This is a genomic window from Caballeronia sp. GAWG1-1 (genome assembly GCF_023631465.1).
In the GTDB taxonomy this organism is placed as follows: Bacteria; Pseudomonadota; Gammaproteobacteria; order Burkholderiales; family Burkholderiaceae; genus Caballeronia.
In genome coordinates, this window is record NZ_JALQDB010000008.1 from 223430 (window position 1) to 338772 (window position 115343).

Sequence of the window (115343 nt, forward strand, 5' to 3'; positions counted from 1 at the left end):
CGGTCGCCTGCATCGCCGAGACCGGGAACGATATACGCATGATCGTTCAGATGCGAATCCAGCGAGGCGACGTAGAGCTTCACGTCCGGATGCGCGTCCTGGAACACCTTCACGCCTTCGGGCGCCGCCACCAGCGCCACGAACACGATATTCTCGGACAGCACGTTGCGGCGCTTCATTACGTCGACGGCGTGGACGGCCGAGTAGCCGGTCGCGACCATCGGATCGCACAGAATGAAGACGCGCTCCTCCAGGTCGGGCGGCAGGCGCACGAGATACTCGACCGGCCGGTGATCTTCCGCGCGATAGACGCCGATATGACCGACGCGCGCCGAGGGGATCAGGTCGAGCAGCCCGTCCGACATGCCGATGCCCGCGCGCAGCACCGGCACGATGGCGAGCTTTTTGCCCGCGATCACGGGCGCGTCGATCTCGACGAGCGGCGTTTCCACGCGCTTGGTCGTGAGCGGCAGATTGCGGGTGATCTCGTAGCCCATCAGCAAGGTGATTTCCCGCAGCAGTTCGCGAAACGTGCGCGTGGACGTGTCCTTGTCGCGCATGTGGGTGAGCTTGTGCTGGATCAGCGGGTGATCGGTGATGAAGAGATTGGGAAAACGGCTGTCCTGTTTCATGGGTCTCGCGCGTTCGCGCGTCCTGCTGGTGTGCTGCTCGTGTGATGGGGTGCCGTCATGGGCGATGCGTGAGCGCCGGCGCTCATGCCGCGCGCCGGGCGGACAGTGGCGACAGTTTACCGAAAACCCCGCCGTTGCCTAAGAACATTTGCCGCATTCACCGGCAAGCCGCATGGCCCGCCCGACGTTGCCGCCCCGATTCTCTTAGAATTGCGCGGAAGGCGTGACGGTCATCTCACGCGCTCCGAACCGAAACAGTCGAGACAACCTCTGGAGGATGGACGATGGACATGGGAATCGCAGGGCGCACCGCGCTCGTCTGCGCGGCAAGCAAGGGACTCGGGCGCGGTTGCGCCGAGGCGCTCGCAGCCGAGGGCGTCAATCTCGTCATCACCGCGCGCACGGCGGAAACGCTCGAAGCGACGGCCGCCGCCATCCGCGCGGCCTATGGCGTGGACGTGAAGACCGTGGCCGGCGACATCGCCACGCCCGAGGGCCAGGCCGCCGCGCTCGCCGCGTGTCCGCAGCCGGACATCCTAGTCAACAACGCGGGCGGGCCGCCGCCGGGCGACTTCCGTAATTTCACGCACGACATGTGGATCAAGGCGCTCGAAGCCAACATGCTCACGCCGATCGAACTCATCAGGCAGACCATCGACGGGATGATCGGGCGCGGTTTCGGACGCATCGTCAATATCACGAGCTCGTCGGTGAAGGCGCCGATCGATGTGCTCGGGCTCTCCAACGGCGCGCGCTCCGGGCTCACGGGCTTCGTCGCGGGTGTGGCGCGCAAGGTGGCGTCCACGGGCGTGACCATCAACAATCTGCTGCCCGGCACCTTCGACACCGACCGCGTCGCCGTCACGTTCGAAGCGCAGGCAAAGGCGCAGAACATCAGCATCGACGAGGCGCGCAAGCGTCGCGCGGACGCGCTGCCCGCTGGACGCTTCGGCGAGCCGGACGAGTTCGGCCGGGCCTGCGCGTTCCTGTGCAGCGCGCATGCGGGCTACATCACCGGGCAGAATCTGCTGATCGATGGCGGCGCTTATCCGGGCACGTACTGAACGCAGCCGCGCCGCGCGCGCATCAGCGCGAACGGCGCACTTGATTCTCGACACATGGCGAACAGAACCGACGGAGACATTCAAGCGATGACCAAGGCAATCCGATTCGACAAGACAGGCGGCCCCGAAGTCATGAAGTGGGTCGACGTGAACGTGGGCGAGCCGGGCAAGGGTGAAATCCGCGTGAAGCATCACGCGGTCGGGCTCAATTTCATCGATGTGTATTTCCGCACCGGGCTTTATCCGATGCCGCTGCCCAACGGGCTCGGCATGGAAGGCGCGGGCGAAGTCACGGCGGTGGGCGAGGGCATCACGCAATTCAAACCGGGCGATCGCGTGGCGTATGCGTCGCGTCCGCCGGGCGCTTATGCCGAGGAACGGGTGATGGCGGCGGATTTCGTCGTCAAGCTGCCGGATGCGATCAGCTACGAAGATGCCGCGTCGATCATGCTGCAAGGACTGACCACGCAATATCTGCTGCGCCGGACCTATCGCGTGAAGGCGGGCGAAACGGTGTTGATCCACGCGGCGGCGGGCGGCGTCGGCCTGCTCGCGGTGCAGTGGGCGAAGGCGCTCGGCGCGACGGTGATCGGCACGGTCGGTTCGGACGAGAAAGCGGAGATCGCGAAGGCGCATGGCTGCGATCACGCGATCGTCTACACGCGCGACAACTTCACTCAGCGTGTGCGCGAGATCACCAACGGCGCGGGCGTGCCGGTGGTCTACGATTCCATCGGCAAGGACACGTATATCGCGTCGCTCGACAGCCTCTCGCCGCTGGGATACTTCGTGAGCTTCGGCAATTCGTCGGGTCCGGTGCCGCCTATCGATTCATCCGAACTCGCCGGGCGCGGTTCGCTTTACTTCACGCGTCCGACGCTTTTCAGCTATATCGCCAAGCGCGCCGATCTGGATGCCATGGCGGCCGAACTGTTCGAAGTCGTGTCGTCGGGGAAGGTCAGGACGAACGTGCGACAACGTTATTCGCTGGCCGACGCGCCCCGCGCGCATGAGGACCTCGAAGCGCGCAAGACGACGGGCTCGACCATTCTTTTGCCTTGAGCCTTTCCCGCGTGACGGATTCTCACTGAAACTAAGAAATAGAACAGCATCGATATGAGCGAGCCGTCCGTCACCGTCGTCCTGATCGAGGACGAAAAGCAGATTCGCCGCTTCGTACGCGTGTCCCTGGAAGCCGAGGGCATGACCGTGCACGAAGCGGAAACCGGCCAGCAAGGTCTGATCGAAGCGGCGACGCGCAAGCCCGATCTCGTGATCGTCGATCTGGGTCTGCCGGATACCGATGGCCTCGACGTCATTCGCGAACTGCGCGGCTGGACCGAATTGCCGGTGATCGTGCTCTCGGCCCGCACGCAGGAAGCGGAAAAGGTCGCCGCGCTCGATGCCGGCGCCGACGACTATCTCACCAAGCCGTTCGGCGTTTCCGAGTTGATGGCGCGTATTCGCGCGCATTTGCGGCGGCGCAATCAGGCGGCGGGCAGCGAGACGCCGGCCGTGCGTTTCGGCGATGTCACCGTCGATCTCGCGTTGCGGCGCGTCACGAAAAACGGCGAGAGCGTGCATCTGACGCCGATCGAATATCGCCTGCTTGCCACGCTCGTGCGGCATGCGGGGCGCGTCTTGACGCATCGGCAATTGCTGAAGGAAGTGTGGGGACCGTCGCATGTGGAGAGTCCGCATTATCTGCGCATCTACATGGCGCATCTGCGGCAGAAGCTCGAGCGCGATACGGCGCAGCCCGAGCATATCGTCACGGAAACGGGCGTGGGATATCGGCTCGTGGGAGTCGTGTGATGTGCGTCCTTCGAATTACGCGGTGACCGCGGCGTAGGTATCGAGCACGGCGTCGAGCGGTTCGTTTCCGCCGACGAAGCCGATGACCCGATCCCGCACGCCAAGCGCCACGCAACGCAGCGCAATGCGCGCGACATCCTCGCGCGACACGTCGGGCATCTCGACCGTGGTCTCGTCCGCGAGCGCCATCGTGCCGCGCGCGGGTTCGTCGGATAGCGGGCCAGGACGCAGGATCGCGTAAGGCACGCCGCGCCGCATGACGTAGGCATCGGCTTCGCGTTTCATGCGCGAGTAATGACGCAGGGAAAGCGGATTGCGCTCCGGATGAAACGCGGTCAGCGCGCTTACGACGACGAGTTGCCGCACGCGCCGGCGCTTTGCGTAATCGGCGGTGCGCATGACGGCGTCGCGATCGATCGCGCGTTCCTCGTGCACGCCTTCGCTCTCGGACGACCCCGCCGCGTAGATCACGTGCGTGATGTCGTCGAAGACATGCGAGAAGTCCTGATCGAGATCGCCGAGCACGATTTCCGCGCCCAGCGCCGCGAACTCGCTCTTGTGCGCGGATTTGCGAAGCAGCGCCCGAAAAGGCGCGGCGTGGTCATGAAGACCTTGCGCGATAAGCCGGCCCGTGCGGCCGTGCGCGCCGATCAGCAGAACTTTCATCGTCTTCATTGAGTTCGCTCCCTTGCGGTGGCCGGCTCGACAATCAAAGTAGGCGATTTCGGCGCCTTGTGCTATCCGTGCTTGCGCGGCCTCGCGTCACTCCACCGCGCTTGCCGGCCGCGCATTGCCACGCCGCCGCGCGCGCCGTTCCTCTGCGCGCACGCGGAAGCGGTCCATATACAGATAAACCACCGGCGTCGTATAGAGCGTCAGCATTTGACTCACGATCAGCCCGCCGACGATTGCAATGCCAAGCGGCGCGCGCATCTCCGATCCTTCGCCAGTTCCGAACGCGAGCGGCAGCGCGCCGAGCAGCGCGGCGGCGGTCGTCATCATGATCGGGCGAAAGCGCAAGAGACACGCTTCCTCGATGGCATCGTGCGAAGTCTTGGCGCCGTGCCGCGTGGCCTCGATAGCGAAGTCCACCATCATGATCGCGTTCTTCTTCACGATGCCGATCAGCAAGATGACCGCGATCAACGCGATGATGCTGAATTCCGTCTTGAACAGCAGCAGCGCAAGCAGCGCGCCGACGCCCGCCGACGGCAGCGTGGAGAGAATCGTGATCGGATGGATATAACTTTCATACAGAATGCCGAGCACGATATACACGGCCGCGAGCGCCGCGAGAATCAGGATGGGCTGGTCGTTCATCGACTGCTGGAACGCCTGCGCCGTGCCCTGAAAACTGCCGTGGATGGTCTGCGGCACGCCGATTTCCGCCATCGTTTCGTAGATCGCGGCGGTGGCCTCCGAGAGCGACTTGCCCGGCGGCAGATTGAACGAGATGGTGGAAGCCACGAACTGGCTCTGGTGATTGACGGAAAGCGGCGTATTGCCCGGCCCGAATTTCGCGATGGCCGAAAGCGGCACCATCGTTTCCTGCGATGTGGAAACCGCCGCGCCTGACGACGAACTCGACTTGCCGCTCGCCGCGATGGCGTTGGTCGCCGAATTCTTGACCGAAGCGAGCGCCAGCGCGGCGGCTGTGTCGGAACTGCTGGTGGACGAGCCGCCCGCGCCGGTCGAACCGGTCGCCGAGGTGGACGCCGTCGAGTTGGCGCCGGAAGTGGTGGTCGAATTAGTCGATGACGTGCCGCTCGCCGTGCCGCCCGACGTGCTGATGTAGATCTGCTTGAGCATCTCCGGGTCCTGCCAGTATTTCGGCGCGACTTCCATCACCACGTGGTATTGCGACAGCGGGTTGTAGATGGTCGAGACCTGGCGCTGGCCGAAGGCGTCGTAGAGCGTGTTGTCGATCTGCGCTGGCTTGATGTTCAGACGCGCGGCCGTGGCGCGGTCGAAGGTCACCATCGCTTCGAGACCGCCTTGTTGCTGGTCGGAATTCACGTCGGTGAGTTCGGGGCGCTTGAGCAGCGCTTCTGTGAGCTTGGGCGCCCACGTGTAAAGGTCGCTCGTGGTGTCGGACAGCAGCGTGAATTGATACTGCGCATTCGACTGCCGCCCGCCCACGCGAATATCCTGAACGGCCTGCAGGAAGGTGCGCGCGCCCGCGACATCGGCGAGCGGCTTGCGCAGACGGTTGATGACCTGATCCGCCGACACCTTGCGTTCGCTCTTCGGCTTGAGCGAGATGAACATGAAGCCGGAATTGGTCGTGCGCCCGCCCGTAAAACCGGCGACGCTGTCCACGGCCGGGTCCGATTCGACGATTCGCATCATCTCCGAGAACTTGCCTTTCATCGCCTGAAACGAGGTGCTCTGGTCCGCCTGAATGCCGCCGACGATACGCCCCGTGTCCTGCTGCGGGAAAAAGCCCTTCGGCACGATGATGTACAGATAGACGTTCAGCCCGATGGTCGCGAGCAAAATGAGCAAGATGAGCCGCGGGTGCCCGAGCGCCCAGCCAAGCGTGCGCGCATAGCCGCGCTGCATGCGCTCGAATTGGCGTTCGAGCCAGAGCGCGAGCCGGCCTTCTTTCTTCTTCTGATGCGGCTCTTGAAGCAGACGCGAGCACATCATGGGCGTGACGGTGAGCGACACCACGAGCGATACGGAGATCGCCAGCGACAAGGTCAGCGCGAACTCGCGGAACAGGCGCCCAACGATACCGCCCATCAGCAGGATGGGCAGAAACACGGCAACGAGCGAAATGCTGATGGACAGCACCGTGAAGCCGACCTCGCGCGCGCCGAGTATCGCGGCCTGCATGCGCGGCACGCCGTTCTCGACATGCCGCGAGATGTTCTCCAGCACGACGATGGCGTCGTCCACCACGAAGCCCGTCGCGATGGTCAGCGCCATCAGCGAGAGATTGTCGAGCGAGAAGCCGAGCAAATACATCGCCGCGAAGGTGCCGATGATCGATATCGGCACGGCGACGCTTGGAATCAGCGTTGCGCGCCAGTTGCGCAGGAACAGGAACACGACCATCACGACGAGCGCCACCGCGATCACGAGCGTGAGTTCGGTGTCGTGCAGCGAGGCGCGGATGGTGGTCGAGCGGTCCGCTGTCGGGGTGATCAGGACATCGGCGGGAAGGGCGGCTTGCAGTTGCGGCAGCATGCCCTTCACGCGGTCGATCGTCTCGATGATATTCGCGCCCGGCTGACGGTACAGAATGACGAGCACCGCGTGCTTGTTGTTGATGAGGCCGAGATTGCGCAGGTCTTCCACGGAATCGACCACTTCGCCGACGTCCGAAAGATGCACCGCCGAGCCGTTGCGATAGGCGACGACCAGATCCTTGTATTGCGACGCCTTGCTCGCCTGATCGTTGGTGTAGAGCTGGACGTGGTTGTCCTTGAATTCGATTGCGCCCTTCGGACTGTTCGCATTCGCCGATGCCAGCGCCGCGCGCACGTCTTCCAGCCCGATGCCGTAGTGAAACAGCGCGCCCGGTTCGAGCTCCACGCGCACGGCCGGGTTTGCCGAGCCGCTCACGTCCACTTCGCCGACGCCCGGCACGGTAGAAAGCGTCTGCTGCAGCACGGTCGCCGCGGAGTCGTAAAGCGCGCCCGCGGTTCGGGTAGGCGAGGACAGCGCGAGCACCAGAATGGGCGCGTCGGCCGGGTTCACCTTGTGGTAGGTTGGGTTGCTGCGCAGCGCGGTTGGCAAGTCGGCGCGCGCGGCGTTGATGGCGGCCTGCACGTCGCGCGCGGCGCCGTCGATGTCGCGGTTCAGGCCGAACTGCAGTGTGATGCGCGTGGTGCCGACCGCGCTTTGCGAAGTCATCTCGCTGACATCGGCGATGGAGCCGAGATGCCGTTCGAGCGGACTCGCCACGCTCGTCGCCACGGTTTCGGGACTTGCGCCCGGCAACTGCGCCTGCACGGAAATGGTCGGAAAATCCACTTGAGGCAGCGGCGCGACCGGCAGCTTCACGAACGCGAACATGCCGGCGAGCGCGATGCCCACCGCGAGCAGCGTCGTCGCAACGGGCCGGTCGATGAAAATGCGCGACATGTTCATGGCTTACTCCGCGTCGGCGGCGGGCCGCGGCTCGTGCATGCCGCCGCCGAAGCGCGCGCGCAACCGGCGGCCGAGCGAATCGAATGCCAGATAGATCACGGGCGTGGTGAAGAGCGTGAGCAACTGCGAGACGATCAGACCGCCGACAATCGCGATACCGAGCGGATGCCGCAGCTCCGAACCCGCGCCCCAGCCGATCATGAGCGGCAGCGCGCCGAGAAGCGCGGCCATCGTCGTCATGAGAATCGGGCGAAAGCGCAGCAGGCACGCCTGGAAGATCGCGTCGCGCGGCGACTTGCCTTGATCGCGCTCGGCTTCGAGCGCGAAGTCGATCATCATGATGGCGTTCTTCTTCACGATACCGATCAAGAGCACGATGCCGATGATGCCGATGATGTCCAGATCGTGCCCGGTGACCATCAGCGAAAGCAGCGCGCCGACGCCTGCGGACGGCAGCGTCGAGAGAATGGTGATCGGGTGGATGAAGCTCTCGTACAGCACGCCGAGCACGATATACATCGTGACGATGGCCGCGAGGATCAGGAACAGTTCGTTCGAAAGCGAAGCCTGGAACGCGAGCGCCGCGCCCTGAAAGCGAATTTGGAACGACGCGGGCAGGCCGATGTCGTTCTTCGCCTGCTCGATGGCCTTGACCGCCGCTCCAAGCGATTCGCCCTTGGCCAGGTTGAAGGAAACGGTCGTCGCCGGGAATTGGCCCAGATGCGTGACGAGCAACGGCGCCGCGCGCTCGTGGAACTTGGCGATGGTGTTGAGCGGCACCTGCCCCGTCGTCGAAGTGGACGACGGCAGATAGATGCCGTTCAGGATCTCGCTGTAGTGCGCGTCCGAAGGCTCCGATTCAAGGATCACGCGATACTGGTTCGACTGCGTGAAGATGGTCGAAATGATGCGCTGGCCGAAGGCGTCGTAAAGCGCGTTGTCCACCGTCGCAGGCGTGATGCCGAAGCGCGCCGCCGTCGGCCGGTCGATCTCGATATACACCGACTGGCCGTTCTGCTGCAGGTCGGTCGCCACATCCGTGAGAATGGACGTATGTTGCAGCCGCTCGACGAGCTTCGGCACCCATTCCGCGAACTCGGACGGGTTCGGGTCGGTCAGCATGAACTGATATTGCGTCGGACTGACGGTGGAATCGATCGTCAAGTCCTGCACCGGCTGCATATACAGCTTGATGCCAGGAATGTCCGCGACGTCGCTCTGAATGGAACGGATCACGTCGCTCGACGTGTTGCTGCGGTCGTCGCGCGGCTTCAGGTTGATGAGCATGCGCCCGCTGTTCAGCGTGATGTTGGTGCCGTCCACGCCGATGAACGAAGTCAGGCTTTCGACATCCGGGTTCTGCAGAATCTTCTGCGCGAGCGCCTGCTGCTGCTCGGCCACGGCCTGATACGACGCGGCCTGCGGCGCTTGCGTGATCGCCTGGATCACGCCGGTGTCCTGCGTGGGAAAGAAGCCCTTCGGAATGAAGATGTACAGCACGGCGGTCAAAACGAGCGTCAGCAGGGCGACGACGAGCGTCGCGGCTTGCCGCTCCAGCACCCATTCGAGCGCGACGGCGTAGCGGCCGATCACGTAGTCGATGAACTTGTGGGCGCGCGCCTCGAAGCGCTTGCTGTCTTTGGGCGGCGTGTGGCGCAGGAGTTTTGCGCACATCATCGGCACGAGCGTGAGCGAGACGATAGCCGAGATCACGATGGTCACGGCAAGCGTGATCGCGAACTCGTGGAACAGACGGCCAACCACATCGCCCATGAAGAGCAGCGGGATAAGCACCGCGATCAGTGAAACCGTCAGCGAAATGATGGTGAAGCCGATCTGCTTCGAGCCTTTCAACGCTGCTTCGAGCGGCGGGTCGCCTTCCTCGACATAGCGCGCGATGTTTTCGATCATGACGATGGCGTCGTCGACGACGAAGCCCGTCGCGATGGTCAGCGCCATCAGCGAGAGATTGTCGAGTGAAAAGCCGCACAGGTACATGATCGCGAGCGTGCCGACTAACGACAGCGGCACGGAAAGACTCGGGATGATGGTGGCGTAGACGTTCGCGAGAAACAGATAAATTACCAGCACGACCAGCACGACGGAGAGCGCGAGTTCGAACTGCACGTCGCGCACCGACGCGCGGATGGTGGTGGTGCGGTCCGTGACGATGCGCACGTCCAGCGCCGCCGGCAGCGATTGCTGCAAGCCTGGCAGCAGCTTCTTGATGCCGTCCACCACTTGAATGACGTTCGCGCCCGGCTGACGCTGCACGTTGAGGATGATGGCGGGCGTCGCGTCGACCCACGCGCCGAGCTTGGTATTCTCCGGACCTTCGACGACCGTGGCGACATCGGTGAGCATGACCGGCCGGCCGTTCTTGTATGCGACCACCGCGCTTTGGTACGCGCTTGCATCGGTCAACTGGTCGTTCGCATTGATGGTGTAGTTACGCGACGGGCCGTCGAAATTGCCCTTCGGCGTATTGACGTTGAGGTTGGCGATAGTCGTGCGCAAGTCGTCGATATTCAGCCCGTACGAGGCCAGCGCGCGTGTGTTCGCCTGTATGCGCACGGCGGGGCGGTTGCCGCCGCTGATCGACACGAGACCCACGCCCGCGACTTGCGAAATCTTCTGCGCGAGGCGCGTATCGGCGAGATCCTGGACCTTGGTGAGCGGCAGTGTCTTGGAACTGATCGCGAGCGTGATGATCGGCGCGTCGGCGGGGTTCACTTTCGCGTAGATCGGCGGGGCGGGCAGGTCGGACGGCAGCAGATTACCCGCCGCGTTGATGGCGGCCTGAACTTCCTGCTCGGCGATATCGAGCGGCAAATCCAGACTGAACTGCAAGGTAATGACCGACGCGCCCGCCGAACTCTGCGACGACATCTGGTTCAGGCTCGCCATCTGCCCGAACTGCTTTTCGAGCGGCGCGGTGACGCTGGAGGTCATCACATCCGGCGACGCGCCGGGGTAAAACGTCTGCACCTGGATGGTCGGATAGTCGACCGCGGGCAGCGCGGACAGCGGCAGAAAACGTAGCGCGACGAGGCCGACCAGCATGATCGCCGCCATCAGAAGCGCCGTGCCGACCGGACGCAGGATAAAAAGGCGAGATGGATTCATGCGGCTCTGGTTGCTCTTGGCTTAACTGTCACTGCTGCGGTTGCTGACGACGATGCCCGCCATGCCGCGCACCCCAAGCTGCCGACGCGGCAGCCGCCGCCGATGCACCTGAAGCGCCGGATGCGCCCGAAGCACCCTTGGCCTTGTCCGCCGGAATCGTGATCTTCGCGCCTTCCTTGAGCCGGTCGGAGCCGTCGATCACCACGCGCTCGCCGGCCTGCAGACCGGTTTTGATGCTGGTGCGCTCGCCATCGACGGGACCGGTTTTCACGTTGCGCACCGTCACCGTATTGTCCGGCTTGACGACATACACGAACGATCCCGACGAGCCATTCAGCACCGCCGAAGTCGGAACGATAAGCGCGTCTTTGATGACATCGACGAGCAGCTTCGTGTTCACGAACTGGTTCGGAAAGAGCCCGAGTCCTTTGTTGTCGAAGGTCGCGCGCAGCTTGACGGTGCCGGTGGTGGTGTCGATCTGGTTGTCGAGGGTTTCCAGATAGCCCGATTCGAGCGCAACCGTATTGGCGCGGTCATATGCCGTCACCGACATCTTCGTGCCCGCATGCAGCGGCTTCAGGATGGCGGCAAGGTTGTCTTCCGAGGTGGTGAAGATCACGCTGATCGGCTGCAATTGCGTGATGACCACGACGCCGTTGGTGTCGCCCGTCGTCACGTAATTGCCGGGATCGACCTGACGCAGGCCGACGCGTCCCGACACGGGCGCCGTGATGCGCGCGTAGGTGAGATCGAGCTTGTAGGTATCGACGTTGGCCATGTCCGACTTGACCGCGCCTTCATACTGCTTGACGAGCGAGCCTTGAGTGTCGACCTGTTGCTTGGCGATTGAGTCTTGCGAGAGCAGCGTCTGATAACGCTGCAAGTCGAGCCTCGCGGTCTGCAACAGCGCCTGATCCCGCGCAAGCGTGCCTTCGGCGTTACGCAGCGAAATCTCATAAGGACGCGGGTCGATCTGCGCGAGCACGTCGCCCTTCTTGACCATCTGGCCTTCCTTGAAGGCCACGTCCATCAGCGTGCCATTGAGCTGCGTCTTGACCGTGACGTTGGCAAGCGGCGTGACCGTGCCGAGCGAATTGATGACCACCGGCATCTCGCCTTGCGCGACGGTCGCGACATGCACGGGCTGCGGCTGATTCATCGCGTTCGCGCCGCCGCCGCGACGGCCGCCGCCCTGACGCGCATCCTGTGGTTGACCCGAGGCACTGTTGCGGCTCCACGGATGCCACCAGGCGACGGCTCCCGCGACAATCAGCAAAGCGATCACGAGCGGGACGAGCTTGCGCCGCCTTGGCGGGCGTTCCCCGAGCGTGGTCGTGGCAGGTCGATCAGGCGAGTTGGACGGTTTCTGCGGTTGTCCGGGAGAATTCTTTTGGTCGTCCATCGGTTCTGTGGCTGGTATTTCAAGTGATTCGTTGGAGCGCCCAAGGCGGCGCGCGAACGCCAGGCAGGACAGCGCAATCTGCAAGCCGCATCGAGGCGAGGACCTGAAAGCGAGCGATGAGCACATGAAGCTTTGTCGCGACGCATTCGAAGCGCTGCCGCGCATGACGAAACCGCAACGAAGAGACACGACGCATACAAGCCGCACCAACGCCGCGCGGTCGTGCGAAGCATGATGCTACGTCCCGCATCGAGGCCCGTCCACCTACCTTTCTTTCGGCTGATTACGAGTGTTACACGCGGCCTGACATGGCTTTCGCACGATGCGAGCGCAGGCCGGCCGAACCCGTCGATGGGTCGGCCGGCAATACGTCAGGGGTGTCAAGTCTACTCGGTGGCGCGCAAGTCCGTAGAGGCAGCCATCGCGATGGCCGCCGATGCGGCGCCGGACGTGCCGCCGATCTCGTGCGCGATCTGGCTCACGCAGCGCAGCAGCGCGGGCGCGACTATTTCGATGAGCGTCTCTTCGGGACACTGATGCGCCGCGCCGCCGCAGTTCACGGAGTAACGCTCCTCCGACGGACCGATGAAGCCCGCCGCGACCGCGTTGAGCCCCAGATGCCATTCGCCGATCGAAACCGCGAAGCCATTGCGATGCGTGTCTTCGATACCGTGCCGAAGTCCCATCGCGATGAGCGGCCAGTCGTCGCCGGATGCGATCTGCAGACTACCGATGAGCGTTTCGCGATCCGCCTGCGACAGCACGGACAAGTACGCGCGCCCCACGGCGGTACGGGTGAGGTCCATCCTTCCGCCCACTTCGAGACGTGAGACGAGCACGGCCGAACGCGGACGGATGGCATCGATAACGACCATTTCCAACCGGTCCCGCACCGCCAGATGCACCGACAGGCTGGTTTCCTCGGCGAGCGCGATGAGGTAGGGGCGCGCCCGAGCACGAATATCGAAATTGCGTAAGAATCCATTGCTGAATTCCAGAACCGAGGCGGTCAGCACGAAACGCTCGCTGTCGGGCAGCCGCAGCAGCAGGCCCGCGCCGACGAGCGTTGCTGTGATACGCGACACGGTAGGTTTGGGAATGCCGGTCCATTCGGTCAGCTCTCGGTTGCTGACAGGGGCATCGGCGGCAGCGATACGGCGTAGAACGTCAAGACCGCGCGCAAGCGCCGTGACTTCTTCGCCCTCTCTCTCTCTCGGTTTTTCCCGGTCTGGTAGCCGGCTTTTTAATGTGTGCATTCTTATTTTCTGAAACGTAGTTTCGGATGCGGACTGACGCTAAATAACCCGGATGCCACTTAAACTTGCAAGCGGTGCAAGCCTCTCATCGATAAGCAGCAGACGGAATGAAACATTTCTCTTGGTAGGGGTTTGCAAAGATTACCTTGGGCAGAAGTTCTGCGCCGGAGATTTTGCTTGACTTGGGCAGCAATCCCATAAAAAATGGAACCGAATTTCGAAACTGGTGGGGCGACGTGCACAGTTGCTTTCCGCTCCCCGCTTGAATGACCGGCTCTCAGGTTCTAGCACGGCCCTCGGAATGGCTAGAACTTTTAAGGCGCTATGGAAACATAGCGCCTTTTTTTTCGCCCTATGTTTGCGGTAACAAACGCACTGAATATACGCTGAAAGCAAAAATGGCGTCGGACTGGAAGCAAGTTTGCTTCGGCGCGAAGGGTTGCGGAGACGCTGGAAGAGGGCGAGGCGCGCTCTCGAAGGCCGGGCGCGTGGACCGATAGCGGCGCGCGATGCGCCGCCCGGTAAGTCGATTCAATCGAATTCGTTGAACACACGGCGCTGCCGAAGCAGGCGCTTGCCGCGCATGATCCAGTACACGCTCGCAAGTAACAAAAGCAATGCGACGCTCAAAACGAATACCGGCGAAATGCGTTCGGGCGCTGGCTGACTGGTGGCGATCAAAAGCGCCGCGAAAAATGCCGCCGCCGCTTGATAGTAGGCGCGCTTGGCCAGACTGCGGCGCATCTGATGCGTGGTAAAGCGGGAGACAGGAGGACGGGTGAAAGGCTCGAAAAGCAGGACCCCGGCGAAGAGGGCCACGACGAAATTCATATAAAGCATGGGGGCAACGTTGGCGCGAAGAGATGTGGACTGGCGGCGAATATATGCGAGTCCCATGCCTCTCAAAACCAGAAGTGTCCTAAATGTAGAGGGAAAACTCTATTACATTCGCGGGGAGTTGGAGGGTGTTCAAAAGTTAGGCAAAGGCGAGAAGAGCTGGTAAGGGTTTTCCAAGGTTCCCTCGTGATGCAAGCTTTACAAAACGCTTCTTTTCCAAGTGCCAATTCGAGCTTTCGCGCTTAGGCAAAATGCGCTCAAAACGTTGCCATCCAGGGTCAGCGTATGATGAGCGCCATTTCCAAGAGGAACAAATCGCGCTCAGGCGTGCGGACTTCGCATCGAGATTCATGCAGCACTCAGGCACCACATCTGGAAGGAACGACCATGCAGACATCGCCCATGACCCGAATCGGGATCGCGCTCGCCGCGCTCGGTGTACTTGCCGCGTGCGAAAAGCACGATGCATCGGCAGGACAGGCGGCGGGCGCGCTCAACAACCTCGCGAGCCAGACCCAGCAAAAGTTCGATCAGGCGGCGAGTTACGTCGGCCAGAAGGTCGATGCCGCCAAACAGACAGCTCAGCAGAACATCGACAACGCCGGCTCGATGCCCGATATCTCCGCGAGCAGCGTCGCGGCGACGGCGCGTGCGAATCTGCAGAACGCGGCGAGCGCGACTAACGCCGCCATCACCGACGCGGCCAGCGCGACGGGCGCCGGTTTGCAGAACGCTGGCCGCAAGTTGCAGGACTGGTCGAAGGACGGAAGCGCATCGGGCACGGCGGGTAACGCGGGTACGTCGGGTACGTCGGGCACTTCGGGCACTTCGGGCGCGAGCCCGACCACCGACACGAGCGGCGCCCGCACGGAAATGGACAAGTAAGCAGCCGACGCGGACTTAACATTCCGTTACGTCCGTTTCGGCTGATGCCTTCATCGCAGCCGCTAAACTGGCGGTCTTTCGGAAATCGAGACAGTTATGAAGTCACGCAAGCTCGCGCATGACGGCGCGCTGGCGATCGTCGCGATATTTTGGATGGCCGCGCTTGCGCTTTTCTCGCCCGCCGCGTTCGCGGCTCCGGCGCTCACGCTGCCTTCGTTCGAGGAACTGATCAAGCCCGCCGCACCCGCATCCGCTCCCGATGCGGCTTCCGGCGTGACGGACCCGGCCGTATCGGATGCCGACATGGTGCGCTCGCTCGATACGGTCATCTCGACGCTCGACAGCGATCGACAGCGCGGCGCGCTCGTCGCGCAATTGAAGAAACTGCGCGAAGCCAAGCGCTCGGCCGAGACGGCTGGCGCGGCATCGGGCGCGGTCGCGGTCGATTCAGCCGCTGCGTCAGGCGCAAGCGCACCCGCGGCCACGGCGTCGACGGCATCGTCGGTCGTGGCGAGCATGGCGCAGAACGCGGGCTTGCTGGGCGCGATAGCATCGGCGCTCACGAACATCGAAGCCGACGTGAAGCGCGGCAAAACGCCGATCGCGTACTGGGGCGGGCGCTTCAACGCGGCCGGCAACGAACTCTTCACCATCGTCACGAGCCAGAGCCGCGAGCCGTTCGGCCGCACGCTCTTCAATTACTTCGCGATGCTCGTCGGCTGGGGCGCGTGCGCGTTCGTCCTCGTCTATGTGCAGCGGCAGGTCCACGCGCGTTACGGCATCCAGGCCGGACTGCATTCCAACCCGACCACGCGCGAATTGCTGCTCTTCGCGCTGCGGCGCGTCGCGCCTTATTTGTTCGCGTTTCTCGTCGCGCTGGCCTTCGTGCGCATGATGCCGCTTTCGCTCGGCCGCACGCTCGCGATGGTCACGGCCTACGCCATCGTGGCGGGCGCGGTGTTCTCGGCGATCTGCCTCATTATGTTTTCGCTGTTCGGCTCGGCGCACCGGCGCGTGGCGGTGAACGTGCTGATCATCCGCGCGCGGCGGCTCCTGTTCCTGATCGGCACGTTCGGTGCGCTCGGCGACGCGGCCGCCAACTACGACGTCGCGCAGCAACTCGGCACCAATCTGTCCGCCCTGATCTCGACCTTCGCGAACATGGGCGCGGCGGCGCTTACCGCGTATTTCGCGCTGGCGTTCCAGCGGCCGGTCGCGCATCTGATCCGCAGCCGCACCTACGAGCAGCGCAACACGCGCAAGGCCGCGACCGAGACCTTCGAAGTGGTCGCTTCGTTGTGGCAGGTGCCGTTGCTGCTGCTGGCGTCGGCGTCGGTGGTCGCGACGCTCGCGGGCATCGGTACATCCGAGAACGTGTTGCAGATGGCGATTGCGACCGCCGGACTGCTCGTCGTCGCGTTCTTCCTGTCGGCGATCGTGATCCGCATCACGCGGCCGAAGTCGCAGAAGCCGCGCCGCCAGTCGGCTTACGTGCGGCGGCTCGTGAAGTTCGTCGGCACGATGATCGTGACCGGCGTGTGGCTCGTGTTCCTCGAACTGTCGTCGCGCTTCTGGGGCTTTTCGCTCGCGCACATGGCCGAGGAGAGCGTCGCGGCACGCGGCATCACGCGCGCGTTCGCCATGATCGTGCTGACGTTCTTCATCGTCTGGCTGGTGTGGATCCTGATCGATACCGCCATCCAGGAGACGTTGCGGCCCGATTCCACGCGGCGCGGCACGCGCGGCCCGAGCATGCGCGCGCGCACCATGCTGCCGCTCGTGCGCAACGTCGTGTTCGTCGTGCTGCTGATGATCGCGGGCATCGTCACCGCGGCCAATCTCGGCCTGAACGTCACGCCCTTGCTGGCGGGCGCGGGCGTGATCGGGCTCGCGGTCGGCTTCGGCGCGCAATCGCTGGTCGCGGATCTGATCACGGGGCTTTTCATCATCATCGAGGACACCATTTCCGTCGGCGATTCGATCGAGGTGGAAGGCGGCCACGCGGGTATCGTCGAAAGTCTGACGATCCGCACCGTGCGCCTGCGCGACGGCCAGGGCGCAATCCACGCGATTCCCTTCTCGCAGATCAAGACGGTGAAGAACCTGTCGCGCGACTTCGCCTACGCCGTGTTCGAAGTGCGCATGCCGTTTTCGGCGGATGTCGACGAAATCACGCAAATGATTCGCGAAGTCGGCGTCGAGCTGATGGACGATCTGCGCTACCGGCGCGAGATGCTGGGTCCGGTGGAGGTCTGGGGACTGGACCGTTTCGATCCGAACTGGATGGTCGTGAAAGGGCAGATCAAGACGCGGCCGCTGCAGCAATGGAGTGTGGCGCGGGCGTTCAATCTGCGCATCAAGCGGCGGATGGACGAGGCGGGCATCGAGATTCCCGTGCCGCGGATGCATGTGCAGATGAGCCGCACCGACCTGCATGCCGCGTTCGAGCCGCACGCCGATGGCCGCGCGCAGCGCATCTGGACGGGCGAAGAGCGGCTGCTCGAAGACGAGGAATTGGTGGATGCCGATCCCTCGAAGGCCCGCGATGTCTCGCACGAACCGCGTCCCGCGCCGCCGCCGACGGACCAGTCGGTGCAAATTCCGCCGCAGATTCCCACGGCGGAGCCAGGCAAGGGTTGAGGCAAACGCGTCATCAGGCCGCGAGCAAGTCGTTCACGTGCGTGGCAATCTCGTCGCCTGCGACGCCGTAGATATGCAGCGAGATCGCGCGCGCGGTGGCATCGGCGGGATTTCCCAAGCGGTGAATGGCGCCTCGGCCCGCTTGCACGAAGGAGACGTCGCCGGCCTCGCGCGCATGACGCCGCGTTTCGATGGCTGATGCCGAAGGCGCGTCCCAGCGATAAAGCGTCTCTTCAAGCGTCCCGTCGATCACCGCATAGCCGCACCACGTTCGATGACCGTGCACCGGACTCGCCTGTCCCGGCTCCCAGACGAGCGCGGCGATGGCGTAGCGGTCAAGCGGGTCGGCCGCCAGCAAATGACGGCGATAGCCGCGTGCGCCGCTCTCACGCTGATCGAGGCGCAGCAGGCTCGTATCGGACGAAGCGCGCCGCAGAGCCGCACGCACGCGCGATCCGAACGACAAGGCATCGGCGGAATGGAAGGCGGCATCGATTTCATCGCAGAGCCGGTTTAGCGCCGAACCGCCGCGTAGCGACGCCGGCGCTTGATCCCGAGGCCGCGAAAGGCGGCTGAACGCTTCGAATTTCATGATGACGGCACCGGTTTTCGTTGTGTTTCGCGAACAACATTTATACCGGCTTGCGCCCAGAATTAGTTTCCATATAATTCCGCTCGAAGAACCAAAAATAGAATAATTTCCTATCGGGGGTGCGCTGTGGGAATGGACCTTATCGATCGCAAGCTGCTGGAATTGCTGCAGACCGACGTGACGATGCCTATCGCCGAGCTTGCGCAGCGCGTGAATCTTTCGCAAACACCGTGCTGGAAGCGCGTGCAGCGCTTGAAGGAAACCGGCGTGATCCGCGCACAGGTGGCGCTATGCGATCCGAAGAAGCTGGGTGTCGGCACCACGGTGTTTGTCGCGGTACGCACGAATCAGCATACGCAGATCTGGGCCGAGGACTTCACGCGCGCCGTGCGCGACATTCCGGAGGTCGTGGAGGTGTATCGGATGAGTGGCGAGACGGACTATCTGCTGCGCGTGGTGGTATCCGATATCGACGATTACGACCGCGTCTACAAGCAGCTCATTCGCGCCGTGCCGCTCTACGATGTCAGTTCGAGCTTCGCGATGGAGCAGATCAAGTATTCGACCGCATTGCCGGTGCGTCCCACGCTCGAGTCCTGAGGCGTGACTCGTTTTCAGATGGCGGTTGCCGCTGCCCGCGCCATGCCACTTCGGTCCGCACCAAGCGCCTGCCTGTGGAAGGCGCGGCATGATCGATTCGCCAAAAAAAACCGCCCGTGGAGGGCGGCGTAACGCGTCCAGTCACTAGGTATTCCGGTCTAGCCCTTACTGCCCCGGCCGGAATCAGACGCGCATGGAATCGAAGGAAGTATGGCCGGTGACGCGGTGCCCCTCAAGCGGGACCGTGCAGCAAAGAATTTCGCGGTGCTTGGCCGTCTTCCGAAACGGCGCGCGCGGACATGCGGCAGATCGAGGAACGGTCGGCGCAACGCAACTGAAAACCAGTGCGGGTACTATCACGGGTTGATGACGAAACGCGCCAGGAGACGCAACATCCGCCATGACCGATGACCGCAACGACCGCCGCCCGGACAGTACCCGCAACGGCGCGCCCAAGAAGAAGAATCCGACATTCGGCGTCGGCGCGTTTATCGTCGTCGTGGTGTTGCTCGTGATCGGCACGCTCGCCTATAACGCGATTCGCGAGAAGCGCGACTTCGATCAACAGAACGCGACGCCTTCGCCAGCGAGCGATGCGCGGCCGGCCGTGCCGGCGATCGGCGCGTCGCAGTAGCCGAGCGCCTCAAACCGGCAAGCGAATTTGCGCCGCATCCTTGCTGATCAGCGCGGACGCCGTAAGCATCTGCTTGCATTGATGCGCAAGCAGTTTGAGATCGTGAAGCGCATCGGCGGGCAACGCCTGCGTGCGTTCGGCGTTCGTGACCATGGCGTCGAGTTCGCGGCGCAGTTCCTTGATGTCGTCCGCATTCGCCGGTGTCGCTTCTTCGCGCGCGGGCTCCGGCAGCGCGCCCTGTGCATCGGACAGATTGTCGCGCACGATTCCGAAAGTCCGTTGCAACGGCTCGAACGCCTGACCTTCGGCTTCGTTGATCGTTTGCAGAAGCGGCGCCGCTGCCGTGATCTGCGACGCGAGCACGTGACTTTGCACGAGCAGATCGTTGAGTTCGGCGACGTATTTTTGCTGCGCCTTGGGCTCCAGCATCATTCGCTGGAACGCTTGCGCGAGATTGGCGAACGCAATGTGCACGTTCTTGCGCGCGAGCCGGTAGCGGAAGTCGCGGTCCAGCGCGGTGGCGGCGACGGTCGCGGCAGCCGATGCGCCCTTGCTGGTGGTCGCCGCCGTGCTCTCGCCGATGCTCACCGACGACAGCTTTTCCGCCGTTGCGCTCGCGGCACGTACCGCCGATGCCGTCACGAGATTCGGATCGAGCGCGGGAGTATCGACGGTGGATTCGTTGGCGGCTTCTTTCGCGATCACGATGGTCGATACGGCGGCGTCGTCTAGCGTCTGAGTCGCGGTGGCCGCGGCGACGGCGGCCGGTGCAATCGAATCTTGCATGTGGGTGCTTGTACCCGCACCCGCACCCGCACCCGCACCCGCACCCGCACCCGCACCCGCACCGCCACGCGCTTTACTCTCCGCTTGCCCCGCGCTCGCGCTCTTGGCCTTCCACCACCAACTCGCCTCGAGGTAATTGCGCGTCGCGCCAAGCAGATCCTTCACGAGCTTGCCCATCAGCCGATATTCCCAATACGGGAACAGATGGCTCGCCGCGATTGCAATCGCGCAACCAACCACCGTATCGATAGCCCGTTCGCCGATCAGCCGCATGCTTCCCGGCGCGAGCAGATGAAACATCAACAGCACATACGACGACGTGAACACCACGCTCGCCGCATAGTTGAAGAGCAGCAGGCTGTAGCTCATCACCATCGACGCGAACATCACGATGAGCAGAATGTGCGGCTCCTTCACGAGCAGAATCAGCGCGATGGTCAGCGCGCAGCCTATCGCCGTGCCGATGATCCGCTGCGTGTTGCGCTGCTTCGTGAGCGAATAGCCGGGCTTCAGAATGATGACCGTGGTCATCACGATCCAGTACGCGTTCGTGAGCGGCAAGAGCCGTCCCAGCCAGAAGCCGATGCCCACCGCGATCGTGACCCGAAGCGCGTGCCGGAAGCTCGGCGAGGCCATCGTGAGATTCGAGAAAATCTGCATGAACGGCACGCGCCGGCTCGATATGAAACGCGACAACGCATGGTCGATCTGCACTTCGGTTTCGATCAGGCTCGCGTCATCGCGCGTGCGGCGGCGCATCTTGTCGATCAGGCGCGTGGCGCTCCACAAACGGCGGAACACCGCCGCCGCGGCCGCGTAGGCTTCGGCGTTCTTCTCGGGCATGCCGTGCTTGCGCATGAGTTCGAGTTCGTACTCGATAGCGCGCAGCTCCGCCTTCATGCTGATCTGCCTGGGCGCGGAACTGTTCTGCAATACGGCCAAGCCGATTTCTTCGAGATCCGCGCTCGCCTTGCGCATCAGGTCGCGATAAAAGATCAGCACGTCCGAGCCCGCGAACGTCTTGCGCACGAGCGGATAGTCCGTATGCGCGCCGACGAAGAACTCGTGCAGATCCACCACGTTGATGAACAGATTGAAAAGCCGCGCGCGCCGCGCGTCGAGCTTGCGGCTTTTTACTTTCGGCAGATTGCGCAGCACGATGTCGCGCGCGGCTTCCTGTTGCTCCACCGCCGCAATCTGCTTTTCGATGAGCTTTCGGTAGCATTCGTCGAGATCGGCGTCGTTGTCGTAAAACTCGGCGCGCGCCTGCAAATACTCCGCGCAACTGAAGATGCTCTGCGCCAGCGCCTGCTGTTCGATGCGATACACGAGCAGCCGGCTCACGAGCGTGGCCCAGTACGTGTACCAGAGGCCGCCCAGCAAGATCCACGACGCGTTGACGAGCGCCTGCATCGGCGTGAAGTGCTCTTCCAGCGTGACGACCATCATGAAGAGCGTGGCGAAGCTGATCTGCGGCCAGCGGTTGCCATAGACGACGATCAGCGAGAGCACGAAGGTGAGCGGCACGACCGTGAGCCATAGCGTCAACGGATGCGCCGTCGCAATGCCCGTGGCGAGCGCCGAGAAGAAGCCGATTACCGTGCACGCGAGCATCTCGTTGTGCTTGTATTTGAGCGGACCCGGCATGTCGACGACACACGCGCCAAGCGCGCCCGTCGCTATGGTGAAGCCCAGCTCGCGATTGTGAAACACGATGAGCATGAGCACGGCGGGCAGCGACACGCCCAGAGCGATCCGCAAGCCGCCGAAGAAATACTGGCTGTAAATGAACTTCCTGATTTCGAACGAATAGCGCATCGACTTCCTGGTTTGACGCTCGTTATGACCACGGGCGAAGCACGCTCCGGACCCAGGCGGTCAGGCGGGTTGAGTCTATCGCACTTGTCATGCACTTATAACTCACTTGCGCTTCGTTCGGAACTCGGCCGAATGGCCAGCTTTTCGGCGCCTCGCGGCCTTTGTTATGCTCACGTGAAAAGCGCCGAACACATCTTCAAGGGAGCCCACCGATGAGCGACAGCATCGCCGTGCCGCCGCACGAGATCGAGCTGACGGCCGTGCGCGCGCAGGGTGCGGGCGGGCAGAACGTCAATAAGGTATCGAGCGCCATTCATCTGCGCTTCGACATCCGCGCATCGTCATTGCCGGAGCACATCAAGGCGCGGCTGCTCGCGCTGTCGGATAGCCGTGTGACGCGCGATGGCGTGGTCGTCATCAAGGCGCAGGAATATCGGACGCAGGACATGAATCGCGCGGCGGCGCTCGCGCGGCTCGACGAGCTGATTCGCAGCGTGAGCATCGTGCGGCGCAAGCGCATCGCGACCAAGCCAACGCGCGGTTCGCAAGTGCGGCGCGTCGAAGGCAAGGTCAGGCGCGGGGCGATCAAGGCCGGGCGCGGGCCGGTGCACGGCGACTGAAGCGGAGATTCAAGCGGGATTTGAGCGCGATTCGAGCGGGAGTTGAAGCGGCGCGTCAGCCGTGCTGTTCCGCGGGAGATACATCGAGCGGCCCGAGCATGATCGTCTTAAGCCTGCCGCGTCCGAGCACGCGCGCGAGTTCCGCGAAGACGCAATAGTTGAAGACGAGCGTGACGAGCAAAATCTGCACGGCCCAGAATTGCGGCCAGTTCAGATGGTCCAGCAGGTCCTGGTGCGCGGCCGCAAGACTATGCGTCTCTTTCCAGAACTCGAACAAGCGTTCCAGGTAATGGAGCACCAGCGCGACGAGCGTGTAAATGACGGTTTTCCATCCCGCATTCCAGATGAGCGGGCGCTCGGGATAGCGATTGATGAATGGCAGCATGTCGGCGAGTAGAACCGCCTTGCCGAGAATGAGCGAGGCGACGAGCACGGATGCCGACGCGGGAATCGACAGGCCGGCGCCTTTCACCATGAGCGCGTGCACGACCATCACCACGTGCAGCACGACGAAGAAGAACAAGGTGGGCGGCAGCATCTTCATCAATTCGTGCCTGGCCTTCGCGAAAAAGTCGTGCATGGTCTGCTCCAGGAAACGCATGGATGCGCATGCCGGCGCGTTGCACGAAATGCAACGCGCATCCGAACAATTCGATGAATCTCGCACTGCGGCAGCGGCTGCGCTGTTTGCAGTCTAGTTCAGCCTACGAGCTTGCGGCGTCCTGAAAACGGCAGGCGCTTGATCGCGCCGGTGGCGAGCGCGGTGCCCGCAAGGACGACGGCGCAGCCTTCGAGCATGACGAGCGACACCCGCTCGTGCAGAAACAACGCGCCCCACAGAATGCCGAAGAGCGGAATGACGAAAGTGACGGTCATCGCGCGCGCGGGACCGACGACCGCGACCAGATGGTAGTAGATGAAGTACGCGATACCCGTGCAACCCACGCCCAGCGCGAGCACCGCCGCCCATGCAGGCGCGGAGACCGGCGCGGCGGGCCACGTGACGAAGGCAATAGGCGCGAGCACGAGCGTCGCGCCGATCATGCTGCCCGCGGCGTTGGTCATGGCATCGACGTCCATCAGATACTTTTTCGCGAAGTTGCCCGCAACACCATATAGCGCCGATGCCGCGAGCGCCGCGGCCGCCGCCAGCACGCCCGCCGCGCCCGATCCCGCCGATCCGGGCGAGCCTTCTATCTGATTCCACACGAGCAGCAGCACTCCCGCGAAACCGATCGTCGTACCGATCGTGCGCAAGGTCGTGAGCCGGTCCTTCAGCCAGAGATAGGCGACGAGCGCGCCCCACAGCGGCGTCGTCGCATTGATGACGGATGTGGCGCCAGCCGAAAGCGTCAGCTCCGCATAAGCGAAGAGGCAGAACGGCGCGGCCGAATTGAGAATGCCGACGATGAGTAGCGGTAGCGCACGCTTGCGCATGATCGCGAGACTGCTCGAAAACTGGCGGCGGCCGAGCAGCATGGCGACGAGAAACACGGCGCCGATGCCGACGCGCAAGGCCATGAGCGGCGCGACGCCGAACTCGGCGACGCCCAAGCGGATAAAGAGAAACGACGCGCCCCAGAGCGCGGCGAGACAGACGAGTTGCAACAAATTGACGGGTGACATGACGATGCGGACTTCAGTGTTCCAAGGAAAAGTCCGCGCATGTTAGCACCGCGCCGCGTGCCGTCGGTCATCGCGCCGATGAGACCGCAAGGAACAATCAATGTGGCGGAATCATCCACGTCAACACGTTCTGCTGCAGCCACACGAGAATGCCGAGAATGATGGTGAGCAGGATCGAATGCTTGAAGGTGCGCGCGAAGACGAGTCCTTCCTTGCCCTTGAGTTCGGTCGTGGCGACGCCCGTCGAAATGTTTTGCGGCGAGATCATCTTGCCCATCACGCCGCCGGACGAATTGGTCGCGGCCATCAGCACAGGATTGAGATTGAGTTGATGAGCGGCGACCACCTGAAGGTTGCCGAAGAGCGCGTTGCCCGAGGTATCGCTGCCTGAGAGAAACACCGCCACCCAGCCGAGAAAGGCCGACACGAGCGGGAAGAACGGCCCGACCGAGGCCACCCCGAGTCCGAGCGTGTAGTTCATGCCCGAGTAGTTCATGAGATACGCGAGCCCGACGATGGTCGCCACCGTGAAGATGGCAATGCGCGTTTGCACCCAGGTATCGACGATAGCGTGGCCGAACTCGCTTGCCGGCAACTTCACCAGGAGCGCGGTGATGATGGCCGCCACGAGAATCGCCGTGCCGGTGGCGAGCGGCTGGAAGTCCCAGATCGCGCCGTAGGGCTGATTGTAGAGCGTGATGTAGACCGCCTTGTCGAGCCCCGGCCACGGGATCTTCACGTCGCCGATGAGGAAGATCTTGGCCACCGTCCAGACGATCACCACGACCGAGACGACGATCCACGGCATCCATCCCTGAGCGGCCGAGACGTTGCCGCGTGCGTTGGCGAGGCGATCGACGTTCACCGCGAAGCGTTCGTCGGGCGCGGGCTTCCAGACGCGCAGGAACGCTATGGTGAGGATCAGCGAGACGAGCGAGGAGAGGACATCGGTGAGCGAATAGCTGATGTAGTTCGACGTGACGTACTGCGTCAGCGCGAACGCGCCGCCCGAGACGAGCAGCACGGGCCACACCCGCAGCATGTTGCGAAAGCCCGCGTAGATACCGATAACATAGAACGGCAGGAAGAACGCGAAGAACGGCAACTGGCGGCCGACCATCTTGGCGAGCGCATCGGTGGGCAAATGCGTGACCGCGCCGAGCACGGTGATCGGTACGCCGAGCGCGCCGAACGCGACTGGCGCCGTGTTGAAGATCAGCGTGAACGTGAGCGCTTCGAGCGTCGGAAAGCCGAGCAGGATCAAGAGCGAACTCGTGATGGCGATCGGCGTGCCGAAGCCCGAGATGCCTTCGAGCAATGCGCCGAACGAAAAGCCGATGACCACGAGCACGATGCGCCGGTCGTTCGGCAGGTTGTCGATCATCCACACGCGAAACGCTTCGAAGCGTCCCGAGCGTTGCGCGACGTTGTAGAGCAGGATCGCGGAGAACACGATCCACATCACCGGCCAGAGCGCGAACACGGCGCCGGCTGCGATGGAGTCGAGCGCGAGTCCAACCGGGAAGTGCCAGCCCACCATCGCGATGATCAACGCGACGATCAGTCCCGCAAGCGAAGCCTGCCACGCGGGACGGCGCGCCCAGCCGAGCATGACGAGTACGACGATGATAGGCAACGCGGCAACGATAAAGGAGAGCGCGAGCGAACCCGCGATAGGCGTGAGGATCTGATGGAACATCGGGTCTCCTGTGTCTCTATTCTTGGATGGATGCCGCGGTCTTCGCTGCTGGTTCGAGTGGTATCGAAGACTTTAAGCAACCGCATAACGCGCTCACTAAGAATAGGGCGAGGATGGCCCTCGTCAAGGCTTGAATATTGGCGTAAGGATGCCGGATGGAAGCGGAAAGGGACGTGACGCATCTGCTCCGTTCGGACGCTTGGTCACGCGTTTCGCGGGATGCGGCGCTCAGCTCTCGACGGTCGCTGGAGTAGCCGTTGTTCGTTGTGCCGCGCTGGAATCAAGACGCGATGCAGGCACTTGGCGAAACACCCAGAGCGCGAGCAGCCCAAAGGATGCGACCATCCACAGCAGGAAAAAAGCGAAGGCCATCATGTCCAATCCCCGAGAACGATAGGTAGCGCTTGGGCTTACACCCGTGCGGTCCGATAAGTAGGGATACGATTTAGCGATAATCGTGCCAAAGCACCGGCGTAATCCGCCAGGGCCTTGTCGGATAAGGAAAATGACCGATCGTACAGAGTGGCAAGGCAAGCGAATTGCGTCTGCATTGCCGGGAAATGTTTCAGAGTTGTTACTTTTGTCGGTAATAGCGGCGCAGAGTGCAACATCGACGCCGCATTCGAGCGTGGTGTTTCCTTATTCAATGGCCATGGCCGCCACCGCCATGTCCACCGCCGCCTTGCCAACTGCCACCGCCGCCGTGCCATCCGCCGCCACCGCCGTGCCATCCACCGCCGCCGCCATGCCATCCGCCGCCATAGCCGCGTCCCCAGCAACATCCGCCGCCGCCCCAGTAGCCGAAGCCGATCGACACCGACGGATAACCGTAGCCGTAATAACCGGGGTAAGCAGCATATGCGGGATAAGCGGCGTAAGCGGGATAAGGTGCGTACGCGTAAGGATAGGGATAAGCCGGCGCATACGGCGTGCTCGTATAGATCGTCGAGTAGTCGACTGTCGGCGCGGCCACTGCGTACTGAGCTTGCGACGGCGCGTTCGCGGCACTGACGCCCGAAGCACCTTGCGCCGGTAACGCGAACTCACGTTGCGTGTAGGCAGCGGGAACCGGCGGATAGTAATAAGCGGGGTAGTCGGGATACGGCAGGTAGCATCCGCCGAGAAGCAATCCGGCAGCAAGCGAAGCGGCCGCTGCCCTGTAACCGAAGATGATGCGCGGGGAAATCATGATGCTGCTCCTTGCTTGCGACTTGCCGGACTCTACCTATGCGATTGCGAGGAAGGGTCCGTTAAGAAGGAGCTTACTCGATCGTTGCGGCGTGCGCGTCGCGCGTCCGCTAACAAACCTCGGCGTGTATCAATCCTGAAACAGCCCTTGATCGAAGCGGCGGCAAGCATCGCTGCTTGCCGCATGAGATGACTGTGGATCGCCCGCTTACTTCCCGACTTGATTGCCGATAACCCCGCCTACTGCCGCGCCCCCCAACGTCGATAACGCGCTTCCGCCGATCACGGCCCCACCCGCGGCGCCAACACCAGCGCCAACGGCCGTATCGCGTTGACGCGTCGTCATGTTGTCACAGGCCGTGAGTCCGGCGAGAAGGGAAACGACCACTGCTGCGGCGCCGATTTGTTTGATGATTTTCATGTCGACTCTCCAGAACGATTGATCAATGAAACGGCCGCGGCTTTGCCCACGCGTCCTGCCGTTCGATCACGATCTGGCTTTCATCGACGGACGCCGCAACGTTTTTTTCGCCGGTTCGTTCGTTTATCAGCAGGAAAGATGCCCGAAACGGTGCACGCGCGCGCCATGCAAAAACGGCCTGCAAGGAAGCACAGGCCGTTGCGTACAGTCAGCGTTTGCTTCAGGTCGGCTGATAAATCTCCGCGCCCTTCTTCACGAACTCGATGGCCTTGGTCTGCATGCCCTTGGCGAGCGCATCGCTTTCGGAGACGCCTTGCTTGGCCGCGAAGTCGCGCACGTCCTGCGTGATCTTCATCGAGCAGAAGTGCGGGCCGCACATCGAGCAGAAATGCGCGACCTTGGCGGAATCCTTCGGCAAGGTTTCGTCGTGAAACTCGCGCGCCTTGTCGGGATCGAGGCCGAGGTTGAACTGGTCTTCCCAGCGAAACTCGAAGCGTGCCTTGGATAGCGCGTTGTCGCGCACCTGCGCGCCTGGATGACCCTTCGCCAGATCGGCCGCGTGCGCCGCGAGCTTGTACGTGATGATGCCGGTCTTCACGTCGTCCTTGTTCGGAAGTCCGAGATGCTCCTTCGGTGTGACGTAGCAAAGCATGGCGGTGCCGAACCAGCCGATCATCGCCGCGCCGATGCCCGAGGTGATGTGATCGTAGCCCGGCGCGATGTCGGTGGTGAGCGGCCCGAGCGTGTAGAAGGGCGCCTCGTCGCACCATTCCAGCTGCAGGTCCATGTTCTCCTTGATGAGCTGCATCGGCACATGGCCGGGGCCTTCGATCATCACTTGCACGTCGTGCTTCCACGCGATCTGCGTGAGTTCACCGAGCGTCTTCAGTTCACCGAGCTGGGCTTCGTCGTTCGCGTCGTAGATGGAGCCGGGACGCAGGCCGTCGCCGAGCGAGAACGAGACGTCGTACTGCTTCATGATCTCGCAGATGTCTTCGAAGTGCTCGTAGATGAAGCTTTCCCGATGATGCGCGAGACACCATTTCGCCATGATCGAGCCGCCGCGCGAGACGATACCCGTCATGCGGTTGGCCGTCAGCGGTACGTATTGCAGACGCACGCCCGCGTGAATGGTGAAGTAATCGACGCCTTGCTCGGCTTGCTCGACGAGCGTGTCGCGAAAGATTTCCCAGGTCAGGTCTTCCGCCTTGCCGTTGACCTTTTCGAGCGCCTGATAGATCGGCACCGTGCCGATCGGCACCGGCGAATTGCGGATGATCCACTCGCGCGTCTCGTGAATGTGCTTGCCCGTGGACAAGTCCATCACCGTGTCGCCGCCCCAGCGGATCGCCCAGGTCATCTTGTCGACTTCCTCGCCGATCGACGAACTCACCGCCGAATTGCCGATGTTCGCGTTGATCTTCACGAGGAAGTTGCGCCCGATGATCATCGGCTCGCTTTCCGGGTGATTGACGTTCGCGGGGATGATTGCGCGGCCGCGCGCCACTTCATCGCGTACGAACTCGGGCGTGATGGCCTTCAGGGCGTCCTTGTCGAAAGGCACCGCGCCGAACGACTGGCCGGGATGCTGACGGCCCATCATCGCGGCGAGCTTTTCGCCGTTCGGACCGCTCGTCTTGAGGCTTTCGAGGTATTCGGCGCGGCGCTGATTCTCGCGAATGGCGATGTATTCCATCTCCGGCGTGACGATGCCCTGCCGCGCGTAATGCATCTGCGACACGTTCTTGCCGGGCGTCGCGCGTCGCGGATGACGATGCAGATCCGGGAAGCGCAGCTCGGCCGTTTTCGGATCGGCGGCGCGCTCGCGGCCGAATTCGCTCGAAAGACCCGCGAGTTCCTCGGTGTCGCCGCGCGCTTCGATCCAGCCGGCGCGCAACGCGGGCAAACCGGAGCGGATGTCGATCTTCGCGTCCGGATCGGAGTAGGGGCCGGACGTGTCGTACACGTACACCGGCGGATTCTTTTCGCCGCCGAAACTGTCGGGCGTGTCGGACTGCGTGATCTCGCGCATCGGCACGCGGATGTCGGGCGTCGAACCCGTCACGTAGACCTTGCGCGAGTTGGGCAGCGGCGCGATGGCGGCTGCATCGACGATGGCGTTTTCGGACAGGAACTTGGGATTCGCATTCATGTGCTGTTTCTCCTTTTCAGTCGCAGGGACGGTAATTGACAGCGAGCACGCGGGCGATCGAATGAACGACGAACGAACGAACGCCGGCGAGCTCGGCTGATTCAGGAGCTAGACAGGGAGGAACGAGATGGAAAGGTGCGGGCCCGAGAAGACGTGGCGCGTGAGAGAGATACCGTGCGCCGAGGCCCGAACGCTTCCCTGCGCTGGCATTATCCAGATCAGGTTCAAAGGGTATTTCTCACCCACATTGCACGGGCCATTCAGTCGACGCAGCCGGACGAATCGCGATGTGCAACGCAGGACCCCCGCGTTAGCAGGCGTCACCATACATCGTGGCGTGGCATCTTGGCAACCGTTCGCGAAGTTTGCGCTGAAGCGCAGGCGCTTACTGCATAATGGCGAGCGCGCGATTTTCGGTACTTACCCGGATGTCGTCAGCAGTCGCCCCGCCTGTCGCTTCCGCACTTCTTTCGCTCCGTCATGCCGTCCATCGTCAGTCCCGCCTCGTTCGTCACCTGGCGCGCGCGTTCTTCAAGCTCATGCCCCGTTCGGTCGATTGGCGGCAGTCCCCATTGCAAGTCTCTTGCCCCGATCCGGGCGCGCTTCGCGGAGTAATGCATGTCTGCCGTACCTCCGCGTTTGCCGCTCGGTTTTCCCGACCGCTTTCCGTTTCGCGCTCCTCGCAGCCTCAAGGGACGCGTCGTGCTCGCGTTGGCCGTCGTTTATCTCGTGTGGGGATCGACGTATCTCGGCATTCACCTGGCGCTCGAATCGTTTCCGCCGCTCATGCTTGGCGGCCTGCGTAACCTGTGCGCTGGCGTCGGTCTCTTCGTGATCGCCTTGCATCGCAAGGCGGTGTGGCCGACGGCGCGTGAAGTACGTAATGCAGCGATCGTCGGGACTTTGCTCGAAGGTTTGTCGAGCGGGATGATGGCTTACGGCATGCGCACGGTGGGAACCGGCACGGCTGCCGTGATGGTGGCTACCGTGCCGCTCTTCGCGACGATCTTCACCGCGCTTGCCGGGCGCAGTGTGGCGAAGGGCGAATGGTTTGCGGTGGCGCTGGGTCTCGTGGGTATCGTGTTGCTCAATCATGGCGATCCCTCGCCGAGCTCGACCGTCGGCACGCTTGCCATCTTGTGCGCGGCAATTTTTTGGGCGGGCGGGGCGCATCTGGCAAGCCGTCTCTCGCAGCCTTCCGATCTGCTGATGTCGACTGCGTTGCAGATCGGGCTTGGCGGGCTTATCGCGACTGTCATCGCGTTCGTGTCAGGCGAGCGCCTTGGCCAAGTGAGCATGGGCGCGGGGTTTTCGTTCTTGTATCTCGTCGTGATTGGATCGATGGCCGCGTATGTCGCTTATAACTTTCTCATTCGGAACACGAGCACGATTGTCGCGACGAGTTGTCTTTACGTGAATCCGGTCGTCGCGGTTTTATTGGGCGCTTTGTTGCTTGGGGAAATCATCACGCAGTGGACGGTTGTTGCCACGGTCGTGATTTTGATGAGCGTTGCGTTGTCATTTTGGTTTGATTATCGGCGGCGGGGGTTGGTTTGAGCGCAGGAATCTGGCCTTGTAGGCAAGGGCTGTCGAATAGAACTGAATCGCCGCCCGACGCTTCTTAAAAAGATAGCAACTATCGTAGATAGGAATCGGGGCTAGCTTGACTTGTTGAAAAGAGCACCGTGGTCCCTTACGTCATCAGTTTCATTACCTAAGATATCTCGCGCGCTTCCGAGCCACCATCCCCCTTTCTCTTAGCACGCCGTAACACGAACCGCCACGAGTGCAACTAGTTAGCCGCTAATGCGAATGGTCTCGAAATATCAGGTGGTGGACGCTTGAGCTAAAACGCTGCTGTTTCCTCTACTGACGCGTTATAGCGCGATCAGGTGGCGTCCAATGAAAAGCTTGCCGGACACTTTCTCCCGTATCTGCACACGACGTCCGTGACACGACAGGCGTCTAAAAATAACTCGTGTTACGTGAATGAATGGCGCACTGTAGCGACCACGACCACATCTATATTTAGCTTCTTTGAGCGATTGTTCTTTAAAAATCGTAGCACATACTTGTGTGCATGGAGCTGCGGTCTTGAAGACATAATGCTGCATGTCCGCTATGCAAGGCGCGATGGCTCCTTCCCTGTCTAGTCCCGATAGACTCAAAAATAAGCAAATTCGAAAAATTTGAAGTGTAGCTTCATTGCTTTCAATTACATTGGTTATAGTGTTTGGAAGCAGGTTGATTAATCGAGTAAGAACAGGACCTTCAAAATTCCTCGGTATCCGCTTTGGCTCCATCCTATCCTGAAGTCGGTTCAGCTTAAAAAAGCCATTCAAGGCATATAGATGATTTTTAATACGAGATAACAACAGGAATAAAAACGAATTGCTTGATTTTTGGCGGAGTTTTTGGTCATTGGTGCATCTCTATCCAAACCAATGCAGCCAACCCGCTATCGCCGCGTTTCTATTAACAACGGTCCGAGCATCGGCACAGCAATAAAGGAGGAATTTAGCGACGACTATCGTGCCTACAAAAAACTACGTTAGACGAACCTTGGCCGGGCGTCTAACGCAGCGCAATTACGCATCACAACTTGTCTTTCTTATACGATCATTATATATGAAATTTCATGCTTTTCGGTTCAAACCAGTAACGCTGGCGGTGCTTACCAGCTTGGCAGCGATGGCAACGTCAAGCGCATTCGCAGGGACGGTGACGGGTTGGGGCGACTCGTTGGCATCCGGGGTATCGCGCGATGGAACGAATGTTTACGGCGATAACAATACGGTTAATGCCACGGCGACGGTGATTGGCGATAGCAATGTAGCCAAAGCCAGCGCAACGATGATCGGGAACAATCAATACAACGATGTTACAGGTAGCGTTCTTATTGGAAACGGCGCACAGGTGTCATCGACTGCGGACGGTTACTCGGGTGATCTCGCGGCCGTTGCGATTGGAGCAAGTTCGAGCGCGAAACAAAATAGCGTCGCTATTGGGCCCCATGCGAATGCCAGCTATGCCGATGCAACGGCAATTGGAGCGAACGCCCGGGCGAGTTTGAACGGTGTCGCTATCGGTACGAATGTCTGGGGTGGGGACTATAGTGCGACCGCGCTTGGCGCTGGTTCCTATGCCGATAGTTATAGTACGGCGCTCGGAACCAATGCACGTGCGCTTGATAGGAGCTTGGTAGTTGGGATTGGCGCATCCGGGTCGAGTAGCAGCTTGGTTGTTGGCAACGGAGCATCCGGGTCGGGTAGCAGTACCGTGTTAGGGAATCACGCATCCGCTGGCAGTAGCGATGCCCCAATTGCGATTGGCGAAGGTTCCTACGCCGGCGCATATGGCGCGATCGCGACGGGTTGGAGTGCGCAGGCGAATAGCCCTAATTCGATTGCCTTGGGCACTCGAACTCACGTAACTGGGGATAGCAGCATTGCAATCGGGCGCTATGTCGACGTCACTGGGGACAACATGGTGGTGATCGGCGGCAGTGCTGTAGGCGCTGACAGTTATGCGGTTGCCGTCGGCAACGAAGCGAAGGCACTTAAGTTCAGTGCGGTCGCACTTGGGAGCGGTGCGCAAGCCAGTGACAACTACACGACTGCTCTTGGTTCCGGAGCGAAGGCTTCGGGATGGTACAGCGTTGCTGTGGGCGGTTTTAGCAGATCTGAAGGGGAGCAAAGCGCCGCCTTCGGGAATGGCTCATACGCTCAAAACATCAAGTCACTTGCGTTGGGCTCCGGCGCGCAATCGTATGGCGTCAATTCAGTTGCCTTGGGGGCAAACTCTAACGATTACGGCCTGGACAACGTAGTCAGTGTCGGCGGCGACTTCGGCTATAGCAGGCGAATCATTGGTGTTGCAAGTGGAGTCGGCGACACCGATGCCGTTAATATGTCGCAGTTGAACGCGGTAAGCGCTCAGGTTGCACGAAACACAGCGAACATCTCGGCTATGCAGGGTGGCGTCAGAGCAACCTTCGTTGGCGCGCCTTTGCACGCAAGCGCCGATGTGTCAGAAGTCGGCACGCCGTCGCTCGTCGGCGCAACTTCGAATGTAGGCGCGGCACCCGTCGTCGCACTGTCGGGCGGCTCAAGCTCCTTCTTTGCGGCTGATGGCGATTCGTCAGAAGTTGCCATCGCAAGTGCTGCACATTCTTTGGCAGTAGGCGCGAACGCTAATGCAAGCGCAGACGGGTCTATCGCCCTCGGCGCCAACTCCGTAGCGGACCGCGTGAACACTGTTTCAGTGGGCTCAGCTGAAAGCGCGCGTCAAATTACGAATGTCGCCACCGGTACGCAGGGAACGGATGCGGTGAATGTCGATCAATTGAATGGCGCAGTGACCAGTGCAGTGAAGCAGGCAGACACGTACACCGACAACGCGATTGCCGGCGCGAACGTATATACCGATCGAGCCGTCGCGGATGCCAAGAACGAGATGAAGCATTACAGCGACCGGGCAGCCGCGTCGACACTGGCTATTCCGAGCATTCCGATGCTCAATACCGGTGAAAAATGGGTTGGCGCAGCTGTCGGGAATTACGGCACCTCGACTGCTGTCGGCGTTGCGGCAGCGTATCAAGCGACGACGAACCTGAATGTCGGCGTGGCCGTTTCGTCGGCGAGCGGCGGCCCAGTTGCGCTTAAGGCGCAGGCGGGTTATCGCTGGTAAGCGATTTCGCGGGGGAAGGGCGCTACTTGCCAATCCCCCGCGATTATTTTCAGCCGAGCTTCCGGGCGAACCGGCGCTTGTGCTTTGAAAAATTATCATCTGAAGGCTTCGGCATAAGTGTCAGTTTGATTAGGCGTTTAGGCTGGAAAAAGCGCTAGAGTCTACCTGCTGTTAAATGTCTAAAAAAAGATTTGGTTAGGGTTAAAAACCATGAGGCTAGAAGGCAGATTTATAAATCTGGAGCGAAGTCAGGAACGACGACAGTCAATTGAAGCTCAGCTAGAACAACTTGGATGCGCAGATTGGATCACACGCTTTCCGGCCATTGATGGTCGCGCTAACGGACCTTTTGACAATGCCGCCGAAAACAGCGTTTGGGCCTGCCGACAGTCTCACACTGAAGCAATCTTGAATTCCGGGGATGACTCGGCAGTTCTAATCTTGGAGGATGATGTAGAGCTCAGTCGCTATTTCCCAAGCATTGTGAACGAAGCAACGCTCAACGGTTTCGTTGATAGCTTTCCAAATTGCGATGTACTCTTTCTTGACTGTGTGGCGTTTCGCGCACAGATTCCCTACCTGCTTTCGCTTGCTGAAGGTCGGCTGAAAAATCGGGTGCGTAGCGACGCTTTGGAAGTCGAGCGACACGCGCTCTCTACGGTAAGCATTATTGATGCTCGCGGTGTGTTCGCTTATTGCGCCGCCTCTTATGTCGTAACCCCCAAGGGAAAAAAGACATTATATCGGCTGTTTTCGGACGAGAAAAACGCGAATGCAGCAGTAGATATCCTGTATCGAGATTGGATTGCCAGTGGCCAGCTCAATGCAAACATTACTGTCCCATTCATAGCGACGCCCGAGTTTCAAAACATCTCGACTATTCCCTACGAACAATTTAAATTTCTTCACCTCAACATGTCAGATGCTTTGCTTGCCAACGCTATTCGGCGTCTATTGTTCGCTGGAGAACACCGGTTGGATATGGCCAAAATAGCGGTCATGATCGGCGAAACGGAAAGTTCGCCTGAGTACACGCTTGGCATGAAACTATACGAAACGTCGCGCTCTTCCGATTATTGAGTGGAGACAGTAAAAACTCTGGTTTGTTGTCTGCTATGGCGGACTTCACCATGTTGGCGAATGGTCAGATGCACCTTATTTGGAACTTCGGCTCGGTGCCTTGGTACGGCGGTGACCTGTTCTTGTTCAACCAGCGCGCCTTCCGCCTTTCCTTTTGTAAAAACCTCCTCCGCGCGCTGCATTCGCTCCTATCCGGCGCCGCTTTAATCGGCCTTCCAGCTCGGCCCGAGCAATTCCTCTAACGAATAACAAATCCTTGCGGCGCAAGGCTTGCCGTCATATCGGCCGCCTCTGCGCACCGATGCAGGGCATGCGCATTGCTCAATGCCGTCACCCTCGAACGACAGTTTCATCGGAATGACACGAAAGCCTGTCGTTCAAGGGAATAGAAGCAAAAGAGAGAAGGGGTCTTCCGAGGCGCGCCGGGCAATACGCATGATCACTTAAGCGTGGTGCTCGCAGCGCGGACCGGACAACAAAATCAATGATTAAAGCTAAGGAAGGTGGAAACATGAAGCTCATCCGCACAGTCACCGCGCTTGCCGCCGTCGCCTCGCTCCTGTCCGCTTGTGGCGGCTCCGACGACGTAGGCAAGGAACTCGGACTCACGAATCCAGAAGTCCACTTCATCCACGCGATCCCGAGTGCCCCCAACGTCGACTTTTACGACAACGGCAAGGTGCTGCAAGCGAATCTCGGCTACCAGACGGTGACGAACTTCGCAAACATCGATACGGGCCAGCAGAACTTCTCCTACGCCGCCGTCAATACGACGACGCAACTCGCGACCGACACGAGCATCTCGAATGCCGCCAAGGGTCACGAGTACACGGTGATCGCGCTGCCTGACGCGGGTTTCCTGCCGTCCATCGCCGTGATCGACGATCCGTTCGACAAGGGCCTGCTCTCGAACAGCGCGCGGGTGCGCGGCTTCAATGCGTCGGCGAATGCGCAGACTCTCGATTTGTATTTGGTCGCACCGGGGACGAACATCGCGACCGTCAATCCGACGATGGCGGGCGTCGGCTTCAAGAACGCCGTGCCGGCGACGACGCAAGACTCGCTCTACGTCAACGGCGGGACGTATCAGCTGGTCGCGACGCTGCCAGGTTCGAAGACGCCGGTGTATGCGTCGGCATCGTTCAATCTGAGCAACAACGCCGATTGGCTCGTGACGACGCTGCCTTCAGGCAACGCGTTGTCGCAAGTGATCCCGAACAAGATTCGCGTGCTCGTTGCGCAGGGCGGCAATACCACGACGCCTGCAATCGAGCTGCCGGACACGCTGTAATTAGAAGCGCCCGGGTAACAGGGCGCAGACATCGACGAACCCCACGCTGCCGCATGCGTGGGGTTTTTTCGTTCGAAGAGGAGCGGGTTTATGACCCTCGCAGACATCCGGCCGCCTAACTACGTGCGAACCTTGCCGATCACGCGAGGCAAGCAAGCCTCTGGCGCCACGCATCCACGCTCTCTCACGTACTAAAGACAAACGAAAAAAATCCCGCCAAAAAACATGACGGGACGACAGAAAATCAGCACGAAACATCAACGCGATGAGCGCCTGGCTCACCGCGCCGCGGCCAATTTACTTATGCTCTTCGGCCGAATTCGAAATAGCCTGACCGCCCTTCGAGATATCCTGGCCCGCGCCCGACATGGTATTGCAGCCCGCGAGCGCGGCGGTGCCAGCGATCAGCAGCAAAGCGATGATTCGAGTCATGTGTGTTCCCCTTGAATTAGAAATTCGGGTAGCCCTTCGAGGCTTCCGTTGTGATCAATCATAAAAAAGCGGCGTAGTCGACGCTGTAGGCGCGCACGGGTTTTTGGTGTCGGCCGTCTCTGCTATTGGCGTAAGTATCGTCCTACGTAATCAGGCAAGCGGAACGGCCGCCGGCGCGCTTGCATCGATGAACGTGCCCGCGCTGCGCTCGCGTGGCATCGACACGCTGATGCGCGTGCCATGCGGCGCCACGCGTTCGATCTCGAAGCGCCCGCCGCGCGCCGACACGCGCTGACGCATGCCGACCAGGCCGTGCGTCTGCGTGCGCTTCAAATCCTGCGGACGGATGCCGATGCCGTCATCGGCGATAGCGAGCGCAACGTCGTCACCATCGAGCGCGAGCGCGATTTCGATGCGGTTCGCGCGCGCGTATTTCGCCGCGTTCGTGAGCGTCTCCTGCGCCACCCGAAAGAGCGCGATCTCGATAGCCTCGCCGAGCTTTACATCGTCGCCGGGAAGATCGAATTCGACGCTCCAGCCGTTGCGTTGCGCGGCTTCATCGGCGAGCGAGCGCAGCGCGGTCACGAGACCGAAGTTGGCAAGCACGGTCGGCCGCATGTCTTCGATAATCCGCCGCTTGAGCGCAATTCCCTGGTCCAGATTGCCGATGGCGCGCGCGAGCTTGTCGGACATGGCGGGTTCGCTCGTCCTGAGCTTGCCGCGCACCCACGCGACGTCCATCTTGCTCGCGGTAAGAATGGAGCCGAGTTCGTCGTGCAGTTCGCGCGCAAGTTCGGTCTTTTCGTTTTCGCTCACGGATTGCAAATGCCACGCGAGCGCTTCGAGCTGACGCGTGCGTTCGAACACGAGCCGGTCGAGTTCCTCCTGCTGCGTAATGAGCTTCTTCTGCACGCGGTCCTGCTTGTCTAACTGGATACCGAGATTGCGGAACAGCAGCAGGAACAGGACGATGTTGAGCGCGCACAACGCGCCGACGCACAGCGTGGAAATGCGCTGATCGGCGCGGCTTGCATCGAGCGCGTGCTGCGCGCGTTGCTCTTCGTTCAGCCGCAAGAGGGCGAGCGCGGCATCGAGCGTGGCGCTGCTATCGGGCGATGGCGTCGCCACGACGCGTGCGCGCATTTCCGCATCCGCGGGCGTCTTCGACAGATCGGCGAGATGCGCCTCGCCTTGCGCGATGTTCTCGTCGGCGGCTGCGCGAATCTGCGCGAAGCTCGCAAGCGCGGCGTCATCGCCGATGCGGCGGTAATAGCTATCGAGCGAGGTCAACGCGCGGCGCACGCGCCCGGCCGTTTGCGCGAAGTGGCTCTTGTAGGTGTCGTCGGCGGCGAGCGCGAAACCGCGTTCCTCGGCGCTGAGCGTGGCGATATCGGCCGCCAGCGACGATAACTGCGCGGTGGCGCTTTTTGCATCGAGCGCGGTTTCATACTCGGCCGCGATGCGCATGCGCCCCGATTCCAGAATCACAAGCCCACCGACGGTAATGACGATAGCCACCGTCATCGCGACCGCCCAGCTATAGCGATGCATCCATTCGTTGATACGCGTCGCGCGCCGGGCGAGTCCCCGTGGAGTTTCAGATGCTGCCGGCGCGGCGTCTTTTAAAACGTGGCTCATGGTGTGTTTCTGCGGTTCCGGCGGGCGTCGTGAGCCACGCCGGCAAAGCCGTTTGAAAGCGGATGTCGGTGGATTCCCACAGCAAAAAAGGAGCCAGCCCGGATGCGCGCGCCCAAAGGCCCGGCTAGCATGGGTTCGTCATCATTTTTCAATCATTCCAACGGGGAACGATCATGCTGAAGTGGGCATTGTTTTTCGCGATCGTGGCCGTGATCGCCGGTCTTCTCGGGTTCACGGGCGTGGCGGCGGGCGCTGCGACCATCGCCAAATTCTTGTTCGTGCTGTTCCTGATTCTGTGCGTCGTGTTCCTGGTGCTCGGTTTCGTCGTCACCAAGAAAATAGTCGATTAGCGACCAACTCACTCGCGCCCGAACCTGAATCAGACCATCAAAAGCAAGTCAGGGGGATTCCATGCTTCATTACGCTGCCGTTTTCTTCGTCATCGCGATAATCGCGGCCGTGTTCGGCTTTACCGGCATTGCCGCGGGTGCCGCGGAAATCGCCAAGATCCTTTTCTACATTTTCCTGGTGGTGTTCGTCGTCACGCTGCTGCTGGGCGTATTTCGAACCTGACGTACGCCTGAAAGCCTTGCTGCACCGGGCCGCTCGCGCGGCCCGCGCCTTTTCCGCACCTTTTGCGAAGCATTGGTGGGAGCAGGCATGGCGCGTGCATCGGAGATTTTGATTGGATAGCAGCGCCCTATGAACGAAGCGGCACGCGTAGGCCTGCTCCAGCGAACGTCTTTCATCAAATATCAAGGAGCGAACCAAATGTCCAAATCGTCTGCTGTACAAGCCGCGCCGACTCAATCGCGGGACGCATTCGTCCTCGACGTGGAAAAGATCCGCGCCGATGCGCGCACGCACATGGACGAGGGCCCGGTCACGCCGAGCTACGGCGCGGACCGCGAAGTCGTGCTCAAGCTGCTGAACGACTCGCTCGCGACAGAAATCGTCTGCACGCTGCGCTACAAGCGTCACTATTTCATGGCCAAGGGCATTCATTCTGAAGCTGTGGCGGCAGAGTTTCTCGAACACGCCAACGAGGAACAGGAACACGCCGATACGCTCGCGGAGCGCATCGTCCAACTGGGCGGGGCGCCGAACTTCGCACCCGACAGCCTGAAGTCGCGCTCGCATTCCGAGTACAAGGAAGGCTCGGACCTGATCGACATGATCCGCGAGAATCTGATCGCCGAGCGGATTGCGATCGATACGTATCGGGAGATCATTCGCTATCTCGGCGACAAGGATGTCACCACGCGCCGTATCTTCGAAGACATCCTGGCGGTGGAAGAAGAGCACGCCGACGACATGGCCGATCTGCTGGAAGGCCGTAACGGCTAAATAGCAGGGCATGCCGGCATGTTGTCACGCGATGCGCGGAACTCGTCCGAGACCGCGCATCTTTTGCGTGGGCGCATGCGTACAATGGCGGCTCATCCCTGATTTCAAGCGCGAATGATCCGAGTCCTGATAGCCGACGACCATGCGATCGTACGCAGCGGTTTCAAGCAGTTCGTCGCGGACGAACCCGATATGGAAGTGGCGGCGGAAGCCTCCACTGGCGATGAAACCATCGCGCACGTGCGCGTGCAGGCGTTCGACGTGGTGTTGCTCGACATCGCGATGCCAGACAAGAACGGCGTCGATACCTTGCGTGTCATCAAGCAGATTCGTCCGGAGCAGGGCGTGCTGATGCTGTCGGGCTATCCCGAGAGTCAGTACGCGATCAACTTGTTGAAGGCGGGCGCGAACGGTTATCTGAACAAGGACGCGGCGCCGGAAGAAATCGTCCGGGCGATTCGCACGGTGGCGCGCGGGCATCGGTATCTGTCGGAATTCATCGCCGACGCGCTCGCCGACAAGCTCGACAAGCCTGCCGCCGAACGCCCGCACGAGGCGTTGTCCGAGCGCGAGTTTCAGGTCTTCTGCAAACTCGCGGCCGGGCGTATTCCGACTGAGATCGCGGAAGAACTGCATCTGTCGGTGAAGACGGTGAGCACGTACCGCGCGCGCGTGCTCGAAAAAATGAGACTGGCGAACAACGCGGATCTCACGTATTACGCAATCAAGAACGGCCTGATCGAATAGCGCGACGCGCAGTCGGACGGCAAGCTGAACCGGAGGGCGCCCGACGTGGGCAAGCACATCATCACCGACGACCGTGCGCAGCAACGCGAAGCGCGCGACACGCCGCTCGCGGTGCTGCTTATCGAGGATTCCCCGCTGATCCGGCGCAGCCTGACCGAAGCCATCGACGCGCTCGGTCCGTGGCGCGTGACCGCGTTCGCCGAGGCTCCGGACGAAGCCATCGCGCTCTTGTCGTCGCAGCGGTTCCATGCGGTGATCATCGACTTGCAACTCAGGCACGGCTCGGGCATCGAGGTGCTGGCGTGGTTGCAGGAGAGCGGCAAGGCGTCGATACACGACGAGGCCTTTGTCGCGGTGCTCACCAATCACGCGTTGCCGACGTATCGCGAGCGCTGCCAGCAATATGGCGTGCGCCATTTCTTCGATAAATCGCTGGAGTTCGATCGGGTGCTGGATGCGCTTTGCCGGCACGCGCGGGAAAGACAAGGTGAGCGCGGTTAGCGATGCCCGCCGCCGGAACCCGCCAACGAATCCGCCGCTTCCCGCCCGCGCCAGTGACTGAACGCCGCCAGCGCCGTCGCAGCCAGCCCGACGACGCAAACGCCCGTCCATCCCATTGCGTGCCAGGCAAGCGAAGCCAGCGCCGATCCCAACGCCCCGCCAATAAAGTAAGCCACCATATAAACCGTATTCACGCGGCTGCGCGCCTCCGGCCTCAATGCGTAGATGCGCGACTGGTTGGATATCTGCGCGGCCTGCACGCCGATATCGAGCACGATCACGCCGATGACCAGCCCCGCGATGCTGCGCGCCGAGAACGCGAACACCACGAACGACAGCGCAACGAGCCCGATGGACAACGTGATCACCGCGCGCGGCCCACGCCGGTCCGCCGACTTGCCCGCAAGCGGCGCCGCGAGCGCGCCCGCCGCGCCGACGATACCGAATAGTCCCGCGGCCTGCGGTCCCATGTGAAACGGCTCGCCCGCGAGCAGGAGTGTGAGCAGCGACCAAAACGCGCTGAATGCTGCAAAGAGCGCGCCGCCCGTGAGCGACGCTTCGCGAAGCCCGGGATTCTCGACAGCGAGATGCCACATCGACACGAGCAGCTTGCCGTAGGGCAAGGTAGACGTCGGACGGCTCTTCGGTAGCCGCGCAACGACGACGACCGCCAGCACGATCGTCGCGATCACTGAAGCGCCGAATACCGCGCGCCAGCCGAAGTATTCGGCAACGAAACCCGACACCGTCCGCGCGAGCAGGATGCCGAGCAATAGACCGCTCATCACCGTGCCGACGGCATGACCGCGCTCGGCGGCTGGCGCGAGTTCGGCGGCGAACGGCACGGCTTGTTGCGCGATGGTCGCGACGACGCCGATTGCAAGACTCGCGGCGATCAGCACGGCGAGCGTCGGCGCGACGCACGCCACCACGAGCGCCACGCCGAGCGCGGCCAGTTGGAGCAGGATCAGAAGCCGCCGGTCGAAGCGATCGCCGAGCGGCGCCAGCACGAGCATGCCGAGCGCGTAGCCGAGTTGCGTCGCGGCCGGCACCGCGCCGATCAGATACGCGCTGCCGGGAAACGAACCACGGAAATCGCCCAGCAGCGGCTGATTGAAGTAGATGTTGGCGACCGATACGCCCGCGATGGTCGCAAGCAGCCAGAGCGTGGCGCGCGAATAGTGCTGATGATGACTCGAGGAATTGGACGAAGCGGTCATGGTTGCCTTGAGTTGAGCGCGAGAACGGCGGCGAGCCGCCGTGGAGATGCGCGCTTCCGGTCGCCCGCCTTACTGCGCGGCATCGTCCGTGGGCTGCGGCTTCTTCACGAGCCTGGCGGGCGCGAGCCATTGAAAGCCGGTCAGCGTGTTCTCGGCGAACGTGCATTCGGCGGCGGCGGGCGTCTGGACGATTTTTGTGGCGGGCGGCTTGGGCTGCGTCGGGAATTCGCCGCGCACGACGACACGCGAACCGTGGTAGCTCGCGCCCGATCCGGTGAGCTTCAGTGGCGCGCTTGCGGCGTCGGGATACTCGGCGCGCACGCGGTCCTTGCACGTTTCGACGTTGCGGTAATACGAAGTGCAGCCGGACAAAAGCACGAGCGGAAGGCAGACCAGCAAAAAGAGGCGGGAACGGGTAATCATTGGTGAACAGGGTGAATGCTCGGCCGCGCGAGGGCGCATCGGAGCGAAATCAGGGGATGGCGAGCTTTATAACATGCGGGCGCGGCTTGCGTGACCGCATTGGCGTCGTGCTGGCTGGCGTGCTTGCCTGTCGTGCATGCGGCGCGCGGCGGTAGCACAATCGGCGAATAGCGTTTCGTTTTGTGGAGGCCATCGTCATGCGCAAAGATATCGAAGCCGGCGAATATCTGCTGGCGCTCAACGCGGAAGAAAGCGAGAACGAGTCCGGCGCGGGCTATGCGGTTCGTGTGCGGGTGGCGCGCATCGACGGAAAAGCGGTGCACGGCTCGCGGTTGGTCGATGATTCCGGCGAGATGATCGGCCCGCACGGTCCGTTCGAGACGATAGCCGGAGCCCTCGCGCATGGCGAGGCGTGGGGGCGCCACTACATCGCGCGCGTATTGGCGCACGGGTTGTAACGGCGGGTGGCGGCGCAGGGAGGGATGTCATCCCCGCGAGGCGAGGGTGCGCGCGCGAATTGTCGGCCGCTAGACTTGGCCTTACCGCTCGGTCCTGCGCCGATCGGCTCAAGCCAGTTTGCGGAGATTGCCATGACGCCCGTTGCGCTTTACGTCACGCCGAACTATATCGCCTCGGTTCGCCGGGGAAGAGGACGTGAATGTTTTGGAGGCACCGTGAGGTTTATCGGTGTGGATGCGTTGCCGTTCGATATCGAGCATCTCTGCCTGCTCGACCGCGAAACGCCGATCGAAGCCTTGTTCGATGCAGTGAGGGATGCAGAACGCTTGTTGAATGCGGTGTGATCCGCGATATCGATGCAGCAGGCAGGCGAAAGAAAACGCAACGAGGTAGATCCCGCAGCGGGGCGCGGTCTCGGCACGCAGCGCTGTCACCCGCGTGGTGGTTTCAATTGTGTTCGTGGTCGTTCAAGTCTGAACGGAAACAGCGCGCGCCGCGATAAAAGACGACTGGCTTTATGCTGTCGATTCAGCGTGAAACCATGGGCGAGTGGTACCGGGGACCGGACTTGAACCGGCAAGCCGTTAGGCGGCGGATTTTAAGTCCGCTATGTTTACCAATTTCATCACCCCGGCAGAGGGCGGACGCGAATTCTACCACTGCCATGCAGCGCGCCAAAACAGCGCGACGACAGCAAGTGAATGGCCCGCGCTCCGAGCGCATATCGACGAGAAAACATGACCCTCATCGGCCTCATCTCCGACACGCACAATCTCGTTCGCCCCGAAGCGCTCGACGCCCTGCGCGGCTCTGCACACATCATCCACGCCGGCGACATCTGCAAGCGCGAAGTGCTCGATACGCTGGCGCAACTGGCTGCGCTGACCGTAGTGCGCGGCAATAACGATATCGGCGACGATGTCGCGATGCTGCCCGAGCACGCGCGCATCGACTTGGCGGGCGCGACGATTCACGTCGTGCACGATATTGCCGATGTGCCGAAAGCACTCGATGGCGTCCATGTCGTCGTGACCGGGCATTCGCACAAGCCGCTCGTCGAGAAGCGCAATGGCGTGCTGTTCGTGAATCCGGGTAGCGCGGGGCCGCGCAGGTTCAAGTTGCCGATCACGGTCGGTCTGCTCGAAATCGGCGAGACGGGTGATTCTGAGGACATGGACATAAAGGCGCGCATCGTTACGCTCATCGATTAAAAAAAGCCGGCGCTCTTGCACGCGCCGGCTTTTGTTCTAACGACTCAACCTCGATGCTCAAGCCCGAACGGTATTCTCGGGAAACGAGCCATCCATCTCTGCTGCCTCGCGATGACCGCGCAGAATCGCATGCGCTTCCGAATGCGATGCCACCGCGGGCGGCGAGCCCTTCAGCGGCTTTTTGGCCGTCTCGCGCAGCGCGAGCACCGAAACGATGCCGATGATCGACGCGCCCATCAAATAGTACGCGGGCATCATCAGATTGCCGGTCTTGTCGACGAGCCACGCCGTCACGAGCGGCGTCGTGCCGCCGAACAGCGACACCGACACGTTGAAGCCGATGGCGAGCGCGCCATAACGAATCTTCGTCGGGAACAGCGCCGGCAGCGACGACGGCATCACGCCCGTGAAACACGACAGAAGCGCACCGAGAATCATCATGCCCGCGAAGATCGAAGGCACGGTGCCGAGGCGGATCAGCGAGAGCGCCGGGATCGACAGCAGCAATAAGCCGACGCAACCCGCGAGCATCACCGGTTTGCGGCCGATCGTATCCGACAGACGGCCCGCGAACAGCGTGAGCGGCATCATCAGCACCATCACGACGAGCACGATGAAAAGGCCATGCGTCTCGTTGAACTTGAGCGTCGCCGAGAGATAGCTCGGCAAATACGACAGCGCCATGTAGTCGGTCACGTTGAAAATGAGCACGAGGCCCACGCACTGCAAGAGCGGCTTCCATTGCTGCACGAGCGTTTCGCGAAACTGCTGCTTGGTCGTTTCGTGCGACACGGCTTCGGCCTTTTCCGCCTCGCGCTGGAACGCGGGCGTCTCTTCGAGCTTCATCCGGATATACAAGCCGATCAGCCCGAGCGGACCCGCGATCATGAATGGAATGCGCCAGCCCCAGCTGAGGAGCGCATGTTCGGACAACGCGGCAGTCAACACCGCGACCACGCCTGCGCCGAGCACATAGCCCACGAGCGTGCCGAGTTCCAGGAAGCTCGACATGAAGCCGCGCTTCTTGTCCGGCGAGAATTCGGCAATGAACGTCGCCGCGCCGCCGTATTCCCCGCCCGTCGAAAAGCCTTGCAACAAACGCGCGGCGAGCAGCAGCACCGGCGCCATCACGCCGATGGTCGCGTAGCTCGGAATGAGACCGATACAGAAGGTGCCGACGGCCATCATGATCATGGTCATCGCGAGCACGCGCTTGCGGCCGATGCGGTCGCCGAGCGGACCGAACACCATGCCGCCGATCGGGCGCACGAGAAAAGCGGCCGCGAACGTGCCGAAGGTGGCCAGCAACTGCGCGGCCGGACTGCTCGACGGAAAGAAGACCTTGCCGAGCGTCACGGCGATGTAGCTGTACACGCCGAAGTCGAACCATTCCATCGCGTTACCGATAGCCATGGCGCCGACCGCGCGCTTGAGAAGCGATTGATCGACGATGGTGATGTCGTCGAGCGTCATATCGGACGCCTGGTTCGATGCGCCTCGTTTGCGCCAGAGGCCGTCATGTGAAGCATTCATAGTGCGAGAGACTCCGTGTTCAACCCCGCGCGCGCGATGCCAGCGCCGGGTGCGCCGCTCCGAGGGCGGCGACTACTGCCGATATCGGCCGGAATAGTGCAGTTTCGCGACGGCGCCGCATGCGTACTTTCAGCCAATGGCCGAAATCGACGGCTCCGCGCAGCCCTGAATGAAGTCAGCGCTGAAACGTGCGTAGCAAATGCGGTGCCGGTGCCTCGCGGAAGAAGTCGCGAAATTGCACTCGGGTAAGAGCAAACGAATTTGACGTGCGGACGGCGAACTCAGTGAGTTGCCGCGGGTGGGCCGCGACGTCGGCGAAAACCAAGGCTTGAAACGAAAAAGGCCGGCGCGATGTTTTGATATCGCTCGAAAACCGACAAGCCTCTTTGTATGAAACTGTCACTGCCGCGTTCGGATTCAGGTTTTAAGCTCGAACTGACCGCGCGAATGATGGTGAATTGCTGTTGATAACGAGCAAGATGATAACACGATGACAGACGAAGCGCAAACCAGCCTGTCCGGGCGCTCGCTTGAAAACGCGCAATCCCTTGCTGGGCTTAGGATTACGCTTAGTCGAATTTGTCCTTAAGCGCTTGTTGAAAAGGACGAGCGCGCAACAAAAAACCGGCCACTCGGACCGGTTTCTTCGAGAGCCAATTAAGCTTAAGTTCAGCTTTGCGGCGGCACATATCCCGTCGCGGTGTCGGCGCCTTCGCCGAAGAAGTACTTCTCCGTTTGCTTGAGCAAGTACTGGCGCGCGCGCGGGTCGGCCATATTGAGCCGGTTTTCGTTGATCAGCATGGTTTGCTGCTTGAGCCAGCCCTGCCACGCTTCCTTCGACACCGTTTCATAGATGCGCTTGCCGAGTTCCCCCGGCAGCGGCGGAAAGTCGAGTCCTTCGGCTTCCTTGCCGAGCTTCGCACATTGGATCATTCGGGCCATCGTCTGTTTCTCCTATTGAGTAGCGGAGCGCGTGCGTGCGTGCGCACGGCGCGTGCAATGTCGGTTCAAAGCTGTTTCATCAGGACGAGCGATTTGCGCTGCCAGTTGTAGAGTCGCCGGCGGTCTTCCGGCAGGTCGTCCACCGTGACCTTCACGAAACCGCGCTTGAGGAACCAGTGTTCGGTGCGCGTCGTCAGCACGAAAATGCGCGTGAGACCGCGAGCGCGCGCGCGTTGTTCGATGCGCTTGAGCAGGCGCTCGCCATCGCCGGAACCTTGCGCCTCGGGCGCGACGGTCAGACACGCCATCTCGCCGATGCGCTCCTGCGTGTACGGATAAAGCGCCGCGCAGCCGAAGAGCACGCCATCGTGCTCGATGACCGAGAAGTGGTCGATGTCGCGTTCGATCTGATGCCGTCCGCGCCGCACGAGCGTGCCGTCGGATTCGAGCGGCTCGATCAGCGTGAGAATGCCGCCGACGTCGTCCGGCGTCGCTTCGCGCAGACTTTCGAGATTCTCGTAGGAGATCATCGTGCCGACGCCGTCGTGCAGGAAGAGTTCGAGCAGCACGCTGCCGTCGAGCTTGTACGGAATGATGTGCGCGCGCGCCACGCCGCCGCGGCAGGCGCGAATGGCGTGCTTGAGATAAAACGCGGTATCGCCCTGAAGCTCGCCGCTTTCGTGAAGCCGGTAAGCGTCGTCGAGCGACATTTCCCGCACGAGTTCGTTTTCCTGATCTTCGAGGCCGGGAATCTCGGTCACGAAGATGATTTTGTCGGCGCGCAAGGCGATGGCCGCGGCGGACGCGACGTCTTCCATCGACAGATTGAACGCTTCGCCAGTTGGCGAAAAACCGAGCGACGACAAGAGCACGAGCTTGTTGCTCGCAAGCGACTGGCGGATGGAATCGCCGTCGATCTTGCGCACGACGCCCGTGTGCTGGAAGTCGACGCCATCCAGAATGCCGACCGGCCGCGCCGTCACGAAGTTGCCCGACACCACGCTGATGTGCGCGTGAGCCATCGGCGTGTTCGGCAAGCCCTGGCTGATGGCGGCTTCGATGTCGAGGCGCACTTCGCCAGCGGCTTCCTTCGCGGATTCGAGCGCGCGCGCGTCGGTAATGCGCAGCCCGTGCGAGAACGACGATTCGACGCCGTGCAGACTCAGTTGCTCGTCGAGTTGCGGACGCGAGCCGTGCACCAATACGACGTGGATGCCCATGGCGTGCAACAGTCCGACGTCCTGGACGAGCGCATTCAGGCGGCCTTCCTGCACCAGTTCCCCGCCAAACGCGACCACGAAGGTTTTGTTTCGGAACGCGTGAATATAGGGCGCAACGGAACGCATCCAGTCGACGAACTGGGCGTGGGGATTCGGCGCTTCGGCTTCGACTGCGGCCGGCTGCGACGGGATGGCGAGGTCGGTAGGGGAATTCATGCCGGGATTATAATGCGATGCTATGCCGAATGTTTCCAGACGCCCCACCCAAGGCGGCAAGCCGCCATCCGCCGACAAGTCGCTCGATACCCAAGAGCAGTTGAAGAAACTGCGCGAAAGCTTGCTGCGCGACGCGCAGACAGGCGAGGACGAAGCTGCCGGTCTCAGCAAGAAGGAACTCGCCGCGCGGCGATTTGCGGGCGGCGGTGCGGTTGAGGGCGCGGTTGGGAATTCGGGTTCGCAGGGGCAGAATGCGAAGTCGCCGACGCCGGTGGCTTCGCAGCCTCGGCTCGGCGCGCAGCAAGCGGCCGGAGGGGCTGCCGCCAAGTCGCAAAAGCCGAAGCCGCAGTCTCCGGTCACGCAGGAGTCGCGAGGAGTCGCACCGCAAAGTCGCGTGGAGCGCAAAGCGCTGCAGGAACCGTCGACGCGAAAGCTGGATGCATCGGCTGATCGGAACACGTCGTGCGCGCGCCCGGCAAGCGCACGCGATATGGCCAAACCTTCCTCTTCGCGCGATGCAAATAGTTCGCACGATGCTCGCGGCGAACAGCGCAGCACGCAGGCGCGCCAAACGACTTCTGCTTCAACCGCGCGGCCGGTCGAGGCACCAGGCACCCGACCTTCAAAAAACGATTCTCGCGCGGAGACTACGCGTGCCGAACACAGCACGCGCGACGAACGGCACAAGGCCGAGGCGCGGCAAGTCGATCGAAGCGCACGACCGGACGACCGATCCCATCGAGAGCAGGCCGCAGCGCAAACGCACTCGAGTGCGCGCAACGCGCAAGCCGGGCAGGTTCGCCACGTAAGCGACGAGCGTTCACCACGTGAAGCGCGCGCGGCGCGAGCCAGCGAACCACGCGCCAAGCAACAAGGCGAAGTCTCCGCAGTTCAGCCCGCGAGGCAACACAACGTACGCCCACCGCGCCGCGAGGGGCGCGCCGTCACCCCCAACCCCATCCCGCCGATCACCTTTCCCGAGGCGCTTCCCGTCTCCGCCCGTCGCGAGGAGATCGCGCGCGCGATCGAAGGGAATCAGGTCGTGATCGTGAGCGGCGAAACCGGCTCCGGCAAAACCACGCAGCTCCCCAAAATCTGCCTCGCGCTCGGACGCGGTCTCGGCGCGGGCGGCAGCGGTCTCATCGGTCATACGCAGCCGCGCCGGATCGCGGCATCGGCGACGGGGCGACGTATCGCCGAGGAACTCGCAACGCCTTTCGGCGAAGTGGTCGGCTACAAGGTGCGCTTCACCGACAACCTCGCGCCGGGCGCATCGGTCAAGCTCATGACCGACGGCATCCTGCTCGCGGAAACGCAAACCGACCCGCTGCTGAGCGCGTACGACACGATCATCATCGACGAGGCGCACGAACGCAGCCTGAACATCGACTTCCTGCTCGGCTATCTCAAGGAAATCCTGCCGAAGCGCCCGGACCTCAAGCTGATCGTCACGTCCGCGACCATCGACGCGCAACGCTTCGCGCGCCACTTCGGCAGCGACGAAAAGCCCGCGCCCGTGATCGAGGTCAGCGGGCGGCTGTATCCGGTCGAGGTGCGCTACCGGCCGGTGGAGGAAGACAGCGCCGCCGTCAAATCGGCGCAAGGCACGCTGCAAAAGCGCAACGACCGCAAGGCGGACCGCGATTTGATGGAAGCCATCGTCGATGCCGTCGATGAACTCTGCCGCGTCGGTCCCGGCGACGTGCTCGTGTTCCTGCCCGGCGAGCGCGAAATTCGCGACGCCGCCGAGGCGCTGCGTAAGCACCATCCGCCGCATACGGAAATCCTGCCGCTGTTCGCGCGCCTCTCCGCTGCCGAACAGGAGCGCGTGTTCAAGGCGTCGAACGCGCGGCGTATCGTGCTCGCGACCAACGTCGCGGAAACGTCGCTGACGGTGCCGGGCATTCGCTATGTCGTCGATACCGGCATGGCGCGCGTGAAGCGCTATTCGTATCGCAACAAGGTCGAGCAGTTGCAGATCGAGTCGATCTCGCAGGCCGCCGCCAATCAGCGCGCGGGCCGGTGCGGGCGCGTCGCGGACGGCGTCTGCATTCGTCTCTACGACGAAGCCGACTTTCAGTCGCGCGTGCGCTTCACCGATCCCGAGATCCTGCGCTCGTCGCTCGCGGCGGTGATCCTGCGCATGAAGTCGCTGCATCTGACGGCGATCGAAACCTTTCCGTTCATCGAGCCGCCGCCGGGCCGCGCGATCGCCGACGGTTACCAGTTGCTGAACGAACTCGGCGCCGTCGACGACGACAACGCGCTCACGCCGCTCGGCCGCGAACTCGCGCGGCTGCCGCTCGATCCGCGCGTGGGCCGCATGATTCTCGCCGCCCGCGATCATCACGCGTTGACGGAAGTGCTGATCATCGCGTCGGCGTTGTCGGTGCAGGACCCGCGCGATCGTCCGATCGAAGCGCAGGAGCAGGCGGATCAGGCGCATCGGCAGTTCGTCGACGAGCGCTCCGAGTTCCTGCAATGGACGCGCATCTGGAAGTGGTTCGACGAAGCCATTGCGCACAAGAAGTCGAATCGACAGTTGACCGATGCGTGCCGCGCCAACTTTCTCTCGCATCTGAGATTGCGCGAATGGCGCGACGTGCATTCGCAACTTCTCACGGTCGTGCGCGAACATGGCTGGCGTCTGAACGAATCCGATGCGACGTTCGAGCAAGTGCATCTTTCGCTTCTCACGGGGCTGCTCGGCAACATCGGCATGAAGGCCGACGACGAGCCGCATTATCTCGGCGCACGCGGCATCAAGTTCCATTTGTGGCCGGGTTCCGCGCTGCTGAAGAAAGCGGGCCGCTGGGTGATGGCGGGCGAACTCGTCGAGACGAGCCGGCTGTACGCGCGGACCATTGCGAAGATCGAGCCGGAATGGCTGGAAACGGTCGGGCCGCATCTGTTGCGCAAGTCGCTCTCCGAGGCGCATTGGGAGAAAAAGGCGGCGCAAGTGGTCGCGTATGAACGCGCGACGCTCTACGGTCTCACGGTCTACGGGCGGCGGCGGGTGAGTTACGGCCAGCAGGACCCGAAGTACGCGCGCGAGTTGTTCATTCGCGGCGCGCTGGTGGAAGGCGAGTTCGACACGCGTCTACCGTTCTTCGCGCACAACCGCAAGCTGGTCGCGGACATCGAGCAACTGGAACACAAGTCGCGCCGTCAGGACGTGCTCGTGGACGACGAACTCATCCACGGCTTCTACGATTCGCTCGTGCCTGAAGGCATCTGGACCGGCGCGGCGTTCGAACGCTGGTATCGCGACGAGCAGCGCAAGGAGGGCGGCAAACAACTGCTGTTCCTTTCGCGCGACGACCTGATGCGTCACGAGGCCGCCGGCGTCACCACCGACCTGTTCCCGAAGCGCATGACGATGTCGGGCATCGAAATGACGCTCGCGTATCACTTCGAGCCGGGCGCGCCGCGCGACGGCGTGACGCTCACGGTGCCGCTTTATGGCCTGAATCAGATCGATGCGCGCCGCGTCGAATGGCTCGTGCCCGGCATGCTCAAGGAAAAGACGCAACTGCTCCTGAAGTCGCTGCCGCAAAAGCTGCGCCGGCATGTCGTGCCCTTGCCGGATTACGCGGCGGGCTTTGCCGAGCGCAACGCGGGGCCGAGGTTCGGCGCGGGTGCCTTGGTCGATGCGCTCATCGCCGATATTCGGGAGCAGACGCAAGTCGCCGTGAAGAGCGCGGATTTCAAGCTCGAAACGCTGCCTGCGCATCTCTTCATGAACTTCAAGGTGATCGACGAGCACGGCCGCCAGCTCGCGATGGGCCGCAATCTCGCGCAATTGCGAGCGGAACTCGGCGGTCAGGCGCAGCAGCATTTCCAGAAGCTGACGGCAAGCGCGGCTTTCGATGCACTTTCCGCCGATTCGCCAAACGCGCCGCAGACGCAGGCCGCGAGCGCGTCCACCGGCACCGCGCTCTATGAAAACCTCACGACGTGGAATTTCGGCAAGCTGCCAGAGCTGCTGGAAATTCGACGTCGCGGGCAGACGCTGTTCGGCTATCCGGCGCTCGTCGATCGCGGCGCGCATTGCGACGTCGAAGTGTTCGATTCGCCGGAGGAGGCGGCGCGGATTCATCGCGCGGGCTTGCGGCGGCTCTTCTGGCTGCAATTGCGCGAGCCGATCCGCTATCTGGAAAAGAATCTGCCGGGGCTGCGCGAAATGTCGATGCAGTTCATGGCGCTCGGCACCGCCGACGAGTTGCGCGATCAGATCGTCGATACGGCGCTGGATCGCGCATGTTTGCAAGACCCGCTACCCGACGACGACGTGAGCTTCCACGCTCGCCGCGATGCCGCGAAAGGCCGGCTCACGCTGCTCGCGCAGGAGATCGCGCGGCTGGTTGGCGCGATCCTCGGCGAATACGCGGCGCTTCTAAGGAAGCTCGCGCAGGCGAAGCCGTTCGCCCAGGCTTACGCCGATATCCAGTCGCAGTTGAACGCGCTCATCGGCAAGCGCTTCGTGATCGACACGCCTTACGCGCAACTCGCGCATTTCCCGCGTTATCTGAAGGGCATCGGGCTGCGAATCGACAAGCTGAAGGCCGATCCGGCTCGCGATGCGCGTATTTCCACGGATCTGCATCCGCTCGTGCAGCAATATCAGCGCGCGCTCGCGCAACGCGGCGGCGTGGCGGACGCGCGGCTCTCGGAATACCGCTGGCTGCTGGAGGAACTGCGCGTGTCCCTGTTCGCGCAGGAACTGCGCACACCCATGCCCATTTCCGTGAAGCGCCTGCATAAAGTCTGGGAAGCGATGCAGCGCTAAAAGACGAAGCAGCGCAATGCCGATTTTTTCGCCAAAAAAACGGCATTTCTTGCGCCGTTAAACGAAATTGCGCAAAAACAGGCGTTTCGTCAACGCGACGACAAGCGCAAACGTTCTACAATGACGCCTGCCTTCGGACGTCTACTTTTTCATGCGCTCATCTTTTCTGTCTGGCCGCTTTCGGGCGGTTGCCTCACGCGCCGCGCTCGCTATCGGCGCGGCCTTCATCGCCACCGCGGCATTTGCCAATAACGTCATCGTCCTGAACTCGGCTGAAGCCACGCTGAGTCTTATCGACGAAAACACGCGCCAGGTCGTCGGCACCGTGCCCACGGGCAAGGAACCGCATCACTTGATGCCCACGCCGGACGCGTCGTCGCTGATCGTTGCGAATTCGGTATCGAACAATCTCATGTTCGTCGATCCGAAAACCGGCGCCGTGCAGCGCTGGGTTCAGGATATCGAAGACCCGTATCAGATCGGCTTTTCGCCGGATCGCAAGTGGTTCGTGTCGACGGGTCTGCGACTCGACCGCCTCGATATCTATCATTTCGACGGCAAGAATCTGACCGTGGCCAAGCGCTTGCCGCTCGCCACCATGCCGAGCCATATCGCGTTTTCGAACGACAGCACGACCGCGTTCATCTCGCTGCAGGTGTCGAACGAAATCGCCGCGATCGACCTGGCGACGCAGACGGTCAAGTGGAAGATGAAAGTCGGCCCGACGCCCGCGGGCGTATGGTTCACGCCGGGCGACAAGTATCTGCTCGTTGGCATGACGGGCGCGGATTACGTCGCCGTGGTGGACTGGCGCAATCAGAAGATCGTCAAGACCATCACGACCGGCAAGGGTGCGCATAACTTCCGCTCGCTCGTGGACGGCAAACATGTGGCCGTGTCGAACCGGGTGGCGAACACCATCAGCATCATCGACGAAGACACGCTCACGAACGTCGGCGACATCACGGGCCTCTTGCCGGGGCCGGATGACATGGAACTTTCCGCCGACAAGAAGTATCTCTGGGTAACGTTCCGTTTCGCGAAGCATGTCGGCGTGATCGACCTTGCGGATCGTAAGCTGATCCAAACCATCAAGGTTGGCCGTTCGCCGCACGGAATCTACTTCTTCAATCGCGCGCCGGTGACCTCGCCTAACGGCGCCTGAGGCTGCCCGCGAAAGCAGTAGGAAAAGGGCGTTTGCGGGCGCCCTGTATTACGATTGAGTCAGGCCGTATTGAGTCACACGGAGCATCATGTTTCATTCCATTCTTTCGTCGCTCGACAGCTTCGTCTCCGCCCTGCAGACCATGCTCTATGTGGACGTGGTCCAGCCGTTCCTGTTCAAGGTCGGCCTCATGGACTATGACGAAGACACCTACGACGCTCTTTACTGGGTGATCGTCGGCGTGCTGGAAGTGCTCGCGATGTACGCCGTGCTGCGCCCGCTCGAAGCGCTGCGACCGGCCGAGGAATGGCAGGATCGCAAGGGAGTGCGTATCGACGTGCTTTATACGTGGATCGTCAAGCTCGGCATTCTGAACCTCTTTTTCTTCTTTACGTTCCAGCCGGTTTTCGATTCGCTGCAAAGCTGGCTGCGCCTGCATGACATCCCGAATCTGGAAATCGACAATCTCTGGCCGGGCGTGACCACGCAACCCATGGTCACGTTCGTGATTTATCTGGTGCTGCTGGATTTCGCCGGTTATTGGTATCACCGGCTGGAGCATCGCATTGGCATCTGGTGGGAACTGCACGCGGTGCATCACAGCCAGCAGCAAATGTCGCTTTGGTCGGACGACCGTAACCATCTGCTCGACGACATCATGCAGGCGGGGTTCTTCGCCACTGTCGCGCTCGTGATCGGCGTGGAGCCGTCGCAGTTCGTCGTGCTGGTCGCCATTACGAACCTCATGCAAAGCGTGCAGCACGCCAACATTCGCTTGCATTACGGCTGGCTGGGCGACCGGCTCTTCGTGAGCCCGGCGTTTCATCGTCGTCATCATGCAATCGGCTTCGGCCACGAAGGCACGGCGTACGGCTGCAACTTCGGCGTGCTGTTCGCGTTCTGGGACATTCTCTTTCGCTCGGCTTCGTTCGACCGCACCGTGGAGCCAACCGGTATTCGCGATCAACTCGGCGCGCCGGGCGTCGCGCCCGTGCGTTACGGCGACGGCTTCGTCGAACAGCACTGGCTCGCGTTCAAGCGGATCGGCGCGCGTTTGTCTTCGCGTCGCGCGAATTCGGCTTCCGACAAAAGCTCGGCGGCTGTCTGAGTCTCCATCACCAGCGCCCGTTCGGTGCGCTGGTTTATGCTGTCGTTTCCACTCCCTCTTCGTCGAATCACGCATGAATGACTTGCTGCGTTCGTTCGTGCGCGCCATTGCGCATGCCTTTCACCCACGCATGCTCTGGCTGACTTTCATGCCATTTGCGGTCGCCACGCTGAGCTGGGGCGCGGTGCTCTGGTTCTTCTGGCAGACGCTGACAGGCGCGGCAACCGGTTGGCTCGACGGCTGGGCGCTCACCGCCGCGATGTACCGCCTGTTCGATGCCGTCGGCTTCTCCTCGCTGCATGCGGTGATCGCGCCGTTTTTCGTCGTCATCATGGCGATTCCGCTGATCTTCGTGACCGTGTTGCTGCTGATCGCCACGCTCTCCATGCCAGGCGTCATCAAGCTGCTCACGCGCCGGCCGGGCGGTCATTACGCGCTGCTCGAAGAGCGTCACGGCGGCTCGTGGTCTGGCAGTCTCGGGCACTCGGTCATCACCACGCTCGTTTGCCTGATCGCGCTCGTCGTCACGTTGCCGCTGTGGCTCATTCCACCGTTTTTCGCACTGATTCCACCGCTCTTGTGGGGCTGGCTCACCTATCGCGTGATGACTTACGATGCGCTCGCCGTGCACGCGAGCGCCGAGGAACGCCGTGTGATCGTGCGTGATGCGCGCTGGCCGCTGCTTGTCATTGGCATCGTGAGCGGCCTGCTCGGTTCGGTGCCGACCATGTTGTGGGCCTGGTCGGTATGGCTCTTGCCACTCTTTCCCGTGGTCGCGGCGGCAACCATCTGGGCATACGCATTCATTCTGGTGTTTTCGGCGCTCTGGTTCGCGCATTACTGCCTGCACGCGCTCGAACGACTACGGGCGAATGCGGCGCCTCAAGTGCCGGCCATCACCGTTCCATTCTAAGAAGGAGCATTCATGGGCATTGGCGTCATCATCATCGGCGACGAGATTCTTTCAGGCCGGCGCACGGACAAGCATCTGCCGAAAATCATCGAATTGCTGAGCGCGCGCGGGCTTTCGCTCGATTGGGCCGAATACGTCGGCGACGATCCCGCGCGTATCACCGCGACGCTCGCGCGCACGTTTGCTTCCAGCGATATCGTGTTTTCGACCGGCGGCATCGGCGCGACACCCGACGATCACACGCGTCAATGCGCGGCCAAGGCGCTCGGCCGGCCGCTCGAACTGCAACCGGAAGCGGCGGAACTGATCCGGGAGCGCATCCGCGAGACGGCCGGCGACAAACCGTATGACCTCGATTCGCCGGAGAATCTGCATCGGCTGAACATGGGGACGTTTCCGCAGGGCGCGGCGATCATTCCGAACAGCTACAACAAGATTCCGGGCTTTTCCGTCGGCGATCATCATTTCGTGCCGGGCTTTCCCGTTATGGCGTGGCCAATGATCGAATGGGTGCTCGATACCAAGTACGCGCATCTGCATCACGCGACGCCTTATATCGAGCGCTCGTTGCTCGTGTTCGGGTTGCCGGAGTCGCGCATCACGCCGCTCATGGTGACCATCGAACGCGATTTCGACGGCGTGCGCGCCTTCAGCCTGCCGAGCGTGGGCGATGCCGCGCGCGGCGCGCTCTATGCGCGTTCGCATATCGACCTCGGCGTGAAGGGCGAGCCGGATCAGGCCAACGCCGCGTTCGAAGTGTTGCGCGAGGGCGTGCTCGCCCTGGGCGGCGAAGTGGTCGAAGCGCCGCCGGAGGACGCGGCGTGATCCTGCTCGAAGTCATCGCAACGACCGTTTCCGACGCGCGCGCCGCCGAGCGTGGCGGCGCCAATCGGCTTGAACTGATCACGGCGATCGGCGAGGGCGGGTTGACGCCGAGCATCGGCCTGATCGAGTCGGTGGTGGAGGCGGTGCGCATTCCGGTGAACGTCATCGTGCGGCCGCACAGCCGTTCTTTCGTCTACGATGCCGACGATTTCGCGGTCATCGAACGCGACGTCCGCGCAATCGCGAAGACGGGCGCCAACGCGATCGTCGTCGGCATGTTGAACGCACATGGCGATGTCGACACCGAAGCGCTAGAGCGCGTAATCGATGCCGCCGACGGTTTGCCGCTCACCTTCCATCGCGCGATCGACGAAACCCGCGACTTGCCCGCTGCGTTCGAGACGCTTTTGCGCTTCGACGCCGTCACGAACGTGCTGACATCGGGCGGCAAGCCATCCGTGCTGGAAGCCGGACCGGTTATCAAGGCGCTCGTCGCGCAAGCGGCGGGAACGCATTGCACGGTGCTCGCGGGCGCTGGTTTCACCGTGGATGCGGTCGCGCCGTTCGCCGCCGCGACAGGCGTGAAGGCCGTGCATTTCGGCTCTGGCGTGCGCGTGGATGGAAAAGGCTCGGAGCCGGTCGACGAATTACGCGTGGCGCGCGTGCGGGCGTTGCTCGACGCAGGCGAGTGAACGAACGGCGACGCTTATGCGCCCATCCAAGGCAAGCCGCGAAAACACCATCCCGACACCGTCTTCCGATGCCCTTGCCCGTCTTTGTCTCCCTCGAAACCTTCGAGCAGGTCATACGCTTTCATGAACCCTTCCTTCTGCGCGGCGACCGCGGCGAGCTTGGAGCGCGCGGCGCTGCGGCACAGAAAGAGCACCGGCGTATCCGGAGTGGCGACCTGCCGCAATTGTTCGATAAACTCGCCGTTCGGCACCGAGCCGGGATAGCGAATCCATTCGACATGCGCGTACTGCGCGCCATCGACGGCGGGACGTCCGACCCAGTCGAGTTCGGCGCGTGTGCGGACATCGACGAGACGCGTACGCGGGTCGAGTTGCAGCAGTTCGAAGGCTTCGGCGGGAAGGAAGGCGCCCGCGTAGGTCAGCTTGTTTTCCGTGGCCCGGCTCGCGGCCTGGCCATAAAGTTGTTCGAGCGTGCTCATGGCGCGTAGTCTCCGGTAAAGCGCAAAAAATCATTTTAGCGTGCCAGACTCTGAGCGGTGCCGAGGGCTGGAATCGCGGCAACCTTACTGCGTCAAATTGGTGCAAGATAAGACGAATGCACGAAAATCGGGCGCGCCGTGGATGATCCGAATGGTCGCGCACCGAATTAGTGCGAACGGTCGGCTAACAACTAAACGGCCGGCTCGATAAAGCATCATCGTTTCACAAAAAACGCGCGCCGCTTCAAATGCTTAGCGCAAGATTGGTGCGCTTGGCATGGAAGCTGCTTTTCAAACCACGATTGTTTCAGCGGTACAGGATTCGGTCGGGGCGGCGAAAGGTTTTCGCCGACTTTTGTTAATCAGGAGATAGGTAATGAGTAAATCCGTGGCCGACGTCATTCAGCTCGTCAAGGACGAAGACGTCAAGTTTGTCGATTTCCGCTTCACCGACACGCGCGGCAAAGAACAACACGTTTCCGTGCCGGTCTCGGCATTCGACGAAGACAAATTTGAAAGCGGCCACGCTTTCGACGGTTCGTCCATCGCCGGCTGGAAGGGCATCGAAGCATCGGACATGTTGCTCATCCCCGATGCGGATACCGCGTTCATCGACCCGTTCTACGAAGAATCCACGCTGGTTCTGACCTGCGACGTGGTCGAGCCGGCCGACGGCAAGGGCTACGAGCGCGACCCGCGTTCGCTGTCGAAGCGCGCTGAGGCATATCTGAAGAGCTCGGGTCTCGGCGACACCGCGTTCTTCGGTCCGGAGCCCGAATTCTTCATTTTCGACTCGGTGCAATGGAACACGGATCAGTCGGGCACGTTCGTCAAGATCGGCTCGGAAGAAGCGCCGTGGTCGTCGGCGAAGGAATTCGAAGGCGGCAACACCGGCCACCGTCCGGGCACGAAGGGCGGCTATTTCCCGGTCGCGCCGGTCGACACGTTCCAGGACATGCGTTCTGAAATGTGCCTGTTGCTCGAACAGATCGGCATTCCGGTCGAAGTTCACCACCACGAAGTGGCGGGCCAGGGCCAAAACGAAATCGGCACCAAGTTCTCGACGCTGGTTCAGCGCGCGGACTGGCTGCAGCAGATGAAGTACATCATCCACAACGTGGCGCATACGTACGGCAAGACGGCGACGTTCATGCCGAAGCCTATCGTCGGCGACAACGGCTCGGGCATGCACGTTCACCAGTCGATCTGGAAGGACGGTCAGAACCTGTTCGCGGGCAATGGCTACGCGGGGCTGTCGGAATTCGCGCTGTTCTACATCGGCGGCATCATCAAGCATGCACGCGCGCTGAACGCGATCACGAACCCGGGTACGAACTCGTACAAGCGTCTCGTGCCGCACTTCGAAGCGCCTGTGAAGCTGGCTTACTCGGCTCGCAACCGTTCGGCATCCATCCGCATTCCGCACGTGAGCAACCCGAAGGGCCGCCGTATCGAAACGCGCTTCCCGGATCCGCTCGCGAATCCGTACCTGTGCTTCTCCGCGCTGATGATGGCGGGTCTCGACGGCGTGCAGAACAAGATTCATCCGGGCGAAGCCGCGGACAAGAATCTGTACGACCTGCCGCCGGAAGAAGATGCAAAGATCCCGACCGTGTGTGCCGGCCTCGATCAGGCACTCGACGCACTCGACGCGGATCGCGAGTTCCTGACGCGCGGCGGCGTGTTCACGGATTCGATGCTCGACGCGTACATCGAACTGAAGACGAACGAGCTGCAACGTTATCGTCAGTCGGTGCATCCGGTCGAGTTCGAGATGTACTACTCGCTGTAAGCGCCGCCAACGCATGACGTCGATGCGCTTCGTAGACGGCTGGTCGATGAAGCGCGCGGCGCATGCCCTAGGCGAACACGAAAAGGGACGGCGCGCCGTCCCTTTTTTAATCGCCGCGTGGCTGACGCGCGTCACATGCAGTCACAAAGAAAGAAGAAGATCGAGTTTCACGAGCGACCTCATTGGCCACCCTTTTTAAAGCTCGATGGTGCTTAAGAATCTGATCAAGGCCCGCAAAGGGCACGCCGACGCACTCTCCGACGACACCCAACTCGCGGGAACCGGTCTTCTGCCGGGACTCGAAGCGTTGCCGACCGTCGTGCTCGTGCTCGACAAACGCACGCAGCGCATCGCGTACGCGAACCCGTCGGCGGAGTCGATGCTGGAGATGTCGCGCAAGCAACTCACGCAGACGCACTGGCCCAATCTCTTCGCCAACTCCGAGGAACTGGCGACGACCATCGCATCCATCGCGGAAAACCGCTTCAACGCGACGCGGCTCGATGCCATGCTCGAACGCCCCGGGCGCGAGGCGTTTCACGTGCATGCGATCGTCGCGTATCTGGAAGTCGCCACCGATTACGTGCTGCTCGAACTCTTCGAGAACGAACGGCATTTGCGCACCGACCGCGAAGAGCGCATTCACGATCTCACGGCGGTGAACAAGCAGCTCATCCGCAACCTCGCGCACGAGATCAAAAATCCGCTCGGCGGCATTCGCGGGGCCGCGCAACTGCTCGAGTTCGAACTCGGCGCGCGCGAACGCGACGAGTTGCGCGAATACACGCAGGTCATCATCAAGGAATCGGATCGGCTGCAGACGCTCGTCGATCGCTTGCTGGAACCGCACCGGCATCCGCATATCGTCGGCGATGTGAACATCCACGAAGTCTGCGAGCGCGTGCGCGCGGTGATACTCGCGGAGTTTCCGCGCGGCCTCACCATCGAACGCGATTACGACGTGAGCGTGCCCGACCTGCGCGGCGACAAGGAACAACTGATTCAAGCGCTCCTCAACATCGTGCGCAACGCGGCCGAAGCGTTGAGAGAGCGCATCTCGCAAGGCGACGCCAAGATCGAACTGCGTACGCGCATTGCGCGCAAGGTGACCATTGGCAAAAAGCTGCACAAACTGGCATTGGACTTGCATATCACTGACAACGGTCCCGGCATTCCTAGTGAGATTCGCGACCGGATTTTCTTTCCGCTCGTGTCGGGCCGGGAAGATGGCAGCGGTCTGGGTCTTACGCTCGCGCAGTCGTTCGTGCATCAGCACGACGGGCTGATCGAAGTGGAGAGCAAGCCCGGTTGCACCGAGTTCGCCATGCTGTTGCCATTCGGAAACTGAGGATCATCGACCTGAATCCAAACGACGCACATTCCTGGCCGCCAATTTACGACGCGATTGCGCTCCAAGCCTTGAAGCCTGACCGTTTCGACGGGCTCACACCGAACCACACGAAGACTTCTCGCCGAACGATATGAAGCCGATCTGGATAGTAGACGACGACCAATCAATCCGATGGGTGCTTGAGAAAGCACTCGCACGTGAGAACTTCACGACGCGCAGTTTCTCCGGCGTGCGCGATGCGCTCGCCGCGCTCGAGCACGACAGCCCGCAAGTGCTCGTCTCCGACATCCGCATGCCAGGCGGCTCGGGCCTCGAATTGCTGCAAACGGTGCGTGACCGCTTGCCGGGCTTGCCAGTCATCATCATGACGGCGTTCTCGGATCTGGATAGCGCGGTGGCCGCATTCCAGGGCGGCGCGTTCGAATATCTCGCGAAGCCTTTCGATGTCGACAAGGCCGTCGAACTGATCCGCCGCGCCGTCGACGAGTCCATGCGCGGCGAGTCCGCCTTCGACGAGCGCGTGACGGAAACGCCCGAGATGCTCGGCCAGGCGCCGGCCATGCAGGACATGTTTCGCGCCATCGGCCGATTGTCGCATTCGGCGGCGACCGTGCTCATCACGGGCGAATCAGGCACCGGAAAGGAGCTTGTCGCGCGCGCCTTGCACCGACATAGCCCGCGCGCGAACGGACCGTTCATCGCGCTGAATACGGCGGCGATTCCGAAGGATCTGTTGGAATCCGAACTATTCGGTCACGAGCGCGGCGCGTTCACCGGCGCGCAGGCCATGCGGCAAGGGCGTTTCGAGCAGGCGGAAAACGGCACGCTGTTCCTCGATGAAATCGGCGACATGCCGTTCGACTTGCAGACCCGCTTGCTGCGCGTGCTCTCCGATGGACAGTTTTATCGCGTGGGCGGACACAATCCGCTCAAGGCGAACGTGCGCGTGATCGCGGCGACGCATCAGAATCTCGAATCGCGCGTGCGGCAGGGTTTGTTTCGCGAGGACTTGTATCACCGGCTCAACGTGATTCGCCTGCGCTTGCCCGCGTTGCGTGAGCGCAGCGAAGACATTCCCTTGCTCACGCGGCATTTTCTGCAGAAGAGCGCGCGTGATTTGGGCGTCGAGCCCAAGCGTGTCTCGGACGAAGCGATTGCTTATCTGGCGTCGCTGCCGTTTCCGGGCAACGTGCGCCAGTTGGAGAACTTGTGCAACTGGCTGACGGTGATGGCGCCCGCGCAAGTCATCGAGCAGAAGGACTTGCCACCCGACCTCACGCCGCGACAGGACTATGCGTCGGCGGAGAGCATTGCGGTGTTGCCCGATGGCGCGATGACGGCGGGGCCCGCAGTCACCAACGGCGTCGCGGCGCCGTTGGCCGGAACGCCGGCTGGCGTCTGGGAGAACGGCTTGCGCACGGAAGTCGCGCGCCTTTTGCGTGAGAATTCGGCCGATGTCATGGACGAACTCGCGCGCCGTTTCGAGGCTGCCGTGATTCGCGAAGCACTCGACTTCACGCGCGGCCGGAAAGTAGAAGCGGCCGAGCGTCTGGGCATTGGCCGCAATACCATCACGCGCAAGATTCAGGAACTGCATTTGGACGCGTGATTTGGAGCAGATGGGGTCAGCCGAGCGTCGCGATCACCGGCGCGTGGTCGGATGGCTGGTCCCATTTGCGCGGCGCTTTATCGACTTCGCACGAAGTGCATAGCGCCGAAAGTTCCGCCGACAGCAAGATATGGTCGATACGCAGACCCATGTTGCGGCGGAACGCCATCATTCGATAATCCCACCACGTGTAGAGCTTTTCGGGCTGCTCGAACTTGCGGAAGGCATCGGTCAGGCCGAGTTCGACGAGTTGCACGAAGTGCGCGCGCTCCTCGGGCGATACGAGATTCTGTCCTTCCCACGCTTTCGGGTCGTGCACGTCGCGGTCGTCTGGCGCGATGTTGTAGTCGCCGAGTAACGCCAGCTTCGGATGATGCGCCATCTCACCGCGCAGCCATTCACGCAGCGCGTCGAGCCAGCGCATCTTGTAGGCGAATTTCTCGGTGCCGGGCGCCTGGCCGTTCGGAAAATACGCCGACACAATGCGCACGCCTTCCACCGTCGCCGCGATCACGCGCTGCTGCAAATCCTCGAAACCGGGGATGTTGCGAATGACGTTCACCTCGTCCACTTCCATGCCGTCGCGCACCAGGATGCCGACGCCGTTATAGGTCTTCTGTCCCGCGAACCAGCTTTTGAAACCGACGGCCGCGAGTTCGGCGCGCGGAAACTTTTCGTCGGGGAGCTTGAGTTCCTGAAGACACAGGACGTCGACGTTGGAGGAAGCCAGCCAGTCGATGACGTGCTGCTGGCGGACTTTGAGCGAGTTGACGTTCCAGGTGGCGATTTTCATGGGGACGACGATTATCTTTGGTTCTGGTGAGGTCGAGTGCGCCGGACTTCGTGCGCAAGGCGATTCAAGTGCGGATAGCCATCCCGAATGATACCGCCATGTCATGGCGGATCGGCTTCGGCAGCCTTCCGCGTGCTTCGCAAAGCTGCGGTCGAAGCGCCTCTTTACACCATTTTTACACCGCCCCCTCCAACCTTATCCAACCCTTTACGCGTCCTCCCCTAATCTCCACCCTATCCGAAAACCGATAGGGGAGAACGTCTCAATGGACCTGCTTTACCTCGCCGGCATAGCCCTGTTCTGGGCCCTGTGCGTGGCCCTCACGCGTGGCTGCGCGCTACTGCGCAACCGCGTTCAGGGAGGCCGCGCATGAACGCCTGGATGATGTGGCTCGCCGCCGCCTCGACGCTGCTGCTCTTCGCGTACCTGGTTTATGCGCTTCTCGACGCGGAGAACCTCGAATGAACGCCAATTCGCTGATGCAGACAGCACTCTTCATCGTCGTGCTGATCGCGCTCGCCATCCCGCTCGGCCGATACATCGCGAACGTGCTCGATGGCTCGTCGGTGATCGTGAGAAAGACACGACCCGTCGAACGATTCATCTACCGCCTGGCTGGCGTCGACCCCGAAGCGGAAATGTCGTGGAAGCACTACGCGCTCGCCGTGCTGCTCTTCAACGCGCTCGGCACGCTCGCGCTGTACGGCTTGCTGCGCGTGCAGCATCTGCTGCCCGCCAACCCGCAAGGCTTCGGCGCGATGACGCCCGACGCCGCCTTCAATACCGCCGTGAGCTTCGTGACCAACACGAACTGGCAGGACTACGGCGGTGAAAGCACGCTCGGCTATCTCGCGCAAATGCTCGGCCTGACCGTGCAGAACTTCCTTTCGGCGGCGACGGGCATTGCTGTCGTCATCGCGCTGATTCGCGGTTTCAAGCGGCATTCGGTGCAGACCATCGGCAACTTCTGGGTCGATCTCACGCGCACAACGTTGTACGTGCTCGCGCCGCTTGCGGTCGTCGTGTCGGTGTTGCTCGTGAGTCAGGGCGTGATCCAGAACTTCAAGGCGTATCGGGACGTCTCGACGCTGCAAGTCACGACGTATCAGACGCAGTCGACGGACGCGCAAGGCAAGGCCGTCACGCAAACGCTCAAGAACGACAAGCAAACGCTGCCGATGGGCCCCGTCGCGTCGCAGGAAGCCATCAAGATGCTCGGCACCAACGGTGGCGGCTTCTTCAACGCAAACTCCGCGCATCCGTACGAGAACCCGACGCCGTTTGCAAACTTCGTGCAGATGCTCGCCATGCTCGTCATTCCGGCGGCGTTATGCGTCGTCTTCGGGCGCATGGTCGGCGACAAGCGGCAAGGCTATGCGGTGCTCGCGGCCATGACCATCGCGTTCGCCGCCGCCTGCTGGAGCGAGATCGCGGCGGAACAGTCGGCCAATCCGGTCTATGCGTCGCTGCATGTCGATACGACCGCGTCCGCGCTGCAATCGGGCGGCAACATGGAAGGCAAGGAAACGCGCTTTGGCATTGCGCAATCGGGCATTTTCACGGTGGCGACGACCGCGGCCTCATGCGGCGCCGTCAACAACATGCACGATTCGCTGACGCCGCTCGGCGGGCTCGTGCCGATGCTGCTCATCCAGCTTGGCGAAGTGATCTTCGGCGGCGTCGGGTCGGGGCTCTACGGCATGCTCGTGTTCGCGTTGCTCGCGGTGTTCGTCGCGGGGCTGATGATCGGCCGCACGCCCGAATACGCAGGCAAGAAGATCGAATCGTTCGAGATGAAGATGGTGTCGATCACCATTTTGCTCACGCCGTTCATCGTGCTCGCGGGCACCTCGATCGCCGTGCTGAGCGTGGCGGGAACGGCGGGTATCGCCAATCCCGGCGCGCACGGCTTCTCCGAAGTGCTCTATGCCTTCAGTTCCGCCGCCAACAACAACGGCAGCGCGTTCGGGGGCCTTTCGGTAAACACGCCGTTCTATAACGTCCTGCTCGGCATCGCGATGTGGTTCGGCCGCTTCGGCTCGATCATTCCGGTGCTCGCCATCGCGGGATCGCTCGCGGCCAAGAAGCGCCTCGCGGTGACGGCGGGCACGCTGCCCACGCACGGACCGCTCTTCGTCGTGTTGCTGCTCGGCACGCTGGTGCTGGTCGGCGCGCTCACGTACGTCCCCGCGCTCGCGCTCGGGCCGGTCGTCGAGCATCTCGGCATGATCGCCGGCCACTGAATCTCGAGGAAAGCATGAATCAAATGAATCAAGCGCCGCTGCATCGTCCGGACAATACCGGGCAGACGCGCACGGCGGCCCGTTCGATGTTCGATCCCGCGCTCGTGAAGCCCGCGATCGTCGATTCGTTCGTCAAGCTCGCGCCGCGCACGCAGTTGCGAAACCCCGTGATGTTCTGCGTGTACGTCGGCAGCATTCTCACGACCGTGCTCTGGATCGCCGCGCTCGCGGGCCAGGCCGAAGCGCCTGCGGGCTTCATCCTCGCGATCGCGTTATGGCTGTGGTTCACGGTGCTCTTCGCCAACTTCGCGGAAGCGCTCGCGGAAGGGCGCTCGAAGGCGCAGGCGGCGTCGTTGCGCAACGCCAAGCACAACGTGGTCGCCAAAAAGCTCAACGAGCCGCATCCGAAGTCGCCGATCCGCATCGTTGCATCGACGGATCTGCGGCGCGGCGATGTCGTGCTCGTCGAAGCGGGCGACGCGATTCCCGCCGATGGCGAAGTGATCGAAGGCGTGGCATCGGTCGATGAATCCGCGATCACGGGTGAATCCGCGCCCGTGATCCGCGAGTCGGGCGGCGACTTCTCGTCGGTGACGGGCGGCACGCGCGTGCTGTCGGACTGGATCGTCGTGCGAGTGAGCGTGAATCCGGGCGAGGCGTTTCTCGACCGCATGATCGCCATGGTCGAAGGCGCGAAGCGTCAGAAGACGCCGAACGAAATCGCGCTCACCATCTTGCTCGTCGCGCTCACGCTCGTCTTGTTGTTCGCCACCGCGAGCCTCTTGCCGTTCTCCATGTTCGCCGTCGATGCCGCGAAGGCGGGCCACGTAGTGAGCATCACCGCGCTCGTGGCCTTGCTCGTCTGCCTGATCCCGACGACCATCGGCGGCCTGCTGTCCGCCATCGGCGTGGCGGGGATGAGCCGCATGATGCAGGCGAACGTCATCGCGACCTCGGGCCGCGCGGTCGAAGCCGCCGGCGATGTCGACGTGCTCCTGCTCGACAAGACCGGCACGATCACGCTCGGCAACCGGCAGGCGTCGTCGTTCGCGCCCGCGCCGCGGGTCGATGAACGCGAACTCGCCGATGCCGCGCAACTCGCCTCGCTCGCCGACGAAACGCCGGAAGGACGCAGCATCGTGGTGCTGGCCAAGCAACGCTTCAACATCCGCGAACGCGACATGGCCAGCTTGCACGCGACGTTTCTGGCGTTCTCCGCGCAGACGCGCATGAGCGGGGTGGATCTTCCCGACCGCGAGATTCGCAAGGGCGCGGCGCTCGCGGTGAAGAAGTACATCGAGGAACACGGCGGGCGTTTTCCGCAGGAAGTGCAGAGCGCCGTGGATGAAATCGCGCGACGCGGCGGCACGCCGCTCGTCGTCGCGGAACGCATGCTCGAAGGCGGCGCGCGCGCGCTCGGCGTGATCGAGTTGAAGGACATCGTGAAGGGCGGTATTCGCGAGCGCTTTGCCGAACTGCGCAAGATGGGCATCAAGACCGTGATGGTGACGGGCGACAACCGCCTGACCGCCGCCGCGATTGCCGCCGAAGCGGGCGTCGACGATTATCTCGCCGAAGCCACGCCGGAGACGAAGCTCGCGACCATCCGCGCGCATCAGGCCGAAGGGCGGCTCGTGGCGATGACCGGCGACGGCACCAACGACGCGCCCGCGCTCGCCCAGGCCGATGTCGCCGTCGCGATGAACACCGGCACGCAGGCCGCGAAGGAAGCGGGCAACATGGTCGATCTCGATTCGAATCCGACCAAGCTGATCGAGATCGTCGAGATCGGCAAGCAGATGCTGATGACGCGCGGTTCGCTCACCACGTTTTCCATCGCCAACGACGTGGCCAAGTATTTCGCGATCATCCCGGCCGCGTTCGCGACGACGTATCCGCAATTGCGCGTGCTCGACGTAATGCATCTCGCGTCGCCGTCGTCGGCGATTCTCTCAGCGGTGATCTTCAACGCGCTGATCATCGTGTTTCTGATTCCGCTCGCGTTGAAGGGCGTGAAGTATCGCGCGCTCGGCGCAGCTTCGCTCTTGCGGCGTAATTTGCTGATCTACGGGCTGGGCGGCATCGTGTTGCCGTTTCCGGTCATCAAGCTGATCGACATGACCATCAGCGCACTCGGCTGGCAATAATGGAGATGAACATGAAGAACCTCTTGCGTCCCGCGATCGTGCTGCTGCTCGCGCTGACTGTCGTGACCGGCTTGCTTTATCCGGCCATCGTGACGGCGCTCGGACAGGCGGCGTTCTCGCATCGGGCGAACGGCAGCATCATCGAGCGAGATGGGAAGGCGGTCGGTTCGGAACTGATCGGCCAGCAATTCGATGCCCCGCGCTACTTCTGGGGCCGTCTCTCGGCGACCACGCCGAACCCGTATAACGCGAGCGCTTCGAGCGGCTCGAACCTCGGTCCGACGAACCCTGCGCTCGCCGATGAAATCAAGTCGCGGATCACCGCGCTCGACGATCCGGCGTCCGCGCCTGTCGACCTCGTGACGTCGTCGGGCAGCGGGCTCGATCCCGAGATCAGTCCGGCAGCGGCGGCGTATCAGGTCGAACGCGTGGCGAAGGCGCGCGGCCTGCCGCGCGCACGGGTCGAAACGCTCGTCGCGCAGGCAACGTCCGGTAGACAGTTCGGTCTCTTCGGAGAGCCGCGAGTGAATGTGCTTAAATTGAATCTCGCGCTCGACGATGTTCGATGATCGATCACGCTTGAAGCAATCCGCCGCCCACGATGACCCGTCCCACTCCCGATGAACTGCTCGACAAACTGCAACGTGAGGAAGCGCAGCGTCAGCGCGGCCGGCTGAAGATTTTTTTCGGAGCATCGGCGGGTGTGGGCAAGACGTTCGCCATGTTGCAGGCCGCGCGGCGTTTGCGCGAAGAGGGCGTCGACGTGGTCGCGGGCGTCGTCGAAACGCATGGGCGGAAAGAGACGCTTGCGCTGCTCGAAGGAGTCGACGTTCTGCCGCCTGCGCGCATCGAGTATCGCGGGCGGCTTCTCGCCGAATTCGATCTCGACGCCGCGCTTGCCCGCAAGCCGCAACTGATCCTCGTCGACGAACTCGCGCACGCGAACGTGCAAGGTTCGCGGCATCTGAAGCGCTGGCAGGACGTGCAGGAACTGCTCGATGCGGGCATCGACGTATACACCACGGTCAATGTCCAGCACCTCGAAAGTCTCAACGATATCGTCGGGCGTATCACCGGCATTCGCGTATGGGAGACGGTGCCCGACCGCGTGTTCGATCGCGCCGACGAAGTCACGCTCGTCGACCTGCCGCCCGAAGAGTTGCTCGACCGTCTGCGCGACGGCAAGGTCTATCTGCCGCAACAGGCCGAGCATGCGGTGCGCAACTTCTTTCGCAAGGGCAATCTCATCGCGCTGCGCGAACTGGCGTTGCGGCGCACCGCCGATCGCGTGGATGCGCAGATGCGCGAGTATCGTGCCGATCAGTCCATCGAGCGTATCTGGCGCGCGCGCGAACGGCTGATCGCGTGCATCGGTCCGGGCCCGGAAAGCGCGGCGCTGGTGCGTGCGGCGGCGCGGCTCGCGAGCGCGCTGAAGGCGGACTGGCTCGCGGTGTACGTGGAGACGCCGCGCCTGCAACGCCTTCCCGATGACAAGCGTCAACGCACCTTCGACGCCCTCAAGCTCGCCGCCGAACTCGGCGCGGAAACCGTCACGCTGGATGGCGCCGATGCGGCGGCCACGCTCATCGCTTATGCGCGCATGCGCAACGTGTCGAAGCTCGTGGCGGGTGCGTCCTTGCCCGGCGGATGGCGCCGCCTCTTCGATACGCCGATGACCGAGCGCATCGTGCGGCAGGCAGCGGATATCGACGTGACGCTCGTGTCCACCGGTCCACGCGACGAACCGCGCACGAACTACGCGATGTCGTTCACCGCGCATTCGCCGCCGCATGCGTACCTTCTTGCGCTCGTCATCGGTGCGGCCATTACGGTCGTCGCGAACTTCCTGGAAGCGCGCCATTTCGCGATCACCAATCTCGTGATGCTGTATCTGCTGGGCGTGATCTTCGCGGCGGTACGGCTCGGACGCGGGCCGGGCGTCATGCTCTCGTTTCTCTCCGTCGCCGCGTTCGATTACTTCTTCGTGCCGCCGACGCTGTCGTTCTCCGTGACGGACACGCAGTATCTGCTGACCTTCATCGTGATGCTGCTGACTTCGCTCACCATTAGCCATCTCACGTCGAGTTTGCGGCGCGAGGCGCGCATTGCATCGCAACGGGAACGGCGCACGAGCGCCATGTACGCGATGACCAAGGAGCTTGCGGCCGCGTTGATGACCGAGCAGATCATCGAGATCGGCACGCGCCATGTCGCGGAGATTTTTCAGGCGAAGGTCGCGATTCTGCTGCCCGATGCCGCCGAACAAGTGCGCCAGAAAGTGGGCGAGCCGAATCCCGACACGGCGCTTGATGCCGCACGTCTGGATATCGATATCGCGCAATGGGTCTACGATCAGCAAAAGCCCGCGGGACATGGCGCGGAAACGCTGCCAGCCGCTGCGGCGCTCTACTTGCCGCTCAAGGCGCCGATGCGCACGCGCGGCGTGCTGGCGCTCGTCACGGGACGCGAGGCCGAATTCGCCGTGCCGGAGCAGCGGCGCATGATCGAAACCTTCGCGGCGCAAATCGCGCTGGCGCTGGAGCGCGTGCACTACGTGGAGATCGCGCAGGACGCGCTCGTCAACATGGAGTCGGAGCGCATGCGCAATGCCTTGCTGGCCGCGATATCGCACGATCTGCGCACGCCGCTGACATCGATCGTCGGCTTTGCGTCGTTGCTGGAGGGCGGGGCGTCGGAAGCGTCGTCGCGCGAGCTGATTCATGCGATCCACGAGGAAGCGTTGCGCATGAGCGGGCTCGTGACGAACCTGCTCGACATGGCGCGTTTGCAGGCGGGCGCTGTGCGGCTGAACCGTCAATGGTCGATGCTCGAGGAGACCGTCGGCGCGGCGCTCAACGTCATGCGCCGGACGCTCGCCGGCCGTCCGGTGCAGGTGCGCGTTCCCGCCGATCTGCCGCTTCTCATGCTCGATGCCGTGCTGATGGAGCGGCTCTTCGCGAACCTTCTCGAGAACGCGGCGAAGTACACGCCTGCGGGTTCCGCCATACGCATAAGCGCGGCGGCCGAGCAGGATGGCGATGGCCGCGTCGTGCGCGTGTGTATCGACGACGACGGTCCGGGCGTGCCTGCCGGTAGCGAAGGGCGCTTGTTCGAAAAGTTCACGCGCGGGGAGAAGGAGTCGGCGAAACCGGGCATCGGGCTTGGGCTTGCGATCTGCCGGGCGATTGTCGAGGCGCATGGCGGGCGCATCGGCGCGGAGAATCGTGCCGATGGCGGCGCGCGTTTCTGGTTCACGTTGCCGGTGGAGGAGGCGATGCCTAGGGATATGCCGCAGGACGAGGAGGCTGAAGCGCCGCAACGGGATGGCGATATGGCGGGTTGAGCGGTGGGATGGCTCGAGCCGGAAATCTCGCGAGTCGGGCGCGCGGTCTTTTCGATTAACGATTACCTTGCGGCTCCGTAGACGAACCGGACGCGTTCTCACGATATCGGACGCGCAGACGACGAGCGGTGTTGCCCGGCTCAATAGGGTCGCCGCCATTCACGGTTGCCATGAATAAGCGGGCACATTCGGCTTTCTGTAGGCCTCGGCCGTCTGGCGGCGTGCCGAAGCCCGCGCCTCCATGCGATCATGCCATTCGCCGCCACGCTCACAAAACGCCATGACCGATCCTCAACCGACGCTCGAAGGACCGCGCGTCCAGCTTCGCCCGCTGCAACGCGATGACGCCCAAGCCTTGCTCGATGCCGCCGCCGACGGCGAGCTCTGGAATCTCGCGGTCACCGTCGTGCCGAACGCCGACACCATCGCCCGCTATATCGATGCCGCGCTCGCCGGTCGCGATGCCGGCACCGTCATGCCATTCGTGATCGTGCGCCGCGATACGGGCAAGGTTGCCGGCAGCACGCGCTTCTGGAAAGTCGATCGCGCGAACCGCAAGCAGGAGATCGGTCATACGTGGCTCGCGGCATCGGCGCAACGCACGGGCATCAACACCGAAGCCAAGCTGCTCCTGCTCACGCACGCGTTTGAAACCATGCAGTGCGTGCGCGTGCAGTTCACCACCGACGAACTCAATGCGAAGTCGCGCGCGGCGATACTCGGCATCGGCGCGAAACAGGAAGGAATCGTGCGGCACGAGCGCATCATGCCCGATGGCCGCAAGCGCAACTCGGTGCGCTTTTCGATCATCGACGACGAATGGCCCGGCGTCAAAGCGACGTTGCTTGCCAAGCTCGAAGGCCAGGCGTAGCGGGGTCTTTCTCCGCGCGTGCATGAAGGCGACGAAGTGGCGCGTGAGCGCATCGTCGCGTGCGCTTTGCCATGCAAGGCGATGCGCCTTTTCGCTAGTACGCCGCTCTGCCGCGCGAGACGAGCACGCGCTTGTAACGCGCGTCATTCGGCAAGGTCGGCACGTTGTCTTAACGTGGCATCTGTTCTCCAAACGCCGCAACGTCGCAACGCACAGCCACTAGCGCGCTTTGCGCGTCATCCAAACAAGCCCGCACGGCTTTTCTGTCCCGCTACAATCGGACGAACAGCCTTACAGCGGAGGGTTCTTACATGGATCTCATCATTCGCCGCGCGGCGCTCGTGCGCGGTCGCGAATTGGTCGACATCGGCATGGAAGCGGGGCGCATCGTCGCCATCGAGCCGCATTTGAGCGCCACCGCGCGCGAGGAAATCGACGCCGACGGTTCGCTCGTCACCGCGCCTTTCGTCGATGCCCACTTTCACATGGACGCGACGCTCTCTTACGGCTTGCCGCGCGTGAACGCGTCCGGCACCCTGCTGGAAGGCATCGCGCTGTGGGGCGAACTCAAGCCCGAACTCACGCAGGAAGCGCTCGTCGAACGCGCGATGCAATATTGCGACTGGGCGGTCGGGCGCGGCTTGCTCGCCATTCGCACGCACGTCGATGTCTGCGATCCGCGTCTGCTCGCGGTCGAAGCCTTGCTCGAAGTCAAGCGGCGCGTGAAGCCGTATCTCGATTTGCAACTCGTCGCGTTTCCGCAAGACGGCGTGCTGCGCAGCGCCGGCGCGTTCGAAAATCTCAAGCGCTCGATTGCGCTCGGCGTCGATGTGGTCGGCGGCATTCCGCACTTCGAACGCACCATGGCCGACGGTGCGGCGTCCGTGAAACTGCTGTGCGAATACGCGGCGGAGCAGGGTTTGCGTGTCGACATGCACTGCGACGAATCGGACGATCCCATGTCGCGTCACATCGAAACGCTCGCCGCCGAAACGCACCGGCTCGGTCTGCAAGGCCGCGTGACCGGCTCGCATCTTACGTCCATGCATTCGATGGACAACTACTACGTGAGCAAGCTCATCCCGCTGATTCGCGAGTCGGGCGTCGCGGCGATCGCCAATCCGCTCATCAACATCACGTTGCAGGGCAGATCGGATACGTATCCGAAGCGGCGCGGCATGACGCGCGTGCCCGAGCTGATGGCGGCAGGCGTCGATGTTGCCTTCGGACACGACTGCGTGATGGACCCGTGGTACAGCTTGGGCTCCGGTGACATGCTTGAAGTGGCGCACATGGGATTGCACGTCGCGCAGATGACGAGCCAGGATGGCATGCGCGCCGCGTTCGATGCGGTGACGACGACGCCTGCGCGCATTCTGGGCATCGAAGGTTATGGGCTGGAAGTGGGATGCAACGCGGATTGCGTCGTGCTCGACGCACGCGATCCGATCGAAGCCATTCGCCTGCGCGCGGCGCGCGTGGCCGTGGTGAGACGAGGAAAGGTCGTGAGCCGAAGTCCTGCCGTGCGCGCAACGCTTGCGCTGGAGGGACGGCCGCCAAGCGTCGACTTCAAACTCTGGCGCTAGGCGGACAATAACGCGGATAAAAACGAAGGGGGCCGAAGCCCCCTTTTCGATTTATCCCGCCATGCCGTTATGCCTCAACAGCGCGTCGATGTTCGGCTCGCGTCCGCGAAACGCCTTGAACGAATCCATCGCGGGACGGCTGCCGCCGACTTCGAGAATCTCCCGGCGATACCGCGTTCCCGTCTGCGCATCCAGCACTGAACCGTTCGCGAGCTTCGCGGCTTCCTCGAACGCGGCGTAGGCATCGGCGGAAAGCACTTCGGCCCACTTGTAGCTGTAGTAGCCGGCCGCATAACCGCCCGCGAAGATATGGCTGAACGTGTTCGGCCAGCGCGAAAACGAGGTTTGCGGAATCACGTGGAACTTCTCGTTGATCTCGCGCGCCAGGTCGTTGACGTTCTGCGTGCTGTCCGCCGGATCGTAAGACGTGTGCAGGACGAGATCGAACATGGAGAATACGATCTGCCGCAAGGTGCCGAGACCGCTCTGGAAATTCTTGGCCGCCAGCATCTTGTCGAAGAGTTCGCGCGGCAGCGGTGCGCCCGTTTCGACGTGCGACGACATGTCGGTCAGCACGTCCCACTCCCAACAAAAGTTCTCCATGAACTGTGACGGCAATTCGACCGCATCCCACTCGACGCCGTTAATTCCCGACACGCCCATTTCCTCGATACGCGTCAGCATGTGATGCAGACCGTGGCCGAATTCATGGAACAGCGTGATGACTTCGTCGTGGGTGAAGCACGCAGGCTTGTTGCCGACGGGCGCCGAGAAATTGCAGGTGAGATAGGCGACCGGCGTCTGCACGCCGCCTTGCGCGCGCTTGTGGCGTGAGCGGGCGTCGTCCATCCATGCGCCGCCGCGCTTGCCTTCGCGCGCGTACAGGTCGAGGTAGAACTGCGCGACGAGCGTGCCGTCCTGGTTTTCCACACGGAAGAAGCGCACGTCCTTGTTCCAGACGGCGGCTTCGTCACGGCGAATCGAGACGTTGAAGAGCGTTTCGGTGACCTTGAACAACCCCTTGAGCACGGCTTCCTGCGGGAAGTACTGCTTCACTTCGTTCTCGGAGAACGAATAGCGCTTCTGACGCAGACGCTCCGCCGCGAACGCGATGTCCCACGGTTGCAGTTCGGGCATGCCGAGTTCGGTGGCGGCGAACGCGCGCAGTTCCATCCAGTCGTTTTCGGCATAGGGACGCGCGCGCTTTGCGAGGTCTTCCAGGAACGCGATCACTTGCGCGGGCGACTCGGCCATCTTCGGTGCAAGCGACACTTCCGCGAAGTTCTGGTAGCCAAGCGTGCGCGCTTCTTCGAGACGCAGCGCCAGGTTCTCCACGATGTTCTGCGTGTTGTCCCACTCGGCCCGGCCCTTGCCGTAGGTCTCGCCGAGTTCCGACGCACGCGTGACATACGCGCGATACATCGCCTCACGCATCGGCCGATGCTCCGAATACTGCAGCACCGGGAAATACGACGGGAAGTGCAGCGTGAACTTCCAGCCTTCCTTGCCTTCGCGCTGGGCGGCTTCGTGTGCCGCTTCGATCACGTCGTCGGGCAGGCCTGCAAGTTCGCTTTGCTGCGTGACGTAATAGGCATATGCGTTGGTCGAATCGAGCACGTGATCCGAAAACGCCTTCGAGAGCGCGGCCTGTTCTTCCTGCAACTGGGCGAAGCGCGGCTTGCGGTCCTCGGAAAGCTCCGCGCCGGACAGACGGAAGTCGCGCAGCGAGTTCTCGAGAATCTTCTTGCGTTCGGGGGAAAGGCTCTCGAAGTTGGGGCCGGCCGCAATCGCCTTGTACTTTTCGTAGAGGGCGAGATTCTGACCGACGCTCGCCGAGAACTCGGTCACGCGCGGCAGATTCGCGGCGTGAGCGGCACGCAGTTCGGGCGTGTCCGCCACCGCGTTCAGATGGCCGACGACACCCCACGCGCGCGACAGCTTCTCCGATTCGAGTTCGACTGCCTCCACGATATCCGTCCAGGTGGCGGGCGTCTCGGGCGCGCTCGCGCGATCGACGGCGGCTTTCGCGGCGGAGAGCAGCACGTCGAGCGCGGGCGTCACATGTTCGGGCTTGATGTCCCCAAAACGCGGCAGGTCGGAAAAATCGAGCAGCGGATTGGCTGCGGCGTTCGTGGTGGCTTGGATGGTATCGCTCATGACTCTCCCTTACTTGCTAATACATGCTGATTCGGGTGCGGGCGCGAGGCGCCCAAACCTTCGTTCGTTTGCTCTATTCGAGCATTATTTAAGGGCGGCGTGGGCAAAATCCAATGGTTTGTTTTTAAGGGGCCGATTAATGGATGAAATTCTTTTCGTGCCAGCTCCGGTCGCTTGGTCGCTTAGTCCAGCGCCGCGCGTTCGGCCGCTTCGACGGTGTTGACGAGCAACATGGTGATGGTCATCGGTCCGACGCCGCCCGGCACCGGCGTGATGAAGCCGGCCACTTCCTTCACGTTCGCAAAATCCACGTCACCGCAGAGCTTGCCGGCATCGTCGCGATTCATGCCGACGTCGATCACCGTCGCGCCCGGCTTTACCATGTCGGCGGTCAGGATATTGCGGCGGCCCGTGGCGGCCACGACGACATCGGCGTTGCGCGTGAAGCTGGCGATATCGCGCGTCTTGCTGTGGCAGATGGTGACGGTCGCGCCCGCTTCGAGGAGCAGGAGCGCCATGGGCTTGCCGACGATATTCGAGCGGCCGATCACCACCGCGTTCGCGCCCTTCAGGTCGATGCCGTGCGCCTCGAACATCTTCATCACGCCATAGGGCGTGCACGGGCGAAAGAGCGGCTTGCCCGTCAGGAGCGCGCCCGCGTTGGCGACGTGGAAGCCGTCGACGTCCTTTTGCGGCGCGATCGCTTCGATCACCTTATGGCTGTCGATATGCGCGGGCAGCGGCAATTGCACGAGAATGCCGTGGATCGCGGGATCGGCGTTCAGCTTGTCGATGTGCGCGAGCAATTCGTTCTCGGCGAGCGTCGCGGGAAAGCGGTCGAACACCGAATGCAGGCCGTTGTCGTGGCACGCCTTGACCTTGTTGCGCACGTAGACCTCGCTTGCCGGATTGTCGCCCACCAGCACGACCGCGAGGCCAGGCTTGTGGCCGCGAGCGGTGAGGGCGGCGGCGCGCCGGGCGACATCGGCGCGAAGAGTCTTGGAGAGGGCGTTGCCGTCGATGAGTTGGGCAGTCATGGCGAATCGGATTCGGATCGAGGATGGGCGAGAGAGATGTCCGGGCGTCGGACTCGCAGCGCCCGGCGCGATGATGCCGCGTTTGTTCGCGGGCATCGCCGGGTGTCTTCGCACCCTGGGGAAGGGCGAAATTATACCGCCGAGGGCTTCGTGGCGTTCTGGGCGGTGCGCGTCGCCGCTTTGATTCGGCGACGCGCGCATCGTTCAGGCCGGCCTTCTCACTGGGCGACCGGCTGCCACGACGAATCCGGATCGAACGACTTGATCGCCGCCGCCGTGCGCGGCGTCGCTGCGCCCAGGTTCTTCTCGTACACCTGCCCGTCCTGATTGACGATGAACGACATCACGCCCGTCTGCCCATACTTTGCCGGCCACGCGATCATGGCGAAACCCCGGCTCAGGTTTCCGTCCTGCAGGTAGTTCATCGCGCCGCCTTTCGCATGCGGCCCCTGCGCCGTGAGAATGCGGTAGTGATAACCGTAGTAGGCATCGGCCGTGTCGGTCTTGTCGGGCATGGTGGCGGCGAGCGGGCCGAGCGGGCTTTCGGGTTCACCGGGCGCGGCGTCCCAGTAAAGGCCGTCGTGCGTGCCGTGCGTGCTCAGAAAGCGCAGCGCGTAGTGGTTCGTGAGCTTCCGAAAGTCGTTTTGAGCATCGACGAAAGCGAGCGCGACCTGAATCACCGAACGCTCGTTGCGGCCAATACGCCGCGTCAGCACTTCATCGCGCGCGGCGGGCATGTCGAAGCGCCAGCCCTGGGCCGCCTTCACGAGCGGGATCGGCAGCGTCCAGCCGCTGTCGCCCACTTCCACGTGCGCGCTGCGACGGCCGCCGAGCGGCTTGGCATCTTCGACGATGCGATGCCCCTTGGCCCACGAGCCAAGGTACTGATAGATATCCTGCTCGCCGATGCTGTCGGTCGGCACATACTGCGCGTGGTCCTTGCCGAGCACCTTGGAAAGCGCGGTTTCGTCGTTGGAGGCGATGGCATCGGTGAGCCCCTCCGCGGCGGCTTCTGGCGACGGGTAAATGGCTTGCGCGTGCGCGAGCATGGGCATCGACAACGACATGAAAGCGAGTGCGGCGCAGAAGGCGCGTGAAAGTGCGAGTGCTTGGTTAAACGTCATCTCAGGCTCCTGTAGCGGATGGGGACATGGGGCGCGACACGATCAACGGCGATGAAAACCTCCGCCACCGCCAAGTCCGCCACCGCCGTGAAAACCTCCGCCGCCGAAGCCGCCTTCGCGCTGCACGCCGCCGCCGCCCGCACCAAGACCTGGGCGCTGCACGCCGCCGCCGTTGCCGCCCACGCGATTCTGCTGATTCGCGAACGACTGCCTGCTCGCTTGCCCGCGCTGAGCGTCCTGCCGGGCCGTGTTGCCGTCGCCCGCGCCGCGCAGCGCGTTATCGCGATTCACGCTCTGCGCACGCTGCCGCACGTCGTTGTTGTCGAGCGCGTTCTGACCGCCGCCTTGCCGAATGTTCTGCACGCGCTGACTCGCATTCTGGTTGAGGTTCTGGCCGGTGCGCTGCTGCAGCGTCTGTGCGGCCTGCGCGCGGGCGTCGTTACGGCCGCGATACTGATCGCGGTTGGCCGCGCCGAGATTCTGATTGTTGAAGTTGTTTTGCCGGTTCGCGACGTTGTTCCGGTTGAACTGCGGGTCGTTGCGGTTCCAGTTCACGTTATTGCTGTTCGCGTTCAGGCGATTGTTCACGTTGATGTTGTTGTACCGATTGACGTTCACGTTCACATTGCCGTGGTTCCAGTCGCAATTGCCCCACAACGAATTCGCAACCGCGATGCCCGCGCCGAACGCGAGCCCCGTCGCGAATCCGGTGGCGATCGCATAGCCGGGCGGCGGCGGCACGTACACCGGCGGATACGCGGGATACGGCCACGCGCCGTACACGACCGTCGGGTTGTAGGTGGGCACGTAGACCACTTGCGGATTGGCAGGCTGAATCTGAATAGTCTGCTGCTCGACCACGATCTTCTGCTGCTCCGTGCTCTTGAGATTGCCCGCTGTCTGCGCGGCGCGGCGCAAGCGCTGCACGGAGTCCATCACGTCGCTCGGCTGCGCAATGAACGCGTTGCCAAGTTGCGTCATCCAGTCGGGCTTGGATGCCATCGTCGCGAGCGCCTGCGGGAAAGCAACGAGCGATTGCACGCTCGGGTCCCACGGCTCGGACTGCACGGCCTTGACGGCATCGTCGCCCTTGATGTTCGAGTTGGTCTTCGACCATTGCGCGGCCTCGGTGACCTCTTGCGGGTACGTCGACGCCATCAGCACTTGCGCGAGCAGCGCATCGGGATAAAGCGCGACGGGCGCGGTGAGCGCGTCGAGTTGCTGATTGCCGAGCTTGGGCGCCGTACTGGCCGCGCCTTGAGTCTGCGCAAGCACGGACGAGCAATGCAGCGCGGCGAGCGGCATGGCGGCAAGCGCCGCGCACAGCGCGAGCATGCGGGCTTGCCGCGCGGGCCGGGTCAAACGGGTGCGATGAGCGGTCAATTTCAGTTCCTCCGTTGCACGGTATTCGATGCTTCGGGCGCGACCTTGGCGCCCGGCAGACGCGCACACGCCGCCGCATGACACGACATGCGCGCGAGAGATGAGCGTGAACCAGCGGGATGGATTGGCGGTACGAGAAGTAAGAGCGAAGCCGATGAAAGGCAATGACGTGAAGCAAGCACCGAGGCAATCACGCTGCTTTTGGCAGCACTCAATTCAAACGTTTGCCCGCGTGCCGAAGTACCGTTTGAAAAGGCGACGAATGCGTTGTCGTGCATGACCTCGTTCTCGTAAGGAGGGTGCGGTCGAGTTACGGGCCGCCCTTGGAATGTGCCAACGTGATCCACGAAATATCACGTTTTGCATGCGCGGACAACGAAGGAATGTCGAGAGAAGGGCGCGTGAATTGGAAGCGCAAATACGCATACGGCCAGCATCGAATGCCGGCCGTATGGTTGAAGATTGCCTTTAGGCAGTGAACTACGGTTATTGCTGCTGCGGCTTGTTTGAAAGCGCGAGACGCAGAAGGTCGGCAACGGTATTCACGGACAGCTTCTCCATGATGTTCGCGCGATGCGCTTCCACCGTCTTGATGCTGATGCCGAGATCGTCGGCGATCTGCTTGTTCAGCCGCCCGGCGATGATCCGCTCCAGCACCTGATGCTCGCGCGCCGTGAGCTTGCCAAGCCGCTCGGCGGCCGCGCGTTGCTGCTGCACGCTGCTGCTTTCGTTGCGCGCTTTTTCGAGCATGCGCTCGACGAGCTTGCGCAGTTCGGCTTCGTCGAAAGGTTTCTCGATGAAATCCATCGCGCCTTTCTTCATCGTCGAGACGGCCATCGGCACATCGCCGTGACCGGTCACGAAGATGATCGGCAGAAGCGAATTCTCGGCGATCAGCTTTTCCTGCAACTCGAGGCCGGTCATGCCGGCCATGCGCACATCGAGAATCAGGCACGAAATGGCGCCCGAATGCGCGATCGGCAGATAGACGTCGAGGAACGATTCCGCGCTCGAAAAACACTGCACGCGATACCCGTTCGCCTCGAGCAGCCAGCGCAACGAATCACGCACGGCTTCGTCATCGTCCACGACAAAGACGGTTTCCTGAGTGGTGACTGGACTGCTCATAGTTCTCCCGTAACTGTTTGTTGTCTCGTATGTTCGCTTTGCGACCCGGCGTTGCCGCCCGAGTCCGTGCCCGACCCATCCACTTCGCCGATCGGCAGGCTGCAATGGAAAGTCGCGCCGGTCACGTGTCCGTCCGATTCGACATTGTTCACGACCCAAAGGCGGCCGCGATGCGATTCGATGATCGAACGGCAAATGTTCAGCCCCATGCCCATGCCATCGGACTTGGTGCTGTAAAACGGTTCGAAGAGACGCTCGGCGGTGGCTTCATCCACACCCGGGCCCTGATCGACCACGCTGATGCACACCACGCCGCCGTCGAGCCGCTGCACGATCACGCGGATTACGGGATCGACGGCATTCGGTTTTGCATCATGCATTGCTTCGGCTGCGTTTTTCAACAGATTCACGAGCACTTGTTCGATCAGCACGGGATCGACATAGATCACCGGCATGCGCGAGCGGATTTCCGTGACGATGCGAATCTTGCGTTTGCGCGCCTCGATTTCGGCGAGACCGACTGCATCCGCGACGATATCGGCCACGCGCGTCGCCTGCCGCTTCGGCTCGCTGCGCTTCACGAACTCGCGAATGCGCTTGATGATCATGCCTGCGCGCACCGCCTGCTGCGCGGTTTTTTCGAGCGCGGGCAAGAGCGATTCCTGTGTCATGCGCCCGGATTTCACCAAGGCGACGCAGCCCGAACAATAGTTGTTGATGGCCGCGAGCGGCTGATTCAGCTCATGCGCGAGCGACGACGCCATTTCACCCATCGTCATCAAACGGCTCGTGAACTGCAGCTTCTCTTCCTGCTGATGCGCGAGTTCCTGCGCCTGCTTGCGCTGCGTGATGTCGGTCGCGATCTGCATCTGCGCGAGATGGCCGTCCACCCACTGAATGTACTGGCGGCGCACTTCGAACCACTTCTGGATGCCTTCCACATAGACTTCCTGCGCGTCGGCCGAGCTTTCGGTCAGCGCGGTGGCGGGCAGTCCGGCGTAGGTATCGACCATGTCGATGGTGTCCGACGAACTCAGCTCCGACGAACCCGAAGCGCCATCGAAACCGGCGCCCGCAAGCTGCAAGTGCCCGTCCGGACGAATGCCGAAGAGATGCCGGTAATAGCGGTTCGCGAACAGCAGTTCGGCTTCGTCGGCGGCGAGAACGGAGACGGCGGCATCGAGACTTTCGAGCACCGTGGTGAAGCGTTCGTGGGCGGCGGCGAGCTCTTCGCGCGCGCGCTTGGGTTCGGTGATATCCGTCATCGACGACATCCAGCCAGTCTGGCGGCCCGAACTGTCGATCAACGGCGACACGTAAAGACGCGCGTGGAAGAACGAACCGTCCTTACGGCGCACGCGCAACTCGAAACCGGAAGAGGGCGCCTTGCCGCGCAGCGTCATGTCGAGTTGGCGCTGCATCTCGGGATAGGCATCGCGCGGCCAGTACGGAAACGGCGCGTTCTTGCCGACGAGATCGCTTTCGTCCCAACCCGTCATGCGGCAGAACGCGGGATTCACGTGCGTGATGCGGCCGTGCATGTCGAGCACGCGCATGCCGATCAAGACGGAGTTTTCCATCGCGCGGCGGAAGAACGCTTCGGCGTAAAGCGCCTGTTGCGCCTCGAAGCGCTGACGCGTGTGCTTCCAGAGACTCCACAAGCTCCAGAGCACGAAGCACGACAGGCCGGCGACGAGCCACACCAGCGTGTTGTTCGTGAAGTTCGTGAGCTGCGGATACGAATACACGCGCACCGACAACCCCTGGCCGGGCGGATCGAGCGGCAGATCGTAGAACATGTCGCGCGGCAGGCGTGGACGGCTCGATGTCGTCGCGAGTTCGCGATTGTTCAGATCGGTGATGGAGATCTTGTACTTCGCCGACAGCTCGCTCGGAATGTCGTGCTTCAGAATGCCTTCGATGGAAAACACTGCCGCGATGGACCCGAGGAATTCGCGGTCGCGAAACACCGGCGTTTGCAAGGTGATGTAGCCGTTGCCGAGGTCGTCGTAGAGTAAGGGCGAATAAACCTGGCGACGCGTCGTGCGCGCTTCCTCGAAGGCGGCCTGCACCGCTTCGTCCATCTGCGTGTCGTTGGGTTTGGCGAGCCGCGACCCGAGTACCGGCAGCGGCGTATTGGGCCAGCGCGGTTTGTGCTGGCTCGTGTACCAGTTCATGTAGAGGATCTCGGGATGCCCCTGCATGATGTCGGTGGAAGACGTCTGGAATGTCTGAGGGTCGCCATGACCGCTTGCGATGTCTCGCGATAACGCCTGGATCTGCTCTTGCGCACCCGTCATCGAAAGACGAATCTGTTGCTGGGCCCAGGCGACGTTCCGGTATAGCGTGTCTTCCTGCTGCTGCTGCTCGCGGCGGTTGAGACTCCAGAGAATCAGGCTCATGACGACCAGAAAAACGAGGATCGAGATGAGCGGCGTGAGTAAATAGGAGTTCGACCACCACGGTCCGTGGTGCCAGCGGGTGGGCGACGAGTCGGTCGGCTTGCGCGCGACCCGCGCCGAGCGTGCGAGAAGCCGATCGGTCAACATGGAAGCGATTGTAACGCAGCGTCTGATTGTTAATTAGCGTAAAAAGGTGCTAGAGACGGCTCAATTGCGGGAAAAGGAGGAGAAAAGTCTGATTAAAAAAGCCTTATCGGACGGTGCATTGCAGCAATTTTCCGCATTATGAGATCATCTCTCATGATTCGAAAAATTCCTTGCTACAAAGTCTGGACCCTATTTAGAATTGCCGGCACGCGGCCAGTGCCCGGTTTTCGGCGGGCGACTGTCGGCGGTTCTTAGAGCGATCCTCACATCAGGAGACGAGCATGTCCGCTGTACCCGACGAAGTTCTCAAATATGTCGCCAATGCCAAAGACGACGATCCTCAGGAAACCGCCGAGTGGCTCGACGCACTCGACGGCGTCATTTCGGCAGTCGGTCCTGATCGCGCGCACTACCTGATCGAAAAGCAGATCGAATTCGCCCGCGTGCATGGCGAGCATCTGCCGTTTTCGGCGAATACGCCCTATATCAATACGATTCCCGTCGCCGGCCAGGCCAAGATTCCGGGCGACCAGGACATCGAGCACCGCATTCGTTCGTACACGCGCTGGAACGCCATCGCCATGGTGTTGCGCGCGGGCAAGGACACCAATGTCGGCGGTCACATCGCTTCGTTTGCTTCGGCGGCGACGCTCTACGACGTCGGCTTCAATCACTTTTGGCACGCACCGTCGAAGGAACATGGCGGCGATCTCGTGTTCGTGCAGGGTCACTCGTCGCCGGGCGTCTACTCGCGCGCGTTCCTGCTCGGCCGTCTGACCGAGGCGCAGCTCAACAACTTCCGTCAGGAAGTGGGCGGCGAGGGAATCTCCTCGTATCCGCATCCGTGGCTGATGCCGGACTTCTGGCAATTCCCGACGGTGTCCATGGGCCTCGGCCCGATCATGGCCATCTATCAGGCGCGTTTCATGAAGTACATGGAAGCGCGCGGTATCGTGAAGACGCAGGGCCGCAAAGTCTGGGCGTTCCTCGGCGACGGCGAAACGGACGAGCCGGAATCGCTCGGCGCAATCGGCATGGCCGGGCGCGAGCGTCTGGACAACCTCGTGTTCGTCATCAACTGCAACTTGCAGCGTCTGGACGGTCCGGTGCGCGGCAACGGCAAGATCATCCAGGAACTCGAAAGCGAATTCCGTGGCGCGGGCTGGAACGTCGTCAAGGTGATCTGGGGCAGCCGCTGGGACGCGCTCTTCGCACGCGACAAGACCGGCGCGCTCATGCGCCGCATGATGGAAGTGGTCGACGGCGAGTACCAGACCTACAAGTCGGAATCGGGCGCGTTCGTGCGCGAGCACTTCTTCAACACGCCGGAACTGAAGGCGCTGGTGGCCGACTGGTCCGATGAAGACATCTGGAACCTGAACCGCGGCGGCCATGATCCGCACAAGATCTACGCGGCTTACGATCAGGCGCAGAAGTCGAAGGGCTCGCCTACCGTGATCCTCGCCAAGACCATCAAGGGTTATGGCATGGGCGAACACGGCCAGGCCATGAATATCACGCACCAGCAGAAGAAGCTGCCGATCGACACGCTGAAGAAGTTCCGCGACCAGTTCCGTCTGCCGTTGACCGACGAACAGATCGCCGACGTGCCGTATCTCACCTTCGAGGAAGGCTCGAAGGAACTGGAATACATGCGCGCCCGCCGTCAGGAACTGGGTGGCTATCTGCCGTCGCGCCGCGAGAAGGCGGAGTCGCTGCCGGTGCCGGAACTGTCGGCATTCGAGCCGCTGCTCAAGGGCACGGGCGAAGGCCGCGAAATCTCCACGACGATGGCGTTCGTGCGGGTGCTCAACATCCTCTTGAAGGACAAGGCCATCGGCAAGCGTATCGTGCCGATCGTGCCGGACGAGTCGCGTACTTTCGGCATGGAAGGCCTCTTCCGCCAGATCGGCATCTGGAATCAAGACGGCCAGAAGTACATTCCCGAAGACTCCGACCAGCTGATGTTCTACAAGGAATCGGAAACCGGGCAGATTCTGCAGGAAGGCATCAACGAAGCCGGTGGCATGTGTGACTGGATCGCGGCCGCGACGTCGTATTCGACGCACGGCGAGATCATGATCCCGTTCTACATCTTCTACTCGATGTTCGGCTTCCAGCGCATCGGCGACCTGGCCTGGGCGGCGGGCGACATGCGTTCGCGCGGCTTCCTGCTGGGCGGCACCGCTGGGCGCACGACGCTCAACGGCGAAGGCCTGCAGCACGAAGACGGCCACTCGCTTCTGTGGGCAGCATCGATCCCGAACTGTGTGAGCTACGACCCGACCTTCGGTTACGAACTCGCGGTCATCATGCAGGACGGCCTGCGCCGCATGGTCGCCGACCAGGAAGATGTGTATTACTACATCACCGTGATGAACGAGAACTACGAGCATCCGGCGATTCCGCAAGGTGAATCGGTTGCCGCGGACATCATCAAGGGCATGTACGCGTTCAGGAAGGCCGAAGGCGCGGCAAAGGGTCCGCGCGTCCAGTTGATGGGCGCGGGCACGATCTTCAACGAAGTGATCGCCGCCGCCGACTTGCTCAAGAACGACTGGGGCGTGGCCGCCGACCTGTGGAGCGTGCCGAGCTTCACGGAACTGGCTCGCGAAGGCCAGGCAATCGACCGCTGGAACCTGCTGCATCCGGCCGACGAAAAGCAAGTGCCGCATGTCACCAAGCTGCTCAAGGGCGCGCAAGGTCCGGTGATCGCGTCGACGGATTACATCCGCGCGCTCGTCGACCAGATTCGCGCCTATGTCCCGAACAAGTTCGTGGTGCTCGGCACCGACGGCTACGGCCGTTCGGACACGCGCGAAGCACTGCGCCACTTCTTCGAAGTCGACCGCTACTGGGTCACGCTGGCCGCGCTCAACGCGCTCGCCGACGAAGGCACGATCGAGCGCAAGGTCGTCGCTGAGGCGATCAAGAAGTACAACCTCGACCCGGCTAAACCCAACCCGATGACCGTCTAAAGGCATCGCCCCCGTGCGTTGTGATGCGGCGCGCTCCCGAAGCGGGGGCGCGCCGCATGCAACACAGGAGACACTAATAATGAGTCAAGCGATCGAAGTCAAAGTGCCGGACATCGGCGATTTCAAGGACATTCCCGTGATCGAGGTTCTGGTCAAGGTGGGCGATGTCGTTGAACAGGAACAGTCCCTCGTCACGCTGGAATCCGACAAGGCCACCATGGATGTACCGAGCTCCTCCGCGGGCACGGTCAAGGAAGTAAAGGTCAAAGTGGGCGATAACGTGTCGGAAGGCACGTTGATCGTCGTATTGGAAAGCGGCGCTTCCGCGCCCGCCCAAGCCGACGCGCCCGCCAAGCAGGAAGCGCCGGCCGGCACGACCACGCAGTCGCAACCCGCGCAAGCCGCTCAGGCTTCGAGCGGCGGCGGATCGGTGGAAGTGAAGGTGCCGGATATCGGCGACTTCACGGATATCCCGGTCATCGAAATCGGCGTGAAGGTTGGCGACAAGGTGGAGAAGGAGCAGTCGCTCGTCACGCTCGAATCCGACAAGGCGACCATGGATGTGCCTTCGCCTGCCGCCGGCACCGTCAAGGAATTGAAGGTCAAGCTCGGCGATACGGTGTCAGAAGGCACGCTGATTCTGATTCTCGAAGGCGGCGAAAGCAGCCCGGCCGCTTCCGCGCCCAAGCAGGAGGCGCCGAAGCAGGAAGCGCCGAAGCCGGTCGAAGCGCCGCCCGATGCGCCCGCCAAACCCGCGCCCGCTCCGGCCCAGCCGTCCGCGCTCGCGCAGGCGCCCGCGATTCCCGCAGGCGATGGCACACGCACGTCGAGCCACGCGTCGCCTTCGGTGCGCAAGTTCGCGCGCGAACTCGGCGTCGATGTCACGCGTGTGCGCGGTTCCGGTCCGAAAGGCCGCATCACGCAAGGCGACATCACCGCGTTCGTGAAGGGCGTCATGTCGGGTCAGGGCGCAGCGCCCGCCGCGGTTGCCGCACCTGCTGGCGGCGGTGGCGACCTCAACTTGCTGCCGTGGCCGAAGATCGACTTCACGAAGTTCGGTCCTGTCGATCCGAAGCCGCTGTCGCGCATCAAGAAGATCTCGGGTGCGAACCTGCATCGCAACTGGGTGATGATCCCGCACGTCACGAACAACGACGAAGCGGACATCACCGAGCTCGAAGCGCTGCGCGTGAAGCTGAACAAGGAAAACGAGAAGTCGGGCATCAAGATCACGATGCTGGCTTTCGTCATCAAGGCAGTGGTTTCCGCGCTGAAGAAATTCCCGACCTTCAACGCGAGTCTCGACGGCGACAACCTCGTCTTCAAGAAGTATTTCCACGTTGGCTTCGCAGCCGATACACCGAACGGCCTCGTCGTCCCGGTGATCCGCGACGCCGACAAGAAGGGCTTGATGGATATCGCGAAGGAGATGACGGATCTCTCGAAGCTCGCTCGCGAAGGCAAGCTGAAGCCGGACCAGATGCAAGGCGGCTGCTTCTCGATTTCTTCGCTGGGCGGCATCGGTGGCACGAACTTCACGCCGATCATCAACGCGCCGGAAGTGGCCATCCTGGGTCTGTCGCGTGGCGCGATGAAGCCGGTGTGGGACGGCAAGCAGTTCGTGCCGCGCCTCACGTTGCCGCTGTCGCTGTCGTATGACCACCGCGTCGTCGACGGTGCGGAGGCGGCGCGCTTCAACGCCTATCTCGCGGGCATTCTGGCGGACTTCCGCCGGGTGATTCTCTAAAAAAGTGGCGCGTGTCTTCCTCGCTCGATTGTGCGGGCAAGACACGTGAGACGCTGGGACCGGCGCGTGCTTCGGTGCGCGCGCCTGCTCCAACCGCTCTTCTTCGCCATCATCTTGCATGGGACCCGGGTCAGGCGCTTCAGGCACCGGCTCTGGTCGACATAGGGGACAAATATGAGTCTCGTCGAACTAAAAGTACCCGACATCGGCGACTTCTCCGATGTCGATGTCATCGAAGTCAATATCAAGCCCGGCGACGCCATCGAAAAGGAACAGGGCGTCATCACGCTCGAAACCGATAAGGCCACCATGGAAGTGCCCGCCGACCAGGCAGGCACGATCAAGGAAGTGAAGGTCAAACAGGGCGACAAAGTCTCGCAAGGCTCGGTCATCGCGATGATCGAAACCGAAGGCGCGAGCGCCGCTGCGGAACCTAAGGCCGAAGCGCCGAAGGAAGCGTCGTCCGCAAAGCCGGCTGCACCCGCGCCCGCGGCGTCGGGCGGCGGCGCACAGGACGTGAAGGTGCCGGATATCGGCGACTTCAAGGATATTCCGGTCATCGAGATCCATGTGAAGCCGGGCGATACGGTCGAGAAGGAGCAATCGCTCGTCACGCTCGAATCCGACAAGGCGACCATGGATGTGCCTTCGCCCGCCGCGGGCACCGTGAAGGAACTGAAGGTCAAGCTGGGCGACAACGTCTCCGAAGGCAGCGTGATTCTGACGCTCGAAGGTCAGGGCGGAGGCGTGAGCGAAGTGCCGACCAAGCCGACGGCCGCGCAACCGCAGCCCGCCGAAAAGGCGAGCGCCGCGCCCGCGCCGAAGGCAGGCAGTTATTCGGGCAGCGCGGATGTCGAGTGCGACATGCTCGTGCTCGGCGCAGGCCCCGGCGGCTATTCGGCGGCGTTCCGCGCAGCGGATCTCGGCATGAGCACCGTACTCGTCGAACGCTATGCGACCCTGGGCGGCGTGTGTCTGAACGTCGGCTGCATTCCGTCGAAGGCGCTGCTGCATACCGCGCTCGTGCTCGACGAAGCCAAGCATCTCGAATCGCACGGCATCACGTTCGGCAAGCCGAGCATCGATCTGGACAAGCTGCGCGGCTTCAAGGAAGGCGTCGTCAAGAAGCTGACCGGCGGTCTCGCGGGCATGGCGAAGGCGCGCAAGGTACAGGTGGTGACGGGCGTCGGTACGTTCGTCGATCCGAACCACATGGAAGTGCAGGGCGACGGCGGCAAGAAGGTCGTCAAGTTCAAGAAGGCGATCATTGCGGCGGGTTCGCAGGCGGTGAAGTTGCCGTTCTTCCCGGACGATCCGCGCGTGGTCGACTCGACCGGCGCGCTCGAACTGCGTCAGATTCCGAAGCGCATGCTGGTGGTGGGCGGCGGAATCATCGGGCTGGAAATGGCGACGGTTTATGCGTCGCTCGGCTCCGAAATCGATGTCGTCGAAATGCTCGACGGTCTTATGATGGGCGCCGACCGCGATCTCGTGAAGGTCTGGGAGAAGTACAACGCGAAGCGCTTCGCCAACGTCATGCTGAAGACCAAGACGACCAAGGCGGAAGCCAAGGACGACGGCATTTACGTGACGTTCGAGGGCGACAAGGCGCCGACCGAAGCGCAGCGTTACGACCTCGTGTTGCTGGCCGTGGGCCGCAGTCCGAACGGCGGGAAGATCGGCGCGGACAAGGCGGGCGTCGCGGTGACGGATCGCGGCTTCATCAACGTCGACAAGCAACTGCGTACGAACGTCGAGCATATTTTTGCGATCGGCGATCTCGTTGGCCAGCCGATGCTCGCGCACAAGGCCGTGCACGAAGGCCACGTCGCGGCGGAAGCGGCGCATGGCGAGAAGGCGTACTTCGATGCGCTGCAAATTCCGTCGGTGGCTTATACCGATCCGGAAGTGGCGTGGGCCGGCAAGACCGAAGACCAGTGCAAGGCCGAAGGCATCAAGTACGGCAAGGCGGTGTTCCCGTGGGCCGCTTCGGGCCGCGCGATCGCCAATGGTCGCGACGAGGGCTTCACCAAGCTGATTTTCGATGAAGCGACGCATCGCGTGATCGGCGGCGGGATCGTCGGATTGAACGCGGGCGATCTGATCAGCGAAGTGTGTCTCGCGGTCGAGATGGGCGCGGATGCCACGGACATCGGCAAGACCATCCACCCGCATCCGACCTTGGGCGAATCCATTGGCATGGCGGCGGAGTTGTACGAAGGCGTCTGTACGGACTTGCCGCCGCAGCGCAAGAAGTAAGCGGCCGCAAGAGGGTGTCGAGCGAAGCGCGCTTCTTCACGGAAGCGCGCTTTTGCTTTGAACTGCCCGCTCGAATGCGTGAAGCGAAAGCCGTTTTTCCGAACCAACAGATGACAAAAAACCCGGCGCGAGGCCGGGTTTTTCGTGATTCTTGCTTCGTCAACCGGGCGAACCCGGCTTCGGACTTACGCAACCGTCTTCTTGGCGGTGCGCGTAGCTTGTTCGGTCGCTTGCGTAGCGGCCTTCGTGGCGGCCGTGGCGGCTGCGTTGAAGTTGCTTTCAGCGATTTCGACAGCTTGCTTCGTTGCCTTGTGAACCGTTTCGTACGTCGTGTTGGCAGCGGTGATGGCCGACTTCATGACTGCGACTGCGGTTTCCGAACCAGCCGGTGCGTTTTTCGCGACGTTGTCGACGAGCGATTGCATCTTGCGGTTTTGCTCTTCGTACTGAGCTTCAGCAACGCGAGCGAATTCAGCTTGCGTGGACGATGCGATTTCATACAGATGACGGCCGTACGACAGAACCTTCTCGGCGACCGGCTGCGTGAGGCTTGCTTGCAGCGAGAGGAGTTCTTGTGCGTCCTTGACCGACAGCGCGCGCTGGGTGTTCTCCTGGCTTTCGGCCAGGGTCGACTTCACGACTTGCAGATTCAGTTCGACCAGCTTTTCGATACCTTCGAATGCCTTGTTCGTGAGGCCGAACAGCGTGTCGAAGTTAGCTTTTTGTGCGGCGGCGATTTGCTCGGGGGTCAACAGGGTCATCTCAGGCTCCTGATAGTCGACCCATCAACGCGGGTCGTGGTTTGGTAGATCCGGCGCGCCGTTGCGGCCGGTTACTGCAAAGTGCGATTGGTGCGTCGCAACATGAAGCCATTTTAGAGATATTCCGATAGATGTCAAGCGTTTTTTGTGCATTGCACAATAGGCCGAAAGGTCTTTTTAAACAATGGCTTAAGTTAGATCTCACCGGCATGCGCTGCTGCTCGGTGAAAACCCTATGCACCGACGCAGGGCGTGGCGTTGCGAGACGCTCTTAACCGGAAAGAGCGTTATGAAAGCACGCTAGGAAGACAGAACTATGTTCCGTCGATGCGCATGCTGGAGACGAGCATCGGCAAGAAAGATGAGATGTTTCTGTAGTAAGTCCTATTTTTAGGATGACGCCGTACACCAAATTGTTGAAGAGACGTTAACATTTCGACTGTCGGTTGCGTTGTTGTTGTGTTGACGCCGCATCCGTCCACCGCACGCAGCCTTCTTCGAATTTTCGCTTCGCTGTCTTTCAGACCCGAATCCGCGATTCCTGGCTCAAGTTGCAGAAAGTTTTGCCGATAGTGCGCTTGTCGTCTCGTATAAAAGCGCACTGTTGGCAGCACTGCTGCAAAGCGCGATCGTTTTTTCCGATCAAAGCGCGCGTTGTGTAACGATAAGCAATCGTGGCTTACAACTCGGTTTAACGAGTGCGGATAAGTGCTTAATATTGCTTAAATTTCGTAGCTTCACTACACTTGGCGGTACTCTCCAGCCGCCCAACAGAACACTAATGAAAACCGAAATGTTTTCGTCGTTTAAGGTGGTTCATGGCGTAGCGCTGCGCTCCGCGTTGTCGATCGCCATTTCCATCGCCGTAGCGACGTCCTTTGCAGCGGCTCCGGCTGAAGCCCTCGCAAAAACCGCCACCGCAACCAAATCCGTCAAGAAATCCGCGAAGTCCACTGCTTCCGCCGAGAAGGCCGAAAAGCCTGCTCGTGTGGCGAAGACATCGGCGAAATCAGGCCGTGCTGCCCGCGTAGCCAAGGTCGCCGCCGAAGACGACGACGTGCCCCGGGCTTCCCGCAAGCGTCGAGTGAATTACCGCATGGACCCGCGCTCGCGCCGCGCCGCAGTGCACTCGGTGGCGTATCAGCCGCGTGCCACTTCGGTCGGTTCGGCATTCGGTCTGCATGAAACGCCCGACAGCCTGGCGCTGCGTTCGAGCGTGGCCTATGTGGTGGACCAGAACACGTCCGAAACGCTTTTCGACAAGAATTCGCGCGCCGTCGTGCCTATCGCGTCCATCACCAAATTGATGACGGCCATGGTCACGCTCGACTCGCACTTGCCGCTCACCGACGAAATGACGGTGACCGACGAAGATCGCGATTACGAGAAGTTCACGGGCTCGCGGCTCGCCGTCGGCTCGGAGCTCAATCGCGAGGACATGCTGCATATCGCGCTCATGGCATCGGAAAATCGCGCGGCGGCCGCGTTGTCGCGCTATTACCCGGGTGGCCGGCCGGCTTTCATCGCGGCAATGAACGCGAAAGCGAAGTCGCTCGGCATGACCGACACGCATTTCGAGAACTCCACGGGTCTCACGAGCCTCAACGTTTCGAGCGCACGCGATCTCGTGAAGATGGTGAACGCGGCGTATCAATATCCGCTCATCCGCAAGTTCTCGACGGATCGCAGCTACGAAGTCTTCACCGGCAAGCGCAATCTCGCCTACAACAGCACGAACGCGCTGGTGCGTAATGCGTCGTGGGATATCGGTTTGCAGAAGACCGGCTTCATCAACGAAGCGGGCGAGTGCCTGGTGATGCAGGCAACGGTCAACGGCCGCCCGGTCGTGATCGTGCTGCTCGATTCCTACGGCAAGTATTCGCGCTTCGCGGATGCCGGCCGCCTGCGTTCGTTCCTCGATACGCTCGGCGAACCGCGCATCATGAGTGCGGACATGGGTAGCGGCACGAACCCCTAAGCACGTTTGAATAAGCAGAAAGCCGGATGGGTCTCTCGACCCGTCCGGCTTTTTGTCTTTGAAGCAGCGTTTCTAACGCAAGATTCAGCGCGATGCGGCTGCAACCGGCTCGAGGTGATAACCCAGCGAGCGCGAGATCTCCAGCGCCGTATGACTGAGTTGCTTGAGCCACGCGTCCTGCAGACGATCGGCCGGCGCCGACAACGACAAGCCCGCGACGAGCCGCCCGGTATCGTCGTAAATGCCCGCCGCGATACAGCGCACGCCCAGTTCGAGTTCTTCGTTATCGCGCGCGCAAGCCTGTTGCCGCACGAACGACAGCTCACGTTCCAGCTTCGACAGATCGGTGATGCTGTTCTGTGTGTGGCCCGAAAGACCCGTGCGCATGGCGTAGGCGCGCACGCGCGTGGTTTCGTCGGCGGCGAGGAAGAGCTTGCCGACCGAAGTCAGATGCAGCGGCGCGCGTCCACCGATCGCGCGCACGACCTGCATGCCGGAGCGTTCGGAATAAGCCCGCTCGATATAGACGATTTCGTCGCCCTGACGCACCGAGAGGTTGACCGTCTGTCCCGTTTGCCGATGCAGTTCGCGCATCGGCGGCATCGCGGCCTCGCGCACCGAAAGGCGCGCCTTGACCAGATTGCCCAGTTCGAGCAGACGCATGCCGAGCCGATACGTGCCTGGATCGGAGCGGTCCACCAGCCGGCAAAGCACCATGTCGTTCAGGATGCGGTGCGCCGTGGAAGGATGCAGATCGGTGCTTTGGGAGAGTTCCTTCAGGCTGACGGGATCGGTGTGGCCGGCAAGCGCGTCCAACAGACGCATCATGCGTTCGATCACCTGAATGGAGGTTTTGGATTCCGGGTTCGTATCGCTCATCGTGGAAATCGGTTGATGCGTCAAACTACGGATGCGCAATTGTATCTCATAATGTGAAAACGCGGTCGGCGGTTGGGGAGTGCCCGAACCACCGCCGCTTCGCGGATAATCGGCGTGCGTCTTAGAAAATCTCGATAAAACAGGAAACGCTCCACCATGCAAGTCGGACTATTCGTCACGTGCCTCATCGACATGATGCGGCCGGAGATCGGCTTCTCGGCTATCAAGCTGATCGAGCGCGCGGGTTTTACGGTGAGCGTGCCGCCCGCGCAAACCTGCTGCGGCCAGCCCGCGTATAACTCCGGCGATCGCAGGCTTGCACGCGATCTCGCCGAAAAAACGCTGCAGGAATTCGAACAATTCGACTACGTGGTGGTGCCGTCGGGTTCGTGCGGCGGAATGATCCGCGCGCATTACGGCGATCTCTTCCGCGACGATCCGCAACTCATGAATCGCTTCGCGCGCCTGCAACCGCGCGTCTTCGAACTCACCGATTTTCTCGTGAATGTTGCCAAGGCGCGCATGGAGCCCGGTGTGTTCGAAGGCGCCGTGACCTATCACGATTCCTGCTCGGGCCTGCGTGAACTCGGCGTGAAGGCGCAGCCGCGCGATTTGCTCGCACAAGCGGGCGTGCCCGTGACCGAGATGGCGGGCTGCGAACATTGCTGCGGTTTCGGCGGCACGTTCGCGGTGAAGTACGGCGACATTTCGACGGCCATCGTCGATGAAAAGTGCGCCAACATCAAGGCGAGCGGCGCGGCTACCGTCGTGCTGGGCGATCTCGGCTGCATGCTGAATATAGAAGGGCGCTTGAGGCGCACCGGCGACACGAGCACGCGTGTGCTGCATATCGCGCAAGTGCTTGCCGGCGACGCATCCGACTCCATCCGCAACTGACGAACGGGCGAGCCCATGCAAGTCCAGACGATGCACTTCAAGGCGCGCGCCGGCAGCAAACTCGCCGATGAGCGTCTGCAGCAGAACCTCACCAAGCTCTCGACCAAATTCGTGAGCGCGCGGGCGAGCGCGGTGCTCGATATCGACTTCGAGGCGACGCGCGCCGCGCTGAAGGAACGCCGCAATCGCGCGCTCGACAACCTCGACGTATGGCTCGAAACCTTCGAACGCGAGGCGACGCGCCGTGGCGCGACCGTGCTCTACGCGGAATCGACGCAGGATGCGGCGCGGTTGGTCGCGGACATCGCGTGCGAGCATGGCGTGAAAAAGGTCATCAAGACCAAGTCGATGGTCTCGGAAGAGATGCAACTGAATCGCGTGCTCGGCGAAATGGGCGTGCAGTCCATCGAAACCGATCTCGGCGAATACATCCTGCAGATCAACGACAACGAGCCGCCGAGCCACATCATTGCGCCCGTGGTTCATAAGGACAAGGAGCAGATCGCCGATCTCTTCGCGAAGACGCACGGCAAGCCGCGTCTCACGGACATCCCCGACATGACCCGCGAGGCGCGCGAGGTGCTGCGCCCGCATTTCATGTCCGCCGATATGGGCGTGACGGGCGGCAACTTTTTGATCGCGGAAACCGGCTCGGTGGCAGTTGTCACGAACGAAGGCAACGAAGGCATGTGTACCGTGATGCCGCGCGTGCACGTCGCGGTGACGGGCATCGAAAAGATTCTGCCGACGCTCGAAGATCTCGCCACCGCAATGCGTCTGCTACCGCGTTCGGCGACCGGGCAGACCATTTCCAATTACTTCTCACTGCTGACCGGCCCCCGCGCGATGGGCGAGCAGGACGGGCCCGAGCATATGTATTTCGTGCTCGTCGATGGCGGGCGCACCGGGCTTATTGGCGGCGAGTTCCAGGAGATGCTGCGGTGTATTCGCTGTGGCGCGTGCATGAATCACTGCCCGGTGTATCAGAAGATCGGCGGTCATGCGTATGGCTGGGTTTATCCCGGACCGATGGGTTCGGTGTTGACGCCGGCTTATGTGGGCATCGACAAGGCGCTCGATCTGCCGCAAGCCGCAACGCTATGCGGCGAATGCAACAGCGTGTGCCCGGTGGGCATTCCGCTGTCCGACCTGCTGCGCAAACTGCGCGAAAAGCAGACCGAACGCCATCTGCGCCCCTGGACCGAACGCGTGGCGCTCGCCGTGTGGGGTTACTTCGCGCTTCGGCCAATTGCTTATGCGCTTTTCACGAAACTCGCGGTGCGCGTGCTTGAAGTCATGGGCGGAAAGAGAAAGACGATATCGCGCATGCCATTCGGCGCCGGATGGACCGAAACACGCGATATGCCCGCGCCGGTCGGGCGCACCTTCCGCGAACTGTATAAGGCGAAAGGCACGCATCTCGGGTAAGCGTGTTTCCACGAAAGCGAAGTGAAAAAGCCGCGCCGGTTCGACCCGGCACGGCTTTTTAGCGCTCCGCGCAATCGACGCGTTATCCGCCGATCGGCCCGAGCGAGCTTCGCTGGTTGCCGCCGTGTCCGCCACCGCCACCGGCGCCACCGCCTTGATCGCCACCGCGATGGTAGCCGCCATTGCCGCCACCGTTTCCGCCAGGATTCGCGGCGGGCGCCTGCGGACGTCCTGGCGGGACGCCGCCGACGGCTCGCGGCAACGGCGCGCCTCCGCCTGCCTGTTGAGGCGGCGGTCCGCCCACCGGACGGCCTCCACCGGCTTGCGGTGGCTGACCACCACCCGGCTGATGTCCGCCGCCCGCTTGTTGCGGTTGATTATTTCCTTGCGGCGGGCGCCCACGCGGATAGTCCCCGCGATTCCAGTTGCCCGATGGCGGACGACGCCAGCCTGGACCGTCATCCCAATAGCGGCCGGGGCCAGGACCGTAGTAAGCGGGGCCAGGACCGGAGTAGTAGCCGCCGCCCACCGCTACGCCGGGCTGAACGACCACCGGCGCGCCGTACGCGTCGTAGCCATAGCCGGGATCGGCGTAGCCCGCGGCGGGATATCCGCCACCGTAGGATGATCCATCGGGATAGACCGCGCAGCCGCCTAGTACCAAAGCCGATGACGCGATCAAAAGTCCAGCAACTGCGGATTTCATGTCGTTGATTAGTTCGTTGCAGTAATAACAATAAGACACCCGGCGTGCTCCGATGTCCCCAAGAACTTTGTAAGGTTTTATGACGATTGGCCCGTTCTTGTTGCAATTTCAAAGCCGTGGGTTCGCTACGTTTCGTTGTCCGCCACGCAACGAAGCTTTGCTTTTCAGCGTCTTTTTAAGATGTCGGCGATTCCGTAAAATTCGATAGTCGCTTAGTGGGCATCATTCATGCACTTGATGCGACGACGAACAGAGGTAATCCCATGAAAAAGACAATATCGACCTATTGGCCCGCCGCGATCCTGCTGCCGCTTGTACTGACGTTCTGCATGCACGCGGGCGAGCCCCGGTCAGCCGTCGAACGTCACGGGCGTTCGGGCGTGGCAAGCGTGAGCGCGGAATTGGCGCGCGCGATTTCCTACGGCTTAGTCGATGACGACGACGCAAGACCCAACGCGCCGGCACGTCCCGAATCGATATAGACGCCGGCGAAACGCCGCGCAACGGCCACAAAAAATGGCGCCCTTCATGAGAAGGACGCCATTTTCTTTTTCAGCAAACGCGCGTGCAATGCCTTACTTCAGCACGCTTGCCACTGCGTTGGCGACGACATCGATATTGCGCAGATTCAGCGCAGCCACGCAGATGCGCCCCGTGCTGACCGCATAGATGCCGAATTCTTCCCGCAGACGGTCCACTTGCGGCGCGGTCAGGCCCGAGTACGAGAACATGCCGCGCTGACGGTCGACGAAGGAAAAGTCGCGATCCACGCCCGCGCCCTTCAGACGCTCGACGAGGCCATTACGCATGGCGCGGATACGATCGCGCATCTCGCCCAGTTCCTGTTCCCACAGCGCACGCAGTTCCGGCGATGCCAGCACGGCCGCGACCACCGAGCCACCGTGCGTCGGCGGGTTCGAATAGTTGGTGCGAATCACGCGCTTCAATTGCGACAGCACGCGCGACGACTCTTCCTTACTCGACGTGATGATGGACAGCGCGCCAACGCGCTCGCCATACAGCGAGAACGACTTCGAGAACGACGACGACACGAACACGTTCAGATCCGACGCGGCGAAGAGGCGCACGGCGGCGGCATCGGCTTCGATGTTTTCGCCGAAGCCTTGATACGCGATGTCTAGGAACGGCACGAGGTTGCGCGCCTTCACGACTTCGACGATCTGCGCCCACTGCGCGTCCGTCAGATCCACGCCGGTCGGGTTGTGGCAGCACGCGTGCAGCACGACGATGGTGCCGGCCGCGTAGCCGTTCAGCGCGTCGAGCATGGCCGCGAAGTTCACGCCATGCGTCGCCGCTTCGTAATACGGATAGTTGACGACCTCGAAGCCCGCGCCTTCGAAGAGCGCGCGATGGTTTTCCCAGCTCGGGTCGCTGATCGCGACTTTCGCGCCCGGATTCACGCGCTTCAGAAAGTCCGCTCCAATCTTGAGCGCGCCCGTGCCGCCCAGCGCCTGCGCCGTGACGATACGGCCCGAAGCGATCAGCGGCGAGTCGCGGCCGACGAGCAGCGTCTGGACGGCCGAGTCGTACGCGGCGATGCCGTCGATAGGCAGATAGCCGCGCGGCAGCGCTGCATCGACGCGTGCTTTTTCAGCTTCGCGAACGGCGCGCAGAAGCGGAATCTTGCCTTCTTCGTTGGTGTAGACACCAACGCCCAGATTGACCTTGGTCGGGCGCGGGTCGGCGTTGAAGGCTTCGTTGAGGCCCAGAATCGGGTCGCGGGGAGCGAGTTCGACGGCAGAGAAAAGAGACATGATCTATCGGCAGTGGAAGGAAGACGTGCGGCGGGAAGAACGATGCTTGGGCGCTCGAAAAAGCGGCGCGTGACGTCGTTGGCGGCGCGGTCGTGCGGGGGCGCCCCCTCGAAGCCCAGTCGCATATTGTATCGAATCCGGCGCTGCATTTCGGATCGAGCGTTATTCTATGTACGCGCTTTTTTCTCGCGAGCAAGAATAAGCGCATGGGCGCTGGCCGGTTGAACGCCTTGTCCGGCATGCGCGCAAGCCTCGATTGGACGGCATCGACGGAACAGCGCGGAGCCTTGCGCGCCATTGCTTGACTTCCACCCAACGGTCCCAACCTCCTCGATTCCGCCTCCGTGAGGCGGCCCGCGCCACTTTCGCCGCAGCCGCTAGAATAGGTGTTTGCTCCGGCGCCGACTTAGAAGATTCCCCTCTCCATGTCCGATACCCTTATCGAAACGCCCGACGCACTGGACGAATCGAAGTTCGCCACGTTCGAAGGCTCGCCGTTTCAGCTCTATCAGCCGTATCCGCCCGCGGGCGATCAGCCCGAGGCCATCAAGACGCTCGTCGAGGGCGTGGACGACGGTCTCTCGTTCCAGACGCTGCTCGGCGTGACCGGCTCGGGCAAGACCTTCACGATGGCCAACGTCATCGCGCGTCTGGGCCGGCCCGCCATCGTTTTCGCGCCCAACAAGACGCTCGCCGCGCAGCTCTACGCCGAATTCCGCGAGTTTTTCCCGCGCAACGCGGTCGAGTACTTCGTCTCGTACTACGACTATTACCAGCCGGAAGCGTATGTGCCGCAGCGCGATCTTTTCATCGAGAAGGATTCGTCGATCAACGAGCATATCGAGCAGATGCGGCTCTCGGCGACCAAGAGCCTGCTCGAACGCCGCGACGTGGTGATCGTGGCGACGGTGTCGGCCATTTACGGTATCGGCAATCCGTCCGAGTATCACAAGATGATCCTCACGCTGCGCGTAGGCGACAAGCTCGGCCAGCGCGATGTCATCGCGCGGCTGATCGCCATGCAATACACGCGCAACGAGGCGGATTTTCAGCGCGGCTCGTTCCGTGTGCGAGGCGACACCATCGACATCTTTCCGGCGGAACACGCGGAAATGGCGGTGCGAGTCGAATTGTTCGACGACGAAATCGAGTCGATGCAGCTTTTCGATCCGCTCACCGGCCGCGTGCGCAACAAGATTCCGCGCTTCACGGTGTATCCGTCGTCGCATTACGTGACGCCGCGCGACACCGTCATGCGCGCGATCGAAACCATCAAGCTGGAACTGCGCGAGCGGCTGGAGTTTTTCCATAGCCAGGGCAAGCTCGTCGAGGCGCAGCGGCTCGAACAGCGCACGCGCTTCGACCTGGAAATGCTGCAGGAACTGGGTTTCTGCAAGGGCATCGAGAATTACTCGCGGCATTTCTCGGGCTCGGCGCCCGGTGAACCGCCGCCGACGCTCGTCGACTACCTGCCGCCCGACGCCATCATGTTGCTCGACGAGTCGCACGTGCTGATCGGCCAGTTGAACGGCATGTATAACGGCGACCGTGCGCGCAAGGAAAATCTCGTCGATTACGGTTTCCGCATGCCGTCCGCGCTCGACAACCGGCCGCTCAAGTTCAACGAATTCGAGCGCAAGATGCGCCAGGCCGTGTTCGTCTCCGCGACGCCCGCCGACTACGAACAGAAGAAAGCGGGGCAAGTGGCCGAGCAACTCGTGCGGCCGACAGGTCTCGTCGATCCCGAAATCGAGGTGCGGCCCGCGCGCTCGCAGGTCGACGACGTGCTCTCCGAGATCAACGCGCGCGTCGCGGTGCACGAACGCGTGCTCGTTACCGTGCTGACCAAGCGCATGGCCGAACAGCTGACCGAATTTCTCGCCGATCACGGCGTGAAGGTGCGCTATTTGCACAGCGATATCGACACGGTCGAGCGCGTGGAAATCATCCGCGATCTGCGGCTCGGCACGTTCGATGTGCTCGTCGGCATCAACTTGTTGCGCGAGGGTCTGGATATTCCTGAAGTGTCGCTCGTCGCCATTCTCGACGCGGACAAGGAAGGCTTCCTGCGCGCCGAGCGCTCGCTGATCCAGACAATCGGACGGGCGGCGCGCAACGTGAACGGCAAGGCGATCCTCTACGGCGACAACATGACGGACTCGATGAAGCGCGCCATCGACGAAACCGAGCGGCGCCGCGCCAAGCAGGTGGCGCATAACCTCGAGCGGGGCATCACGCCGCGCGGAGTGGAAAAGCGCATCAAGGACATCATCGATGGCGTCTACAACGCCGACGACGCACGCGCCGAACTGAAGGAAGCCCAGACGCGCGCGAAGTTCGAGGACATGACCGAGAAGCAGCTCGCGAAGGAAATCAAGCGGCTGGAAAAGCAAATGATGGATCACGCCAAGAATCTCGAATTCGAAAAAGCGGCGCAGACCCGCGACCAATTGGCGCTGTTACGTCAACGCGTGTTCGGCGCGAACGTGGGCGATCACATCACCGGCATCGGCGGAAAGTAAGGCGAAAGAAAGAAAGTTTTCATCGTTCTGTCTCAAGTGACGCGGCGAGCCGGAAGGCGCACCGCGTTTTTTTATCGGCCGCGAATGGACCGCGAGTTGGCTGCAAAGCCCGCCGGAGCCTTGCCGCAGCAGGCTTTTGTAAGCCCGCGCTAATTTGTCCCGAGTGGTGAAGGGTGCTAAACTGACGAACATTGAGAATGGTTCGTATTAACGTTTTCCAGATTCTGGAAGCGGTTTTCTGCTTCGCGCTAACGAACCGGCACCACAGTCATTTTTTTGCGCCGGCGCGCCTTTTTAAAGCGCCGGAGTTCGGTGGAAAGGGCGCGCCAATGTCACGCGCGCCATCGATAACAACAGGAGTGTTTGATGGGTTCAACGTTGATGCGCGGCCTCGTTGCCGCCGCAGGCCTCACGGCGATGATGGCGGCTTCCGCTGCTGAGTATCCGATCGGCAAGCAGCATATCGAAGGCGGCATGGAAACGGGCGCCGTCTATCTGCAGCCAATCACGATGGCGCCGGAAGGCATCATGCGCAAGGCATCGGATTCGGACATCCACCTCGAAGCGGATATTCACGCGGTCAAGAACAACCCGACCGGTTTCGCCGAAGGCGACTGGATGCCCTATCTGAACGTGACGTATGAACTCACGAAAACCGGCTCGACGCAGTCGGTCAAGGGCGACCTGATGGCGATGGTCGCAAGCGACGGCCCGCACTACGGCGACAACGTCAAGCTCTTCGGTCCGGGCAAATATCACCTCAAGCTGCATATCTCGCCGCCTTCCGAAACCGGCCACATGGCGTTCGGCCGTCACGTCGATAAGGAAACCGGCGTGGGTCCGTGGTTCAAGCCGTTCACGATCGAATACGACTTCCCGTTCGCGGGCATCGGCAAGAAGGGCGGGTACTAAGCTCGCGCACGGCGTTCGCGCGTTCCGGCAGGGGTTTGCAGTTCGCTGCGCTGCCGGACGCGTATCAATCAGGAAGTCCGCATGAAATTGAAAAGCCAGCTGATGGCGATGTTGCTCTCGGTCGCAGCGGGTCTTGGCGCGGCGCACGCCGCCGATCTGCCGACCTTCAAGCTCGAAATGAACGACGGCAAGCTGAACCCGGCGCGCATCGAAGTACCGGCGGGGCAGCGCATCAAGATCGAAGTGCATAACGTCGGCAAGGGCGCGGCCGAGTTCGAAAGCGTGCAGTTGCGCAAGGAGAAGGTGCTCGCGCCGGGTGCCGATTCGTTCGTGGTGATCGCGCCGCTCGATCCGGGCGAATACAAGTTCTTCGACGACTTTCATCAGACCGCGCAAGGCGTGATTGTCGCCAAGTAAATGTCGGTGCCGCGCGCGTGTCTCGGTGCGCTTACGCGGGTAAGTGAAGCAACGCAAAGGGGTTCAAATGGGGCAGGTACTTTTCATCGTCTGGCGTGAGAGCGTCGAAGCTTTGCTGGTCGTCGGCATTCTGTACGCATGGCTGAAGAACGGCGACCAGCAGGCGCGTCGCGGCCTGCCTTATCTGTGGTTCGGCGTGGCTGCGGGGCTGGTTGCCGCCATCGCGCTGGGCGCCGCGCTCATCGGCTTCACGGAAGTGCTGTCCGGCAACGCGCAGGATTACTTCCAGACCGGCATGGTGCTGATCGCGTGCGTGCTCATTGTGCAGATGGTCCTGTGGATGAAGCGTCACGGCCGCACGCTCAAGCGCGACATGGAAAGCTCGCTGCAAAAGAGCACGCAGGACGGACAGTTCTGGGGCATCGCGGTGCTGGTTGCGCTGGCTATCGCGCGTGAAGGCAGCGAGACGGCCGTGTTTCTGTATGGCGTCGGCTTCGGGCAATCGGGACACGTCGATGCTTCGCAGTATCTCGCGATCATCCTCGGCTTCGCGCTCGCGCTCCTGACGTTCTACGTGCTGCAACTCGGCGGCAAGATCTTCTCGTGGCGCTCGTTCTTTCGCGTGACCGAAATCATGCTGCTGTTCCTCGCCGCCGGCCTCTTCGAGACGGGCGTCGACAAACTGATCGACATGGAAGTGCTGCCGGTCATCGTCAATCAGGTGTGGAACTCGTCCGCGCTGCTCGACGACTCGAGCACCTTCGGTTCGCTCGTTGCCACCCTCACGGGTTATCGCGCGCATCCGGCGGGCATGAACCTGGTTGCCTACGCGGTCTACTGGATCGTGATTTATCTTCTCCTGCGCCGTTCCAATCATCAGATGGCGCAAAAACAAAAGGCGGCGAGCCGTCCAGCATGAGCTCTGTTCTGCAACGACCCGGCCGGCTGCAACAGGCCGGTCAATGGATGCAACGGCACGGCAACGCGATCCGCGGAATTCAGTGGGTCGTGGTTGCCGTGTACGCGTTTCTGATTCTCGTGCCGGCTGTCATGCCGCTGCCCGATGGCTCGGCGCATTTGTGGAATAACCTCACGCTTGCCGCGCAGTTCGTGTTCTGGGGCATCTGGTGGCCGTTCGTGCTGCTGTCGATGGTCATGCTCGGCCGAGTGTGGTGCGGTGTGCTGTGTCCGGAAGGCGCGCTCACCGAGTTCGCGAGCAAGTTCGGCCGCGGCTGGGCGATTCCGCGCTGGATGCGCTGGGGCGGCTGGCCGTTCGTCGCATTCGGACTCACGACCATCTACGGACAGATGGTGAGCGTCTATCAATATCCGAAAGCGGTGCTGCTCGTGCTCGGCGGCTCGACCGTGGGCGCGATGATCGTCGGCGTGCTGTATGGCCGCGAAAAGCGCGTGTGGTGCAAGTACCTCTGCCCGGTAAACGGCGTGTTCTCGCTGCTCGCACGGCTTGCGCCGTTTCACTACAAAGTCAGCGAAGACGCGTGGCGCCGTTCGTACAAGGAAGGCGAGCACGGGCATCGGGTGATTCCGATCAACTGCGCGCCGCTCGTGCCCCTGCGCAAGATGGAAGGCGCCGCCGACTGCCACATGTGCGGCCGATGCAGCGGCCATCGCGATGCCATCGCGCTCACGTGGCGCTCGCCGTCGGAGGAAGTGGTCGAGCTCGGCAACAAGGCGGCGAATCCTTGGGACACGGCGCTGATTCTGTACGGCTTGCTCGGCATCGCGATCGGTGCGTTCCACTGGACCGTGAGCACATGGTTTGTCGATCTTAAGCAGATCTTCGCGAGCTGGCTGATCGATCACAACATCCTCTGGCCGCTCGATACCAACGCGCCGTGGTTCCTCTTCACGCATTATCCCGAGCAGAACGACGTGTTCTCCTGGCTCGACGGCACAATGGTGATCGGCTATATCGTCGCGACGGGTCTCGTCTACGGCACGGCGCTCCTCGCGCTGCTGGCGCTCGGCACGCGCATGCTCGGCAAGATGAACGCGGCGCGGCTGCATCACCTGACGCTCTCGCTGATTCCGCTCGCGGGATGCGGCGTGTTTCTCGGCTTGTCGGCGACCACGGTCTCGCTCCTGCGCGCGGAGCATCTGCCGCTGTGGTGGGTGACGGACCTGCGCCTCGGGCTGCTTGGCGTCGCCAACTTGTGGAGCGCCTGGCTCGCGTGGCGCGTCACGGCTCGTTATTCCTCGACGCTTGTTCCGCGCGCACTCACGATGGTATGGTTTGTCGCGGCGCTCGCCGTCGCGGATAGCGCCTGGTATTTGATGTTCTGGGGCTTCAGCCGATAACGCCATTAGGTGAGAATCAAGTGAGAACCAAACCCGTACTGACCGACGAAGACGTCCTGCTGATGGCCGCCGCCGCCGAGGCGCACGCAAAGGCGCACAACTGGAACGTGACCATCGCCATCGTCGATGACGGCGGGCATCTGCTGCATCTGCATCGGCTCGAAGGGACGGGCGCGAGCACGGTCGAGATGGCGACTGGCAAGGCGCGCACCGCCGTGCTCGGCCGGCGCGAAACGAAGGTGTACGAAGACACGATCAAGCAGGGCCGCACCGCGTTTCTGAGCGCGCCCATGACGGCCATGCTCGAAGGCGGCGTGCCGATCTTCGTCGGAACGGATATCGTCGGCGCGGTGGGCGTGTCGGGCGTGAAATCGGATCAGGATGCATCGATCGCGCGGGCGGGCATTGCGGCGCTTGGCATCGAAAACGTCTGAAGCGAGAACGTCCGAAGCACGCGTTCGAATTTTTGCCATAGCCCGCGCACAATAAAAACGGCACGCCTTCGCATTGAAGGCGTGCCGTTCGATCGAACAAAATGCATGGCCTCGTTCGGGCACATGACATCGGTGGGAACCAAAAAAAGCGGCTTCGCTTGCTATCGACGACTGGCTGGTGTTTGCACGAAGGGGTCTAAATTCTCGCGTGCAAGTCGTCCTCGCTGGCTAAGGCCAAACACCTCTTTGGCGAGGTGGTCCCCACAATACACGGTACTGCTGTTCTGCCTTACCTCTTTGCCGCTTACTTCGTCAGGATCAGCTTGCCCAGACGCGTCGCGCGCAACTGATAGGTCTCCCCGTTATGCACGATCGCGATATGACTGCGTCCCTGCAGTAACGTATCGCTGCGCAACGAACGATCGCCGGTTGCATCGGCTGAATCCGTCGATGTCGTCGATGCCCGCACCGACGTCACGGCAGCCGTCTTCGGGCGCGTGATGGCTGCATCGCGAACTGCCGGACGGCGAAGCCTGAGCGTGGTGGATCGCAGCGTGTCGGTCATGTCGTTTGAGTGCGTTCGTTGATTCGATGGGTCTATAGTAAATGATAACTATTCCTATTTGCAACTAGAGTTTCCTATGGGTGCGCGGCCGTCATAGCCGCGCTTCATGTAGGACTTGAACTTTCTAGTGCAGCGGCGTTTCGTCGTGGCGACCGTGCGCATACTGGCGAATCAGCCGCACCGTGTCGATATCCGATTCCCGATAAGCCGACTTGACGATCTCTTTGGTCTGGCGCTCGTCAGGCGTCGCGTCGTCGTTTTCGGGCAGGGTGGTGCTGTACGTGAATCGCAGAAACAGTTGCAACTCGTCGGGCTGCTCGATCGCCATGGTCAACGAGCCGCCGACATGTTCGGCAGTCGGCAGGATGTCGTAACGCACGCTGCTATCCGGTGTGAGCGTGACGCGGTCCCGCACCACGGCCTGACCGTAGTGCAACTCGCGCTCCATGACGTCGCCTTCGCGCGAGAGGATGTCGCAGCTATCGAGGCCGAGCACGAAAAGTTGCGGCTGCTCGGCGCGCAGCACGAGTCCTTCCCACAGTTGTTCGCGCGTGAGCGACTCGACGAGCGGATTGGTCGGATCGTTGATCTGGATAAGATGTTCGAAATTCAAAACGACGTTTCCCTGGATAGTTCGATGTACCCGTGCGGGCTGTTTTCAGGAAGTCAGGAAGCGAGCCCCGAGTCGATGCGCACCGCTCCGGACAAAACCTTGTGCATAGGACACGCATTGGCGATTTGCAAGAGGCGTTCCCGCTGTTCGGCATCGAGCGCGCCCGTGAGCGCGATCTGCCTGTCGATGATCGTGCCGTCCGCCGTGCTCTTCATCGACAATTCGACGTGCACCGCTTCGAGCGGCCAACCCTTGCGCTTCGCGTACATGCGAAGCGTGATCGAGGTGCACGCACCCAGGCTCGATAGCAGCAGCGACGCGGGCTCCGGACCGGTATCCGCGCCGCCGAGGCTTGCGGGTTCATCGGCGACCCAGCCATGCGTGCCGTCGCGCAATTGCACCTGATAGTCGGCAGCGCCGATGCTGGCGGTCACGGAAGGTCCGGAAGACATGCGTCGCTCCTATGAATGGCGATGTACGGCAAGAATAGCGGCGCGAATGAGAGCGGCGCGGCACGAACGGTCATTGTGACGCAATGCGCCCGTTCGTGCCGCGCCGTTTCATCGTGCCGATACGGTTCAGCGATGAATACCGCTCGGTGTGCCTAATGCGTGATCGCGCCCATGCGGCCTGTCTGATAGTCGGTCACGGCCTGGCGAATTTCATCTTCCGTGTTCATGACGAACGGACCGTAGCGCACCACAGGTTCCTTGAGCGGCACGCCGCCGATGAGCAACACTTCGACGGGTTCATCGCCGGCGGCGAGGATGATTGTGTCGCCATCGTCCTTGAACGAGATCATCTGCTGCTTGCGCACCGGTTGACCCTGCGGCCCGTAGAGACCGACGCCCGACAACGGATACGCGAACACGCGAAAATCGCGCGGCACGTGATGCTCGACTCTTGCGCCAGGTTGCAGCGAAAAGTGCTGATAAAGAATCGGCGTACGTGTTTCGATGGCGGCTTTCACGCCGAGCGCTTCGCCCGCGATGACCTTCACGCGCACCTTGCCGTCTTCGCTCGTCGCGACGGGAATCTGCGCCGACGCGATCTCTTGATAATGCGGCGTCGTCATCTTGTCGCGCTTCGGCAAGTTCACCCACAGTTGCAGGCCGTGCACGCGGCCGCCGAGGCGCGTGAATTCCTCGCCAGGCATCTCGCTATGAATGACGCCCGCGCCGGCGGTCATCCACTGCACGTCGCCCGGACGTAATGTGCCGGAATGGCCGGCCGAATCCTTGTGACCGAACTCGCCTTCGAGCATGTAGGTGACCGTTTCGAAGCCCCGATGCGGATGATCCGGCGCGCCCTTGGCTTCGCCCGGAGCGTAATCGGTCGGGCCCATTTCATCGAGGAGAAGGAACGGGTCGAAGTCCATCAGAAGACGCGTCGGAAACGGGCGATGCACGACGAATCCGCCGCCTTCAACCGTGCGCGTTGCGGGAATGATGCTGGAAATGGTACGGCTCATGATCGGAATGCCTCGCGTCACCAAAAGGGAAATAGCGATATTTGTAGAACGTGGGGATATTATATGTGCCGGATTTAGCGATAAAAGACCTCGTGGCGCAATGGATTGTCCCGCCACGGATAACGAACTCGAACGAACCGAACGTCCCATGAAAGTCGATTCGCACGATCTGAACGATCTGATGTACTTTTCGCACGTCGTCGAACACGGCGGTTTTTCGGCGGCCGAGCGCGTGCTGGGCATCTCCAAGTCGCGCTTGTCGCGGCGCGTGTCGGAGCTGGAGGCGTCGCTAGGCGTGCGCCTTTTGCAGCGCTCCACGCGCAAGCTTGCGCTGACCGAGGCGGGGCAGCTTTTCTATCAACACTGTCAGGCAATGCTCGTGGAGGCGCAGGCCGCCGTCAACGTGGTGCAAAGCCTGCGTGACTCACCGCGTGGCACGGTGCGCGTGAGCGTCCCGGTGACCATCGCACAGACGTTTCTGTCGGCGGTGATGCCTGACTTCATGCATCGATTCCCCGAAGTGCGGGTCGTGCTGCGCGTGACCAATCGCGTGGTGGATCTGTTCGAAGACGCGATCGATGTCGCCTTGCGCGTGCGCTCCGAGCCGCCCGTGAGTTCGAACGTGGTCGCGCGCCCGCTGTGGCGCACCGAGCAGATGCTGGTCGCCGCGCCTTCGCTTCTCAAATCGAACGCGCCGCCGATGACCGCCGCCGAACTCGCGCAATACGACACGCTCGATGTGCCATCGGCGGATGGCCGCCATGTGTATCGACTGATCGCGCCCGATGGCACGCGTCACGAGTTCGAGCACGAGCCGCGTCTCGTCACCGCCGATCTCTCGATGATCCGCGAAGCCGTCATGCGCGGCGTCGGCATCGCGGCGCTGCCCGAGATGATGTACGGCGCGCCGCTCAGAACCGGCCAGCTTTCGCCCGTGATGCCCGGCTGGACATTCCCGTCGCCGCAACTCTATGCGGTTTTCCTGACGCGGCAGGGCATGGTCCCGGCCGTACGGGCGTTCGTCGATTTTCTGGTGGAGTCGATCGAAGGCGGCAAACGCTTCCCCGGAGAATGTCCTGTCAACGAACAGCCGGAACGCGAAACGGTTTGATCGCAATCGGCGCGCGGCATCATTTATGTCATTGAAGCGCGCGCTTGCGATGGACAGATTCAATCGCCGAAACCTTGTTTGCGGGAATGGCCGGCGTTATATTGAAATTCCTTTCGCTAAGGAGCTTCTTATGCGGAAACTGACGGCTACTCTGATAGTTAGCCTGATAGGGCTGATCGCGCTGTCCGTGTCAACGACGGCTGCCGCATGTGGCGATTCTTCCGGCTCGGGCTATTCGAGTCCCAAGTAATTGCCTTGCCCGAATGCGCCGAGTGCGCAATAAAAAAGGCCTTCATCCGACGATGAAGGCCTTTTACTTTTTGCGGCTGTGTTGCGCGCTGCTTTAATTGCCGCCGGCTTTCGGCTCGGTCACAAAACCGATCTTCGTGAGTCCGCCCGCCTGGGCCGCGGACATGAGATCGGCCACGCGTTCGTACGCCACCTTGCGATCCGCGCGCAGATGAATCTCCGGCTGCGGGTTTTGCTGCGAAGCCTGCGCAATGCGCGCCTTGAGCGTCGCGTCGTCGATCTTCTGCTCGTCCCAGACGATCGTGCCATCGGCTTGAATCGCGACATCCACATGCGACGGCTTTTCGTCTTGCGGCTGGCTGCTTGCGTGCGGCAGGTCGATCTTCACGGCGTGATGCATCGCGGGGATGGTCACCAGGAAAATGATGAGGAGCACCAGCATGACGTCGACGAGCGGCGTCATGTTGATCTCGCTCATCATGCCGTCGTCTTCATCGCCGGCGAAAGGGCTCATGGCCATCTTGAACCTCCGCTTACGATGCGCGCGTCGCGAGACGCAGGCTTTCGGACGTGGCGTCCTTGGTGCGCTTGGACGACGACAGCTTCGAGCCGGTCACGAAGAAGGCGTGCAAGCCGTGCGCGAAGCGGTTCAGCTTCGTCACGACGCTCTTGTTCGCGCGCGTGAGGGCGTTGTAGCCGAGCACGGCAGGGATCGCGACGAAGAGACCGAAGGCCGTCATGATGAGCGACTCGCCTACCGGACCCGCCACTTGGTCGATCGACGTCTGGCCCGTCGCGCCAATTGTCAGGAGCGCGTGATAAATGCCCCAGACAGTACCGAACAGCCCGACGAACGGCGCCGTACTGCCGATCGATGCCAGCACGGCGAGCCCTGCCTGCATGCGGCCGACGCTTTCATCCATGACGTCTTTCAGGCATCGCGTGATCCACTCCGACACATCCATGCGGTCGTGCAGATGCGGCTGCGTCTGATGATGATGCTCGGACGCTTCCTGACCGGCCAGCGCCAGCGCGAGGTACGGGTTGTCAGCCGGATTCGACGACTGGCTGCTGATTTTCTTGATGCCGTCGTTGAAGTCGTCGGAATGCCAGAAGGCCTGATCGGCGTTCTTCGTGAGGCGCTTGAGACGCAGCACGTTCCATCCCTTGACGACGATCACGGTCCACGAAAGCACCGACATGATGACGAGCGCCAGCGCGATACCGCGTGTGACGAAGTCGCCTTGCGCCCAGACGTGCGCAATCCCGTAGTTGTTCATTTCCAGTTCCTGTTTCTAAAAAAAGCCGGTCAGTCGTTCAGACTGAATACGAATGGCACCGTGGCGGTTGCCCGAATGGCTTCGCCATTCTCTTTGTAAGGACTGCACGCGCTGCTGCGCACGGCGTCGAGCGCCGCGTCGTCGAGGCGCTGCGAGCCGCTGCTCTTTTGCAGCGTCACATTCTCGATTTTGCCCGTAATACCGACCGTCAGCTTGACGAGCGAGGTGCCGGTTTCGCCGCGACGCCGCGACATCGCCGGATAATCCGGCTGCGCGATGTTGCAGCTCAGACGCGCGACGTTCTTTGGCGCGGCCAGATCCATCGTCGGTTTTCCGATCGCGGGCGCGGCCGGCGCGGCGGGCGCTGGCGCGGGCGGTGTCGGGGCCGGCGGTGTGGGATCGGGCGCGGGCGCGGCGATTTGCGAGGGCGTCTCGCGCACCGGCATCGGCGTGGGCTTCGGCTCGACCTTGGGTTTGACCTTCGGTTTAGGCTGCGGCTTTGGAACCGGTTTCGGCGGCTCGGGAGTCGGTGGCGACTGCACGGCGACAGGCTGCGGCGCGGGCGCCGGCGTTTCGCTGATCAGTTGCGCGGTGATCGTCTTCGCTTCGACGGGGCGCGGCAGCGGCTCGCGATGCATGGTGAGCGCCACGCCGAAGAGCGCGGCGTGAATCGCCAGCACGGCGACGCACGCGGCCACCACGCGCGGGTTCAGATTGCTCGGCGTCGTCGTGTCGAATACAGCGGGAGAGGTTGTCGGGGACTGCATTCTTATTCGCTGCTTGCGGTGTTGCCAGTAGCGCGGCCATCGAAGTTACGTACGTTCGCTGGTTCGGCGCGGAAGAAACCAAACGACATCATTTTCTGAAAATAATGAGGGATATGAATAGAGTAGCCACGAAACCAATCAGCAATTCCATCTTTCCCTCCTTAAGGGCAAAGAGTTGCGTGGCTGGCGTAGGTGATCGGAACCTGGCTTGCGATAAGCGATCAAGAAACCAAGCGGCGCGCTTCGCCGACAGCGGGGCGCCGAGCGCTATCTCGGTCGCGCCCGCGTAACTTCAGGCAGCCTGGCGTTCGTAGAACGTGAGCGGTGCGACTGGCGCATGTTCGCGCTGTTCCATTCCACAGCGCGACGCGCAGACACCGCTCGTCGCCATGACGTCGCGCACGCTTGCTTCGCACTTCCCGCAGCATAGCGCGACCCCAAGCTCGAACTGGAGCTCGTCGAAGGATTCCATTCCATCGGCGATGGCGGAGCGGATCTTACGGTCGGAAACTGCTTTGCAGACACAGACGATCATGGTCGTTCGCGATAGCTTGCGTTAATGCGAATTATTATCATTCAGTAAGACGCTCTTGGCAAGCCGGGTTCTGTGTTTTTTGTAACACAGCGCGTGTGTTAGCCGATTTATTGCTTAGGAGCGTTTGCTGGCGGGCTCCGACGGCTATGACGCCCCGGAAAAACCCTTAGACGATGTCGGGTTCGGCAAGGCGCGTGCGTCGCGAAGGGATCAGCACGTGCTCGACGCTGGCGTCGAGATGCAGAAGCGATGCCGCGAGCTGACGCTGGGGTTCGCCGTCGGCGGTCGAGCAAAAGCGCGGCATGGATTCCACCGCAGCCGATGAGTTTTTCAGCGCGTTCGTTTCCAGCAGACGGTCGAGCTGGCGCGCGATGGCGACGCTGGTATCGACGAGTTGCAGCCGTTCGCCGGCGATCTCGCGAATGGCGCGGTCGAGAAACGGATAGTGCGTGCAGCCGAGCACCAGAGTATCCGCGCCGGCTTCGAGCATAGGCGCGAGATAGCCTTCGAGCAGCGCCATGAGTTCCGGCGACGACGTATCGCAGCGTTCGACGGCCTGCACGAGACCGTGTCCCGGCTGGCAGATGAAGCGGCAATCGCCCGCGTAACGTTCGAGCAGCAACTGGAAGCGCGCGCTGCGCAAGGTCACCGCGGTTGCCAACACGCCGACGACGCGCGTCTTGGAAACGGCGGCGGCAGGTTTCACGCCCGGTTCGACGCCCACGAGCGGAATGGAAAGCCGCTCGCGCACGAGCGCGATCGATTGCGCGGTTGCCGTATTGCATGCGACGACGAGCGCTTTGGCGCCTTGCGCGACAAGCCATTCGCCGATAGCCATGGTGCGGTCGACGATGAAATCGTCATCGCGCTCGCCGTAGGGCGCGTACAACGAGTCCGCGACATAGACGAGCCGCTCGTGCGGAAGCAACGCCCGCACCGCACGCAGCACCGACAAGCCGCCGAGACCGGAATCGAAAATGCCGACCGGCGCGCTCGCGTTTGTCGGAGCACGCGCGTTCGGCATGATTGTGGGTACGACAACTACTGACATTGCGGACAGATCTTTACTCGCCTTCGCCCATCATAGTCTGCTGGTAGTTCTGGATGCCAACCTTGTCGATCAGATCCAGTTGCGTTTCCAGCCAGTCGATGTGTTCCTCGGTGTCGTTCAGGATCTTGTCGAAGATATCGCGCGAGACGAAATCGCGCACCGATTCGCAATAGGCAATCGCCTCCTTGCACGTGGACTGCGAAATCTGTTCGAGCTTCAGGTCGCACTCGAGGATTTCCTTGGTCTCTTCGCCGATAAGTAGCTTGTGCAGGTCTTGCAGGTTCGGCAGACCGTCGAGCATGAACACGCGCTGGATGAGCCAGTCGGCGTGTTTCATTTCGCCAATCGATTCGTCGTACTCATGCTTGCCGAGCTTTTCCAGGCCCCAGTGCTTGTACATCCGCGCGTGCAGGAAGTATTGATTGATCGCGGTCAGTTCATTTTTCAACTGCGCGTTCAGATATTCGATGACTTTAGCGTCGCCTTTCATGATTGTTCCTTTTCATAGCGTGGGGCATCCCGCAAAGATAAACGTTCTTAACGGCTCTGCCAAGGATGAGTGAATCTTTTTTAATTGCGATAAAACTGAGAATGGAAATCCTTCTCGATACCGCTTCTCCAAAACAAAAGAGCCGGACGCGCGGTCCGGCTCTTCATTGGCCGCGATCCGCGCGGCCTCGATCGATCAGACCGTCGCGACGGGAATCTTGCCGATCTTCGCCTGCCATTCGGCGGGACCCGTCTTGTGTACCGACGTGCCTTGCGAATCGACGGCGACCGTCACCGGCATGTCCCGCACGTCGAATTCGTAGATGGCTTCCATGCCGAGGTCTTCGAACGCCAGCACCTTCGCTTCGCGGATGGCCTTGGAGACGAGATATGCCGCGCCGCCCACGGCCATCAGATACGCCGCGTTGTGCTTCTTGATGGCCTCGATGGCGACAGGCCCGCGTTCGGCCTTGCCGATCATCGAGATGAGGCCGGTTTGCGCGAGCATCATCTCCGTGAACTTGTCCATGCGCGTGGCCGTGGTCGGGCCGGCGGGACCGACGGCTTCGTCGCGCACCGGGTCGACCGGGCCGACGTAATAGATCACGCGGTTGGTGAAATCGACCGGCAGCTTTTCGCCCTTGGCGAGCATGTCGGCAATGCGCTTGTGCGCCGCGTCGCGGCCCGTGAGCATCTTGCCCGACAAGAGCAACGTCTGACCCGGCTTCCAGGAAGCCACTTCTTCCGGCGTCAGCGTGTTCAGATCGACGCGCTTGCTGGTTTCCGTATTCGGCGCCCAGGTCACGTCCGGCCACGCGTCGAGCGGCGGCGCTTCGAGCTTCGCCGCGCCCGAGCCGTCGAGCATGAAGTGAGCGTGACGCGTGGCCGCGCAGTTCGGAATGATCGCGATGGGCTTGGACGCCGCGTGCGTCGGCGCCGCCATGATCTTCACGTCGAGCACGGTGGCAAGCCCGCCCAAACCTTGCGCGCCGATACCAAGCGCATTCACCTTCTCGTGCAGTTCCACGCGCAGTTCTTCGATCCAGTCCCGCGGTCCGCGCGCGATGACGTCCTGAATGTCGATGGGGTCCATGAGCGATTCCTTGGCCATCAGCATCGCCTTTTCCGCCGTGCCGCCGATGCCGATACCGAGCATGCCGGGCGGACACCAGCCCGCGCCCATCGTCGGCACGGTCTTGATGATCCAGTCGACGATGGAATCCGACGGATTCAGCATCGCGAACTTAGACTTGTTTTCCGAGCCGCCGCCCTTGGC

Annotated in this window: 95 protein-coding genes, 1 tRNA gene, 1 pseudogene and 1 riboswitch (2 of these 98 running past the window's edge); of the genes and pseudogenes, 51 read left to right on the top strand and 46 right to left on the bottom strand. The window is 62.1% G+C overall.

Features of this window, described 5'->3' with window-relative positions; translation table 11 throughout:
- Nucleotides 1-632 carry the 5' portion of a uracil phosphoribosyltransferase gene (gene upp / locus NCT03_RS05140; RefSeq protein ID WP_244827539.1) on the bottom strand. 22 nt of this gene lie to the left of the window's left edge, so 632 of the gene's 654 nt are visible here — the first part of the coding sequence; it begins with the start codon at nt 630-632; the stop codon falls past the left edge of the window.
- 284 nt (nt 633-916) lie between these two features.
- Between upp and NCT03_RS05145 the strand changes: the two genes are divergently transcribed.
- The 3 genes from NCT03_RS05145 to kdpE all read left to right on the top strand — a co-directional run bounded on the left by NCT03_RS05145 (nt 917) and on the right by kdpE (nt 3511).
- Entirely contained in the window at nt 917-1696 is a 780-nt protein-coding gene (locus tag NCT03_RS05145) for an SDR family oxidoreductase (protein WP_244827540.1), read from the top strand.
- An 87-nt stretch (nt 1697-1783) separates the two neighbouring features.
- Nucleotides 1784-2758 carry a quinone oxidoreductase family protein gene (locus NCT03_RS05150; RefSeq protein ID WP_250464263.1) on the top strand — a complete coding sequence of 325 codons (975 nt, stop codon included), beginning with the start codon at nt 1784-1786 and terminating at the stop codon, nt 2756-2758.
- Between the two features lie 54 nt (nt 2759-2812).
- Entirely contained in the window at nt 2813-3511 is a 699-nt protein-coding gene (gene kdpE, locus NCT03_RS05155) for a two-component system response regulator KdpE (protein WP_250464265.1), read from the top strand.
- Between the two features lie 15 nt (nt 3512-3526).
- Here kdpE and NCT03_RS05160 read toward each other — a convergent pair whose 3' ends face one another.
- The 6 genes from NCT03_RS05160 to NCT03_RS05185 all read right to left on the bottom strand — a co-directional run bounded on the left by NCT03_RS05160 (nt 3527) and on the right by NCT03_RS05185 (nt 14290).
- Nucleotides 3527-4186, bottom strand: coding sequence for an NAD(P)H-binding protein (locus tag NCT03_RS05160; RefSeq protein WP_250492112.1), 660 nt, complete (start codon nt 4184-4186; stop codon nt 3527-3529).
- Nucleotides 4187-4273: 87 nt separating this feature from the next.
- Nucleotides 4274-7609 carry an efflux RND transporter permease subunit gene (locus NCT03_RS05165; RefSeq protein WP_250492113.1) on the bottom strand — a complete coding sequence of 1112 codons (3336 nt, stop codon included), beginning with the start codon at nt 7607-7609 and terminating at the stop codon, nt 4274-4276.
- A gap of 3 nt (nt 7610-7612) precedes the next feature.
- On the bottom strand, nt 7613-10735 hold the full coding sequence (locus NCT03_RS05170; RefSeq protein WP_250464267.1) for an MdtB/MuxB family multidrug efflux RND transporter permease subunit: 3123 nt from the start codon (nt 10733-10735) through the stop codon (nt 7613-7615).
- 28 nt (nt 10736-10763) lie between these two features.
- Nucleotides 10764-12137 (bottom strand): MdtA/MuxA family multidrug efflux RND transporter periplasmic adaptor subunit, encoded by a 1374-nt coding sequence (locus NCT03_RS05175; RefSeq protein ID WP_250492114.1) that lies wholly within the window; start codon nt 12135-12137, stop codon nt 10764-10766.
- Between the two features lie 386 nt (nt 12138-12523).
- Nucleotides 12524-13393: an IclR family transcriptional regulator gene (locus NCT03_RS05180; protein ID WP_250492115.1), complete on the bottom strand. Its 870-nt coding sequence runs from the start codon at nt 13391-13393 to the stop codon at nt 12524-12526.
- Nucleotides 13394-13924: 531 nt separating this feature from the next.
- Nucleotides 13925-14290, bottom strand: a complete 366-nt coding sequence (locus NCT03_RS05185) for a hypothetical protein (protein WP_250492116.1) — start codon at nt 14288-14290, stop codon at nt 13925-13927.
- A gap of 327 nt (nt 14291-14617) precedes the next feature.
- Here NCT03_RS05185 and NCT03_RS05190 point away from each other — a divergent pair, with 327 nt between their 5' ends.
- Nucleotides 14618-15115 carry a BCAL1086 family glycoprotein gene (locus NCT03_RS05190; protein WP_250492117.1) on the top strand — a complete coding sequence of 166 codons (498 nt, stop codon included), beginning with the start codon at nt 14618-14620 and terminating at the stop codon, nt 15113-15115.
- 96 nt (nt 15116-15211) lie between these two features.
- Entirely contained in the window at nt 15212-17755 is a 2544-nt protein-coding gene (locus tag NCT03_RS05195) for a mechanosensitive ion channel family protein (RefSeq protein ID WP_250492118.1), read from the top strand.
- A gap of 13 nt (nt 17756-17768) precedes the next feature.
- On the opposite strand, the gene NCT03_RS05200 is transcribed toward NCT03_RS05195, so the two are convergent.
- The gene (locus tag NCT03_RS05200; protein WP_250492119.1) at nt 17769-18347 is read right to left on the bottom strand and encodes a cysteine dioxygenase family protein; all 579 of its coding nucleotides are present in this window, start codon (nt 18345-18347) and stop codon (nt 17769-17771) included.
- 132 nt (nt 18348-18479) lie between these two features.
- On the opposite strand from NCT03_RS05200, the gene NCT03_RS05205 reads away from it, so the two are divergent.
- Both NCT03_RS05205 and NCT03_RS05210 read left to right on the top strand, forming a co-directional pair.
- Entirely contained in the window at nt 18480-18947 is a 468-nt protein-coding gene (locus NCT03_RS05205) for an Lrp/AsnC family transcriptional regulator (protein WP_244827553.1), read from the top strand.
- 400 nt (nt 18948-19347) lie between these two features.
- Nucleotides 19348-19581, top strand: coding sequence for a hypothetical protein (locus tag NCT03_RS05210; RefSeq protein ID WP_244827554.1), 234 nt, complete (start codon nt 19348-19350; stop codon nt 19579-19581).
- Nucleotides 19582-19590: 9 nt separating this feature from the next.
- Here NCT03_RS05210 and NCT03_RS05215 read toward each other — a convergent pair whose 3' ends face one another.
- Nucleotides 19591-22185 (bottom strand): FUSC family protein, encoded by a 2595-nt coding sequence (locus NCT03_RS05215; protein ID WP_250492120.1) that lies wholly within the window; start codon nt 22183-22185, stop codon nt 19591-19593.
- A 212-nt stretch (nt 22186-22397) separates the two neighbouring features.
- Here NCT03_RS05215 and arfB point away from each other — a divergent pair, with 212 nt between their 5' ends.
- Nucleotides 22398-22805: an alternative ribosome rescue aminoacyl-tRNA hydrolase ArfB gene (gene arfB / locus NCT03_RS05220; protein ID WP_250464280.1), complete on the top strand. Its 408-nt coding sequence runs from the start codon at nt 22398-22400 to the stop codon at nt 22803-22805.
- A 55-nt stretch (nt 22806-22860) separates the two neighbouring features.
- On the opposite strand, the gene NCT03_RS05225 is transcribed toward arfB, so the two are convergent.
- From NCT03_RS05225 to thiC, 6 genes are all read right to left on the bottom strand, one after another.
- Nucleotides 22861-23385 (bottom strand): hypothetical protein, encoded by a 525-nt coding sequence (locus NCT03_RS05225; protein WP_244827557.1) that lies wholly within the window; start codon nt 23383-23385, stop codon nt 22861-22863.
- A gap of 119 nt (nt 23386-23504) precedes the next feature.
- On the bottom strand, nt 23505-24431 hold the full coding sequence (locus NCT03_RS05230; protein WP_250492121.1) for a DMT family transporter: 927 nt from the start codon (nt 24429-24431) through the stop codon (nt 23505-23507).
- Between the two features lie 97 nt (nt 24432-24528).
- Nucleotides 24529-26130: an L-lactate permease gene (locus tag NCT03_RS05235; protein ID WP_250492122.1), complete on the bottom strand. Its 1602-nt coding sequence runs from the start codon at nt 26128-26130 to the stop codon at nt 24529-24531.
- Nucleotides 26131-26773: 643 nt separating this feature from the next.
- Nucleotides 26774-27319, bottom strand: a complete 546-nt coding sequence (locus tag NCT03_RS05240; protein WP_244827560.1) for a hypothetical protein — start codon at nt 27317-27319, stop codon at nt 26774-26776.
- A 207-nt stretch (nt 27320-27526) separates the two neighbouring features.
- Nucleotides 27527-27739 carry a YMGG-like glycine zipper-containing protein gene (locus tag NCT03_RS05245; protein ID WP_244827561.1) on the bottom strand — a complete coding sequence of 71 codons (213 nt, stop codon included), beginning with the start codon at nt 27737-27739 and terminating at the stop codon, nt 27527-27529.
- Between the two features lie 220 nt (nt 27740-27959).
- Nucleotides 27960-29891, bottom strand: a complete 1932-nt coding sequence (thiC, locus tag NCT03_RS05250) for a phosphomethylpyrimidine synthase ThiC (RefSeq protein ID WP_250492123.1) — start codon at nt 29889-29891, stop codon at nt 27960-27962.
- A gap of 177 nt (nt 29892-30068) precedes the next feature.
- Nucleotides 30069-30208: riboswitch (TPP riboswitch) on the bottom strand.
- Nucleotides 30209-30509: 301 nt separating this feature from the next.
- Here thiC and NCT03_RS05255 point away from each other — a divergent pair.
- The 4 genes from NCT03_RS05255 to NCT03_RS05270 all read left to right on the top strand — a co-directional run bounded on the left by NCT03_RS05255 (nt 30510) and on the right by NCT03_RS05270 (nt 36951).
- Nucleotides 30510-31448, top strand: coding sequence for an EamA family transporter (locus NCT03_RS05255; RefSeq protein WP_250492124.1), 939 nt, complete (start codon nt 30510-30512; stop codon nt 31446-31448).
- Nucleotides 31449-32423: 975 nt separating this feature from the next.
- Nucleotides 32424-34580, top strand: coding sequence for a YadA family autotransporter adhesin (locus NCT03_RS05260; RefSeq protein WP_250492125.1), 2157 nt, complete (start codon nt 32424-32426; stop codon nt 34578-34580).
- Nucleotides 34581-34790: 210 nt separating this feature from the next.
- Complete coding sequence (locus tag NCT03_RS05265) at nt 34791-35660, top strand: glycosyltransferase family 25 protein (RefSeq protein WP_250492126.1); 870 nt, start codon at nt 34791-34793, stop codon at nt 35658-35660.
- Between the two features lie 511 nt (nt 35661-36171).
- Entirely contained in the window at nt 36172-36951 is a 780-nt protein-coding gene (locus tag NCT03_RS05270; RefSeq protein WP_250464294.1) for a DUF4397 domain-containing protein, read from the top strand.
- Between the two features lie 297 nt (nt 36952-37248).
- On the opposite strand, the gene NCT03_RS05275 is transcribed toward NCT03_RS05270, so the two are convergent.
- On the bottom strand, nt 37249-37383 hold the full coding sequence (locus NCT03_RS05275) for an entericidin A/B family lipoprotein (protein ID WP_244827565.1): 135 nt from the start codon (nt 37381-37383) through the stop codon (nt 37249-37251).
- A 150-nt stretch (nt 37384-37533) separates the two neighbouring features.
- A complete protein-coding gene (locus NCT03_RS05280) occupies nt 37534-39021 on the bottom strand; it encodes a sensor histidine kinase (RefSeq protein WP_250492127.1) in 1488 nt (495 codons plus the stop codon).
- 173 nt (nt 39022-39194) lie between these two features.
- Here NCT03_RS05280 and NCT03_RS05285 point away from each other — a divergent pair, with 173 nt between their 5' ends.
- The 5 genes from NCT03_RS05285 to NCT03_RS05305 all read left to right on the top strand — a co-directional run bounded on the left by NCT03_RS05285 (nt 39195) and on the right by NCT03_RS05305 (nt 41616).
- Entirely contained in the window at nt 39195-39371 is a 177-nt protein-coding gene (locus NCT03_RS05285) for a DUF1328 domain-containing protein (protein ID WP_132450940.1), read from the top strand.
- A 61-nt stretch (nt 39372-39432) separates the two neighbouring features.
- Entirely contained in the window at nt 39433-39594 is a 162-nt protein-coding gene (locus tag NCT03_RS05290) for a DUF1328 domain-containing protein (protein ID WP_040048814.1), read from the top strand.
- 198 nt (nt 39595-39792) lie between these two features.
- A complete protein-coding gene (locus NCT03_RS05295; protein WP_244827567.1) occupies nt 39793-40368 on the top strand; it encodes a ferritin-like domain-containing protein in 576 nt (191 codons plus the stop codon).
- 114 nt (nt 40369-40482) lie between these two features.
- Nucleotides 40483-41115, top strand: a complete 633-nt coding sequence (locus NCT03_RS05300; RefSeq protein WP_244827568.1) for a response regulator — start codon at nt 40483-40485, stop codon at nt 41113-41115.
- 45 nt (nt 41116-41160) lie between these two features.
- Nucleotides 41161-41616, top strand: a complete 456-nt coding sequence (locus NCT03_RS05305; RefSeq protein WP_244827569.1) for a response regulator — start codon at nt 41161-41163, stop codon at nt 41614-41616.
- Here NCT03_RS05305 and NCT03_RS05310 read toward each other — a convergent pair.
- Complete coding sequence (locus NCT03_RS05310; protein ID WP_250492128.1) at nt 41613-42836, bottom strand: MFS transporter; 1224 nt, start codon at nt 42834-42836, stop codon at nt 41613-41615. The two genes, NCT03_RS05305 and NCT03_RS05310, sit on opposite strands and share 4 nt — an antisense overlap.
- A gap of 69 nt (nt 42837-42905) precedes the next feature.
- A complete protein-coding gene (locus NCT03_RS05315) occupies nt 42906-43259 on the bottom strand; it encodes a hypothetical protein (RefSeq protein ID WP_244827571.1) in 354 nt (117 codons plus the stop codon).
- Nucleotides 43260-43456: 197 nt separating this feature from the next.
- Here NCT03_RS05315 and NCT03_RS05320 point away from each other — a divergent pair, with 197 nt between their 5' ends.
- Both NCT03_RS05320 and NCT03_RS05325 read left to right on the top strand, forming a co-directional pair.
- Nucleotides 43457-43717 carry a hypothetical protein gene (locus NCT03_RS05320; RefSeq protein ID WP_250492129.1) on the top strand — a complete coding sequence of 87 codons (261 nt, stop codon included), beginning with the start codon at nt 43457-43459 and terminating at the stop codon, nt 43715-43717.
- A 132-nt stretch (nt 43718-43849) separates the two neighbouring features.
- Nucleotides 43850-44062, top strand: a complete 213-nt coding sequence (locus tag NCT03_RS05325; RefSeq protein WP_250464302.1) for a hypothetical protein — start codon at nt 43850-43852, stop codon at nt 44060-44062.
- A 206-nt stretch (nt 44063-44268) separates the two neighbouring features.
- On the opposite strand, the gene NCT03_RS05330 is transcribed toward NCT03_RS05325, so the two are convergent.
- Nucleotides 44269-44353, bottom strand: a tRNA-Leu gene (locus NCT03_RS05330).
- A 102-nt stretch (nt 44354-44455) separates the two neighbouring features.
- On the opposite strand from NCT03_RS05330, the gene NCT03_RS05335 reads away from it, so the two are divergent.
- Nucleotides 44456-44929, top strand: coding sequence for a metallophosphoesterase family protein (locus NCT03_RS05335; RefSeq protein ID WP_250492130.1), 474 nt, complete (start codon nt 44456-44458; stop codon nt 44927-44929).
- A gap of 57 nt (nt 44930-44986) precedes the next feature.
- On the opposite strand, the gene proP is transcribed toward NCT03_RS05335, so the two are convergent.
- The 3 genes from proP to argA form a co-directional block, all read right to left on the bottom strand.
- Nucleotides 44987-46462 (bottom strand): glycine betaine/L-proline transporter ProP, encoded by a 1476-nt coding sequence (proP, locus tag NCT03_RS05340; protein ID WP_250492131.1) that lies wholly within the window; start codon nt 46460-46462, stop codon nt 44987-44989.
- A 669-nt stretch (nt 46463-47131) separates the two neighbouring features.
- Entirely contained in the window at nt 47132-47404 is a 273-nt protein-coding gene (locus NCT03_RS05345; RefSeq protein WP_244827576.1) for an oxidative damage protection protein, read from the bottom strand.
- A 65-nt stretch (nt 47405-47469) separates the two neighbouring features.
- Entirely contained in the window at nt 47470-48840 is a 1371-nt protein-coding gene (gene argA, locus NCT03_RS05350; RefSeq protein ID WP_244827577.1) for an amino-acid N-acetyltransferase, read from the bottom strand.
- A 22-nt stretch (nt 48841-48862) separates the two neighbouring features.
- Here argA and hrpA point away from each other — a divergent pair, with 22 nt between their 5' ends.
- The 6 genes from hrpA to NCT03_RS05380 all read left to right on the top strand — a co-directional run bounded on the left by hrpA (nt 48863) and on the right by NCT03_RS05380 (nt 58332).
- Complete coding sequence (gene hrpA / locus NCT03_RS05355; protein ID WP_250492132.1) at nt 48863-53629, top strand: ATP-dependent RNA helicase HrpA; 4767 nt, start codon at nt 48863-48865, stop codon at nt 53627-53629.
- Nucleotides 53630-53780: 151 nt separating this feature from the next.
- Complete coding sequence (locus NCT03_RS05360) at nt 53781-54794, top strand: YVTN family beta-propeller repeat protein (RefSeq protein ID WP_244827579.1); 1014 nt, start codon at nt 53781-53783, stop codon at nt 54792-54794.
- 88 nt (nt 54795-54882) lie between these two features.
- Nucleotides 54883-55902 carry a sterol desaturase family protein gene (locus NCT03_RS05365; protein WP_250492133.1) on the top strand — a complete coding sequence of 340 codons (1020 nt, stop codon included), beginning with the start codon at nt 54883-54885 and terminating at the stop codon, nt 55900-55902.
- A gap of 73 nt (nt 55903-55975) precedes the next feature.
- Nucleotides 55976-56815: an EI24 domain-containing protein gene (locus NCT03_RS05370; RefSeq protein WP_250492135.1), complete on the top strand. Its 840-nt coding sequence runs from the start codon at nt 55976-55978 to the stop codon at nt 56813-56815.
- 12 nt (nt 56816-56827) lie between these two features.
- On the top strand, nt 56828-57640 hold the full coding sequence (locus tag NCT03_RS05375) for a competence/damage-inducible protein A (protein ID WP_244827582.1): 813 nt from the start codon (nt 56828-56830) through the stop codon (nt 57638-57640).
- Nucleotides 57637-58332 carry a copper homeostasis protein CutC gene (locus tag NCT03_RS05380; RefSeq protein ID WP_250492136.1) on the top strand — a complete coding sequence of 232 codons (696 nt, stop codon included), beginning with the start codon at nt 57637-57639 and terminating at the stop codon, nt 58330-58332. Before NCT03_RS05375 ends, NCT03_RS05380 begins: the two co-directional genes overlap by 4 nt.
- Before the next feature lie 14 nt (nt 58333-58346).
- Here NCT03_RS05380 and NCT03_RS05385 read toward each other — a convergent pair whose 3' ends face one another.
- Nucleotides 58347-58811 carry a rhodanese-like domain-containing protein gene (locus tag NCT03_RS05385; RefSeq protein WP_250492137.1) on the bottom strand — a complete coding sequence of 155 codons (465 nt, stop codon included), beginning with the start codon at nt 58809-58811 and terminating at the stop codon, nt 58347-58349.
- Between the two features lie 376 nt (nt 58812-59187).
- Between NCT03_RS05385 and glnA the strand changes: the two genes are divergently transcribed.
- The 3 genes from glnA to ntrC all read left to right on the top strand — a co-directional run bounded on the left by glnA (nt 59188) and on the right by ntrC (nt 63563).
- On the top strand, nt 59188-60603 hold the full coding sequence (gene glnA / locus NCT03_RS05390) for a type I glutamate--ammonia ligase (protein WP_244827585.1): 1416 nt from the start codon (nt 59188-59190) through the stop codon (nt 60601-60603).
- Between the two features lie 205 nt (nt 60604-60808).
- Complete coding sequence (gene glnL / locus NCT03_RS05395; protein WP_244827586.1) at nt 60809-61951, top strand: nitrogen regulation protein NR(II); 1143 nt, start codon at nt 60809-60811, stop codon at nt 61949-61951.
- 133 nt (nt 61952-62084) lie between these two features.
- The gene (gene ntrC, locus NCT03_RS05400) at nt 62085-63563 is read left to right on the top strand and encodes a nitrogen regulation protein NR(I) (protein WP_250492139.1); all 1479 of its coding nucleotides are present in this window, start codon (nt 62085-62087) and stop codon (nt 63561-63563) included.
- 16 nt (nt 63564-63579) lie between these two features.
- Here ntrC and xth read toward each other — a convergent pair whose 3' ends face one another.
- A complete protein-coding gene (xth, locus tag NCT03_RS05405; protein WP_244827588.1) occupies nt 63580-64356 on the bottom strand; it encodes an exodeoxyribonuclease III in 777 nt (258 codons plus the stop codon).
- Nucleotides 64357-64725: 369 nt separating this feature from the next.
- Here xth and NCT03_RS05410 point away from each other — a divergent pair, with 369 nt between their 5' ends.
- From NCT03_RS05410 to NCT03_RS05440, 7 genes are all read left to right on the top strand, one after another.
- Entirely contained in the window at nt 64726-64821 is a 96-nt protein-coding gene (locus NCT03_RS05410; protein WP_244827589.1) for a potassium-transporting ATPase subunit F, read from the top strand.
- Nucleotides 64818-66599, top strand: a complete 1782-nt coding sequence (gene kdpA / locus NCT03_RS05415) for a potassium-transporting ATPase subunit KdpA (protein ID WP_250492140.1) — start codon at nt 64818-64820, stop codon at nt 66597-66599. Before NCT03_RS05410 ends, kdpA begins: the two co-directional genes overlap by 4 nt.
- Nucleotides 66600-66613: 14 nt before the next feature.
- Entirely contained in the window at nt 66614-68746 is a 2133-nt protein-coding gene (kdpB, locus tag NCT03_RS05420; protein WP_284503046.1) for a potassium-transporting ATPase subunit KdpB, read from the top strand.
- An 11-nt stretch (nt 68747-68757) separates the two neighbouring features.
- The gene (gene kdpC / locus NCT03_RS05425; protein ID WP_250492141.1) at nt 68758-69315 is read left to right on the top strand and encodes a potassium-transporting ATPase subunit KdpC; all 558 of its coding nucleotides are present in this window, start codon (nt 68758-68760) and stop codon (nt 69313-69315) included.
- 32 nt (nt 69316-69347) lie between these two features.
- Nucleotides 69348-72089 (top strand): DUF4118 domain-containing protein, encoded by a 2742-nt coding sequence (locus NCT03_RS05430; protein ID WP_250492142.1) that lies wholly within the window; start codon nt 69348-69350, stop codon nt 72087-72089.
- Nucleotides 72090-72369: 280 nt separating this feature from the next.
- Complete coding sequence (locus tag NCT03_RS05435; RefSeq protein ID WP_250492143.1) at nt 72370-72960, top strand: GNAT family N-acetyltransferase; 591 nt, start codon at nt 72370-72372, stop codon at nt 72958-72960.
- Nucleotides 72961-73271: 311 nt separating this feature from the next.
- Nucleotides 73272-74546: an amidohydrolase family protein gene (locus NCT03_RS05440; RefSeq protein ID WP_244827594.1), complete on the top strand. Its 1275-nt coding sequence runs from the start codon at nt 73272-73274 to the stop codon at nt 74544-74546.
- Between the two features lie 51 nt (nt 74547-74597).
- Here NCT03_RS05440 and NCT03_RS05445 read toward each other — a convergent pair whose 3' ends face one another.
- The 6 genes from NCT03_RS05445 to fixL all read right to left on the bottom strand — a co-directional run bounded on the left by NCT03_RS05445 (nt 74598) and on the right by fixL (nt 83924).
- On the bottom strand, nt 74598-76703 hold the full coding sequence (locus NCT03_RS05445) for a M3 family metallopeptidase (RefSeq protein WP_250492145.1): 2106 nt from the start codon (nt 76701-76703) through the stop codon (nt 74598-74600).
- A gap of 182 nt (nt 76704-76885) precedes the next feature.
- On the bottom strand, nt 76886-77740 hold the full coding sequence (gene folD / locus NCT03_RS05450) for a bifunctional methylenetetrahydrofolate dehydrogenase/methenyltetrahydrofolate cyclohydrolase FolD (RefSeq protein WP_244827596.1): 855 nt from the start codon (nt 77738-77740) through the stop codon (nt 76886-76888).
- 218 nt (nt 77741-77958) lie between these two features.
- On the bottom strand, nt 77959-78864 hold the full coding sequence (locus NCT03_RS05455; protein WP_502800350.1) for a DUF2950 domain-containing protein: 906 nt from the start codon (nt 78862-78864) through the stop codon (nt 77959-77961).
- A 42-nt stretch (nt 78865-78906) separates the two neighbouring features.
- On the bottom strand, nt 78907-80169 hold the full coding sequence (locus tag NCT03_RS05460; protein WP_250492180.1) for a DUF3300 domain-containing protein: 1263 nt from the start codon (nt 80167-80169) through the stop codon (nt 78907-78909).
- Between the two features lie 564 nt (nt 80170-80733).
- Nucleotides 80734-81375 carry an oxygen response regulator transcription factor FixJ gene (gene fixJ / locus NCT03_RS05465; protein ID WP_244827597.1) on the bottom strand — a complete coding sequence of 214 codons (642 nt, stop codon included), beginning with the start codon at nt 81373-81375 and terminating at the stop codon, nt 80734-80736.
- Complete coding sequence (gene fixL, locus NCT03_RS05470) at nt 81372-83924, bottom strand: oxygen sensor histidine kinase FixL (RefSeq protein ID WP_244827598.1); 2553 nt, start codon at nt 83922-83924, stop codon at nt 81372-81374. The genes fixJ and fixL overlap by 4 nt, the downstream gene beginning before the upstream one ends.
- Nucleotides 83925-84205: 281 nt before the next feature.
- Here fixL and aceE point away from each other — a divergent pair, with 281 nt between their 5' ends.
- The 4 genes and pseudogenes from aceE (at nt 84206) to lpdA (ending at nt 90908) form a co-directional block, all read left to right on the top strand.
- Complete coding sequence (aceE, locus tag NCT03_RS05475) at nt 84206-86902, top strand: pyruvate dehydrogenase (acetyl-transferring), homodimeric type (protein WP_244827599.1); 2697 nt, start codon at nt 84206-84208, stop codon at nt 86900-86902.
- Between the two features lie 79 nt (nt 86903-86981).
- A complete protein-coding gene (aceF, locus tag NCT03_RS05480) occupies nt 86982-88649 on the top strand; it encodes a dihydrolipoyllysine-residue acetyltransferase (RefSeq protein ID WP_244827600.1) in 1668 nt (555 codons plus the stop codon).
- A 174-nt stretch (nt 88650-88823) separates the two neighbouring features.
- Nucleotides 88824-89162: pseudogene (locus tag NCT03_RS34065) on the top strand (biotin/lipoyl-containing protein); the annotation flags it as partial.
- 3 nt (nt 89163-89165) lie between these two features.
- Nucleotides 89166-90908 carry a dihydrolipoyl dehydrogenase gene (gene lpdA / locus NCT03_RS05485; protein WP_309845202.1) on the top strand — a complete coding sequence of 581 codons (1743 nt, stop codon included), beginning with the start codon at nt 89166-89168 and terminating at the stop codon, nt 90906-90908.
- Nucleotides 90909-91093: 185 nt separating this feature from the next.
- On the opposite strand, the gene NCT03_RS05490 is transcribed toward lpdA, so the two are convergent.
- Nucleotides 91094-91669 (bottom strand): phasin family protein, encoded by a 576-nt coding sequence (locus NCT03_RS05490; RefSeq protein WP_250492149.1) that lies wholly within the window; start codon nt 91667-91669, stop codon nt 91094-91096.
- Between the two features lie 781 nt (nt 91670-92450).
- Here NCT03_RS05490 and pbpG point away from each other — a divergent pair.
- On the top strand, nt 92451-93647 hold the full coding sequence (pbpG, locus tag NCT03_RS05495) for a D-alanyl-D-alanine endopeptidase (protein WP_244827603.1): 1197 nt from the start codon (nt 92451-92453) through the stop codon (nt 93645-93647).
- A gap of 84 nt (nt 93648-93731) precedes the next feature.
- Here pbpG and NCT03_RS05500 read toward each other — a convergent pair whose 3' ends face one another.
- Nucleotides 93732-94526, bottom strand: coding sequence for an IclR family transcriptional regulator (locus NCT03_RS05500; RefSeq protein ID WP_250492150.1), 795 nt, complete (start codon nt 94524-94526; stop codon nt 93732-93734).
- A gap of 156 nt (nt 94527-94682) precedes the next feature.
- Here NCT03_RS05500 and NCT03_RS05505 point away from each other — a divergent pair, with 156 nt between their 5' ends.
- Both NCT03_RS05505 and NCT03_RS05510 read left to right on the top strand, forming a co-directional pair.
- Nucleotides 94683-95423: a (Fe-S)-binding protein gene (locus NCT03_RS05505; protein ID WP_250492151.1), complete on the top strand. Its 741-nt coding sequence runs from the start codon at nt 94683-94685 to the stop codon at nt 95421-95423.
- A gap of 15 nt (nt 95424-95438) precedes the next feature.
- On the top strand, nt 95439-96851 hold the full coding sequence (locus NCT03_RS05510) for a lactate utilization protein B (protein WP_250492152.1): 1413 nt from the start codon (nt 95439-95441) through the stop codon (nt 96849-96851).
- Between the two features lie 82 nt (nt 96852-96933).
- Here NCT03_RS05510 and NCT03_RS05515 read toward each other — a convergent pair whose 3' ends face one another.
- On the bottom strand, nt 96934-97557 hold the full coding sequence (locus NCT03_RS05515; RefSeq protein WP_244827607.1) for a hypothetical protein: 624 nt from the start codon (nt 97555-97557) through the stop codon (nt 96934-96936).
- A gap of 263 nt (nt 97558-97820) precedes the next feature.
- On the opposite strand from NCT03_RS05515, the gene NCT03_RS05520 reads away from it, so the two are divergent.
- Entirely contained in the window at nt 97821-98039 is a 219-nt protein-coding gene (locus tag NCT03_RS05520) for a hypothetical protein (protein ID WP_250492153.1), read from the top strand.
- A gap of 93 nt (nt 98040-98132) precedes the next feature.
- On the opposite strand, the gene NCT03_RS05525 is transcribed toward NCT03_RS05520, so the two are convergent.
- Complete coding sequence (locus NCT03_RS05525; RefSeq protein ID WP_244827609.1) at nt 98133-99332, bottom strand: amino acid aminotransferase; 1200 nt, start codon at nt 99330-99332, stop codon at nt 98133-98135.
- 425 nt (nt 99333-99757) lie between these two features.
- On the opposite strand from NCT03_RS05525, the gene uvrB reads away from it, so the two are divergent.
- From uvrB to NCT03_RS05555, 6 genes are all read left to right on the top strand, one after another.
- On the top strand, nt 99758-101854 hold the full coding sequence (uvrB, locus tag NCT03_RS05530; protein ID WP_244827610.1) for an excinuclease ABC subunit UvrB: 2097 nt from the start codon (nt 99758-99760) through the stop codon (nt 101852-101854).
- Nucleotides 101855-102220: 366 nt separating this feature from the next.
- On the top strand, nt 102221-102766 hold the full coding sequence (locus NCT03_RS05535; RefSeq protein ID WP_370652099.1) for an iron transporter: 546 nt from the start codon (nt 102221-102223) through the stop codon (nt 102764-102766).
- Between the two features lie 81 nt (nt 102767-102847).
- Nucleotides 102848-103183 carry a cupredoxin domain-containing protein gene (locus NCT03_RS05540; protein WP_244827612.1) on the top strand — a complete coding sequence of 112 codons (336 nt, stop codon included), beginning with the start codon at nt 102848-102850 and terminating at the stop codon, nt 103181-103183.
- 67 nt (nt 103184-103250) lie between these two features.
- On the top strand, nt 103251-104102 hold the full coding sequence (locus NCT03_RS05545) for an FTR1 family iron permease (protein WP_244827613.1): 852 nt from the start codon (nt 103251-103253) through the stop codon (nt 104100-104102).
- Nucleotides 104099-105502 carry a 4Fe-4S binding protein gene (locus NCT03_RS05550; RefSeq protein WP_244827614.1) on the top strand — a complete coding sequence of 468 codons (1404 nt, stop codon included), beginning with the start codon at nt 104099-104101 and terminating at the stop codon, nt 105500-105502. The genes NCT03_RS05545 and NCT03_RS05550 overlap by 4 nt, the downstream gene beginning before the upstream one ends.
- A gap of 20 nt (nt 105503-105522) precedes the next feature.
- Nucleotides 105523-105936, top strand: coding sequence for a GlcG/HbpS family heme-binding protein (locus NCT03_RS05555; RefSeq protein ID WP_244827615.1), 414 nt, complete (start codon nt 105523-105525; stop codon nt 105934-105936).
- A gap of 304 nt (nt 105937-106240) precedes the next feature.
- Here the strand turns inward: NCT03_RS05555 and hemP are convergent, their stop codons facing one another.
- The 4 genes from hemP to NCT03_RS05575 form a co-directional block, all read right to left on the bottom strand.
- Entirely contained in the window at nt 106241-106501 is a 261-nt protein-coding gene (gene hemP, locus NCT03_RS05560; protein WP_244827616.1) for a hemin uptake protein HemP, read from the bottom strand.
- A 124-nt stretch (nt 106502-106625) separates the two neighbouring features.
- Nucleotides 106626-107114 carry an SRPBCC family protein gene (locus NCT03_RS05565; RefSeq protein WP_244827617.1) on the bottom strand — a complete coding sequence of 163 codons (489 nt, stop codon included), beginning with the start codon at nt 107112-107114 and terminating at the stop codon, nt 106626-106628.
- A 53-nt stretch (nt 107115-107167) separates the two neighbouring features.
- Nucleotides 107168-107566: an OsmC family protein gene (locus tag NCT03_RS05570; RefSeq protein ID WP_250492154.1), complete on the bottom strand. Its 399-nt coding sequence runs from the start codon at nt 107564-107566 to the stop codon at nt 107168-107170.
- A gap of 152 nt (nt 107567-107718) precedes the next feature.
- Complete coding sequence (locus NCT03_RS05575) at nt 107719-108585, bottom strand: pirin family protein (RefSeq protein WP_250492155.1); 867 nt, start codon at nt 108583-108585, stop codon at nt 107719-107721.
- 148 nt (nt 108586-108733) lie between these two features.
- Here NCT03_RS05575 and NCT03_RS05580 point away from each other — a divergent pair, with 148 nt between their 5' ends.
- Entirely contained in the window at nt 108734-109696 is a 963-nt protein-coding gene (locus NCT03_RS05580) for a LysR family transcriptional regulator (RefSeq protein WP_250464354.1), read from the top strand.
- Between the two features lie 343 nt (nt 109697-110039).
- Here the strand turns inward: NCT03_RS05580 and NCT03_RS05585 are convergent, their stop codons facing one another.
- From NCT03_RS05585 to NCT03_RS05615, 7 genes are all read right to left on the bottom strand, one after another.
- Nucleotides 110040-110465 carry an ExbD/TolR family protein gene (locus NCT03_RS05585; protein WP_244827621.1) on the bottom strand — a complete coding sequence of 142 codons (426 nt, stop codon included), beginning with the start codon at nt 110463-110465 and terminating at the stop codon, nt 110040-110042.
- 13 nt (nt 110466-110478) lie between these two features.
- The gene (locus NCT03_RS05590; RefSeq protein ID WP_244827622.1) at nt 110479-111225 is read right to left on the bottom strand and encodes a MotA/TolQ/ExbB proton channel family protein; all 747 of its coding nucleotides are present in this window, start codon (nt 111223-111225) and stop codon (nt 110479-110481) included.
- A 29-nt stretch (nt 111226-111254) separates the two neighbouring features.
- Nucleotides 111255-111992, bottom strand: a complete 738-nt coding sequence (locus NCT03_RS05595) for an energy transducer TonB (protein WP_244827623.1) — start codon at nt 111990-111992, stop codon at nt 111255-111257.
- 292 nt (nt 111993-112284) lie between these two features.
- Entirely contained in the window at nt 112285-112527 is a 243-nt protein-coding gene (locus NCT03_RS05600; RefSeq protein WP_250464357.1) for a (2Fe-2S)-binding protein, read from the bottom strand.
- A 166-nt stretch (nt 112528-112693) separates the two neighbouring features.
- Nucleotides 112694-113578, bottom strand: coding sequence for a glutamate racemase (gene murI / locus NCT03_RS05605; RefSeq protein ID WP_250492157.1), 885 nt, complete (start codon nt 113576-113578; stop codon nt 112694-112696).
- A 13-nt stretch (nt 113579-113591) separates the two neighbouring features.
- Nucleotides 113592-114068, bottom strand: a complete 477-nt coding sequence (gene bfr / locus NCT03_RS05610) for a bacterioferritin (RefSeq protein WP_244827626.1) — start codon at nt 114066-114068, stop codon at nt 113592-113594.
- Nucleotides 114069-114263: 195 nt separating this feature from the next.
- A protein-coding gene (locus NCT03_RS05615; RefSeq protein ID WP_250492158.1) for a fumarate hydratase crosses the window boundary here: on the bottom strand, nt 114264-115343 show its 3' portion. The gene runs 444 nt beyond the window's last position; the window shows 1080 of its 1524 coding nt (coding positions 445-1524); its start codon lies off the right edge, out of view; its stop codon occupies nt 114264-114266.

Bases quoted from the DNA above. Each gene is read 5' to 3' on its own strand.
- NCT03_RS05595 (WP_244827623.1), bottom strand. From the start codon at position 111,992: ATGCAGTCCCCGACAACCTCTCCCGCTGTATTCGACACGACGACGCCG.
- kdpB (WP_284503046.1), top strand. From the start codon at position 66,614: ATGAATCAAATGAATCAAGCGCCGCTGCATCGTCCGGACAATACCGGG.
- hrpA (WP_250492132.1), top strand. From the start codon at position 48,863: ATGCCGAATGTTTCCAGACGCCCCACCCAAGGCGGCAAGCCGCCATCC.
- NCT03_RS05515 (WP_244827607.1), bottom strand. From the start codon at position 97,557: ATGAAATCCGCAGTTGCTGGACTTTTGATCGCGTCATCGGCTTTGGTA.
- NCT03_RS05175 (WP_250492114.1), bottom strand. From the start codon at position 12,137: ATGGACGACCAAAAGAATTCTCCCGGACAACCGCAGAAACCGTCCAAC.
- NCT03_RS05315 (WP_244827571.1), bottom strand. From the start codon at position 43,259: ATGATTACCCGTTCCCGCCTCTTTTTGCTGGTCTGCCTTCCGCTCGTG.
- NCT03_RS05160 (WP_250492112.1), bottom strand. From the start codon at position 4,186: ATGAAGACGATGAAAGTTCTGCTGATCGGCGCGCACGGCCGCACGGGC.
- NCT03_RS05320 (WP_250492129.1), top strand. From the start codon at position 43,457: ATGCGCAAAGATATCGAAGCCGGCGAATATCTGCTGGCGCTCAACGCG.
- hemP (WP_244827616.1), bottom strand. From the start codon at position 106,501: ATGACCGACACGCTGCGATCCACCACGCTCAGGCTTCGCCGTCCGGCA.
- pbpG (WP_244827603.1), top strand. From the start codon at position 92,451: ATGAAAACCGAAATGTTTTCGTCGTTTAAGGTGGTTCATGGCGTAGCG.
- NCT03_RS05270 (WP_250464294.1), top strand. From the start codon at position 36,172: ATGAAGCTCATCCGCACAGTCACCGCGCTTGCCGCCGTCGCCTCGCTC.
- NCT03_RS05190 (WP_250492117.1), top strand. From the start codon at position 14,618: ATGCAGACATCGCCCATGACCCGAATCGGGATCGCGCTCGCCGCGCTC.
- NCT03_RS05215 (WP_250492120.1), bottom strand. From the start codon at position 22,185: ATGCGCTATTCGTTCGAAATCAGGAAGTTCATTTACAGCCAGTATTTC.
- NCT03_RS05170 (WP_250464267.1), bottom strand. From the start codon at position 10,735: ATGAATCCATCTCGCCTTTTTATCCTGCGTCCGGTCGGCACGGCGCTT.
- NCT03_RS05235 (WP_250492122.1), bottom strand. From the start codon at position 26,130: ATGTTCCATCAGATCCTCACGCCTATCGCGGGTTCGCTCGCGCTCTCC.
- proP (WP_250492131.1), bottom strand. From the start codon at position 46,462: ATGAATGCTTCACATGACGGCCTCTGGCGCAAACGAGGCGCATCGAAC.
- glnL (WP_244827586.1), top strand. From the start codon at position 60,809: ATGGTGCTTAAGAATCTGATCAAGGCCCGCAAAGGGCACGCCGACGCA.
- NCT03_RS05280 (WP_250492127.1), bottom strand. From the start codon at position 39,021: ATGAGCCACGTTTTAAAAGACGCCGCGCCGGCAGCATCTGAAACTCCA.
- kdpE (WP_250464265.1), top strand. From the start codon at position 2,813: ATGAGCGAGCCGTCCGTCACCGTCGTCCTGATCGAGGACGAAAAGCAG.
- NCT03_RS05600 (WP_250464357.1), bottom strand. From the start codon at position 112,527: ATGATCGTCTGTGTCTGCAAAGCAGTTTCCGACCGTAAGATCCGCTCC.
- NCT03_RS05310 (WP_250492128.1), bottom strand. From the start codon at position 42,836: ATGACCGCTTCGTCCAATTCCTCGAGTCATCATCAGCACTATTCGCGC.
- kdpC (WP_250492141.1), top strand. From the start codon at position 68,758: ATGAAGAACCTCTTGCGTCCCGCGATCGTGCTGCTGCTCGCGCTGACT.
- NCT03_RS05460 (WP_250492180.1), bottom strand. From the start codon at position 80,169: ATGCCGCTCGCCGCGCTGCATTGCTCGTCCGTGCTTGCGCAGACTCAA.
- uvrB (WP_244827610.1), top strand. From the start codon at position 99,758: ATGTCCGATACCCTTATCGAAACGCCCGACGCACTGGACGAATCGAAG.
- NCT03_RS05295 (WP_244827567.1), top strand. From the start codon at position 39,793: ATGTCCAAATCGTCTGCTGTACAAGCCGCGCCGACTCAATCGCGGGAC.
- NCT03_RS05580 (WP_250464354.1), top strand. From the start codon at position 108,734: ATGAAAGTCGATTCGCACGATCTGAACGATCTGATGTACTTTTCGCAC.
- NCT03_RS05520 (WP_250492153.1), top strand. From the start codon at position 97,821: ATGAAAAAGACAATATCGACCTATTGGCCCGCCGCGATCCTGCTGCCG.
- NCT03_RS05345 (WP_244827576.1), bottom strand. From the start codon at position 47,404: ATGGCCCGAATGATCCAATGTGCGAAGCTCGGCAAGGAAGCCGAAGGA.
- thiC (WP_250492123.1), bottom strand. From the start codon at position 29,891: ATGAATGCGAATCCCAAGTTCCTGTCCGAAAACGCCATCGTCGATGCA.
- NCT03_RS05245 (WP_244827561.1), bottom strand. From the start codon at position 27,739: ATGAAAATCATCAAACAAATCGGCGCCGCAGCAGTGGTCGTTTCCCTT.
- NCT03_RS05455 (WP_502800350.1), bottom strand. From the start codon at position 78,864: ATGACGTTTAACCAAGCACTCGCACTTTCACGCGCCTTCTGCGCCGCA.
- arfB (WP_250464280.1), top strand. From the start codon at position 22,398: ATGAGCGACAGCATCGCCGTGCCGCCGCACGAGATCGAGCTGACGGCC.
- NCT03_RS05150 (WP_250464263.1), top strand. From the start codon at position 1,784: ATGACCAAGGCAATCCGATTCGACAAGACAGGCGGCCCCGAAGTCATG.
- NCT03_RS05430 (WP_250492142.1), top strand. From the start codon at position 69,348: ATGACCCGTCCCACTCCCGATGAACTGCTCGACAAACTGCAACGTGAG.
- NCT03_RS05365 (WP_250492133.1), top strand. From the start codon at position 54,883: ATGTTTCATTCCATTCTTTCGTCGCTCGACAGCTTCGTCTCCGCCCTG.
- NCT03_RS05275 (WP_244827565.1), bottom strand. From the start codon at position 37,383: ATGACTCGAATCATCGCTTTGCTGCTGATCGCTGGCACCGCCGCGCTC.
- fixL (WP_244827598.1), bottom strand. From the start codon at position 83,924: ATGTTGACCGATCGGCTTCTCGCACGCTCGGCGCGGGTCGCGCGCAAG.
- NCT03_RS05575 (WP_250492155.1), bottom strand. From the start codon at position 108,585: ATGAGCCGTACCATTTCCAGCATCATTCCCGCAACGCGCACGGTTGAA.
- aceF (WP_244827600.1), top strand. From the start codon at position 86,982: ATGAGTCAAGCGATCGAAGTCAAAGTGCCGGACATCGGCGATTTCAAG.
- NCT03_RS05255 (WP_250492124.1), top strand. From the start codon at position 30,510: ATGTCTGCCGTACCTCCGCGTTTGCCGCTCGGTTTTCCCGACCGCTTT.
- NCT03_RS05200 (WP_250492119.1), bottom strand. From the start codon at position 18,347: ATGAAATTCGAAGCGTTCAGCCGCCTTTCGCGGCCTCGGGATCAAGCG.
- NCT03_RS05500 (WP_250492150.1), bottom strand. From the start codon at position 94,526: ATGAGCGATACGAACCCGGAATCCAAAACCTCCATTCAGGTGATCGAA.
- NCT03_RS05510 (WP_250492152.1), top strand. From the start codon at position 95,439: ATGCAAGTCCAGACGATGCACTTCAAGGCGCGCGCCGGCAGCAAACTC.
- NCT03_RS05375 (WP_244827582.1), top strand. From the start codon at position 56,828: ATGGGCATTGGCGTCATCATCATCGGCGACGAGATTCTTTCAGGCCGG.
- bfr (WP_244827626.1), bottom strand. From the start codon at position 114,068: ATGAAAGGCGACGCTAAAGTCATCGAATATCTGAACGCGCAGTTGAAA.
- ntrC (WP_250492139.1), top strand. From the start codon at position 62,085: ATGAAGCCGATCTGGATAGTAGACGACGACCAATCAATCCGATGGGTG.
- NCT03_RS05505 (WP_250492151.1), top strand. From the start codon at position 94,683: ATGCAAGTCGGACTATTCGTCACGTGCCTCATCGACATGATGCGGCCG.
- NCT03_RS05265 (WP_250492126.1), top strand. From the start codon at position 34,791: ATGAGGCTAGAAGGCAGATTTATAAATCTGGAGCGAAGTCAGGAACGA.
- NCT03_RS05165 (WP_250492113.1), bottom strand. From the start codon at position 7,609: ATGAACATGTCGCGCATTTTCATCGACCGGCCCGTTGCGACGACGCTG.
- NCT03_RS05335 (WP_250492130.1), top strand. From the start codon at position 44,456: ATGACCCTCATCGGCCTCATCTCCGACACGCACAATCTCGTTCGCCCC.
- NCT03_RS05240 (WP_244827560.1), bottom strand. From the start codon at position 27,319: ATGATTTCCCCGCGCATCATCTTCGGTTACAGGGCAGCGGCCGCTTCG.
- kdpA (WP_250492140.1), top strand. From the start codon at position 64,818: ATGAACGCCAATTCGCTGATGCAGACAGCACTCTTCATCGTCGTGCTG.
- NCT03_RS05370 (WP_250492135.1), top strand. From the start codon at position 55,976: ATGAATGACTTGCTGCGTTCGTTCGTGCGCGCCATTGCGCATGCCTTT.
- NCT03_RS05225 (WP_244827557.1), bottom strand. From the start codon at position 23,385: ATGCACGACTTTTTCGCGAAGGCCAGGCACGAATTGATGAAGATGCTG.
- NCT03_RS05540 (WP_244827612.1), top strand. From the start codon at position 102,848: ATGAAATTGAAAAGCCAGCTGATGGCGATGTTGCTCTCGGTCGCAGCG.
- NCT03_RS05550 (WP_244827614.1), top strand. From the start codon at position 104,099: ATGAGCTCTGTTCTGCAACGACCCGGCCGGCTGCAACAGGCCGGTCAA.
- NCT03_RS05445 (WP_250492145.1), bottom strand. From the start codon at position 76,703: ATGAGCGATACCATCCAAGCCACCACGAACGCCGCAGCCAATCCGCTG.
- NCT03_RS05360 (WP_244827579.1), top strand. From the start codon at position 53,781: ATGCGCTCATCTTTTCTGTCTGGCCGCTTTCGGGCGGTTGCCTCACGC.
- NCT03_RS05440 (WP_244827594.1), top strand. From the start codon at position 73,272: ATGGATCTCATCATTCGCCGCGCGGCGCTCGTGCGCGGTCGCGAATTG.
- NCT03_RS05435 (WP_250492143.1), top strand. From the start codon at position 72,370: ATGACCGATCCTCAACCGACGCTCGAAGGACCGCGCGTCCAGCTTCGC.
- xth (WP_244827588.1), bottom strand. From the start codon at position 64,356: ATGAAAATCGCCACCTGGAACGTCAACTCGCTCAAAGTCCGCCAGCAG.
- NCT03_RS05525 (WP_244827609.1), bottom strand. From the start codon at position 99,332: ATGTCTCTTTTCTCTGCCGTCGAACTCGCTCCCCGCGACCCGATTCTG.
- NCT03_RS05300 (WP_244827568.1), top strand. From the start codon at position 40,483: ATGATCCGAGTCCTGATAGCCGACGACCATGCGATCGTACGCAGCGGT.
- fixJ (WP_244827597.1), bottom strand. From the start codon at position 81,375: ATGAGCAGTCCAGTCACCACTCAGGAAACCGTCTTTGTCGTGGACGAT.
- glnA (WP_244827585.1), top strand. From the start codon at position 59,188: ATGAGTAAATCCGTGGCCGACGTCATTCAGCTCGTCAAGGACGAAGAC.
- NCT03_RS05210 (WP_244827554.1), top strand. From the start codon at position 19,348: ATGACCGATGACCGCAACGACCGCCGCCCGGACAGTACCCGCAACGGC.
- NCT03_RS05145 (WP_244827540.1), top strand. From the start codon at position 917: ATGGACATGGGAATCGCAGGGCGCACCGCGCTCGTCTGCGCGGCAAGC.
- NCT03_RS05585 (WP_244827621.1), bottom strand. From the start codon at position 110,465: ATGGCCATGAGCCCTTTCGCCGGCGATGAAGACGACGGCATGATGAGC.
- NCT03_RS05230 (WP_250492121.1), bottom strand. From the start codon at position 24,431: ATGTCACCCGTCAATTTGTTGCAACTCGTCTGTCTCGCCGCGCTCTGG.
- NCT03_RS05195 (WP_250492118.1), top strand. From the start codon at position 15,212: ATGAAGTCACGCAAGCTCGCGCATGACGGCGCGCTGGCGATCGTCGCG.
- aceE (WP_244827599.1), top strand. From the start codon at position 84,206: ATGTCCGCTGTACCCGACGAAGTTCTCAAATATGTCGCCAATGCCAAA.
- NCT03_RS05545 (WP_244827613.1), top strand. From the start codon at position 103,251: ATGGGGCAGGTACTTTTCATCGTCTGGCGTGAGAGCGTCGAAGCTTTG.
- NCT03_RS05205 (WP_244827553.1), top strand. From the start codon at position 18,480: ATGGACCTTATCGATCGCAAGCTGCTGGAATTGCTGCAGACCGACGTG.
- NCT03_RS05410 (WP_244827589.1), top strand. From the start codon at position 64,726: ATGAACGCCTGGATGATGTGGCTCGCCGCCGCCTCGACGCTGCTGCTC.
- NCT03_RS05290 (WP_040048814.1), top strand. From the start codon at position 39,433: ATGCTTCATTACGCTGCCGTTTTCTTCGTCATCGCGATAATCGCGGCC.
- NCT03_RS05490 (WP_250492149.1), bottom strand. From the start codon at position 91,669: ATGACCCTGTTGACCCCCGAGCAAATCGCCGCCGCACAAAAAGCTAAC.
- NCT03_RS05325 (WP_250464302.1), top strand. From the start codon at position 43,850: ATGACGCCCGTTGCGCTTTACGTCACGCCGAACTATATCGCCTCGGTT.
- folD (WP_244827596.1), bottom strand. From the start codon at position 77,740: ATGACTGCCCAACTCATCGACGGCAACGCCCTCTCCAAGACTCTTCGC.
- NCT03_RS05180 (WP_250492115.1), bottom strand. From the start codon at position 13,393: ATGCACACATTAAAAAGCCGGCTACCAGACCGGGAAAAACCGAGAGAG.
- NCT03_RS05185 (WP_250492116.1), bottom strand. From the start codon at position 14,290: ATGGGACTCGCATATATTCGCCGCCAGTCCACATCTCTTCGCGCCAAC.
- NCT03_RS05285 (WP_132450940.1), top strand. From the start codon at position 39,195: ATGCTGAAGTGGGCATTGTTTTTCGCGATCGTGGCCGTGATCGCCGGT.
- NCT03_RS05535 (WP_370652099.1), top strand. From the start codon at position 102,221: ATGGGTTCAACGTTGATGCGCGGCCTCGTTGCCGCCGCAGGCCTCACG.
- argA (WP_244827577.1), bottom strand. From the start codon at position 48,840: ATGAATTCCCCTACCGACCTCGCCATCCCGTCGCAGCCGGCCGCAGTC.
- NCT03_RS05590 (WP_244827622.1), bottom strand. From the start codon at position 111,225: ATGAACAACTACGGGATTGCGCACGTCTGGGCGCAAGGCGACTTCGTC.
- NCT03_RS05385 (WP_250492137.1), bottom strand. From the start codon at position 58,811: ATGAGCACGCTCGAACAACTTTATGGCCAGGCCGCGAGCCGGGCCACG.
- murI (WP_250492157.1), bottom strand. From the start codon at position 113,578: ATGTCAGTAGTTGTCGTACCCACAATCATGCCGAACGCGCGTGCTCCG.
- NCT03_RS05570 (WP_250492154.1), bottom strand. From the start codon at position 107,566: ATGTCTTCCGGACCTTCCGTGACCGCCAGCATCGGCGCTGCCGACTAT.